Origin of the sequence: Flavobacterium beibuense F44-8 (genome assembly GCF_000769915.1) — a bacterium.
Classification (GTDB): Bacteria; Bacteroidota; Bacteroidia; order Flavobacteriales; family Flavobacteriaceae; genus Flavobacterium; species Flavobacterium beibuense.
In genome coordinates this window covers 1-115,343 of record NZ_JRLV01000003.1, presented here as the reverse complement: position 1 = coordinate 115,343, position 115,343 = coordinate 1, and the positions used below count along the sequence as shown (strand labels likewise).

Genomic DNA, 115,343 nt, shown 5'->3' with positions numbered 1-115,343 from the left:
CTCTATATAAAAAACATGGTTTGTAACCGCTGTATTATGGCGGTTAGAACTGAACTCGAAGCCATAAAAGCCCCTGTAAAATCAATAGAACTGGGAGAAGTAACTATAGATGGAGATTTATCTGCCTCTCAATTACAACAACTGGAAGAGTCACTTACGCGCTTAGGTTTTGAAATAATTAATGATAAGAGAAGTAGGCTTATTGAACAGATTAAAAATGAGATTATAGCTCTTGTACATCATTCGGGAGAAGTACTTAGTCAAAATCTTTCGTTTTGGTTGGCCGAAAAAATGCATTATGACTATACTTATCTTAGTAACCTGTTCTCTGATATTGAAGGCACAACTATCGAAAAATATTATATAGCACAACGCATAGAGAAAGTAAAAGAGCTTTTGGTTTATGATGAAATGTCTCTTAGTGAAATTGCCGATAAAATGGGTTACAGCAGTGCTGCTTACTTATCGAGTCAGTTTAAAAAAATAACAGGCTTCACCCCTACTCATTACAAATCGATAAAAGAAACCAAACGAAAAAAAATAGACGAGCTTTAGTATTTAAACAGTTAGCTTGAAGTAGTTTTTTATACTCTTAATGTATTTATAAAACTAGAAGCACCATCTTCTTCTTATAATATATTTTCTTACTTTTGTTAGCTAATCAAATCTATTAAAATGGCTAATATAACTTTAGGAGGGAATCCAATAAAAACATCGGGCGAGCTGCCTCAAAATGGTAGTGCAGCACCAGAATTTACACTTATAAAAACAGATCTTTCACCAGCTTCACTAGCTGACTTTAAAGGTTCTAAGTTAGTACTTAACATCTTCCCAAGTATTGATACAGGAACATGTGCTACATCTGTAAGAAAATTTAACGAGCAGGCCGCTTCTCTTGAAAACACAAAAGTACTTTGCATTTCACGCGACCTACCATTTGCTCAAAAGCGTTTTTGTGGTGCTGAAGGTCTTGATAATGTAATTACACTTTCTGACTTTAAAGATGGTGCTTTTGGAAACAACTATGGTCTTACCATTGCTGATGGTCCTCTTGCAGGATTACACTCACGTGCTGTTGTAGTATTAGATGAAAACGGTAACGTAAAATACACTGAACAGGTTTCTGAAATTGCAGACGAGCCTAATTATGAAAATGCTCTTGCAGCACTTTAATAATTCTCTTTAATGAAGGACAAAAGGTTTATTAGTGGCAGGATTAAAAGCTTTACCTATGCTTTTAAAGGTGCTTGTAAACTTATAGCCACCGAACATAGTATAATGGTACAGGCATCTATTGGTGTACTGGTAACCATAGCAGGGTTTTATTTTGAAATATCTGCTGCCGAATGGCTTTTCCAAACTATGGCTATAGGGATGGTTTTAAGTATAGAGGGACTTAATACTGCTGTCGAAAAAATAGCCGACTTCATTCATCCGCAATATCACGAAAAGATAGGATTCATAAAAGACATTGCAGCCGGTGCCGTATTTTTTGCGGCACTTTGTGCTGTTATAGTAGGCATAATAATTTATTACCCTAAATTTTTCTGCTGATTTAAGGTTTTATTCTATTTTTACAAGTAGATCAAGTTTATAAATGGCAAAAAGCAACAAAAAAAATACCGATAAAAAAGAAGCTAAACCTGCTTCAGAAAAAAAGAAATTTCAACTGTCAAGATCCCAAAAGGTTTTGCTGGGAGCACTGTTTTTCCTTTTTTCAATAGCACTGTTACTTTCATTTGTTTCCTATTTTCTCTATGGTGATTTTGACCAAAGCGGACTTACGGTTTTAGGTGACAGGCAGGAAAAAGTATATAACTGGCTGGGTAAGTTTGGAGCTTATCTTGCAGACTTATTTTTATACCGTGGCTTTGGTGTAGCATCGTTTATTTTTATTCGCTTTTTCTTTTTACTCGGCTCTTATCTTGTATTAGACTTACCCGTAAGCAAACTTAAAAAAACACTCTTCTGGGATTTATACCTAGCAATAATACTATCTGTCTTATTCGGTTTCTTTAATAGCTATCTTCCTCAATTAGGCGGAGTTATAGGATATGAAATAAACCTTTACATGCAGGACTATCTTGCTAAAACCGGTATATTACTAGTTCTAATTTTTGGTTTAGTTGTATTTCTTATTCTTAGAATTAAAATCTCACCCGATGCTATTAAAACTTACTTTGAAAAAAGACAACAGGAAAGAGAAGCCGCCGAAGAAGAAAGAAAACTTAAGGAAATGGCTGCCGAACAGACAGAAAGTAATTTCGCAGCATCTCCGCTCCCAATTAATAATAGTACTGTTCCGGCAGAACCTGAATATGATGAGGAAGATGACCCTGAACTTGAAAACATTCAATTAAAAACTAATGAGACTAAGTCGGCTTTTGAAATCGACAAAGAATCACTAAAACCTACCATCAGTCATTCTTCAGAAATCAACCTTAATCCATCTGTAAAGGAAAAAGAACCTGAAGCAACTGATGATAATACTATTAAAACCGATGATGATACTTTTGTTATTGAAAAATCGGCAGAGGAAGATGTGGTAGAAGAAAATCTGGCATCAAAACTGGTGGCCGACTTTGGAGAGTTTGACCCTACCCTCGACCTTTCAAATTACCAAGTACCCTCTATCGAGCTATTAAAAGAATATTCCTCTGGCGGTATAACCATCAATCAGGAAGAGCTCGAAGAAAACAAAAACAGAATTGTAGATACACTTAAAAACTACAAAATAGATATAGCCCAGATTAAAGCTACTGTTGGTCCTACTGTTACTTTATATGAAATTGTACCTGAAGCGGGTATACGAATTTCTAAAATTAAAAATCTTGAAGATGATATTGCGCTATCATTATCAGCTTTAGGCATACGTATTATTGCCCCTATTCCCGGTAAGGGTACCATTGGTATTGAAGTACCTAACAAGAACCCTACTATGGTATCAATGAAAAGCGTTATCGCTTCTCCTAAATTCCAAAATGCCGAAATGGAATTACCTGTAGCTTTAGGTAAAACCATTTCAAATGAAACATTTGTGGTAGACCTTGCAAAAATGCCTCACCTTTTGATGGCGGGTGCTACAGGTCAGGGTAAATCAGTTGGTTTGAATGCATTACTTACCTCTCTCCTATACAAAAAACACCCTGCAGAGGTAAAATTTGTATTGGTTGACCCTAAAAAAGTGGAACTTACACTTTTTAATAAAATAGAAAGACATTACTTAGCAAAACTTCCTGATACGGAAGAAGCTATAATAACCGATAATACTAAAGTAATCAATACATTAAACTCTTTATGTATTGAAATGGATAACCGTTACAGCTTATTAAAAGATGCAATGGTTAGAAATATAAAGGAGTACAACGACAAGTTTAGACAACGTAAACTAAATCCGGAAAACGGACACCGCTTCCTGCCTTATATTGTACTGGTTGTTGATGAGTTTGCCGACCTAATTATGACTGCTGGTAAAGAGGTAGAAACACCTATTGCACGTTTGGCTCAGCTGGCACGTGCCATTGGTATTCACCTTATCATTGCAACACAAAGGCCATCGGTTAACGTTATTACCGGTATTATTAAAGCTAACTTCCCCGCAAGGATTGCCTTTAGGGTAACATCTAAAATTGACTCCCGTACTATTTTAGATAACCAGGGAGCCGATCAGCTTATTGGTAGAGGTGATATGCTTTACACTCAGGGTAACGATCTTACCCGTGTACAATGTGCATTTGTTGACACCCCTGAAGTAGAAAAAATAACCGAATTTATAGGTTCTCAAAAAGCTTACCCTGATGCTTATCTCCTACCTGAATATGTAGGTGAAGAAAGTGGCACCAATCTTGATAATGATATATCTGAAAGAGATGCAATGTTCAGGGAAGCAGCCGAAGTTATTGTTACAGCACAACAGGGTTCGGCGTCATTGCTTCAGCGTAAATTAAAACTGGGGTACAATCGTGCCGGAAGGCTTATAGATCAGCTGGAAGCAGCAGGTATTGTAGGTCCGTTTGAAGGCAGTAAAGCCCGTAATGTTTTAATACCTGACCTAACAGCTTTGGAGCAATTTTTTAAGAATGAAGAAAACAACTTTTAAAATGTACAAATTAATCAGGGTAATAATAGTATTTTTTATCACCTTTTCACTTAGCGCACAAAACTCTCAAAAAGCAAAACAATTGCTGGATGACGTATCGTCTAAAATTAAAGGATACGATAATATCGTTTTTGATTTTAAATACAGTTATACTAATCCAAACAGTAACCTAAATCAGGAAACAAAAGGAAATGTTTGTATGAAAGGTGATTTGTATATTTTGAATTTTATGGGAATTACCCGTATTTTTGACGGTAAAAAAATATATAATATTGTTCCTGAAGATGAAGAAATAACAATTTCGAGCTACGATAGTGAGAAAAAAGATGATCTTACTCCTTCAAAAATGCTTACATTTTTTACTTCAGGATACAAATACTCATGGGATATACTACAAAACGTAAAAGGACGTAAAATACAATACGTTAAACTAAAACCTACAGAGGGAAAAGACAATGTTAAAGAGATACTTATAGGTATTGATATCCAAACAAAACATATTTACAACCTTATTGAAGTAGACGACGATGGCGGTAAAACTACATTTACCATAAATTCTTTTAAAACTAATCAGCCATTGTCAAAAAATCATTTTACCTTTACCGAGAGTAAATATCCTAATTATTATATTAATAGATTAGACTAGTTTTTCCGGTGAAAATTTTAGACCGCTATATCCTCAAATCGTTTATAACGACATTTGCCACTGTATTTATAATCCTGTTCTTTATATTTATATTACAGGGTGTATGGCTGTTTATTGCCGAATTAGCCGGGAAAGATCTTGGTGTTTGGCTGGTAATAAAATTCCTTTTGTTTTATTCTCCAAAAATGATTCCGCTTGTACTCCCCTTATCCATATTGCTGGCGAGTATAATGACTTTTGGTAGTTTTGCTGAGAATTATGAGTTTGCAGCCATGAAATCGTCTGGTATTTCATTAGGGCGTGCCATGAGAGGACTTACCATTTTCATCATTTCTCTTAGTATTGTGGCTTTTATTTTTGCTAACAATGTTATTCCAAAGGCAGAATATAAGTTTGTTAATCTAAGAAAAAACATTATCCAAAGACAGCCTGCAATGGCTATTGCTGCCGGTCAGTTTAATGCTATTGGCGACGACTTTAACATTAAAGTCAATAAAAAGGATGGTGAAAAAGGCGAACAGTTAACAGGCGTCACTATTCATAAAAGAAAAAAAGGCGAAGAATATGCTACGATAATCAAGGCTGAAAGAGGCTTACTTACAAGTAGTGAATCTTCTAACCTACTTCAATTAGAACTTTTTGATGGTTATTATTATGAAGAGCTAAAAACTAAAAACGTAAGGGATGAGAAAAAAATGCCTTTTGCAAAAAGTACTTTTAGCAAACAAATAATGAATATTGACCTTTCCATGCTTAATAAAAACAACATGGATGAAGAGCAAATTTCACAAACAAACAGCATGCTTAATATAAGTGAACTAAATTACACTCTTGATTCGCTTCAAAACAGCTATACTAAAGAAACACAATCAATTCACGATAACATAGTAAAGCGTACTACAAATACACTTTCACGTGAAATAAGCACTTCTGAAAGAGATTTGAGCAATCTTGAAAAAGAAAGAGATACGCTTAAAAAAGATAAAAATAATTTATTGAGCCTGCTTACAACTTCAAAAAAACAAAGAATACTGGATATTGCTACAAATAATACAACAAGCAACATCACCATAATTAAAAACAGTAAAGCTGCTCAAAATGAAAGAATGAAAAACATAAACAACCACTGGCTGGCTTTCTTTGAAAAGTTTGTTATTGCCTATGCCTGTATATTGATGTTTTTTATTGGTGCTCCACTTGGTGCAATTATCCGTAAAGGAGGAATTGGTCTTCCTATTGTTTTTGCCGTTATCATATTTATAATTTTCCACTTTATAAATACATTTGGTAAAAAACTGGCTCAGGAAAACGGTATACCTCCGTTTTTAGGTTCGTGGATGTCATCTTTTGTATTGACTCCGCTAGCCATATTACTCACTTACAGGGCTACCAATGATATTGGTATGATAAATATGGATTCTATAATCCATCAAATAACTAAACCTTTTCAAAAATTATTTAAGTTAAAATCAAACGAAGAATAAAATGTCTGCCGAAAATATAAAACTAAATACTATAGAAGAAGCTATAGAAGATATTCGCAACGGTAAAGTAATTATTGTTGTAGATGATGAAGACAGAGAAAATGAAGGCGATTTCTTAGCTGCTGCCGACAAAGTTACTCCCGAAATGATAAACTTTATGGCAACACACGGTAGAGGCCTTATATGTACCCCTCTAACCGAAAAACGCTGTAAAGAACTTAATCTTCATGCCATGGTAACTAATAATACCGACAGTATGGAAACTGCTTTTACAGTATCTATCGACTTAAAAGGTAATGGTGTTACAACAGGTATATCTGCACACGACAGAGCCAAAACTGTTGAGGCATTAATAAAGCCTGAAACAAAACCGTATGATTTAGGTCGTCCCGGACACATTTTTCCTCTTATAGCCAAAGAAGGTGGCGTGTTAAGGAGAACAGGCCATACAGAGGCTGCTATTGACTTTGCAAGGCTTGCAGGGTTTAGTCCGGCCGGTGTTATTTGCGAAATAATGAAGGAAGACGGCTCTATGGCAAGATTACCTGAATTATATGAAGTAGCCCAAAAATTTGACCTTAAATTGGTTTCTATAGAAGATCTTGTTGCTTACAGAATGCAACATGACAGCCTTATCCAGAAAAAAGAGGATTTTGAGGTTGAAACCCGTTTTGGAACCTATAGATTAAGAGCCTATCTGCAAACCACAAATAAGCAAGTACATATTGCTTTAACTAAAGGTAGCTGGAATAAAGGAGAGCCTGTACTTACAAGAATAAACTCTACACAGGTAAATAACGACATTCTAGGCACTTTAACGAACGATGCCGACAGAAAGCTTGATAATATGTTTAAACGTATTAACAAGGAAGGAAAAGGCGCTATTTTGTTTATTAACCAGGAAATCCAACCATCTGAACTTTTAAATCGTATTAAAGAATTAAAAGAATTGCAGTCACAAGGTGTAAATAAAGCTCCTCAGGTTAAGATGGACGTGAAGGATTTTGGTATCGGTGCACAGATTTTACATGATATTGATATCTCAAAAATACGATTACTAACTAACTCTGCACAAACAAAACGTGTAGGTATGATAGGCTATGGCTTAGAAATAAGCGAGTATGTTGAATATTAAGAAAAATATATTTTTCTTAACTCAAAGGAAATGAAAGGCTTAAAAAATAACACGAAAATATTTTAATTTTTTTGCTTGAAATGTTTTTGAAAACCGGAAAAGCTTTCTATATTTGCACCGCAATCAGGGAATGAGAGCGACATACTGGAGAAATGGCAGAGCGGTCGAATGCGGCGGTCTTGAAAACCGTTGACTGTAACAGGTCCGGGGGTTCGAATCCCTCTTTCTCCGCAAAAGTTTCAAATGAAACTTAAATCAAAACCTCAAAGTTAAACTTTGAGGTTTTTTATTTTTAATCTAGTCCTTCCATAGCAGTGTCATTACATTAACAGGGCAAAAACACCAAGCTTCTTAACTTAGTGACTTCCATGGATACTATAAACCACCATAATGATTCCTGATCTTATGATAGTGCCTTTTTAAAAGGGAAGGTGTGTTATTGGACATATGTAAATTTTATAAATAAGTTGATTATTATCAATCAAAGCTTAAAAACAATTACTCAAACTGTTATATCTTCTGGAAGCATCGGCATGAAATTATGATAATAAGGATAATCATTCCAAATAAAATCAGTACTTATTGAACTGGCAAAAAAATCACTTAATTCATAATCATACCCATTGGCATCATAAATATAATCAACATCATTATTTTCATAATAAACCACTAAAGAAGGTATATTATAATTATCTCTTGGATAAATATTCGTATCTCCATAAAAATATTTCATTTGTTTATATACTTCATTGCTATTTAAATCAAGCTTACATGAGGCTATACATAAACCTTCATTATTAAAAACAAATCGTTCCTTTGATTCAATATTTCCATTAAAGTAATTAAGACATTCATAATATACCTCACCATTTGAATTAATTTGTTTATTATAGAATATTACAAACCTCCTTAATACAGAGACATACTGGTCGATTACATCTTCAAAAACTTCTCCACTATCTAAATAGTAATCAACTCTAGTCAATATGATTTCATCACTATTCCTATTTTTCGGAGCAAATTTCTCTATTTTCTTTAATAAGCCGTTATTATATGTTTCTTTATTGTAAAACTTTAGTCTTTCAGATTGTTCAAGTGACACCAATACCCCATCTGAATTTGTGTATTTAATTGTTGTCGTCATAAATTGTTAATTATTTAAATTTTAAGCATGGTTGAAAATCATAAAGCCCTCCTTTTTTAATAACAGCGAATTTCACTTTTTCCAAACGAAACTAAAAAAAACACATCAAAGTTAAAACCTTGAGTTTTTTTTAATCGATTCCTCTCATAGATGTCATTGTTCCCTAATATCAGTAATAGCAAATTTATTCTTGATTATTACATTTAAAATTATTAATTTATTCTTTCCAAAAAAAACGAATCACCCCATGATAAAACTCCCCAAGCTTAGAACTACATTTAATAAAGGTGTTACTCTCCCCAGTTTACTTTTTATAATTTTTATAACGCTACTATCTGCGATTTACCCTCAACTAACTGAAAATGCTTTAAACGTTATAAAGGGGTTCATATTTGTTAATCTTAACTGGGTGTATGTTTGGGCAGTTACCATATTTGTACTCTTTCTTGTTTACTTAATGTTCAGTAAATATGGTAATATTAAATTGGGAAAAAATGACAGTAAACCTGAGTATAGTTTTTTCTCATGGATTTCAATGCTTTTTGCTGCAGGTATGGGGATAGGATTAATGTATTTTAGTGTAGCCGAGCCTATGCAACATTACTCTAACGAAATATTTTCCGGAAGCCATTATATTAACAGGGCAAAAAACGCTCAGTTATACACTTTTTTCCATTGGGGTATACATGCATGGGCAATATATGGAATAGTTGGCTTATCGCTCTCCTATTTTGCTTACAGGTATAGGTTGCCTTTATCTCTAAGAAGTTGTTTTTATCCTTTACTAAAAAACAGGATAAACGGAAAACTGGGTAATGCCATTGATATTTTTGCTCTATGCAGTACTTTTTTCGGTATCACTACAACATTAGGGTTTGGTGTGGTACAAATTAACTCAGGACTGCAAACATTAAATATAGTTTCAGATAATAGTTTTACTAATCAAATTCTAATTGTAAGTATACTGGTCACTATTTCTATTATCTCTGCCGTTGCCGGAGTTAATAAAGGAGTAAAACTATTAAGTAATATCAATATAATTAGTGTAATTATTCTTTTACTGTTTGTTTTGCTATTAGGACCAACCGTATACCTGTTAGGAAGCTTTACTGAAGGTATAGGTAACTATATCAATAACTTTTTTAATCTAACCTTTAGTACTCATGTTTATGAAGAGGAAACACTGCCTTGGTTTTACAATTGGACAATTTTATATTGGGCATGGTGGATATCATGGTCGCCTTATGTTGGCTTATTTATTGCTAAAATTTCAAAAGGACGAACAATAAGGGAGTTTATTTCTGCTGTACTTATCCTTCCTACTCTATTTAACTTTATCTGGATGTCGGTTTTTGGCAACAGTGCCATATGGTTTGATTTACATAATGCCAAAGGAGCCCTTAGCAGACTTGCCGATAATCCTGATGCATTAATGTTTCGCTTTCTAGAATACCTGCCCTTCCCTGCTATTGTGAGTTTTTTGGTAATTGCTATTATAATCATATTCTTTGTGACCTCTGCCGACTCGGGAATATTTGTAATGAACAGCATCGCTACAAAAAACGCGAAAATTTCTCCAAAATGGCAAACTGTATTATGGGGATGCCTGCTTGCAGTATTATCGCTTTTCCTACTAAATGCTGGAGGATTAAAGGCTTTACAAAGCATGACATTAATAACTGCATTACCTTTTTCAGTTATCATAATATTGTTCATGATAAGCCTTACAAAAGCACTAACAATAGACCGTAATTATTATGACAGGGAATTTTCGGTATCAACTGTTTCCTGGTCTGGGGAGTTTTGGAAAGAGCGCCTAAAACAAATTATCTCATTTAATGATAAAAATACTGTCGATGATTTTATAGAAACAAAAGTAAAACGTGCGTTCATTGAACTTCAGGAGGAGTTTAACAGCAATGAGATAGAAACCAAAATAAATGAGTATTCAAATCCAAAGAGAGTTGAAATTGAAATTCACTATGATATAGTAAACAACTTTATTTATGGTGTAGAAAACAAATCAAGAAGTGTTTCTGAATATCTTATTAATGAAGATAACTTACCTGATATAGATGAAAACAAAACCTTTTATCCTTATGCATACTTTGGAGATGCCCGTGAAGGATATGATGTTAGACTGTTTACAAAAAATGAATTAATCTCTGATGTACTAAAACATTACGAAAGGTTTATTGAAATTATAACCGAACAGAAAAACGAAATGTTTATTAGTAGCAATAACAACAGAAAAATGAAATAAATGAGCCTTTCTAAAAAGGTTGACAATTAATATAATAATCCCGACTATTAAAGGCAGTCGGGATTATGATTTTTATATACTTTTACTGAAAACGTAGTTATATTAATCTTGTAATCACTATTAATTTTTGCCAAATGACAAAAAGTACTTGCTTAATGATTACTAACTTTACCTAATGGAACAGCTTATTGAATATATTTTACAGTTTAGTAATTTAAATACACAGCAAATTGAACTTATTTCTAAAAATTCAGTTGAAACAGAATTACATAAGGACGAGTATTTTGCTGAAGCCGGTAAAAGGTTTGACTACTATGCTTTTATTTTAGAAGGTGTTTTCAGAATTTGTTACTATAACAGAAAAGGGGAAGAAATCACTAAATATTTTATTGAAGAAAACCACTTTATAGCAAACCCTTACAGGGCAGAACCTTTTACTGAATATATACAGGCTGCTACAGACAGTAAACTGATTATTTTTTCCCAACAGCAATGGAAGGAGCTTTCTAATACAATTTTAGACTGGGACACCATTACCAATAAAATATTCCATACCGCTTTAATGAAAAAGGTAGACAGGATGAGTTCTTTGGTCTCTGAAGATGCCACAACACGCTACCTTATGTTTTTAGAAAAATTCCCAACACTTGTAAATCGCATCCCTCTCTCCTATATCGCTTCTTATCTTGGAGTTACGCAATCATCATTAAGCAGAATCCGAAAAAATATCCATTAAGTTGCTTTTTGCCAAATGGCAAATGTTTTTAATTCCAGTTAATAGAACTTTGTATTGTTAATCAAAAAAAAAGTAAAAATGAGTTTTAAAGAAACAATTACAATTGGTGCCAATACAAATAATCCATTAACTGTAAAAAGATTAGGTTATGGCACAATGCAGTTACCGGGTGAACATGTTTGGGGTGAGCCTAAAAACAGGGATGAGGCCTTACAGATTTTAAAAACAACTTCTGAACAGGGGATTAATTTTTTAGACACAGCCGATTACTACGGACAGGATGTAACTAACCGACTTATTAAAGAAGCGTTATATCCATATAAGGACGACTTGGTAATATGCACAAAAGTTGGTGCAAACAGAGGTGAAGATAAAAGCTGGGGCATTTATGATAAACCTGAGGATTTAAGAGCTAGCATAGAAAATAATTTAAGAACCTTAAAAACAGAACAGATACAGCTTGTACATTTCCGTGTAATGCCTGGCTCAACTACACCTTTTGAAGAATCATTGAATGCCATGTTCGAGATGCAAAGGGAAGGAAAAATTATGCATGTAGGTTTGAGCAATGTAACTCCGGAAGAATTAACGAAGACTTTGGCTATGGGAAATGTAGCCAGTGTTGAAAATACATTTGGTTATGAGCAACGCAAAAGCTTCTCGGCATACGGAATGGAAATAAGAGGAATGCAGGAAGTAATGGATATCTGTATAGAAAATAATATCCCTATGGTTCCGTTTTTCTCATTACAAAGCTCTTTACACAACAAGGAAAATAAAATCGTTGAGATTGCAAAAAAATATAATGCATCACCGGCACAAATAAACCTAGCGTGGCTATTACATTATAATGATTTGATTTTACCTATTCCGGGGACTTCAAAACTAAATCACTTAAACGAAAACATTAAAGCTTTTGACATAAGGCTTACCGATGAGGATATGGCCTTTTTAGGATAATCCGTCATAACCAAAAGGTACAGTTTAGCTGTGCCTTTTGGTTTTTACTCTTTCCTATTTTTAAAGTAGTTTACTTAACTTAATAATGAACGAAATAAAAATAATGCAGAACTACATTTTCTCATTTACTAATTGAATTGACATATTATATTTAAACGGTATCCCCTTCTGGAAATAACGGGTATAAATTATGATAATAGGTATGCTGATCCCAGGGAAAATCAACCTGTGAAAACTTTGTATCTGCTAAAAACTGAGTTAAATTAATAGGTTTTACATAATCAAACCTGTTCTTTATATCAGATATATATTCTAGCTCTCCATTTTCATAATATTTAAATTCAAGCAACCTGTCTGATAACTCTCCCTCATAAACATTTTCATAGAAATACTTATTAGCTCGTTTTATGGCATTTGTATTTATATCGTAATCTATATCTACTAACCTTCTGTTATTTGAATCAAAAACAACTTTCCCTTTAAATTTTATAACTTTCTCTAATGAATACTCTGTCCAGTCCCACAAAGTATAATTACCATTAGTTTGCATGTTATTATATATAATACATCTTTTTCTCAAATCAATATCACAAAACTCATTAAGTATAGTATTAATATCTTCACTATCATTTAAAAAATAGTGCGTAATTCTATATCTACCTTTACGAGAATTTCCAAGATGAGTTCTTTTTTTTAAAAAACCATCAATATAAATCTCTTCATGATATTTATCAGATGTTAATCGTTCACCCTCTGTAATAGGATCTAACGTTTCACTTAAATATTTTGTGACTATAGCCATATCAATTTATACTCTTTATAAACTCTATTTTATACGTATTTAAAATTAATTCTTTTTTATAAGAATAAACTCAAATAAACAGTTTTAAGTATTTATCTATTATCAAATCATTTAGTGAGTTATATTTTTCATTAATTGATTTTTGAGTAAAAATTGACTTATGATATATATCATATTTTAAGTTCACTCTAACATCTTAATTTGCCTAAAACAAATTAAGATGGAATACTGGAAAAAATTTACACACAGCGAGCGCTTAAAACATATTAAAAAGGCATTACACAGCAATGTAAACTTCTCTGAAGATCCTTCGTTGGGATATCCAGCATCAAAGTTGGATGAAAAGGTTTTTAACGATGAGGCTCCGTTTTTAAAAGACAGCCCCGTACTGCAATCGTTTGTAGCAAACCCAAACCATATAGGCTGCCATACTTTTGGAACATCTGAAAAGGCTTTTAAAGGCACTCAGGACATTGAAAGGGAAGTTCTCAATATAGTAGCTGTTGATATTTTTAAGGCACAACCTGACTCGTTTGACGGCTATATAGCCCCGGGAGGTACCGAAGCTAACATACAGGCATTATGGGTGTACCGAAATTACTTTATAAACGAATTAAATGCTTCTCCTAATGAAATAGCCATAATAGCATCAGAAGATACCCACTACTCTATCCCAAAAGGTTCAAATCTATTAATGATAGATTATATCAAAATACCTGTTGATTTTGAAAACAGGTCGGTTAACAAACCGACTTTAGAAAGCAGTATTGAAAAAGCAATCATTAATGGTAAGAAATACTTCATTATAGTAGCTAACATGGGGACTACCATGTTCGGGTCTGTAGATGATGTAAATACTTATGTAGCTGTAATGGAACAAAACAATCTCCCTTTCAAGCTACATATTGATGCTGCTTACGGCGGATTTATATATCCGTTTAGTAATACAAAAAGTGATATGAACTTTAATAACCCAAATATAAGTTCCATTACTATTGATGCACATAAAATGTTACAGGCACCTTATGGTACGGGGATTTTTATCTGTCGTAAAGGACTTATTGAAAACGTACTGACTAAAGAGGCTGAGTATGTTGAAGGGATGGATTTAACCCTTTGCGGTAGCCGATCGGGAACTAACGCCGTTGCGGTTTGGGCAATACTTGCTACTTATGGTCCTCACACATGGTTTGAAAAAATAAGCATACTGCAAATGCGAACAACATGGCTATGTAATCAGTTAGATGAGTTAGGCATAAAATACTTCAGGAATCCATATATGAATATCGTAACCATTAAGGCAGAAGGAATCCCTGAAGAACTGGCTCATAAATTTGATTTGGTACCCCAAAAACATGATGAAACCAACCAATGGTATAAAATCATAGTAATGGGGCATGTTGAGGTAGAAGATCTTTTGCAGTTTATAAATGAACTTAAGGCGGTTAGAAACCTTATGGTTACTAACTAAAAACTATCAGGCATTTATACCTAAAATATCCAAACAGGTAGTATTACGGTATAATTATAACTATTAAGTATTTAAATTTGAGATGTACTTAATTAACCATACCCATGCTGGAATCAAACATTAAAACCCCGGGAGTATATATAAATGAAATCAATGCATTTCCTAATTCGGTTGTACCGGTATTCACTGCCGTACCAGCCTTTATTGGTTATACACCACAGGCAGAATATGAAGGAAAATCATACACTAATAAGGTTCAGAAAATAACATCGTTTGCTGAATTCAAAGCCATATATTGTATACCCGATGCGGCACCTCCGGCAGATCCTTCAAAACAGTATAATCCACAGTATTATCTTGTAAAACAAAATGCACAACCTACCAGTGGTGACTATATACTGATAAATGGTACTTACTATTCCATTGTCCCTGATCCCAATACTGTTTACTATTTATACAATAGTATAAGATTGTTTTATCAAAATTGTGGTGGTGATGCTTATATTGTTTCAGTTGGAGGATATGGTAAACCTTCAGGAATACCTGCTACTATTGGTAAAAACATAGTAAATCCTAATGTAAAGCTCAACGAGCTTTTAAATGGCCTGGCATTACTTCAAAATGAAAGTGAACCTACCATGTACATCTGTCCGGAAGCTACATTATTATCAGTTTCAGATAATGGCACCCTTATGCAAAAGATGTTGTTACAATGTACACAAAAAGAAAACCCTATTTCAATTTTTGATATTATAGGCGGTAATAATCCTGATCCTATACTTTACACTAACGACATTGAAACCTTTAGGAATAATACCGGTAATAACGGACTAAGTTATGGGGCTGCCTACTACCCTTTTATAGGAACAACCATAATGCAAAGTAGCGAGGTTGATTATACCAATCTTTTTGGCGGAGATGTAAAGCAACTGACAGCTATACTAACCGAGGCTGATGGTAATAACGATGCGCTGAATAAAGTAGTAGAGGCTATTCAAAACCCTGGAAACAATCCTTTAACCGTTTCACAATACAATAATGCTCTTATAAATGCCAGTAAAACGTATAATCAAATTATAAATCAAATACTTACTGATATTAATATACTCCCTGCTAGTGGTGGAATGGCCGGAGTAATAACAGTAACAGATAATACCGCCGGACCTTGGAATGCACCGGCAAATACTACTATTGTTGGAGCTAATTCACTTCCTATAAGACTTAACGATGCACAACAGGCTAATTTAAACGTAGATGCCGTTAGTGGTAAATCAGTAAATGCAATACGTTTTTTTAACGGACAGGGAATTTTAATTTGGGGAGCAAGAACCCTTGATGGTAATAGTAATGACTGGAGATATATCTCTGTAAGAAGAACAGTATCTTACATACAACAATCCGGTAAACTAGCCATGGAGGCTTACGTTTTTGAACCTAATACCGTAAATACCTGGTCAGCAGTAAAATCATCTATTAGTAATTTTCTAACCTCAGTTTGGAAAGAAGGAGGCTTACAGGGTGCAACTGCGGCCGACGCTTTTTCTGTACAATGTGGATTAGGAACTACAATGACTTCTGATGATATACTTAACGGAATAATGAATGTTACAATTAAAGTAGCTGTTACTCATCCGGCAGAATTTATTGTTATTACACTCTCACAGCAAATGGCTACAGGACAATAAATACAAAAATATTTAATACTTCTTTAAAATAGTTTCTCTGAGGGATTGAGTAATTTTATAGGATAATATTTAAATTTTTAATTATCACTATGAAAAATAAAGTTATCATTATTACTGGTGCCGCTATGGGATTAGGCTTTGCAGCCGCCGAAGAGTTAGCCTCAAAAGGCGCTAAATTAGTTTTGGTTGACTATAATGAAGATGCCCTGAAAGATGCTTTGGAAAAACTTAGTTCAAATAATAACGGACTTGATGCCATTTCAATAAAAGCAGACGTTTCAGATGAAGAACAGGTTAAAAACTATGTAAACAAAACTGTAGAAAAATACGGTCGTATAGATGGTTTTTATAATAATGCGGGTATAGAGGGACGACAGGCTCCCTTAACCGAATATGATATAGATATCTTTAAAAAAGTTATAGACATTAACCTAATGGGTGTTTATTACGGAATGCGATATGTAATACCTGTAATGCAAAAACAAAAATATGGACGTATTGTTAATGTAGCATCTGTAGGCGGTATACGCGGGGTATTAAACCAAACTCCATATGTAGCCAGTAAACATGCTGTTTCTGGTATGACAAAAAATGCTGCTATAGAATATGGTAAAGACGGAATTTTAACCAATGCCATTGCACCCGGTGCCATATTAACACCAATGGTTGCTGAGGCTTTTAAACAGGTAAATCCGGATGATCCAAAAGCTGCTGAAGCAGAATATGCACAGCGTAACCCTACCAGAGCACTAGGTGATCCTAAAGATGTAGGGAAGTTAGTATCATTTTTAATCAGTGATGAAAATGGTTATGTTAATGGACAAACCATTGCTATTGACGGTGGTGAATCTAACCTGTATGGTAATTCATAAACCAAAACAAGTCTAAAATATAAAAGCCTTCCTGCTCGGAAAGGCTTTTTTTATTCCTTAATACTTAATGCCCCTGACGGACATTTGGCTACCTGATCAATCAGTTCTTTTGACGAGGCATTCTCGGGTTTAATCCAAGGCCTCTCTTTAGGATTATATACCTTAGGTAGTGTTTTTACGCAAATACCCGAATGTATGCACAGTTGCTGCTTCCATAGTATAGTAACCTCTCCGTTAGAATATTCACGAACATCCATAATTTCATAGTTTTTTATTCATTACAAGTTACTTCTTTTTGGGTAATAAAACAACATTTCAAGTTAGCCATTCAGAATGGTTTAACCACGAATGCCCCCCATATCATTGATTATATAATCGGTTTATTTATTAAAAGAACTTTCGGTATTAACCTTATTACACTCACCATATACTTTTTGTCCCCAATTACCCTTATCACCTAAAGCACGACCTTTAATAAGCCAGGCAATACCAAAAACTAATAGTGATAAAGCCTCAAAGGTTAATGTTGAGTAAGGAAAAAGTTTGAACTTAGCCGATACAGGTACCATAATGATAAATACTAATATTGAATAGCCACAAAAACGATAGATATTATTTTCATTCATCACACTTTCAGGAACATCAGCTTCATGTTTATGGCCTATGGTAAATACATTGATAGACAGAAGCGAAAAAATAAGAAATAACATCCCGGCAAAACCATAGTGCAACGCCCCTAACCAAGCGTCAGTATATGGGATAAGAGTATATATCTTTTGTGAAATAATCTCGGGGTTTGTAGGTACCATAGCTACACCAATAGCCATTATCCCTGCAATATTTGTAAGTAAATTGTCATTTTTCCATATGGATGGATTACCATGACCTTTATAGCGTATTAAAAACAAGCCAACAGCACACAGTGTACCGGTAAAAATCTCCCTGAAATTAGTATAATAATAATGACTGATTGAGGGCTGTACACTGGTTTCAAAAAAATCTATAAACGAGAGAATAACCAAAACTACTGGTAAAAATATTCCTAAATAACCTATAGCCCTTCTTATCCTTCGGTAAGAATATATGTCAAAAACCGGAATTTCTGTTTTTGGCGTTTCCATAATTGATTAGATTTGGTTTCTGTAAAAATATCAATATATTGAAAAGTATACACAGGTAAAACTACCTATTTTGTATAAGGTTTTTTACTATATAACTATAAACCAAACACCTAATAACCTTGGAAGGTAAAACCGAATCACTTAAAAACAGAGGTAAAAGCTCTGAAGACGATAAACTTTTCGGTAACGAAAAAGAACAGTTAAAAATAACCGAAGGGCTTAAAGACATGTATTACCTGCTAAGCAGGGATTTCCCTGCAAAAGCATCTGTTGGGCTTGTAGGTAACCGATATCGCCTTAAAACAAAGCAAATAAAGGCATTACAGGGAATGGGAGCTTCAAGTCAGGATATTTCGCTTAGAAAAAGTAAAGAGCTTACTCCCCAAGAGTTAAAAGGTAAAACTATTTACCTTGATGGTTTTAATGTAATAATACTATTTGAAACCTTACTTTCCCAAGGATTTATTTTTAAAGGGCTTGATGGGTGTTACAGGGATATATCTTCTGTTCATGGTACTTATAAAAGAGTCAGCCAAACACAGAAAGTATTAGTTGCCATAGGAGAAATATTCGGTAAACTGGAACTGGAAAAAGTGATATGGGTATTTGATGCTCCCGTATCAAACAGCGGAAAAATGAAAAGCTTTTGTTATGAACTGGCACAACAACATAACTTTAAGTGGGAAGTACTTCTGGATAATTCTCCCGATAAGTTTTTGTGTGAAGGGGAGAAACTTATTTGCTCATCAGATGCGTGGATACTAAACGAATGTAAGCAATGGTTTAATTTAGGAAACCATATAATTAACAACCTGTTTCCAAACACAAAACCATCTTACATAATAGAACCATAAAAAAATCCCCTGCATTGCAAGGGATTTTATATTTAAAATAAGATTTCCTTATTCATCACCATGTAAAAATGCCTGTCTGTTTAATAGTGTTTCTTCACTTTCAACATGGTCATCATCAGGCACACAGCAGTCTACCGGACATACAGCAGCACATTGAGGTTCCTCATGGAAACCTTTACACTCTGTACATTTACCAGGTACAATGTAATATAAATCGTCTGAAATAGGTGTTTGAGCCTCATCAGCATCTACCTCTTCCCCGCTTGGTAATACAATTTTACCACTTAAACTTGTACCGTCTTTATATCTCCAGTCATCGGCACCTTCATATATTGCCGTATTAGGACACTCGGGTTCACATGCCCCACAGTTTATACATTCGTCTGTTATTATGATTGCCATAGCTTGTTTTATTTTTTAATAATGTAAATTTGCACAAAATTACGTCCAAAACTATTCATAAGCAAATCTAATGACTTTAGCCGAAAGAAAAACAGCCTTTGTTGAATTAGGTAAATTTTTAGGTCAGTTTTCTACCGAAAACACAACTCCGAAAGAAGGTGTACAGCACAATGACTTATTTTTTGATAACTTTTCTAACCTAATAGAGTTATCACAATCACACAATCGCTGGTTTACTAAGGATGAGGTTTATTTTGCATTACAGTCATGGGCTGATGCCTTAACACTTGATAATCTGGATAAATGGTTAAGCAACTACAATCTTGATACTGTAGAGCCAAAAACTATAGGACTTATTTTGGCCGGAAATATTCCGCTTGTTGGCTTTCACGATTTAATTTCGGTAGTAATCACAGGGCATAAAGCTTTAGTTAAAACATCATCAAACGATCAGCATTTGCTGCCGTTTTTAGCCAAATATTTAATTGCGGTTGAACCCCGTTTAGAAAACGCTGTTACTTTTACCGAACAAAAACTGGAAGGTTTTGATGCTGTTATTGCCACCGGTAGTAATAATACAGCGCGTTATTTTGAATATTATTTTAAAGACAAGCCCTCTATAATCCGTAAAAACCGTAACTCTGCCGCTATACTTACAGGAAATGAAAGTAAAGAAGAGTTGGTAGGACTTGGAGAAGATATTTTCAGGTATTTTGGTTTAGGATGCCGTAATGTATCAAAACTATTTGTACCAAATGATTATGATTTTACTCCGTTTTGGGAAGCCATTTACGAGTACAGAGATATTATCCATTATGAAAAATATGCTAATAATTACGATTACAACAAGGCGGTTTTCCTAATGAGTAACTTTAAAATTCTGGATAATGGCTTTTTAACGATAAAAGAAGACAGTAGCTACTCCTCTCCTATCTCAAGTGTTTTTTATGAGTTTTATGAAAACACAGATGCTATTAAACAGCGTATTGAAACAGATAAAGAACTGATTCAGTGCATTGTTAGTAACATTGACGGAATTGAGGGAAAAGTTGCTTTTGGAGACACACAAAAACCACAGCTTTGGGATTATGCTGATGGTGTGGATACAATTGCATTTTTATCAAAAATATAGCGGAATAATTCAAAATATTTCCGAATCTTTTTTGCTGTTATCTAATGGATATTTTGGAAATTTGTAGCACGCATTCTATCTATTTTTAATTTGTCCCATGAAAAAACACAATTTCAGTGCAGGTCCCTCAATCCTGCCACAAGAAGTATTTGAAAAATCTGCTCAGGCAGTCCTTGATTTTAATAATTTAGGGCTTTCTATCCTCGAAATCTCACACAGAAGTAAAGATTTTGTTGCCGTTATGGAAGAAGCCAGAGCCACAGCGCTTGAACTTTTAGGGTTGGAAGGCAAAGGCTATAAAGCACTTTTCCTAACCGGAGGTGCCAGTATGGAGTTTGTAAGGGTTCCGTACAACCTGTTAAAAGAAAACGGCAAAGCTGCTTATCTTGATACGGGAACATGGGCTTCGGGCGCTATAAAGGAAGCTAAACGTTTTGGCACTACAGAGGTTATAGCATCATCCAAAAACGAAAACTACAACTATATACCAAAAGGCTTTGCTGTACCAACTGATGCCGATTATCTACACTGTACAAGTAACAATACCATCTTCGGGACACAAATGCACAGTTTCCCCGAAACCAATGTGCCTTTGGTTTGCGATATGAGTTCTGATATTTTCTCGAGGGAGCTTGACTTCTCTAAATTCGGAATCATATATGCCGGAGCTCAAAAAAATATGGGTCCTGCAGGTACTACCCTTGTTATAGTGAAAGAAGATATACTTGGCAATACCGGAAGAAACATCCCGGGGATTTTAGATTACAGTCAGCATATAGCTAAAGAGAGTATGTACAATACCCCTGCGGTATTCCCAGTATATACTTCACTTTTAACCCTTCAATGGGTTAAAAAAAATGGTGGTGTTGCAGCTTTAGAAAAGAAAAACAATGAAAAGGCCGAACTGCTTTATAATGAAATAGACCGTAACCCATTGTTTACAGGTACTGCAAAAACCGAGGACCGCTCTAAAATGAACGTAACCTTCCTTTTAAAGGATGAAGCACATACAGAACAGTTTGATAAACTTTGGAAAGAAGCTAACATTAGCGGTATTAACGGACACAGGTCTGTTGGCGGATATAGGGCTTCCATTTACAATGCCATGCCATTAGAAAGCGTAAAGGTACTTGTAGATGTAATGCAGGAGTTTGAAAGAACTGTATAAATTTTAATCATCAAATCTTAAGATAACAAATGAAAATTTTAGCAAACGACGGAATTTCCAAAAGTGGTATTATAGCTCTTGAAGATGCCGGATTTGAAGTAATAACAACCAAAGTTGCACAGGAACAGGTAGCTAATTACATTAATAAAAATGAAATTAGTGTAATTTTAGTAAGGAGTGCAACACAGGTAAGAAAAGATATTATTGACAATTGTCCAAGCCTTAAAATAATAGGCCGTGGTGGTGTTGGTATGGATAATATTGATGTTGAATATGCCCGTGAAAAAGGTATACATGTAATCAATACCCCGGCTGCTTCGTCTGACTCGGTTGCAGAACTTGTTTTTGCTCACCTTTTCTCAGGCGTACGTTTCCTTCATGATTCTAACAGGCTTATGCCTCTTGAAGGTGACAGTAACTTTAACAGCCTTAAAAAAAGCTATGCAGCTGGTACCGAGCTTAAAGGTAAAACACTTGGTATTATCGGGTTTGGTAAAATAGGTAAGTCTGTAGCACGTATTGCTCTTGGATTAGGTATGAAAGTAATTGCTTCAGATAAATTTATTGGTAATGCTGAAATCAGGGTAGACTTCTATAACGGTCAGTTTATTAATGTTGAGATAAGTACTGAACCCATTGAAGATATCTTTAAACATGCCGACTTTATTACCCTTCACGTACCTGCACAAGATGGTTACCTGATTGGTAAAGCAGAGCTTGAATCTATGAAAGATGGTGTTGGTATCATTAACGCATCACGTGGTGGTATTATTGATGAGGTTGCTCTTGTTGATGCTCTGGACAGCGGTAAGGTTGCCTTTGCCGGACTCGACGTGTTTGAAGAAGAGCCTAAACCGGCTATACAGGTATTAATGAATCCTAAAATCTCATTAACCCCACACATTGGGGCTGCTACCCTTGAAGCTCAGGACCGTATTGGTACAGAACTTGCCGAACAGATTATAAGCATACTGAAAACAGCAAATAGCTAAGATTAAAAATCTTAATTAACAGAAAAGCACCCTATCGGGTGCTTTTTATTTTTTAACTTTATAGCTGTATGATCAAAAGTCATATCGCTATGAAAAATTACATTCTACTTTTCGGAATGCTTTTACTGCTTGTATTGAGCTGTAAAACACAAAATGATACTGAAGCTATGGAACCTATGTCTGTCACTACAGATACTACCGCCATCGCTAATGACACTGTACGTATTGCAAACGACGAACTGGAATATGAAATTACCATTATAGACCCGGGATTTAACTCATGGTTATATTCCAGAGCAAAACCAAGGGGATATTACTCACAACAATACCTGGAAAATAAAAACAGGCTTTGGGTAGTACAATGGAATATAAGAGCAATGCAGCCACAACGTTACGGAGACCTATACCTTATGCAAATAGATTATGAACCCCGAATAGACTACGGATATGAAGTAAACTATATGCTATACAATTATTTGGTATATTTTCAGTTAACAACAGGACAACGCCTTGGGGGTATTGTACCTAAAACTTAAATCCAGTATATTTGTCTTTTAACCCTTTTCATGGAAAAATTAAAAAAGCGCTGGGGTATTACCAGCAATTTCCAACTCATAGTAATATTCATTGTTTTTGCCATAACGGGCTCAACATCGGCATATTTATCTAAACCTGTAATAGAATGGATAGGCATCTCTAAAGATGCTATGTCTCCCTGGCTGTATATACCACTTCGGCTACTTATTATCTTCCCTGTATATCAGGTATTACTGGTGTTTTTCGGACTTGTATCCGGTCAGTTTAAATTCTTTTGGAACTTCGAGAAAAAAATGCTCCGTGGCATGGGGCTGGGATTTCTCTTTAAAAATAAAAAAAGCTCCTGATTAGGAGCTTTTTTTTATCAATTATATTAATTATTCTTTGAGCTTTGATTTATAGTTCTTTTTAAGCTTACTAAGCTTAGGTTCAATCACTGCCTTACAATACGGCTGATTAGGATTTAAGGCATAATAATCCTGGTGGTAATCTTCTGCCGGATAAAACTCTGTAGCCTCACTAACCTTAGTAACTATCTTCTTATCAAATATTTTTTGATCTTCCAGTAACTTAATAAAGTTCTCTGCTTTTATCTTCTGCTCAGGAGTAGTATAAAACACCTCACTCCTGTATTGCGTACCTATATCTGCCCCTTGCCTGTTTAGCGTAGTAGGGTCGTGAGTCGCAAAAAAGATCTCAAGTAAATCCTCATAAGCAATTTCATCAGGGTTATACGTAATTTTAATAGCCTCAGCATGTCCTGTTGTACCACTGCAAACCTCTTTGTAAGTTGGGTTCTTTGTAGTCCCCCCTATATAACCGGAAACTACTTTATCCACCCCTTTTAAATCGGTAAAAAATGCCTCAGTACACCAAAAGCAGCCTCCTGCAAATATGGCAGTCTCTAACTTACTGTTATCCATTTGTTTTAAATCTCCTTTCTTTAATTCTTCTTTATTGTTATCTGTTACTGCTGTCTCAGGCTTTCCCTGGCAGGAAAGTGTAAAAACAGCCAGTGTTAGCATCATAATTCGTTTCATTGTATGTAGTTTTCAAAGTTATACAATCATTTTATTACAATCTGTTTTTAAACAGACTTTACACTATTTACATACGAAATATTGTGCCAAAAAAGATTTATTTTTATTTAAATTGTTTGTTTCTTTGTGAAAACCCGAATTAATGATACAGGCAAAAAACATTCATAAATATTACGATTCACTTCATGTACTTAAAGGAGTGGATTTGCATATTAAAAAAGGAGAAGTCGTTTCTATTGTAGGAGCATCAGGTGCCGGAAAAACAACCCTGCTGCAAATATTGGGAACGCTTGACAAACCTAAATCAGAGAAGGGAACTTCACTACTTATAGACGGTGAAGATGTACTGAATATGAAAGACAAGGCCTTATCTAAGTTCCGAAATCTTAAATTGGGTTTTATTTTCCAGTTTCACCAGTTATTTCCAGAATTTACAGCTCTTGAAAACGTATGTATACCTGCGTTTATAGCAGGGAAACAAAAAGCAGAAACAGAAGCAGAAGCTAAAAAACTACTTGAGTATTTAGGCCTTTCACACCGAATAAACCACAAACCGGGAGAACTATCGGGTGGTGAACAGCAACGTGTTGCCGTAGCAAGGGCACTTATTAATAAACCTGCCGTTATTTTTGCCGATGAACCTTCGGGGAATCTTGACACCCATTCTGCCGAAAACCTACACAACCTGTTTTTTAAGTTAAGGGATGAAATGGGACAGACTTTTGTTATTGTTACCCATAATGAGGAACTGGCTAATATGGCCGACAGGAAACTGGTTATGAGTGACGGACAGATAATTTCGGGACACTAGAATAATGGAGATCTCTGTGATGAATGAAAAAATGAATGTGGAGGAGCTTAAATCGTTCCTTGATGAAAAAGTAATTTTATACAACAATCCTGATTTTATTGATACCGACCCAATACAGATTCCGCATCGATATACCCTGAAAGAAGATATAGAAATTGCCGGATTCCTTGCCTCTACCATTGCCTGGGGTAATCGTAAAATGATTATTAACAGTGCCAACAAAATGATGGATTTAATGGGTAACAGTCCGTATGAGTTTGTTATGAATCATAATGAAGACCATTTGGATAATCTGGAAGGCTTTGTACACCGTACATTCAATTCGGTAGACTTAGCCACTTTCATGCAGGCATTACAGAATATTTATAAAAATCATGGCGGACTTGAAATGCTTTTTGCTAAACATCAAAATGCAGATGGAATGCAGCAAAGTATAAGCGAGTTTAAAAAAGTTTTCTTTGAAATAACCCATCAATCACGTACTCAAAAACATGTATCAGATCCCTTAAACGGTTCGGCAGCAAAAAGAATCAACATGTTTTTACGATGGATGGTTCGTAACGATAATGCAGGGGTGGATTTGGGTATATGGAACAAAATATCACCTTCACTCCTATCCTGCCCATTAGATGTACATTCGGGTAACGTAGCGCGTAAACTGGGGTTACTTAACCGAAAGCAAAACGATGCTAAAGCTCTAAAAGAACTGGATACTCAATTACGCCAGTTAGACCCTAAGGATCCTGTAAAGTACGACTTCGCTTTATTTGGGCTTGGTGTGTTTGAAGGATTTTAGTTAAATTGCAGTGTATCAAACAAATCCTTACCTATATGAGATTACTTACTGCATTACTATGCCTGCTTTTCAGCTTTCACTCCTATTCACAGGAACCAAACGTATATTTTTATAATCACAAAGGAGAGCCTATTGATAAACAAACATTTATTGATAGCATAAAAGTTCCTAAGCATAAATATGCTTATAAACTCATTGAAAATGATACTGCCGTATTAGGTAGTTTATTTTTGAGAGAAGAGATAAATATAATTACACTGGAAGAACGAAAATCGCTAATAAAAGAACTTGAATTATTAAGCGGACAAAAAATTAAAGATAGCCAGACTGTAGTTATTGATTTTTTCTCATTACCTTCAAAAGACGATACTAGTTATAATGGTTTCTTCAATAAATATACTAAAAACCGTTCCTATTTAAGATTTTTTAAAAAGAATGACGGTTATGTACATTTTTTTGTTTCACAAAAAGGTTATATACTAGATGGATTTATAGAAGATAAAAATAATTATCTGCTTAAAAATCTATTTTCAAATTATGAAGCTTCTTACGGGAATTATATTATAATAAAGCCTAACGGACATTATTTGAGAAGACTTGATGAGCACAGGCAGGATGAAATAATCGACAAAATAAAAGGAGACTGGTAGTCTCCTTTCATTTTTATTTAGGTAAAGTTTTTTTTGCATTGTATCTCACTAAAAAGAATATGCCTACTACAAAAAGTAGCAGGAGCAGTATACAAAGTAGCTGCCATATTCCAAGACCAAAAGAAAAATCGTTTACTTCAAGTTCCATTATCAAATTCATTGTTCTAAAATTGATTTGTAAAGAGTATAATTTTCGTCATCAAAACAAACAAATATTACTTTACCAATTGTCTGATTATTGGTTTCTAAAAATTCCTTTACGGAAGCTATAGCTACATCAGCTGCTCTATCTTTTGGATAGTGATAAATACCTGTACTAATATTAGGAAAAGCTATAGTCTTTACATTATGTTCTACCGCCAGACCTAAACTATTGATATAACAATTTCTAAGTAGCTCTTCTTCTTTTTTAGCACCGCCATTCCAAACCGGCCCCACAGTATGAATGACATAATTAGCCGGTAAATTACCTGCTGTTGTAATAACTGCCTCCCCTGTTTTACACTTGCCCTGTTTATTTCTTATAGCTACACAGGCATCCAGTATTGCCGATCCTCCTGCTCTATGTATGGCACCATCAACTCCACCACCACCCAACAAAGAAGAATTAGCTGCATTAACAATAGCATCGGCAGTGATTTTTGTTATATCACCTTTAATAAGCTCTATTTTAGTCATGATTAGATTTTTCCGTAATACATTGCTTTTACTATACCGTCTGACAAGCCTATTTTAGGCACATAAATATTACGTGCTCCACTCCACTTCATGGCATTAAGATATATACGGGTGGCATATATAATAACGTCTGCCCTGTCTGGGTTAAGTCCTAATTCGGCAATGCGCTGCTCATAAGTAAGCGTATTAAGAAACTGATACTGCGAATTAATATAAAAATAGGATAATGGTAAATCCTGTTTTTTACCCGATAGCTTAAACAGCTTATTGATATTACCGCCAGACCCTATAAGGGTAACATTATCAAACGGCTCGGTTACAGTTTTAATCCATTTTTCTATTTCTACCCAAACCAAATCATTCACCATATTATTAAGTAAACGCACCGTACCGTTTTTAAATGATTTTGAAGCTATGATCTTACCATTATCAAAAAGAGAAAATTCGGTACTACCTCCGCCAACATCTACAAAAAGGTATGTCTGATCGGGTTTTATAAAAGTATGTAAATCGGTCGATGCTATAATAGCAGCTTCCTTTTTACCATCTATAATATCTATTTTAATTTCAGCTTCCTGATGAATCAGTTCGGCCACTTCATTACCGTTAAAAGCCTCCCGCATAGCCGATGTGGCACATGCCATATACCTTTCAACTTTATGCACCTTCATAAGTAACTTATAGGCTTTCATGGCATCTACCATGCGCTCTATATTATCGTCACTTATTTCGCCAACCGTAAAGGCATCCTGCCCTAAACGTATAGGAACACGTACTAACGAACTTTTATTGAATTGTGGAGCTTTTCCTTCCTGCTCAACAATATTGCACACCAAAAGCCTCATGGCATTTGATCCAATATCTATCGCTGCATATTTTTTTATGTTAATCATTCGCAATAAGAACTCCGGGCTCTAAGCCCTGAGCTTTATAATTTAAAAATTATCGTAAACCACTTCCAGTTTATCCCTGTAATAGTTATAGGTTTCAAGCTGTGCCCTAAACACTTTCTCTTCAGGACGTTTTCTGTACCTGTTTTCAAGATTTTCAGAATGCAGTCTTGCTTTTACATTACCTTTCCAGCCAATCTCAAAAGTATCTATAAGCTCCTTCTTTATATCCTCATCATAAACAGGACAGGTAACTTCTACCCTTTCATCAAGGTTACGGGTCATAAAATCAGCAGAAGAGATAAACACTTCCGGCTGCCCGTTATTCCCAAAAATATAAACCCTTGAATGTTCCAGGTAATTATCTACAATACTTATGGCCTCTATATTCTCGCTCATGCCTTCCACACCCGGGATAAGACAGCAAATACCCCTTATAACAAGCTGTATTTTTACTCCTTCCCTGCTGGCTTCATACAATTTGTCTATCATTTTATAGTCGGTAAGGCTATTCATTTTTAGTTTGATATAGGCCTCTTTTCCGGCTATCGCATTAAGTATCTCCCTGTCTATCAGTTTATAGAACTTAGACCTTGTATAATGCGGTGATACAAACAAATGCTTGTAGCGATGTATTCGGTAATTTACATCAAAAAAGTCAAATATTTTGTTTACATCCTTTAATATTTGCTGATGATAGGTAAACAAAGTTACATCGGTATAAATCTTAGCAGTCGACTCGTTAAAGTTACCTGTAGAGATAAATCCGTAACGTTTTATTTTTCCTTTTTCAACACGCTCAACCACACATATTTTACTGTGTACCTTAAGTCCTTTTACACCAAAAATAAGGTTGATACCTTCCCTTTGCATCTGTTCTGAATAGGAAATATTACTTGCCTCATCAAAACGTGCCTGCAGCTCAATTTGTACAGTAACTTTTTTACCGTTTTTAGCTGCATTAATAAGAGAACTGATAATCTGGGAGTTTTTGGAAAGCCTGTAAAGGGTAATTTTTATCGAAATTACTTTTGGGTCCAAAGCTGCTTCCCTTAAAAAACGAATGATATAAGAGAACGACTGGTATGGAGCATTTAACAGATAATCTTTTTCTTTAATTTTATTAAGAATACTACCGTCAAGACTTAACCCCGGAATAGGCAATGGCGGATTTTGCTTGTAAAGCAAATCATACCTTCCCAAATTAGGGAAACTCATATAATCTCTCCTGTTGTGGTAACGACCACCTGGAATAATACTATCGGTAGCATCAATACCCATTCGGGTAAGGAAAAAGTTAAGTGTATCTTTCTCTATTGACTGATCGTATACAAATCGTACCGGTTCACCAATCCTTCTTTCTTTTACACCTTTTGAAATTTTTTCCATCAAACTCTTACTCTGGTCACTGTCTATTTCCAGCTGAGCATCACGGGTAATTTTAATCATGTGTGCAGATACACTCTCATAATTAAAAATACTAAAGATATTGTGAAGGTTATAACGGATAACATCATCTAACAAAATAACATAGTGCTTATCGTTATTAGAAGGTAATACCACAAAACGGTTTACTGTTTTAGGCATTTCTACCACCGCATAACGCACTTCCCTTTTCTTATTACTATCATCATCAATTAAAGTTCCGTCCGGGCCTTTAATTTGCTTAGGCTTAATAACAAGCTTAACGGCTAGGTAACCTGCCGCATCTTTAAGTAACGGGAATTCGTCTAGATCATTAAGAATAATAGTCACCAACTCCGGACTAACCTTTTGGATAAAGAAATCTTTTATAAAATTTTCCTGTTCCTTGGAAATTTCGGTCTCGTTGATAATATAAATGTTCTCCTGCTGAAGTTCCTGTTCAATAACGCTTAATATCCTTAAACTTTCAGACTGTTGTTCAATAACAATCTCGGTAATATCCTTAAGCAACTGCTGTGAGGATATACCACCAAGAAGCTTCTCTCCGGTTTGCCCTGCTAAGCTTAATCGCCTAACTGCAGCATACCGAACCCTAAAGAATTCGTCTAAATTATTGGAAAATATACCTAAAAATCTAAGTCGGTCTAGTAACGGGACTTTTTCGTCAGCGGCTTCCTGTAATACTCTCGCATTAAAGGCCAGCCAGCTTTTTTCCCTGTCAATATACCGGTTTACCGGTGTGTGATGGTGAATCATATTTTTTTAACTCTCTTGGAAAAACTGTTTTTTGGGTTTTACCTTTTTGTATTGCACCCCAGTCGTCTTGTTCAAAAGATATTGAAACAAAGCCCGAAGTAGGTACCTTATCTAAGGTAACGCTCCCAAAGATATTAACAAAATTAGTAATCGCCTCGTTATGTCCAAAAAGAATTAGGTTATCATATTTGTTATCACAACTTTTTATGATATTCTCAAGCTTCTTTACCTCAAAAGTATAAAGATCGTCTTTAAACAGTATATTTTCTATGGGTATTGAAAGAGTCTCAGCAAAAATGTAGGCTGTATTTTTAGCGCGCTGTGCTGTACTGGACCAAACCATAAAAGTTTTTGGTAAGTATCCTGAAACCGCAGAAGCAACCAGATGCGCATCGTCTATCCCTCTTTTAGACAATGGTCTGTCCTTATCAATCAGTGGGGCATCCCAGCTTGATTTTGCGTGACGGATTAATATTAAGTTTTTCATGGGCCTGCATTTTTTAAAATATCTATATATTAAATATCAGAAAAAATACCTTAATAAAATCCAAAGAATATGTTAATTTTTTATTACGGAGCAAGCCTGTCTGTCAACCAACTGAAGTCTTCCTGTAGTTTATATCGAATCCTGTCATGAAGTCTGTTGGGTCTTCCCTGCCAAAATTCCACCTCTACAGGTTTTACAATAAAGCCGCCCCAATTTTTCGGACGCGGAATTTCTTTTCCTTTATATTCGTTTTCAAGGTCGTGCAGTTTATTTTCAAGATAATCACGAGAAGGAATAACTTCACTCTGTGGCGATACTATAGCCCCCAGCCTGCTTCCTTCCGGACGGCTTTCAAAATAACCATCAGAAATATTTTCGGAAACCTTCTCTGCTACACCTTTTATAATAACCTGACGTTCAAGTTCATGCCAAAAGAATGAAAGACATACATTTGGATTAGCTTCTATAGCCTTTCCTTTTTCAGAATTGTAATTGGTATAAAATATAAAACCTTCGTAAGTAAACTGTTTAAGCAATACCACCCTAGCTTTTGGAAAGCCGTCTTTACCAATAGTAGAAACCGTCATGGCATTTACCTCTGCAACTGCACCAAAGTCTTCAACTTCATGAAACCACTTTTTAAAAAGCGATATAGGATCTTCAGGTAAATTCTGTTCGGTTAATTCACCTTTTTCATACGAACGTCTGTAATTACTTAAATCTTCCATTTTTATATCTTTTTAAGCTGTGTAAAAAACAGTTTAAATTTATTTAATTTTTAAATAATAAAGTCTGACTTTTATGAAAATCAGAACTCAAAAAACTTGCCGTCATCTGCCAGTTCAACATTTTCAAAAACAGTTTGTGCCTCTTCCTTAAACAACTCAATAGAATCGTAACGCGTGGAGAAATGCCCTAACAGTAAGTGTTTAGCATTAGCTTTCTTAGCTATAGCTGCAGCCTGTTTTGCGGTACTGTGCATGGTTTTTTCACACAAGTATTCTTCTGTATCTAAAAAAGTACTTTCATGATACAAAACATCTACATTATTAATAACCGGTAATATATCTTCACTATACAAAGTATCTGAACAGAAAGCATAACTTTTTGGCGCGGGCGGATCAAAAGTCAATTCACTATTAGGTACTATCCTTCCGTCTTCAAGCGTTATATCACTTCCGTTTTTTATCTTCTGATAATAGCAGGTATCAATACCATAATCCTCTACTTTACCAATATGCAGTTTACGTTCGGCAGGTTTTTCCTCAAAAAGATAACCATTGGTATATACCCTGTGCTTTAAAGGAATTGTACGTACTATTACTTTATCATCTTCAAAGACTATCTGAGATTCATTTCCTTCCAACTCATGGAAGTAAAGATTATAAGTTGTCCATGATGCCGATAGCTTTAACTGTACCAACATCATTTCCTTAATCCCTTTAGGTCCGTGAATATGGAGGTCGTTTTTTCTCCCCAATAATGAGAAGGTAGAAATCAAACCTATAAGTCCGTAAACATGATCCCCGTGCAGGTGTGATATAAAAACATGATTGATTTTAGAGAAACGGATTTTATTTTTCCTGAGCTGTACCTGTGTACCTTCACCACAATCAATCAAAAACATTCTGTTTTTTATCTCTAAAACCTGTGAAGTAGGATTAGTTAATGTTCTTGGAGTAGCGGCATAACAGCCAAGTATGGTGAGATTCATCTGCTTAAATTTTGAAAACAAAAAAGCAGGGTCATTATAAATGCCTTTTTGCTTGCTGTTACATAGAGTAACAGTATTTATAAATTAAAATTAAAAGCCCAGATCTCTTTCTATCTCTTCCATTTCAATGATATCGTGTGCCTCTAAAACTGTAGGTACTACAATCATCTCATCAGGAACTTCATTAAAGTCAAAATCGCTTACTACCATAACAAACGATTTTTTAGATTTTCTGTGCTTGTTGGATAGTAATAAAAATGATAAAATATCATTTAATCCTAACCCGGTATCCTGTGTAACATCAAGTATGATGTTTAGGTTTTTAAAGGAATTGTATTCACTTTCAATTTTTTCTCTGAAAGCATTAATATCTCCCTGAGTGTCTTTTAAAGTAACGGTATGTCCTTTTTCGTCTACTTTCATAAGTTATTGTGCTGTTATAGCTAATTTACAAACAGATAAATGAAAAATACTGTTTTTAAAATAATTTTATGCCTATTGCTTAATTTTAGAGGCTAACAGATAAATAACTGCCATCCTTACGGCAACACCGTTTTCTACCTGATTTAATATAACAGACTGTTGTGAGTCGGCAACATCACTGGTAATCTCTACTCCTCTGTTTATAGGTCCCGGGTGCATTATCACAATTTCTTTGTTTAGTGAATCAAGTAACTCCTTATCAACACCGTATTGCTGACTATACTCCCTTGTAGACGGGAAATAGTTTACATCAAGACGTTCATTTTGTACCCTAAGCATATTAGCAACATCACACCACTCCAGTGCTTTACGCAAATTAGACTCTACTTTTACACCAAGTGATTCAACATATCTCGGGATTAATGTTTTTGGTCCGCAAACCATAACCTCGGCTCCCTGAAGCTGTAATGCAAAAATATTGGAAAGTGCTACCCTTGAGTGAAGAATATCACCTACAATAACCACTTTCTTACCACCTACATCACCAAGTCTTTCCCTTATCGTATAAGAATCCAGTAAACCTTGTGTTGGGTGTTCGTGAGCACCGTCACCGGCATTAACTATACTTGCGCTTACATTTTGTGAAAGGAAATGAGCTGCTCCGGGATGCGAGTGCCTCATTACCACCATATCCACCTTCATGGAGAGGATATTATTTACAGTATCAATAAGCGTTTCCCCTTTCTTTACAGACGATTGTGCAGCCGAAAAGCTTATCACATCTGCCGAAAGACGCTTTTGTGCCAACTCAAAAGAAAGCTTGGTACGCGTACTGTTTTCAAAAAATATATTAGCTATGGTAATATCCCTAAGCGAAGGGACTTTTTTAATAGGTCGGTTTATTACTTCTTTAAAATGGTCGGCCGTTTCAAAAATAAGGTCAATATCAGCTTTGTTGATATATTTTATTCCTAATAAATGATTAACGCTTAATTCTTTCATTACTTACTGTTGCTGTTACGCCTAAATTAAATAAACACTATCCTCTCCCTCGTTCTGTTGCCAGGTTACTTTTACCTTTTCGTTGTTAATGGCATCTACCTGACGGCCTCTATAATCAGGCTGTATAGGTAAATGTCTGCTAAAACGACGGTCAATAAGTACCAGTAATTCTATCTCAGAAGGTCTTCCGAACGACTGTATTGCTGTTAATGCAGATCTTATACTTCGGCCTGTATACAATACATCGTCAATAAAAACTACCTTTTTATTTTCTACTAAAAAGTCAATTTGGGTTTTGTTTGCCTCCAACGGCTTATCTGACCTACGGAAATCATCCCTGAAAAATGTAATATCCAAAAATCCAAGTGGTACATCTTTCACATTATAATCCTGTTCCAGCAACTGTTTTATACGTTCTGCCAGATAACGGCCTCTGGGCTGTAATCCAATAAGTATAGTATCAGAAAAATCAAGATGTTTTTCAATTAACTGGCAGGCCAAACGGTTAAGGATGATATTGACTTCTTTTGAAGTTAGCAATATTTTATGGCTCATAGTGCTGTGTTAAGTTTGGAGTGTAAAAGTAGTGAAAAAACAGAATTAGAAAAAATAACACCACATATTTAATTTCAGTATTTACCAGTGGCATTTCAACATTAATTCAATTTTAACGAAATACGATTTTAAGTGCTTTAACTTTATAGTAATAACCAAAAAACAAAAAGCTATGAAAAAGAGTATTTTAAAACCTGCCCTATTATTACTTATGCTGGTATCCCTAACCGGATGCGAACTGGCCGGCGATATATTTGAGGCAGGTGTGAGTGTGGGAGTTTTTATTGTAATAGCAGTACTGGTACTGATTGTTTGGCTTATTTTTAAAATGAAAAAATAGCCTACACTAACAAGTAATAAAAAAGCCCCTGTTACAGGGGCTTTTTTATATTAATCATCGTTCATGGATAGCAGAAACTCTTCGTTGTTCCTTGTTTTCTTGAAACGGTCGTTTATAAAGTCCATTGCCTCTACAGGATTCATATCGGCCAGATACTTCCTCATGATCCACATACGCTGTATGGTTTTCTCATCAAGAAGAAGATCATCCCTACGCGTACTTGACGAAGTAAGATCGATAGCCGGGAATATACGTCTGTTAGCAATTTTACGATCAAGCTGAAGCTCCATGTTACCTGTACCTTTAAACTCTTCAAAGATAACCTCGTCCATTTTAGAACCGGTATCAGTAAGTGCTGTAGCAATAATACTTAAAGAACCTCCGCCTTCAATATTACGGGCAGCACCAAAGAAACGTTTTGGTTTTTGAAGCGCATTAGCGTCAACACCTCCACTCAATACTTTACCTGATGCAGGCTGTACCGTATTGTAAGCCCTAGCCAAACGCGTAATAGAGTCAAGCAGTATCACAACATCGTGACCGCACTCTACCAAACGTTTTGCTTTTTCAAGTACTATGTTGGCAACTTTTACGTGGCGTTCTGCAGGCTCATCAAAGGTAGAAGCGATAACCTCTCCCCTTACACTGCGCTGCATATCGGTAACCTCTTCAGGTCTTTCATCAATAAGTAAAACTATAAGATAAACTTCAGGATGGTTAGCCGCGATAGAGTTGGCTATATCTTTTAGTAACATTGTTTTACCCGTTTTAGGCTGCGCAACGATCATACCACGCTGTCCTTTACCTATAGGTGAAAACAAATCGATAATTCTAGTAGAAATGGTACTTTGCTTATTAGCAAGGTTAAATCTTTCTTCAGGGAAAAGCGGAGTTAAGTGCTCAAAAGAAACCCTGTCTCTTACTACCTGCGGATCGTGCCCGTTTATTTTTAAAACCCTTACAAGCGGGAAATATTTCTCTCCTTCTTTTGGCGGGCGAACCACACCTTTAACTGTATCTCCTGTTTTTAAACCGAATAAACGGATTTGTGAATTGGATAAGTAAATATCATCAGGAGATGCTAAGTAATTATAATCAGAAGAACGAAGGAAACCGTAGCCATCCGGCATCATCTCAAGTACACCTTCACTTTCAATAATTCCGTCAAACTCATAATCAGGTTCTCTGAAATTTTGTTTCTTTTTATAACTTGGATGATTAGGATTGTTGGCATTAGCCCTTTCAATTTGAGCGAGCCTCTCTTCCTCTGATATTTGAGCTTTGGTAAGCTTATTGTCGGCAGGTTTTTGGTTTTTCTGCCTGTTATCCTGAGTAGGATTCCTTTTTTTATTATCGTCTTTAGCCTGAGGTGTATTACTGTTTGCAGGAGCATCATTTTTAACCTCTGCTGCCGGCTGTTCTTTTACAGGTCGCTGCTGATTTTTAGGCTCAGGTTTCTTTTTTACAAAATTCTTATCCTGTGGCTTTTGTTCCTGCTCTGCAGGTTTAACTTCAGGAGTTTTTATCTCTTTTGCATCAGGCTTATTTTCAGCCTTTACCTGTGATCCCGTTTCTGGTTTAGTTCGGGTCGCAGGTTTTTCTTTAGCTATCCTTGCCCTTTTAGGCTTTTCAGCTTTGTCTTGTGGTAGTGCTTCGTTAGCCGCACCCGACTCATCAAACAAAGTTTTGATTTGGGTTGGATTTGCAGCCTGGTGATCTAAAATCTGGTAAACAAGTTCGTCTTTTTTTAAGCCTCTGTATTTACTGATTTTAGCTTTTTTAGCAATTTCCTGAAGCTCAGTCAGCTTCATTTCTTTTAGTTCGGAAATATCAAACATGCATCAATGTTAATTAAATTATTGAGAGTGTATTCAATTTAATAAATAAAAAGTGAAGGGTGTAATTTTTATTTGAAATCTAATGCTTCGGAGAATGAAGCACTTATGGTTATGTCTTGCAATAATACGAATTTATTTTTACTGTGCAATAGTATTTTTTAAAAAAGAAACCATATTTTTGTGCAGCAAACAAGAGATAATGTTACAAAGAATACAAACCATATACCTATTAATAGCCCTTGTGTCTGCCGGCGTTTTGCCATTTGTTTTCCCTTTATGGACTACTGCTTCCGGTAACGGATTCATGTTTATGGAAAATTTAGGATACATTGTACTATTTGGGTTAAGCGCTACGTTATCTTTAGTAAGTATAGTATCATTTAAGAAAAGAAAAAGCCAGTTTGTAATGGGCAGGCTTAATATAATATTAAATTTAATTTTATTAGGATTATTCATTTTCAGGTCGCTAAACTTATCCGGAGAGACTGACAAAGATCTTGTCATTTCAGAGAAGGGTATTGGGATGCTTCTTCCTATTGTTTCTATCGTTTTTTTAAGCCTTGCCAATAAGGCTATCAAAAAGGACGAAGATCTCGTAAAATCAGTAGACCGATTGAGATAAACCTTTTAACTTAGTTTATTAGTGCGTTAAATCCCTGCTTTTTTAAAGCGGGGATTTTTTGTTTACCCCACTCCTACTTTTTTAAGCACTCATGCATTTTCAATAACAGTTATTATACCTTGTAAGTTGTCTTTAAAAATAACGACACCAAATATTGGAATTATTATTCGCATTAATACTTCTAGTAAAAAGAAAACCCCGCTATAAGCGGGGTTTCTATATATAATTGAATTATTTTCTTAATTATACATGTAATGCTCTGTTAGCAGTGGCAGCAAGAGCAGCTTCTTTAACAGCTTCAGCATACGTTGGGTGAGCGTGAGACATTCTTGAAATATCTTCTGCAGATGCTCTAAACTCCATTGCAGTTACAGCCTCAGCGATAAGATCGGCAACACGAGCACCAATCATGTGAACACCAAGAACTTCGTCAGTCTCTGCATCAGCAAGGATTTTCACAAACCCGTCAGTATCCATACTTGCACGGGAACGTCCTAATGCTTTGAACGGGAAACTTCCTGACTTATATTTTACGCCTTCTTCTTTTAGTTGCTCTTCTGTTTTACCAACAGCCGCAACCTCTGGCCATGTATATACAACACCAGGAATTAGATTATAATCGATATGAGGTTTTTGTCCGGCAAGAGTTTCAGCGACAAATACACCTTCTTCCTCTGCTTTGTGTGCTAACATAGCACCACGAACAACATCACCAATAGCATAAATGTTAGATACGTTAGTTTGTAAATGATCGTTTACTTCAATTTGTCCTCTGTCAGATACTTTTATACCTGCTTTTTCAAGATTAAGACCATCTGTAAACGGACGACGACCTACAGAAACTAATGAGTAATCACCATCAAGAGTGATTGTTTCTCCTTTAGCATTTTCTGCCTGAACCTGCACTCCTTCTCCGTTTCTTTCTACTGATTTTACTTTGTGAGAAGTATAGAATTTCATTCCCTGTTTTTTAAGTACTTTAGTAAGCTCTTTAGATAAGCCTGCATCCATACCCGGAATGATTCTGTCAAGATATTCAACTACAGATACCTGAGCACCTAAACGAAGGTACACCTGACCAAGCTCAAGACCGATAACACCACCACCAATAACGATAAGGTGCTTAGGAACTTCTTTAAGTTTAAGTGCTTCTGTAGAAGTGATTATTTTTTCCTTGTCAATTTTAATGAATGGTAATGAAGATGGTTTAGAACCTGTAGCCAAAATAGTGTTTTTAGCTTCGATAGTCTCTTCAGAACCGTCGTTTTTAGTTACTTTAATATGAGTAGCATCTTCAAATGAACCAACACCTTCAAAAACAGTAATCTTGTTTTTATCCATAAGGTATTTAATTCCGCTTACGTTTTGATCTACAACACCCTGCTTACGGGCAATCATTTGCTCAAAGTTTACTTTTATCTCTCCCGGAATATCAATACCATGCTCTTTAAAGTGAGAGATTGCATCATGATAGTGGTGAGATGAATCAAGAAGTGCTTTAGACGGAATACAACCTACATTAAGGCAAGTACCTCCAAGGGTTGGATATTTTTCTATGATTGCTGTGTTAAAACCTAGTTGTGCACAACGGATAGCGGCAACATATCCGCCGGGTCCAGAGCCTATAACGACTACGTCAAATGAACTCATAATATAACTTTTTGTGTGTTTTAATTTTGTAAGGCAAATTTAGCGAAGTTTTTTCTTTTGGGTAGTACAAAAGTCAAAAACATGACTTTAATTTTCTATCCTCAATGTTAATTTGTGATACCACCGGCTTTAAATCATAAAAATTGAAACAAAAAAGCTTAAAAAGGTGTTAAAAACACATTATAGCCACAAAACTCACTCTTCACCCCACCCCTTATAGTATGCAGATAAAGTAATTTTAAAACCATGATTTATGTCAGTTTTTTCCCCTGTAAGACACCCTACTTTTGGTGTATAATTTAAAAACACAAAACCATGAAAAAAATACTATTTGCAGCAATGGCAGCTTCACTATTTTGTGCCACAACTGCAACTGCTCAGGAAAACAATAATGATTCTGCCGACTTTGACCGATGGATGGTTCGCGTACGTGGTGTAGGCGTATTACCTAACGAAAGTGGAGATATAGGGGTTATTGGCGGAGATGCAGACATTAGCAGTACGTTTATCCCTGAACTGGACTTTACTTACTTTTTTACCAAAAACATAGCTGCCGAACTTATTTTAGGCACTTCAAAGCATGATGTGAAAACAACGGGATCTGACATCTCTGCCATTGGCGGTCCAACCAGTACTGATGTTGATTTGGGTAGTGTAAGACTGTTACCTCCTACACTTACCGTACAGTATCACTTTTATACTTTTGACGGAATGTTTAAACCTTATGTAGGAGCAGGTATCAACTATACTATTTTTTATGATGTAAAACCGGGTAATACTGTACATGATGTAGATTATGATAACAGCGTTGGTTTTGCGCTACAACTGGGCTTTGATATCAAAATAAGTGATAAATTTTACATTAATGCCGATGCCAAACAGCTATTCCTTAATACCGATGTAACAGTAGACGGTTCTAACCTGGCGACGGGGCTTAGCATACCAGCCGATGTAGATATTAACCCACTTTTATTAGGCGTGGGTATAGGCTACACATTTTAGTTCTTAGTTTTTATAGATGTAAAAAAGGCTGTCGCTTTAAACAAGTGACAGCCTTTTTGATTTTTTATGTTCTATTATTAAAATCCGTAGTAACTATTAAGAAACAAATACCTGTCCCTGTGTTGCTCTGGTGTGGCAGATGTTTCCGCTCCGATAGTAAGTACATTCATAGTTTCACTAGCTTTGCTAACAGGCCATTGTGGTAGGGTTTCTCCGTTTGGATTACCTGTTTTTATAAAATTAGCCAGGTACTTCACTCCGGTTTGAGATACTTTACGATCCTCTTCAGTCCAGTTATAAAGTTCATTGTTATTGAGGTTACCTAACAGGTATTCAATATCAGAAGCATGAGATGCTCCCGGCAGTGCTGCAGGCATTTGGTTTTCTTTCTTTTCTCCGTCTTCCTCAATTATTCCTCCGGCGAGACCTTCTTTTACACTGCCGAGTTCTGACTTTAACGGAGGGCGTTGCTGTGCAAACTTATATACATACGTTGGCTGTCCGGTTGTATTTTTATGAAGCTCTGCCCACTTCCATGTACTGAAAACTATAAAATTGTCACTCGCTAATGCGGTAGCCGATTGTATTACTTCCTCCTGCGTAGTCCCCGGATACAATTTTAAAACTTCCTCAGCCTTATCGCCAAACATTTGTTTTACCCTCGCAGCATAATTTTCAGCATTAGGATATTGCCCCTGCATGAAAGCCATGTAAGGTATTTCTGCAGATGTCCATCCCACCAGCAAAGGTACTTTTGCCTGATCTCCTGCTGCAAAAGTAGCCGATGGCAACTCAGGTAAAAAATAACCGTCTACAGTGGCTCTTGTATTAAAAGCGCCCCATTTTGAAGCCTCTTCCAATAATGAATCGGCTGGCATTTTTCTCAAATCTACCAGTGTTTGTGCATTAACACGTTTTGCAAAATCGAGTCCGTTTTGTTCTGCCTCATTTAATGGAACAGCATCAAGAGTAGGATTTATCATGGCGCCACTCTCTCCTATTGCTCCGCTTATTAAATCTCTTGATAAAGGTGACGCCATTTGTGCCGATACCGATATTGATCCGGCCGACTCGCCCGCTATAGTGATTTTACTTGGATCTCCGCCAAAAGCAGCAATGTTGTTTTTAACCCAAACCAAAGCTGCATTCTGATCCAGTAAACCATAGTTACCCGATGCGTTATTAGGCGATTCATTAGTCAGTTCAGGGTGTGAAAAGAACCCAAATATCCCTAACCTGTAGTTTAGCGTTACGGTAACGATACCTTCTCTAGCAAGGGTTTCTCCGTCATATCTCCCCTCCGATCCGTCTCCGGCAACAAAACCTCCGCCATAAAAATACACTAATACAGGTAGTTTTTTATCCTTAGCATCGGCAGGAGCCCAAACGTTAAGATAAAGGCAATCTTCACTCATGCCAGACGATCTGAATTTCATATCGCCAAAAACATCTTTTTGCATGGCATTATCCTTAAATGCATCGGCTTTTAAAACACCTTCCCATTTTTGTGGTGGCTGTGGTGCTTTCCATCGCAGTTCGCCAACAGGTGGCTGAGCAAAAGGTATCCCTTTAAAACTGTGTATTCCGCTTGGCAGGGCTACACCTTCAAGGATACCCTGCTCCACTTGTACCTGTAAATCGTTTAGTTTTTTTTCCTGAGTACAGGACGTAAAAATAACGCTGCCAAAAAGCAGCAAGAAGTATTTTTTCATAATAATAGATTCGGTTTAAGCGTAAAGATAACTATAAAGTTATGACATTTGTATTTTTCACTTCACTAATCATAAAGGTACTATGGGTACTACCTATGTGCTTTAAGGTTGTAAGCTTGGTTACCATAAACTCACGGTATTCCTCCATATCGGCAACAAAAATTTTAAGGATGTAATCATAGTCTCCACTTACGTGATAACACTCAATCACCTCGTCCAGCCTAACTACTTCCTGCTCAAAATGAGTAAGGTATTCTTTAGCGTGTTGGGTAAGTTTTAAATGGCAAAAAACTACAAATCCCCTATTTACCTTTTTTTGGTTCAGCACCGCTACATACCTATCAATAACTCCCTCACGCTCCAGTTTTTTTACGCGTTCGTAAACCGCTGTAACAGATAGATTTAATTTTAAAGAAAGTTCTTTAGTGGTTCGTGTACTGTCTTGTTGTAACAGCATCAATATTTTCCTATCGGTTGCATCAAAAGCCATGTGAAAAATTTTCGGTTAAAAACTATAATAAAAACTATTTTATAAATTTTAAATCTACTCAACAGCTATTTGGTAGAAACAAAAACCAAATATATAGATTATCATTGATTTTTATGGTGTTTTTTATTCTCTTTGAAAACATAAACGATTAAAAACAACACATTTATGAAATTCAATCCGGCCGATAATATACAGGATTTACAGTACTTTGGTGAATTTGGAGGAGTAAACCCTTCTATTTCAGATTCATCTACTTATACATTCCTTTCTGCAAAAACAATGTTTGATACATTTGAAGGAAATGCCGATGGATGTTACCTGTACTCCCGTCACTCATCACCAAGTAACCTATATTTAGGTCAGGCACTTGCTGCTATGGAAGGTACAGAAACTGCTAATGTTGCAGCATCTGGTATGGGAGCTATTACGCCTGTATTATTACAACTTTGCGGAGCCGGAGATCACATAGTATCTAGCCGTACTATATATGGCGGTACTTATGCTTTCATGAAAAACTTTTTACCTAAGCTTAATATCACTACTTCGTTTGTTGATATTACTAAGCTTGATGTGGTAGAGGCAGCTATTACCCCTAACACTAAAGTTCTTTACTGTGAGACAGTAAGTAACCCTTTACTTGAGGTTGCTGATATTGAAAGCCTTGCTAAAATTGCTAAAAAACATAATCTTAAACTGGTTGTAGATAATACATTCTCTCCACTATCTGTATCGCCTGCTAAAATGGGTGCCGATGTGGTGATACACAGTCTTACTAAGTTCATTAACGGAAGTAGTGACACTGTGGGTGGTGTAGTTTGCGGTACTCAGGAGTTTATTGATGCGCTTCGCAACGTTAACGATGGTGCAAGCATGCTTTTAGGCCCTACAATGGACAGCCTTAGGGCAGCCAGTATACTTAAAAATTTAAGGACTTTGCACATAAGAATGAAACAACACAGCCATAATGCTACGTATTTGGCTGAGCGTTTCGAACAAGACGGATTAAAAGTAGTATACCCTGGGCTTGAAAGCCACCCTAGCCACAAATTATACAAAGAAATGATTAACCCTGAATATGGTTTTGGAGGTATGATGACTGTTGATGTTGGTTCTCTTGACAAGGCTAACGAGCTTATGGAACTTATGCAACACAAAAACCTTGGCTACCTTGCAGTAAGTTTAGGTTTCTATAAAACTTTATTCAGTGCACCGGGTACTTCTACATCAAGTGAAATACCAATGGAGGAGCAGATTGAAATGGGATTAACAGATGGTCTTATTCGTTTCTCAATAGGACTTGATAACGATATTAATAGAACATATAATATGATGAAGAGCTGCATGCAGGAGCTTGGAATATTATAAGTGTGTATTCAAACATAAACAACTGAAAAAATCCGTTTCTCCTGAAACGGATTTTTTTATTAAATCACAAAAAAGCAACTCAATTAAATCAGTTTTTTTGTAACTAATCAGTAATAAACAGTACTAATTAGCATTATTATATTTCTGAATAAGATTGAGTTTAATTAAATTCGCCATAAAATATAAAAACATGAAAAAACTTTTACTGCTGTTCCTTTTAACGGGAATGGTTGCAACAGCACAACAAAACCTTACCATAGAGCAGGCTACCTATGGGCAATATCAGGCCTACGCACCTAAAAGCCTAACTGCTCCACAATGGAGAACCGATACAAAAACCATTACTTACCTTGACAATACCTACTCTAAACTTATGTCAAGAAGTGAAGAGTCTAACTGGGAGGAAACTACTTTCCTAACAAAACAGGACTTAACAACGGCTCTTAAAGCTAAATTCCCTTCTGATTATTTTAGCTTCCAGATATTCCCTTACAGATACGAATGGAAAGATAAAAACACTATATCTTTTGAAGCTACAGGAACAAACGGTACTTACCTTGTACTTTTTGATGTAGAGAAAAAAGAGGTTAAGCATGCCGTTTCTTTCTCTAAAGATGCTGCACAGCAAACTATGGCTCCAAACGGAACCAAAGCTGCATGGTTAAACGAAAATAATATTGTTATTACCGATGAGAACGGAAACAATACTAACGTTACAAACGATACTGATAAAGGTATTGTAAACGGTAGCGACTATGTACACCGTCAGGAATTTGGTATTAACAAAGGTATGTGGTGGTCTCCTGATAGCAACATGCTTTTATACTACCGTAAGGATGAAACTATGGTGGCAAACTATCCGCTTGTAAACTTTGGCGAGCGTATAGCAAAAGAAAATGATATAAGATATCCAATGGCAGGTATGAAAAGTGAAGAGGTAACTCTTGTGGTTTACAATGTTGCTTCTAAAACTAAAACCACGCTTAAAACCGAAGGTCCTAAAGAGCAGTTTTTAACCTGTGTAACATGGAGTCCTGACAACAAATATGTATTTGTTGGTGTACTTAACCGTGAGCAAAATCATTTAAAACTTAACCGTTATGAAGCTGCTACCGGTAATCTTGTAAATACACTTTTTGAAGAGCAGGCTTCTACTTATGTAGAACCACTTCACAACCTTACATTCCTTCCTAACAGTAATGATAAATTCCTTTACAGAACGGAGAAAGACGGTTACGAGCAACTTTATGTTTATAACACCGATGGTAAGCTAATTAAAAACCTTGGTTATAACGATGTTGTTGTAATGGAACTTTTAAACTTTGATGCTAAAGGAAAAACTGTATTTTATGTAGGTACTGCTAACAATGGTTTAGACAGACAATTATATCAGGTAAACCTTAAATCCGGTAAAACTACACAAATCACTAACGGTTCGGGTACACACTCTGTAATGGTGAGCAGTGACGGATCTCTAGCACTTGACAGCTTTAGCAATACTACTACTCCAAATGATGTAAGCATTATTGCTACAGCTTCTAAAAAAGCTACATCTCTGTTAAAATCAGACAACCCATACACAGGCGTAACCGAACTACCTAAAATGGAACTGGTTACTATAACCGCTGCCGATGGTAAAACTCCTCTTAACGGAAGACTTATTTACCCAGGTAACTTTGATGCTAACAAACAATACCCTGTAATGGTTTATGTATATGGTGGCCCTCATGCACAGTTAGTAACTAACGACTGGTTAGGTGGTGCTTCACTATTTGACTACTATATGGCACAACAGGGATATGTTGTATTTACACTGGATAACAGAGGTAGTGATGCACGTGGGCGTGATTTTGAACATGTAATTCACAGAAACCTTGGTCAGAATGAAATGGCCGATCAAATGAAAGGTGTTGAGTTCCTTAAATCAAAATCGTTTGTAAATCAGGATAAAATTGGGGTTTACGGATGGAGCTTTGGCGGATTCATGTCTACTTCCCTTATGCTTAATCACGGTGATACCTTTAAAGTAGGTGTTGCAGGAGGTCCTGTTTGCGACTGGCAGTATTATGAAGTAATGTATGGTGAGCGCTACATGGATATGCCACAGGAAAATCCTGAAGGTTATGAAAAAGCAAGCGTTGTAAACAAAGCTTCTAAATTAAACGGAAGATTACTTATGATACACGGTGCTCAGGATAATGTGGTTGTACAGCAACACAGCATGCAATTTATTAATGCCTGTATCACTGCAGGAAAACAGGTTGATTACTTCCTATACCCTACTCATGAACACAATGTTCGCGGTAAGGACAGGATTCACCTGAACCACAAAATAGCCGATTATTTTGACACACATTTAAAATAAGATATTATAAAGGAGCCATAGGGCTCCTTTCTTTTTATAATAAAACCAAAAAAAAATAGATTTTGTTTGTATACATTTAATTAAAATGTATATTTGTATTATGTATAGTAAAGAACTCACCAAAGGAACACTACAGCCCATTATCCTGAAACTACTTCATGATAAGGGTAAAATGTATGGTTATGAAATTACACAAACTGTAAAGGATATAACCAGAGGAAAGATAGATATATCTGAAGGAGCACTATACCCTATCCTGCATAAACTGGAAGCCGAAGGTATACTGGAAACAGAGAAAATGTATATTGGCAAAAGGGTACGCAAATACTATCAGGTAACCAGTAGTGGTATAAAAGCTGCACAGCAGGTTACTGACGAACTAAATAACTTTATCAGTACATTATCTATTATTTTTAAAGAAAAAGAAGTTGCCAAATGATACTAAGCGAACAACAAATAGAATATATCTCTGATAACCTGAAGTTTTACGGACTTACTTCAGAAGAGCTTCACAGTGACGTACTGGATCATATATGTTCTCTTATCGAAAATAGTGAACATAACGATTTTGATACCGCTTATAAAGAAGCGATAAAGAACTTTGGCGGTTATAATGAAATGAGAGCCATAGAGCGTGATACCTATTTACTTATCGCCTTTAGGAAAAACATGAGAAGAGAAAAAATTGTTTTGGCTTTAGGATTAGTCAGTGCAATATTTATTTGTATTGGTATACTATTTAAAGTTATGCATTGGCCTTGGGCAAGTATTTCATTAGTAGTAGGATTCTTCTTCCTTATTTTTGGCTTTTTACCGCTGTTTTTCTATCAAAAATACAAACTAAGCTTTGCCAGGAATATTTAGTAGTGACAATAGTAAAAACTACAGAGGCATATTGCCTCATTTTTTTAACTAAAATACATTTTATTAAAATGCATTTTTAAAAATTATTATAAACTAAAAACCATTAATCATGAAAAAATCAATTTATGTATTTGGCTTTATCGCCAGTTTTTTAATCAGTACAGCAATATTGTTTAAAATTATGCACTGGCCCGCAGCAGGTATTCTTTTATTCAGTGGTGTTGTAATTCTAAACTTGGGCTTTCTGCCTGCTTATTTTTATAACAAATATAAAACTCAGGCTTAATTTAAAAGTTAAACAATACCCAGTTATGGGTATTGGACAGCTTAATAAGATCAGATAACTTTGAAAAAACTTTTAAGTAAGATTTGAGTTAGCAGTAAAAATCCGCTTCACGGTAACGTTAGCGGATTTTTTATATTATACTGTTTTAAGAGCATCGATAAGTAAATCAATATCTTCTTTAGTATTGTAGTGACTTAATGAAATACGCAGCGACGGCTTTTTAACATCTTCGTCACTCAGCATTTCCTTTAAAACATGCGAAGGTTTTACACTACCACTTTGACAGGCACTTCCTCTTGACACCGCTATTCCTTTCATGTCCAGATGGAAGAGAATCATCCCCGTTTTTTCATCTGATAATGGTAACATCACATTTACCAGATTATAAAACAAATCGGCTCCTTCGCCATTAACAATGTAACCGGAAAATTCAGAATCAAGTTTTTCAAGTAAATACTGTTTTAATGTTGCTATTTGATCTCTTTCTTCGTGTAAGTGTTTATAAGATAATTCCAGAGCTTTAGCCATACCCACTATTTGATGGATAGCTTCGGTACCGGCTCTCATACCTTTTTCCTGTTCGCCACCATGTATCATAGCATGCAGCGGAGTATTCTTCCTTACAAAAGCAAAGCCAACTCCTTTTGGCCCATGAAATTTATGAGCACTCGCAGCAATAAAATCAATCGGAGTATTGTTTAGATCAAACTCTGTTTTACCTATGGATTGCACTGTATCTGAATGAAAAAAGGCTCCATACTCTTTACACATTTTCCCTACTTTATCAATATCAAGTACAACACCTGTCTCATTATTAACGTGCATAAGGCTAACCAGTGTAGGAATTTTATCAGCTAAAAGCGATTCAAGCTGATTTAAATCGACCTCACCGTTTTGAGCAACATTAACATACTCAACATTTATTTCAAATTCGGTTTTCAGTACCTTAACCGTATTCAACACAGCATGATGCTCTATTTTAGAGGTTATTATACGTTTAACTCCTAAATCCTTAACAGTACTGCGTATAACCCAGTTATCGGCCTCAGTCCCCCCCGATGTAAATATAATTTCTCTGGCTTCAGCCCCTATTAAGGATGCAATAGTTTTTCTTGCTGTTTCCAATAGTACTTTAGCTCCTCTGCCATAACTGTGTGTAGAAGAAGGGTTTCCAAAGTTTTGTGACATTACAGCCGTTATTTCATCAATTACTTCAGGTCTTATAGCTGTGGTAGATGCGTTATCCAGGTATGCTTTTTTCATACCTGCAAAATTACTTAAAAAGCATTTATAAGTACCATATATAATATACAGCTTAATAAAAACGTTTTATCAACTCGGTAAAAACCTTATTTTTGTTGAAAAATATAATTTATGAAAAAGCTATCTGCTCTGTTTGCTATTGTACTGCTGGTATTTGCCTGTGATGATGGTGATATGACATTTAAAGATTTTAACTTTGGTGATGTAACTACAGCACAGTTGTGTACTGCCAACGAATTTTTATACAAGATAAACGGAACAGAAGTACTTATACTTGATGTAAACATTGAGGAATACTTTTCAAATATTGACGGAACCATAGATACTATTACTGTAAACAGCGCCAATAAAGTTATTTACAGAAATTATAGCGGTACAGTAACCTCCTCTGCTATTTGTACATCATTGCCACCTGCAACACCTACTGTTGTTGAAGAATGGAATGCCTCACAGGGTGGTGAGCTTACTGTTACAACTACAAAACTTGTAAGTGATGACGGGGATGTATCTTACGAACACAGCATCTCTATTGTTAGACTTGAATTCGTTAAAGATGATGAGACTATAGTGATTGAAAACCAAAACTATGGTACATATACTACTTCACAAGGATTTGATTTTGATTTTGAAGATTTCTCAAACGGCACTATTAATCCCAGCAAATGTGATAGCGGAGATGAAAGTGCTCCTAAAATAATTTACGAAATAAACTCTCACGAAGTATTAAAAATAATTATTACTTCAGAAAACTTCAATACCTTATTTGTTAATGAAGTTACCGGTATTGATGCTCCAAGAATTCTTGAACTTGACGATGCTGATAACAGGGTAATTTTTGATGTTTACTCCGGTACTGCTTCAGGTACATTAATTTGTAGCAACACCCCTCCTATTACACCTGTTGTAGAACAGCGATGGCTTACTACCGGTGAAATTTGGGTGACAACTGAAGAAGTCGTTGTGGGAGAATTTCAACATACTGTAATATTTCACGATGTTACCTTCTTTAATTCTACCAACAATGAAGAAACTTTTAAACCAACAGAAGACGAAGACGGAAATTATGTTTTCGGACAATTTGGTACAGAATAAAAAAAGCAGCCTAATGGCTGCTTTTTTTATTCTTATCTGTCAGGGTTTTGTTTTATATAAACCTCGGTAGCTCCCAGTCCGTATTTCCTGTAATTGGCATCCTGAAAGCTAATGTTATCATATCTACCCAACAAAAAATCTAATTCTGCTTTAAGTATACCTTCTCCCACTCCGTGAATAAGTACAACTTTAGGCATTCTGTTTTTTATGGCAAAATCAATTTGGCGTTTAGCCGTTTCGGTTTGTAAGGTTAGTATATCATAGTTAGACATACCCTTTTTGTTAGGCACGAGTTTCTCTATATGTAAATCAACCTCCAGTACAAAATCATCTTTTTTAGAACGTTTTTCCTTTACAAAACTCCTTTTTTTAGGCTCTTCCTTATCTTTCAATACAGAAGACAAGCTTTGCGATGAAAATAATGACTTCATATCTCCTGTATCGGCGATTTTAACCAATTCCTGCGCTTCAAAATCAAGCTCAAAGCCTTCGGGAGTTTCAATAACAACTCTGTCTTTTCTAAACCCTTTTACTTTTCCCGAAAAAGAATCATCTAAAACCGTTACCTCATCACCTATATTAAATGTCTTCATCTCTATTTTCTCTTTCATCTCTTTCTTCCTTGCCTGGCACTTTTGCCATAAGTCGCATTAAACCAAAAGCAAAAACTGCAAAAGCAAGAATCATTAATATTTTGTTAGGCTGATCTTTAGACTGCTCATAAAAAGCCCAAAAAGCGGCCACAAACATTAATATTATAAAAATTGTTCTCATAGTGTTTATTAAGACTCCAAATTTACTATAAGTTTTTAAATAAAAAATCCCGCACATGGCGGGATTAATATATTTCTAGTATTGAAGTACTTTGAATTACATTCTACCCCCCATAGAGGCAGCAGCACCTATACCTATAACAATTAAAAGTATATAAAGAACAATTACAATAAGAGTAAAAATACCCATAAACCTAAAATATGATTTTAGGTTTTTCATAGACTCAGTAAGATCTTCTGTTCTGTTACTTAATAAAGCCTGTTTTGTTCTTGAAGAAAATTTATACAGGTATAATGTAGGTATGAAAGCCAAAGCCACTACTAAAAGATAAAAAATTCCAAAAACAGAACCTGATAAACCTCCCATAGCACCTCCCATGGCAGATCCCATAGCGCTACCTAAAGCAAGCATTGAAAATCCTCCAAGAGCTCCTAAACCTAAAAATACGAAACCTACAATTGCTAAGAAGCCTGACCATTTAGCAGCAACTCTTAGATACTCTTTAGACTCGTTAGTAATTTGTAATTCAAAAGAATCAAATGCGGAATTATTTTCCATAAAACAAAATTGTTAGTTAATAATTAATTGGTTATTTAATGTGTTTGTTATTTTTCAAATTCTTTAAGCGTCGATGTAATGATATTTACACAGTCTAACAATTGCTCCTCATTCATAACTAATGGTGGTGCAAATCGAATTATGTTACCATGGGTTGGTTTTGCTAATAATCCATGTTCTTTTAGTTTAACACAAATATCCCATGCTGTAGAACTGTCTTCTGTATCATTGATAACTATAGCATTAAGTAATCCCTTACCTCTTACTAAAGTAACTATATTGCTTTCGCTAATATATTCATTTATTTTATCACGGAAAAGAACACCTAATTTTTCTGCATTTTCAGCAAGTTTTTCGTCTTGAATTACTTCAAGGGCTGCTATTGCGACAGCTGCTGCAACCGGATTACCTCCAAAAGTAGAACCGTGCTGTCCCGGCTTAATAACATCCATAACACTGTTATTAGCTAATACTGCCGATACAGGATAAGCCCCTCCTGAAAGTGCTTTTCCTAAAATAAGAATATCCGGAGTTACATTTTCATGGTTAACTGCAAGTAATTTACCTGTTCTTGCTATACCGGTTTGAACCTCATCTGCAATAAACAGTACATTATGTTTTTCACAAAGTGCTTTTGCTTTAGCTAAATACCCTTCTGAAGGTACATAAACTCCTGCTTCTCCCTGTATAGGCTCTACCAGGAATCCTGCAATATCACTATTATTTTTTAAAGTTTCTTCCAGCACCTCTAGGTTATCATATTCTATTTTGATGAAACCTTCAGTATACGGACCGAAGTTTTTCCTTGCGTCCTCATCATTAGAGAACGAAATTATTGTTGTTGTTCTACCGTGGAAGTTGTTTTTACAAACTACTATTTTAGCCTGCTGCTCAGCAATTCCTTTTTTCTCATAAGCCCATTTACGGCAAAGTTTAATTGCTGTTTCCACAGCCTCAGCACCGGTATTCATTGGCAGTACTTTATCAAAACCAAAATATTTGGTTATAAACTCTTCGTATCTGCCCAGCTTGTCATTATAAAAAGCTCTTGATGTTAATGTTAGGGTTTGAGCCTGCTCCATCATTGCACCTACAATTTTAGGATGGCAATGTCCCTGATTTACTGCCGAATAAGCCGATAGAAAATCGTAATATTTTTTACCTTCAACATCCCACACATAAACACCTTCTCCTTTGCTTAAAACTACCGGAAGCGGGTGATAATTATGCGCTCCGTATTTGTCTTCTAAAGCAATGGCATCTGCCGAACTCAATTTTTCTAAAACTGACATTGTAATCTAAATTTTTAATTTTCACTTTACAATTCCTGCTTAGTTAGGAGAGAAATCATCCTTTGCTGCAAATTAATAAAATTAAAACGATTTATTATTTATTTTGAGTAAAATGTAATTAAAAATCCCTCACGCAGTATTGCAGTGAGGGATTTGTAAAATTTAGCATTTTTAAACTAGAAAGCTACTTCGTCGGCACTTGGGCCATAACTACCCGGTATAGGTATATTAAGTAATCTTAAATACACACCTAGCTGTGCCCTGTGATGTACAACCTGCGAGTAAGCCATCCTTATTACACTATATTTAGTATACGAATTAAGAATTTGCTCTCCGTTTCTCAGTGTCCATGGTTCGTTAAAATCTTTCACATCGATTTTTTCAAGTCCGTCTTTTGCATTTTTAAGCGACTCTTCAAAATAATCCAGTAATTCACCTGTGTTTTTAACATCCTTAGGTTCATAAGGGTTATCTGCAAAGTCAAGTTCATGAGTATCTACAGCCATAGCTACACATCCCGGCAATTCTGCCACGTGTGAAGCAAGCCTACCCAGTGTCATGCTTTTAGGGTGTGGCTGCCAGTCGAACTTCTCTGGTGGTACCCTGCTAAGCATTTTACGGGTTGTTCTTGACTCTTCATTCAATTCCTGTTTTAGTAATGCGATTAATTCCATAACTGTTGTGGTTTATTTGTTTGACATTACAAAGTAAACCCTGTGTTATGACAACAGTATGTCAGTAGGATTTTAAAGATTCATTTTTTCTGAAATTCGTTCCAAAAGTTTCTTCATATCAGTTTTAAGCGATAATGGCTCAATCAGTTCTGCCTGATCACCAAACATAGCAAGCCACCTTACAAAACCCTGCTGTGGTGATTGGGTTAAAAAAGTCATTTCTATATTGTCATCGCTAACTTTTTCTGAAACAAAGCCATAATAATGCTTATGTTCCTGTATGTACAAAGCCATAGCTTTATCTACCCTAATAATTACTTTTTGTAAAGTGAGACTTGCTTTTGCTCTTTCACGCATTTCATTAAATTCCTTTAGTGAAGTACGCTCCTGTTGCAGTTCATCTGTAAGTTCAATACTTACTACCCTGTCTAACCTAAACTGCCTGTAACTATCTCTTAAATGACAGTACCCTATAGTGTACCAGTTTTCATATTCATGGAACACCCCTATAGGCTCTATTTTTCTTTCGAGACTTTCTTCGTTTCCAAAGGCCTTATACTCTAGTTTTATAACTTTCTTATCTGATATGGCTTTAAGCAATGTATCCAGTATATTACCCGACGGAGAAGCATTGGTTTTTCTCTGGGTTACCATTATCTGGTTTTCTAAATTTTCCACAAGGTCTTTCTCGGTTCCTCTTAAAACTGCCTTTACCTTATACATAGCCGAAGAAAAATGATTTTGCAGGGAATCATCAGTAAACTTTTCCATAAGCTTTTCGGCAGTTAAAAAGGCTATAGCCTCTTCCCTGCTAAACATTACTGGTGGAAGCCTGTATCCTTCTACCAGGGAGTAGCCTACTCCGGCCTCACCATATAAAGGCACTCCGGCTTCTTCAAGTGTGCGGATATCACGATATACAGTACGAAGACTTATATCAAACCTGTCGGCAAGATCTTGTGCTTTAACTACCCTTTTAGACTGTAGTTGTATTAATATTGCAGTAATACGGTCAAAACGATTCATTTGATTAAGATGATTGATTAGCCAAATATACTACAAATAAAAAAGCCCCAAAAAGGGGCTTTACTAAGTAACCTTTGTAATTTAATTATTGCTGCACAAGCGTTGCATTCGAAGTTATTTTTGTATTAAGCAATCGAGATATAGGACAATTGCTTTCTGCTTTCGTTACCAGTTGTTGAAACTCGTCTGTACTAATCTTAGCTACTTTAGCCACAACCGACAGGTGAGACTCAACTATACTTCCATTTTGAAAATCAATATCACATTTGGTTTCAATAGAATCTACCTCATACCCTGCCTCATTAATATAGGCTGTAAGCTGCATGGTAAAACAGCCTGAATGGGCTGCTGCCACGAGTTCTTCGGGGTTTGTTCCGTTACCGTCTTCAAAACGGGTTTTAAATGAATATTGTGTGTTATTTAAAACAGTACTTTGTGTTGTTAATTTTCCGGCACCTTCTTTCAATGATCCTTCCCAATGGGCAGTTGCATGTCTTTTCATAAATCTTTTTATTTGGTTTCTTTATTCCTTATAAAGTTACTAAACAGATAAATACCAAATAATCAACAATTTAAATTTAACATAACATTAAAATTGAGAACTTATTTTTCAGATTTCTCTAACATTGTAAGTAACTTAATGGTAGTGTTCCAGTTACGCGTTGTAGCCCTCAACTTAAGTTTTGATTCGATAAGATTATTACTCAGTTTAGAATCGGATGCTTTCGTTGCGAGCTTAAAGTATAATATATCATCATTAAACTCAATACTGTCATCACCTATAGATGCATCATAAAGCTTTTGGGTATTTTCTTTTTGTGGGATTTCCGACAGAAAAGTAACATATAGTTTTTTACTCCCCTCTTCCAGCTCGTCTCTTGTAGCATAAGGATTATTTGCAGCAACTTTGTTCATATCTGCCATATCAAGTACAAACACGGTAATATCATAACCGTATTCTTTTTTGATAAGTGACTCAATAGCAGCTGATAATTTTGCCTTAGATGTTTCTTTAGCCTTAAAAACCACATTGCCACTTTGTATATAGGTTTGTACATTACCATAGCCTGCCAGATCCATTTGCTTTCGCAAACTTTCCATTTTTATTATGTTTTTACCGCTTACGTTTATCCCTCTGAAAAGTGCCAGATATAGTGCCATTATTTTTGTTTGATTAGTTTAATTACAAATTTATTTAAATTTTATAGCCAATAGTTTATTTTTGCCGCATGGGAAGAAAAAGATCAGACAAGATCGTATTTGACAATGTCAAGGTTCTTGATGCAGGCGCAAAAGGAGTATCGGTAGCTAAAGCTCCCGATGGTAAGGTTATATTTATACCAAATGTGGTACCCGGAGACGTAGTAGACGTGCAAACCTTTAAGAAAAGGAAAGCCTATTACGAAGGTAGGGCTATTAATATTCATGAATTCTCTGAACACAGAACAGAGCCTGTGTGTAGTCATTTTGGTTCCTGCGGGGGCTGTAAATGGCAAAACATGAAATACAGTCAGCAGTTGTTCTATAAAAATCAGGAGGTATTCAATAACCTTAAGCGTATTGGTAAAATAGAACTACCTGAATTTGAACCAATACTTGGTTCTGAAAAACAATTCTTTTACCGTAACAAAATGGAATTCTCTTTCTCTAATTCACGTTGGATGACAGAAGAGGAAATACAAAGTGGTAAAGAAATTGACAACGCCAATGCACTTGGATTCCACATCCCTAAAATGTGGGACAAAATTCTTGATATTACCCACTGTAGCTTACAGGAAGATCCAAGTAACGCCATAAGAAACGAAATAAGGGACTTTGCTAATAAAAATGGACTAACTTTCTTTAATCCCCGTAACCATGAAGGGCTACTACGTACGCTTATGATACGTACTGCCTCTACAGGTGAGATTATGGTACTTATCCAGTTTTTTGAGGACGATAAGGAGAACAGAGAGCTTATTCTTGATTTCCTTGCCGATCGTTTCCCTCAAATCACTTCGTTACAATATGTGATTAACAGTAAAGCTAATGATACACTTTACGATCAGGATATTATACTTTACAAAGGTCGTGACTATATCCTTGAAGAGATGGAAGGTTTGAAATTTAGTATTAATGCTAAGTCGTTTTATCAAACCAATTCTGACCAGGCTTATGAGCTTTATAAAATAACACGTGAATTTGCAGGACTTACCGGAAACGAATTGGTATACGATTTGTATACAGGTACAGGAACCATTGCACAGTTCGTTTCTAAAAAAGCTAAAAAAGTTATTGGTGTTGAGGCAGTGCCTGAAGCAATTGCCGATGCTAAGGAAAATGCTAAACGTAATGAAATAACCAACTGTGACTTTTTTGTGGGTGACATGAAGGTGGTATTTAATGAAGAGTTTATAAACACACACGGTACTCCTGATGTAATTATAACCGACCCACCACGCGATGGTATGCACAAAGATGTTGTAGAGCAAATATTAAAAATTGCTCCTAAGAAAGTGGTTTATGTAAGCTGTAATTCGGCTACACAGGCAAGAGACCTTGCATTAATGGACGAAAAATACAAAGTAACACGCGTTCGCCCTGTTGATATGTTCCCGCAAACACATCACGTGGAAAATGTTGTACTTTTGGAAAAACGATAATAATTTCTGTAATTTATCACTATGAAAAAAATAATAACAGTCTTTCTACTGGCACTCCTTACAGCTGTTAGCTTTTGGAGTTGTGAAAAAGATGATATATGTGCCGAAGGCACAGTAACAACACCTAGCCTTATTATTGAATTTTATAACCGTGATAACCATACAGATCCTAAAAATGTTACCTTTTTCAGTTACTTTTCGGCAGATTTAGATACCATAGGTACTATTAATGGTACAAACCATATTGAAGTGCCTTTACGTACTGATACTACCGCTACAACATGGAATTTTAGATTAGGTTCGTCCCAGCTTGGTGAAATAACTTATAATACCGATGTTATTACTTTTAACTACGAGACTAAAGAGTTATTTGTTTCCCGTGCCTGTGGTTTTAAAAGCAATTTTACACTAAACCTACAAAACGGAACAGCGCCTGATCCTCTTGTAATTGAAGACTCTGAAGATGAAGAAGGTCTTTGGATACAGGAATACACTATTGAAGAGTCAAACATTGAAAACGAAGATGAAGTACACGTCAAAATTTATTTTTAGTATCGTTTTAATGTTGGCCATCATGCCGGCATTTTCGCAGGAACAAAAAACAGATACCGTGCAAAAGCCCAAAACGGATAAGTATGGTATTCGTGTTGGTGCCGATTTATACAGGTTTGCCCGTTCTTTTTATGATCACGATTTTCAGGGATTTGAAATTGTTGCCGATTACAGGCTTACAAAAAAGATATATGCTGCCGGAGAAATAGGTAATACCAAAATTACGGTAAATGACGACCAGTTGAACTTCACTACCAACGGTAGTTATATAAAACTTGGTTTTGATTACAATGCCTACGAGAACTGGCTGGACATGCAAAACATGATATATATTGGTTTCCGTTATGGTTTCAGCAGTTACAGTCAAACACTTAACAGTTATAAGATATATGATGATTCAGGATATTTTGAGCAAACTGTGGTTTACCCTAATCAGGAATACAGTGGCCTGAGTGCCCACTGGCTGGAGTTTGTAGGGGGAATTAAAGCCGAGTTATTTAATAACCTGTATTTAGGTTTTAGTGTGAGATTAAAAGCTCTTATCACAGATAAAAAGCCGGATAATTTTGACAACCTTTATATTCCCGGATTTAACCGTACTTATGACGGAAGCTTTGGTGCAGGGTTTAACTACACCCTTTCATATACCATTCCGCTATACAAAAGAGCCAAATAATATTTATTATATAGCAATAGGAAAAGCGTGAGTTTCTACTTGCGCTTTTTTTGTTTAGGTTCTTAATATTTTTATAAAAAAATTAATACTAAAATGAGCAATTAGCGTTAAATTGCATAATCAATTTAATGAAGGGAAAACCACTTTGACATGAATGAAATAAAGATATTATGGGTTGATGATGAAATCGACCTGTTAAAACCACATATACTGTTTTTAGAAAAGAAAAACTATAAAGTTACTACAGCAAATAACGGGCAGGATGCCTTAGACCTTTTTGACCAAGAAAGTTTTGATATTGTTTTCCTTGATGAAAATATGCCGGGACTTAGCGGACTGGAAACACTTGCCGAGATTAAGGAGAAAAAATCATCTGTACCGGTAATTATGATTACCAAGAGTGAAGAGGAATACATTATGGAAGAGGCTATCGGTTCTAAAATTGCCGATTACCTTATAAAACCCGTAAATCCAAACCAGATTTTACTTAGCCTTAAAAAGAACCTGGACAATTCAAGACTGGTATCTGAAAAAACTACACTTGACTATCAAAAAGAATTCAGGAAAATTGCCATGGACATGTCAATGGTAAACAGTTATGAAGACTGGATTGACCTGTATAAAAAACTGGTTTTCTGGGAAATTGAGCTTGAGAATATTGAAGACCACAGTATGATTGAAATACTGGAATCACAAAAGCTTGAAGCCAACTCTCAGTTTGGTAAATTTATAGAGAAAAACTACGAAGACTGGTTTGATCCTAAAGAGGATGATAAGCCTGTACTGTCTCATACCCTTTTTAAAGAACTGGTTGTTCCTGAAATCAAAAAGAAACAGCCTATACTGTTTGTGGTTATAGATAACCTTAGGTACGACCAGTGGAAAGCTTTTGAAAGTGTAGTAAACAACCACTACAAACTGGAAAAAGAAAATACTTACTTCTCTATCCTTCCTACTGCTACCCAGTATGCGCGTAACGCTATCTTCTCGGGTCTTATGCCGTTAGAGATGGAAAAGAAATATCCGCAGTACTGGAAAAATGATGTAGATGAGGGCGGAAAGAACCTTTTTGAGGCTGAGTTCCTTACCGAGCAAATTAAGCGTTTAGGTCTTAACACAAAACAGGAGTACTATAAAATTACCAACTTTAAAGACGGTAAAAAACTAGTAGATAACTTTAAAGGGCTTAAAAACAATGATCTTACCACGATAGTATACAACTTTGTAGATATGCTTTCGCATGCCAAAACCGAAATGGACGTGGTAAAAGAACTTGCAAGTAACGACAAGGCTTACAGGTCGCTAACCCTTAGCTGGTTTAAAAACTCGCCACTTTTGGAAATGATACAACAGGCTCAACAAATGGGCTTTAAGCTTATACTTACTACAGATCACGGTACCATAAACGTTAAAAACCCTTCAAAAGTTATTGGTGACAGGAATACAAGCCTTAACCTTCGTTACAAAACCGGGCGTAGCCTTACTTATGAGGATAAAGACGTATACCATGTAAAAGATCCAAAAAGTATACACCTACCGGCTGTAAATATGAGCAGTTCGTTTATTTTTGCTAAAAACGATCTTTTCCTTGCTTATGTAAATAACTTTAACCATTATGTAAGCTATTACAGAAATACCTATCAGCATGGTGGTATTTCACTGGAAGAAATGATTATACCGTTTTTAGTGTTCAACCCAAAATAGGTGAAGTACTTATGGAAATTACATTTTCCTTAGATGAGATAGACAGCGTTGCACAGCAAATACTGTCTGCCAATATAAAAAATATAGTTTTGTTCCATGCCGGTATGGGCGTGGGCAAAACTACCCTTATAAAAGCTTTGGCTAAACAGCTTGGAGTTCAGGATATGACCTCCAGCCCTACCTTTTCACTGGTAAATGAATATGAAACCGAAAATGGTGATATCCTTTACCATTTTGACCTGTATCGTTTAAATACCGAAGAAGAGGCTTATGATATGGGTATAGACGAATACTTCTATTCGGGTAATCTGTGCCTTATAGAATGGCCCGAAAAAACACCTAATCTTATCCCTTTAGATCATACGGCAATTACCATTAAACAACTGCCCGACGGTAAAAGGCATGTAGTTGTAAAATAGTTATTTAACTTAACATTATTTTTGTAAATTGTATCAAAATATTTCAGCCCAACCATCATGTCGTTAACACCCTTTACAAAACAGCAATTGCTTCCGCAGGAGGAGAAACTTGAAGTAGGAAAGCAGCGAAGTGACCTGTTTATAGGAATCCCAAAAGAAACATCTTATCAGGAACGAAGAATATGCCTTACACCTGATGCTGTTGCATCACTTGTAGCACACGGGCACCGTGTTATGATCGAAGCGGGAGCCGGAGTTAGTTCCAGCTACAGCGATAAGGAGTTTAGCGATGCCGGAGCCGAAATAACCAGCGATACAAAAAAAGTGTTCAGCTGCCCTGTAATACTAAAGGTTGAACCGCCTACACTACAGGAAATAGAAATGATGGCTCATCAGGGGTTACTTATTTCTGCCATACAGATAAAAACACAAAAGAAAGAATATTTTGAAGCTTTAGCATCAAAAAAAATAACCGGACTTGCATTTGAATTCATAAAGGACGAGGATGGTTCCTACCCTGCCGTAAAATCATTAAGTGAGATTGCAGGTACCGCTTCGGTACTTATCGCTTCAGAACTGATGATTAACCAAAAGATAGGGAAAGGCCTGCTTTTGGGGAACATAACTGGAGTACCGCCCACAGAGGTTGTTATTGTAGGTGCCGGTACTGTAGCCGAATATGCTGCCAGAACTGCACTGGGTCTTGGAGCCAACGTAAAAGTGTTTGATAATTCGATCACCAAACTTCGTAGGCTGCAAAACAATCTTAACCAAAGGATATTCACCTCTACCATACAGGAAAAGGTGCTGCTAAAAGCCTTAATGCGTTGTGATGTGGCTATTGGTGCTATGAGAGGTAAAAACCGTACACCTATTGTAGTTACCGAAAACATGGTGGAACGTATGAAAAAAGGAGCAGTGATTATTGATGTTTGTATTGACACCGGTGGTTGCTTTGAAACATCTGAAATAACAACTCACGAAAAGCCTACCTTTATAAAAAACAACGTAATTCACTATTGTGTACCTAATATACCGTCACGTTACTCTAAAACAGCTTCTATGTCTATTAGTAATATAATTACTCCGTTTTTACTGCAAATTGCTGAAGACGGTGGTATAGAAAGCTCTATAAGATGTAATTACGGACTTAAAAACGGGATTTACTTTTATCACGGACTGTTAACCAATCGCCCTGTTGCCGAATGGTTTAATATACCTTTTAGGGACATTAACCTTTTAATTTTTTAAAGAGTTTAACTACTCTGTCAAACAAACAATACAATTTTGCATACTCCCATTACCTTAATTATCACCGGACTAATAATTGGAACAGTAGGAACACTTATAGGAGCCGGAGGTGGTTTTATACTTGTACCCTTTTTACTTCTTTTCTATACTGAATTCCCTCCCGAGGTCGTTACGGCAATCTCAATAGCTGTAGTGGCTGTGAACTCTATTTCAGGCTCTATGGCCTATGCTAAATCCGGTAGAATTGATTATAAGGCAGGATTGGTTTTTGCAGTATTCACTATTCCGGGATCAATACTTGGGGTTTATACCGTTAAATACATTCCGCAGAATATATTTAAAATCATATTCGGTATTATGCTTATTGGACTTTCGGTATACCTTTTCTTTAAAAACAAGGCTATTATTTCCAATTCGGTTATCAGCTCAGAAAAAAAAGGATACAAACATACCGTACTAACCGATAAAAGCGGAACAACATACGAATACAGCTATAAGCAATCAATAGGTTCACTTATAAGTGTTGTGGTAGGTTACATCTCCCCTCTTTTAGGTATTGGCGGCGGAATAATACATGTACCTGCCATGGTAAACTGGCTAAAATTCCCTGTGCATATTGCTACAGCAACTTCACACTTCATATTGGCTATTATGGCTACCGTTAGTGTGATTACACATGCTGTAAATGGCACATACAACAATACCGATATTGTTTTAACTATAGTGTACTTATCACTGGGGGTTATACCAGGAGCTCAGCTTGGCGCTTATTTTTCCCATAAAATTAAAAGCCATACCATTATCAGGGCACTTGCTGTATGCCTTATTATAGTAGGAATAAGAATCCTTTTTTATGGTAAGCATTAGGGAGTATACATCTGCAGACAAACCCTGTCTAATAGAATTACTCAGACTAAACACCCCTCATTACTTTTCACCTGAGGAAGAACAGGATTTAATTGACTATTTGAATAATAGTATTTATAAATACTATGTACTTACTAAAAATGAAAACATTGTTGGCGCAGGAGGCATAAACCTTTCTGACGACCTTACTACAGGAATACTTTCATGGGATTTTTTCCATCCTGATTATCATGGACAGGGATTAGGTACTACCTTAACCCTTTTCAGAATCCAAAAAATAAAACAAATCAGTACGGTAACAACCGTGAGGGTTCGTACATCACAACTCACTTATAAGTTTTACGGAAAGTTTGGATTTAAAATTCGGGAAATCAGTAAAGACTACTGGGCAAAAGGTTTGGATTTATACCGAATGGAAAACAGTATCAACGATATTAAATAACTGTCGGCTTCCTGTTTTTATACAAATGCATTACATGAAACACCAGTACAATAAAAGCACCTACTAACAATCCTGTAAATAGGGAAAAGATAAAATTCCCTGCAATAATTAAAAACATACCTATAAGGCTATTTTCTGTTATCTCCCATCCCTGTGGTAAATAATCCCTGTGTAGAGAGGTGGTAAGTATTACAAATCTTTCAAACAATCTGCCCATATTCATTATGATGCCAAGAAACAACAGGAAATAAACACTTCTTCCTAATCTTTTGTTTAAAAGCAACAAAGGAATAAGGAGATGACCATTACTCATTAATAAGTAACTCCACCAATAAGGACCTGTAGCCCTGTTTATTAAAGCATACTCTTCGTTAGGGAATATCAATAACAGCAAATACGATAACAGTCCCATTACCGAATAACAAACAATTATCCATCGTAGAAAATTTATCGATTTTGTATAAATATCATCCCTTTTAAATATTGATTTATACAATACAAGAGCAATCACAATATAAAATAGCTCTTTTATAAAAATATTGTTTACTATATTTAGTATTACCTGTAAGGTGTTCATATTATTGAAATGAATTAGTAATATAATCTAAAATCAAGTGTTTTACAAAGAGCATAACGTTTTTCATGCAGTTCTTCCACTATATCTACTACGTCATCACTATCTTCAAAAAGGCTGAAAAATAATTTATCGAGATTAACACTACTAATACCGCTAAAGGGAAGTCCGTAACCCGATATGGCTTTAGCTCCTGTAATATCAAGAAAATACTGAGCCTCCTCTTCATCAAGATCCAATACTTTTGAGTTGGCGAAATGTATTACCTTCCCTTTCATCCTTCCTTCAAAAAGCTCGGCAATCTCCTCTATGCTGTAATAATATCCGTTAATACAAATATTGTTGGCCTGTCCCTGCATTACCAGGTAAATAATCTCATAGTTTTTAAAGTTATGATCGTCATACAGTAAAGCCTGCAGGCTCTCCTCCATTCCTTCTATAGTATCACAGTTTTTATAAATACTGGAAATCCCTTCAAAAGCCAACTGTTCCAAATTCCTAACCACTTCGGTACTTTCTGCCCTGTCTACATCGGTTACAGCCTCAAGGCAAAAAATGAAGTTTTCATAATCCATATAATCTATTCTAAATAATGCATGGCAAATGTAATATTTGTGTTTTAAAATCACATTTTTGATGCTCTTATATTGTGTTAGTAATCATAAAATAGACACCAATTGTTTACCAATAAACAGAAAACCATTACTTTCGCGCAAAAATTATATTACCCGGTGGCAAGCAATCCTACAGACAGAATTACCTATTTCCCTGAAAGCCTGATAAATTCTATTGATTTACCGGAACGCTTCACCTTTCCTTTTTACTACGAGCCACACGAGTTAACAAAAATAGCGGCAGAAGAACTGCAATACTATTTAGAAACTCAAACCGAACTGGATCACAACTTTGGTTTGGATGAGAATCAAGACGGAATTGTTATTGGGAAAATGTTTGGAGTATTAGTAGTAAAAGACACAAATGGAAAACTGGGCTACCTGTCGGCTTTTTCAGGTAAACTTGCCGGATCTAATGAGCATCCTAAATTTGTTCCTCCTGTTTTTGATATGCTTATGGAAAATAGTTTTTTCCTGAAGGAGCAGTATATTCTTAACAGCATTAACGACAGGGTTAAAGAAATTGAAGCCGATAGTCATTACATCTCCCTCAAACAAAAACTACAGAAATATAATTTAGCTTCTGATAAAGAGATAAATGACTTTAAACAAATTTTAAAAGCCAACAAACAGGATCGTAAAAAACAGCGCCAGGAACAAAAAAATATCCTGAGTGGTGAAGATTATGCCGAGTTTGAGGCTTTCATGATAAAACACAGTCTACACGATAAGCATCAGCTTAACGTATTAATAAATAAATGGCAGGAAAGCATTGATGAAGTTAAACAACAGCTTGCCGAATACGAAAACACTATTGAAAGCTTAAAGAAAGAGCGAAAGGAAAAATCGTCTGCATTGCAACAACAGCTTTTTGAACAATATGTATTTTTAAATAAAGACAGAGAAAACAAAAGCCTTCATGCCATATTTAAGGATACGGTATTTGGAAAACCTCCCGCTGCAGCCGGAGAATGTGCCACCCCTAAGCTATTGCAATATGCTTTTAAACACGGTTTCCAACCGATAGCTATGGCTGAATTTTGGTGGGGAACGCCTCCAAAGTCGGAAATAAGGCAGCACAAACAATACTACCCTGCCTGTACCGGTAAATGTAAACCTATATTGGAACATATGCTAAAAGGCACTCCTGTAGATGATAACCCGTTATTAATCAATCAGGGAGAGGACAAAAAACTGGAAATTATTTTTGAGGACGATTACCTTATCGTGGTAAACAAACCTGCCGAGTTGCTTTCGGTTCCCGGTATTGTAATTCAGGACTCGGTTTATACAAGGCTTCAGGCAATGTGGGGAAATATCGAGCCTTTAATTATTCACAGGTTGGATATGGCAACTTCAGGCTTACTGGTAGTAGCAAAGACCAAAGAAACTCATAAAGACATACAAAAACAGTTTTTAAGACGTACTGTAAACAAACGCTATACAGCATTACTGGCGGGAACATTTGCCGAAAATGAGGGCGAAATAAGCCTGCCGTTACGTGGTGACCTTGATAACAGACCCCGACAATTAGTTTGCTTTGAACACGGTAAAAAAGCGGTAACCAAATGGAAAACTGTAGCGAAAAATGAAACTACTACCAAAGTTCATTTTTGGCCACTTACTGGTCGTACGCATCAGTTACGCATGCATTCGGCACACGAACAGGGACTAAATGCTCCTATTGTAGGTGATGACCTGTATGGTACATCTGCCGAAAGGCTACATCTGCATGCTGCCTATTTAGAATTTATACATCCGGCAACTCAGGAAAAAATGAGTTTTGAAGCTCCCGAAGAGTTTTAATTATTTTATATCATTTTGTTTTTTCAGTTTATTCATTTTACTAACTTAAATAATTCATACCGAATTAGAAAGAGTTTTGATGAAGTAAATTGATAATATAATAAGGTGTCAGTTTTTCCCTAAAGATTTTTAAAGATTGGAGGCTCAGAATTTGTAATCGACCACCTAATCCATATTTTGAAATTTTCGGGAATATAAAATGTAAGATTTCATAGCGTTTCTCATATTTAGACAGGACTGACTGTAATTTATAGCAGTCCAAATGCTGATGTGTTTCCATATTTTATTGCGGGAATTTTAATATGATTTTTTTTTCCTTCTATAGTAATATAACTTTCTAAGTACCAGAATGAAATTCCCATTTGAGTTTTATCAAAAGTTAAAATTGGAGAGTTTAGTTCTGTGTTTTCGGTTTCCCACTCAAAATCTACTTCAACTCCAATTTTTATAAATTTGTCATCTATTTTTACAAAGAAATCTTTTTTGTCACGAGGTTTATAATTTAGGCTCATTTTCCCTTTTGTTTTCCCATTCTTAATTACAACTTGACTCAAACATAATTCTTCAAAATCAATTAGATTTACCTTATCTAACGAAAATTTTTTCCCTATACTATTAATTGGTTTATTATGTAGACTTGAAAATAATTCAGCATCTTCTTTAAGAACACCTAAAACAATCTTATTTACTGATGTTAATTTTAAATTTGAATGTGTAGTTTTTATTTTAAAAAAACCAATAGGAATATTTACAGCTTCATGATTACTTATAATCACTAAAGAAACATTTTCTAAACTACAAACATATTCTTTTATGTCTTCAGAAAAATCTATTTTTGAGATAATTATTAGGCTCTCAAATTTTAAATCTTTTAAAACATTTTTAAAGTATTCAATATTTGTAGCGCAATCTTGAGGGATTAATTTAACTATTATTACCTCTTCTTTAAAGTTGTTTTTAATTGTAAATTCTGCATTATTTGAATTATTAGATCTAGCTAAAGGATTAATTGAAATTATATATTCCTGATTTATAGAAACTTTTAGCAATTCATATACATATTCAAAGAAGTTCGTCGCCATTATCGATTCATGCGAACGAAGTTCAAATAAAAAATTAGGTGGATTATAATGTATTAATTCACCAGATTCATTCTTTCGAAGAAATTCTATTTGCAAACCATTCCATACAAATTGATGTTTATAGTATATATCTAGTTGTACCTTATTCGAAAAATAAATTGGTGCTTCAAGAATGTTAGCTTTCCAAAAAATATTTAACCCTAATTGAGAAAATAAAAATTCGGCGGCTTTCTTTGAAGTCTCTAAAAAATCAACATTGCCGTATTTTGAATGCTCAACAACTATTTTGTTCCTAATAAAGCGAAATGTTTCATCATCTCTTCCTTCAAACTGTGAACTTATAGATAATTTGTTATTTCGTTCTTCGTTGCTTAGCGATTCGTGTTTTGTTGCATCTGCTATGTCAACGATAACATTGTATTCCTGAGAATTTTTATTAGTTCTAACAGATTTTCTTCCAGCGATTTCTGGAAAATGACTTAATCGAACTGCTAAATCTTCTGCCATTGTAATGAAATCAGAAATATCTGAATCAACTGAAATTTGATTTGTCAATTCAGAGTTTAACCTCTCCCATGGACGAATGATACTAGTTGCAAATCTTAAATTTAAGTTCATATCTTTCATGATTAGTTTGTGGGGCTTCTTAGTCTTTGCTAATTTATAGCATATATCTGGCTTTTCACAGATGTATATGTGTAATGTATCACTATGTTATACAATACTAAACAAAAAAATAAAATCTTGATTATGGTTTTAAGTAAACGGAGTTAAATTAGAAAAGGTATAAAAACAAAAAAGCTTCAGTGAAAACTGAAGCTTTTTAAAGGTTGTGGGCGATGAGGGATTCGAACCCCCGACCCCCTCGGTGTAAACGAGGTGCTCTGAACCAACTGAGCTAATCGCCCGCTATATCTGCAATTGCAACCGTAATCAGTTCCTTATTGCGAGTGCAAATATACGCTTAGTATTTGTATTTGCAAGTGTTTTTGAAAAATATTTTAAAGTTTTTTTATGTCTTTCAAAAGCACCTTCTTTTCAAAATTCACTACCTCAATCTCAATAGGCTCATTATTAGCATTTCTACCTTCAATGATATAAATTTTACCTCCTTTATAAGGAGTCTTACTTCTTGAAAAATCTACATCACCAAACTCGGTAGTTTTCTCTACATCCTCCATAGTAACCCAGTTTTGGTCTAATTTTTCCTGGGCCTCGTCAGACACATTAAAGCTTTTACTCCTAATATCTTTTAGAACCCTGCAATTTGGGAGATAACAAAAGTCGGCATCTTTTTTCTTTAAAAAGAATACTAAAAATATACACCCTAAAAGGGCTCCGAATAAAAAGTATGCTAAACGGTATTTAAATTTCATTTTTTAATTTTTTGTAAAAGTAATTAAAAACGGTGGCTTAAATCTCCTCCAGCTTTCTTCTTTTTCTTTCGGCACCAATAAGGTTAAGCTCACGTGTGGTTTGCCCAGCTACCGATGTATTTTCCTCTGCTCTTCTTATAAGGTACGGCATAACATCCCTTACAGGACCAAACGGAAGGTATTTAGTAACATTATAATCATTAGCAGCAAGATTAAAGCTAATGTTATCACTCATACCATATAACTGTCCAAAAAATACTTTACCATCATTTTTAGCAATGCCCTTCTCTTCCATAAGTTGCATAAGCTTGTAAGAACTGTCCTCGTTATGAGTTCCGGCAAAAATTGCCATAGTATCTATATGGTCTACCATGTACTGTATAGCAGCATCATAGTTTTCATCTGTAGCTTTTTTAGACGGACAAATAGGTGACTGGTAACCTTTCTCCTCTGCCCTTTTGTTTTCTTTTTCCATGTAGGCTCCCCTCACTACTTTCATCCCAATATGAAATCCTTCTTCCTTAGCCTGTGCATGCAATTTTTGAAGATACTCCAGTCTGTCCCAACGATACATTTGTAACGTGTTATAAACTATAGCTTTCTCCTTGTTGTATTTACGCATCATCTCGGCAACAAGATCATCGGCTGCATCCTGCATCCAGCTTTCTTCAGCATCAATAAGCAGTGCCACATCCATTTCATGAGCCGTTTTACAAACTTTTTCAAAACGCTCTATAACCCTGTTCCATTCTGCAGTTTCAGTTTCGTTAAGTGATTTGCCCTCTCCCAGTTTTTGGTAAAGTTCAAAACGCCCGAAACCTGTTGGCTTGAATACCGCAAAAGGTATCGCTGCCCTTTCTTTTGCAAAAACAATAGTTTTTAAGGTTTTATTGAGTGCGTTATCAAATTCCGACTCATCTTCTTTTGCTTCTACCGAGTAGTCAAGTACCGATGTTACACCTTTAGTAAACATCTTGTCTACCACAGGAAGGCAATCTTCCTCATTTGTACCTCCGCAAAAATGATCAAATACCGTAGCCCTGATAAGGCCTTCTACAGGTAAATGTACTTTTAATGCAAAATTTGTTACTGCTGTTCCTATCTTTACAAGAGGCTCAGAAGCTATCATCTTAAAAAGGAAATAAGCCCTGTCAAGTTCTGTATCACTTTTAAGGGAAAATGCAACTGCTGTGTTGTTGAAGATTTTTTCCATTGCGTTAAAAAATTTGTGCAAATATAAATACACTACAATCAATATTTAATAATATAAAATAGTTTATTTTGCGATATATTTAAATTTGTTCGTTATGCAGGCTATTCAAACCCCACATTATCCTATACTTTTTAATAACGATTGTTACTCTTTTTTACAGGAAACCATAACTTCCGATAAATATTCGAAGGTATTTGTGGTTGCCGACAGTAACACTTCTCAGCTTTGCCTGCCTAACTTCTTGGCACAACTGGCTACCGAAGTGGAAATAGAGATACTGGAAATTGATGCCGGCGAAATAAACAAAACTATTGAAACCTGTACCCAGTTATGGTATGCTCTTACCGAAATGGGCGGCGATAGGAAAAGCATAATGATAAATGTAGGTGGCGGAATGATTACCGATTTAGGCGGATTTGTTTCGTCTACCTTTAAACGAGGTATCGACTTTATTAATGTGCCTACTTCCCTATTGTCTATGGTTGATGCTTCTGTTGGCGGTAAAACCGGTGTAGACCTTGGCTCTCTCAAAAATCAGGTGGGTGTTATTAGTAATCCTATAGCGGTACTTATGGATATTAATTACCTTGGTACACTACCGCAAAACGAAATGCGCGCCGGACTGGCAGAGATGCTAAAACACGGACTTATTTGTGATAAAACTTACTGGGAAAAATTTCTTGACCTTAACGAACTAACTACAGACGACCTTCAGCAGCTTATATATGAGTCGGTAATTATAAAAAATAATGTCGTAACTCAAGACCCTACCGAAAAAGGATTACGTAAAATATTAAACTTCGGTCACACAATTGGACACGCCATAGAATCGTACCATCTCGACACCGAAGAAAAAACAACATTACTTCATGGCGAAGCCATAGCTATAGGTATAGTAATGGAAAGTTATATATCATTTAAAAAAGATTTATTAACTTTAAATGAATATACTCAAATAAAAGAAGTAATAACTTCAATATTCGGGAAAACAGAATTTGACCAAACCGACATTGAAAACATCATGAAACTCCTGTCTCATGATAAAAAAAGTGAATTTGGAGAGGTACTTTTTGTAGTGCTAAACGGTATTGGTAAAGCATCGTTTAATGAGCCTGTAAACAACGAGCTTATAACCGAAGCTTTTCACGACTATTTAGCATAACATTTTTTTAAGAAATTGTTTTTAAATACGAATGATTATTTTTTACATTTGCGCCGATGAAAAAATACCTACACATAGTTTTTAAAGCAGTAACCATAAGGGATAACAACGTGTTGTCTACTATGCGTATTTTATGGCTTTTAACGAAAAAAAGTGCAGGTATGCCAATATATTTTAACAAAAATATTCACAAAAGTTTAGAAATAATGTACGCTAATTTAAGAGTTTGAAAACAGATTATCACTTTAAGTTTTTCTTAATTTTATAATCAGTCAAACTCACTAATAGTATGAACACAAAATATTTCGATTTAATAAATCAGACTTTTTATTTCCCTCAGGAAGAATTTACCCTAAATAAAGACAACCTTTTATTCCACAACATCGATTTGATGAAGCTTGTGGAACAATATGGTTCTCCATTAAAATTTACCTACTTACCTCAAATTTCTAATAATATCCAGAAAGCAAAAGGATGGTTTAGAAATGCAATGGAAAAACATAAGTATGAAGGTAAATACTACTATTGTTATTGTACAAAAAGCTCTCACTTTGAATATGTGATGAATGAGGCTTTTAAAAACAATATCCATGTAGAGACATCATCTGCTTTTGATATTAACATAGTTGAGAAACTATTAGAGAGCGGAAAAATAAACAAGAATACCTTTGTGATATGTAACGGTTTTAAAAGAGACCAGTACATAGATAACATAGCAAGGCTTATTAATAACGGGCATAACAAAACTATTCCTATTATAGATAACTATGAGGAACTTGACCTGTTACAGGAAAAAATTAACGGTAAGTTTAAAATAGGTATACGTATTGCTGCTGAGGAAGAGCCTAAATTTGAATTCTATACCTCTCGTTTAGGTATAGGTTACAGGAATATTGTACCTTTTTACAGAAAACAAATTCAGGAGAACAAGAATTTGGAGCTTAAAATGCTTCACTTCTTTATCAACACAGGTATAAGGGATACGTCTTACTACTGGAATGAGCTTTTAAAATGTTTAAAAGTATACATAAGCCTTAAAAAAGAGTGCCCTAGCCTTGACAGCCTTAATATTGGTGGTGGTTTCCCTATCAAAAACTCACTGGCGTTTGAATACGACTACCAGTACATGATAGACGAGATACTAAATCAAATTAAAATTGCCTGCGAAGAAGCTGAAGTAGATGTACCAAACATTTTTACAGAATTCGGTTCGTTTACTGTAGGTGAAAGCGCCGGAGCAATTTATCAGGTACTTTACCAAAAGCAACAAAACGACAGGGAAAAATGGAATATGATTGACTCATCTTTCATCACTACCCTTCCGGATACATGGGCAATAAACAAGCGTTTCATTATGCTTGCTGTGAACCGTTGGAACGACCAGTATGAAAGAGTACTTTTAGGAGGAATGACATGTGACAGTGATGATTATTACAATTCTGAACAAAACATGAACGCTATTTACCTACCTAAGTATAATAAAGAAAAACCTTTGTATATTGGTTTCTTTAATACTGGTGCTTATCAGGAAACAATTGGCGGGTACGGCGGATTACACCACTGCCTTATCCCACAGCCAAAACACATACTGATAGACAGGGATGAAAACGGAATTTTAGCGACCGAAGTATTTTCTGAGCAACAGGACGCAGAAGATGTTCTAAAAATATTAGGTTACGATAAAAAATAATTTATTTTTGAGTTTTTTAAAAAACATACATAAACAGATTTAAAATGAACAAAGGACCAATTAGCCAGTTTATTGAAAAGTACTATCTGCACTTCAATTCGGCTGCATTAGTAGACGCTGCCAAAGCTTATGAAGAGCAACTTAACGGTGGTGCTAAAATGATGGTGACACTTGCAGGTGCTATGAGTACAGCGGAACTTGGAAAAATTTTCGCCGAAATGATTCGTCAGGATAAAGTACAAATCATTTCTTGTACAGGGGCTAACCTTGAAGAAGATATTATGAATCTTGTAGCTCACTCTCACTACGAGAGAGTACCTAATTATAGAGATCTAACTCCACAACAGGAATGGGATTTACTGGAGCGCGGACTTAACCGTGTTACAGATACCTGTATCCCTGAACATGAAGCTTTCAGAAGGCTACAAAAACACATATACCAAATATGGAAAGATGCAGATGATAAGGGTGAAAGATATTTCCCTCATGAGTTTATGTATAAAATGCTTCTTTCCGGTGTTCTTGAAGAGTACTATGAAATAGACCTTAAAGACAGTTGGATGTATGCTGCTGCAGAAAAGAATTTACCAATAGTAGTACCTGGATGGGAAGACAGTACAATGGGTAACATTTTTGCTTCATACGTGATTAAAGGGGAGCTTAAAGCTACAACTATGAAATCAGGTATTGAGTACATGACTTTCCTTGCTGACTGGTATTCTAAAAACAGTGATAACGGTGTAGGTTTCTTTCAAATTGGTGGTGGTATTGCGGGTGACTTCCCTATTTGTGTTGTACCGATGCTTTACCAGGATATGGAAATGCACGATGTTCCTTTCTGGAGCTACTTCTGTCAGATATCAGACTCTACAACAAGTTACGGTTCGTACTCTGGAGCTGTTCCAAATGAAAAGATTACCTGGGGTAAACTGGACATAAACACACCTAAGTTTATTATAGAATCAGATGCAACAATTGTTGCCCCTCTAATTTTTGCTTACCTGTTAGATTTATAATATCATTTTATGAAAAGAGTTATTGTTGATTACGCCAAATTAACTAATGAAATTTTAACCCTTTTGGTGGATAAATTTCCTGACGGATATGACGATTCTGATATCATCCGTTTTAAAAATGCAAAAAACGAAACTATCGAAGCGGTAGAAGTACGTACAGAAGATACTATTTATCTTGTAAAAGTTAGTACTAAGCTTGCTGATAGGATTGAAAACTACGAAGATGACGATATGGATTCTGACGGTGGTGATGATCTTGATGCATTAAAAGATCTTGAAATCGCTAATAATAATGACGATGACGACGATGATGATGACAGCGATAATGATACTAATGATGACGAGGAGGAAGAAGAATAGTAATCCGGTAATCATATAAAATATTAAAGAACTCTTAACAGAGTTCTTTTTTTTTGCCCAATATCCTATTTTAGTGGAAATTCAACGACCATGAAAAAAACAGTATTAGTATTTATATCCGTTATGTCTTTATTTGTCTCCTGTAAAGAAGAAACAAAAGAAGAAGTTATTATACCTGAAGAAAAAGCAGAAAAAAATGTAGCCGAAACACCTACATACGAAAAAATGTGCTTTTTACAAGTAACCGAAAGTAAACCTGAATATACTCCTAATAAAGTGATTAGGGATAGTATCGTATTTGAAATTGAAAGAAAAGGCGATAGTGTTAGCGGAATTTTTAACTGGCTACCTGCCGAAAAAGATAAGAAACTAAGCACCTTTAAAGGTGTTCTTACCGGAAAAACCGGCAACGCCATTGCTAATTATTCGGCTGAAGGTATGAATTACAAAGAAGAACTGGTATTTACCCTTGGTGAAGATCAGGTTTCTATAATATATGGCGAGATGGTTCAGGGAGACGACGGGATTTGGAAATACAAAAGTAAGGAGGCCTCCTCTACCCAAAAATTATCTAAAGTTGACTGTAAGTAAAAAAGCCCTTTTCGGGCTTTTTTTTATTCTAAATATCTTTCTTTAAATACTTTCATATGATGATACTGATGGGCGGTTATTAAAAAACCTAATGCTCTAACCGATACCTCGTGACCGGAAGCTTCACCCCTTCTCAATAATTGTTCCTGAGAAAAAGACTTAAACATCACTAATGAAGACTGCCTTACTAAAGCCAACTCGGTAAGTATATCCTGCAAGCTTCTGTTTTCAGCATCAGTATTACTCACGTAGTCATTTTCATCAAACCCCGGTAACGGAGTCTTGTCATTTCTGGAAATTCGTAATGCCCTGTAAGCAAAAATACGCTCGGTATCAATAACATGCTGAATAATTTCCTTAATGGTCCATTTACCCTCTGCATACCTGTACCCATGTCTATCCATAGGGATATCCTGTATAAAATGAACAAATTCATGAACACTTACTTCAAGCCATTCGGTTAAAGTATAAGTATCGTCTACATTAGGCAAATAGGTTTCACAATACGGAGCATACTCAGTATTTGATAATTCTGTTATTTTCATATTTAAAATTTAGGCAGAGTTTCTGCTGGCATTAATATTTCCAAAAAGGGAACGGGTTACAATTTTTTCATAAACATCCAGCATATCATCTTTCTCTTCTCCGTTTTTCATTAACCTGATTTTATGCAGGGCATATTGCTGAATGGTTAACAAAGGTAACACAATATGTTCTCTCATTTTAATGGAAGCCTTACCGTCAGGATAATTTTCCATTAATTCATTAAATCCTGAAATTTTAAGCAACAGCCTGTTGGTTTCCAAAAACTCATCGTGAATAATATCCCAAAACGAACCAAACTCTTTATCCTCTCTCATATAAGCCGTTAACGGGAAAAACGATTTGGATAACGACATCATACTGTTTTCAATAAGTGTCCTGAAAAACAACGAGTTTTCATACAGGTCTTCTACCTCATTCCATTTACCGTGTTTTTCCATTTTACTAAGTGCATAACCTACACCATAAAATCCGGGTACGTTTTGCTTTAACTGGCTCCAAGATCCCACAAACGGTATAGCCCTCAAATCATTAAAGTCCAATTCGGCAGTTTTATTTCTTTTTGAAGGCCTACTACCTATATTGGTTTTCGCGTAATAGTTAAGCGTGCTCATTTTTTCCAGATACGGCAAAAACTTAGGGTGTGCCTTAAATTCTGAATATTTTTCAAAACTCAGCTTGGCCAGCTCATCAAACACTTGGCGCTGCTGTGCTGTAAGTTGCTTCTTATCTTTATTAAACACACCATTTGTAACACCGGCACTCAACAGGTTTTCTAAATTAAACCTACACGAATCAAGCGTACCGAAATTAGAACTTATGGTTTGCCCCTGTATAGTTATCTGTATCTCATTGTTTTCAATAGATTCACCCAATGAGGCATAAAACTTATGGGTTTTTCCGCCACCTCTTGCCGGTGGTCCGCCACGACCGTCAAAAAATATCACTTTGATTCCATATTCACGGGCTACAGCGGTAAGATTTTCTTTTGCAGTATAAATACTCCAGTTTGCCATTAGGTAACCACCGTCTTTAGTTCCGTCAGAAAAACCAAGCATAATGGTTTGCCTGTTACCTCTGGCTTTAAGATGAGTGGCATACCTTTCGTTTTCATACAATTTTCGCATTGCCTCTCCTGCTTCTTTCAAATCGTCTACCGTTTCAAAAAGCGGAACAATATCTACCGATGGCTCATCCCACCCTAAAAGCCCGAACAGAGTAAGCAGTTCCAGTACATTATGAGCATTTTCGTTATTACTTATAATATAGCGGTTTGCCCCCTGTTCTCCGTTTCTTTCCTGTATGGTTCGCATTGCCAGTATAGACTCCAGCGTTAACCTTGTATTATCGTCTTTAAAATCTTCAGTATTAATATTTCCTTTTAAGCTTAACAAAGCATTAAGCTTAGCTTTTTCATCCAAGTCCCTATACTCATTAGCAAGATTTGTATTATTCTGACTGTCCAGATTTGACAATACCGCCTGTACTACTTTATCATGAATACGGCTGTTTTGCCTGATATCTAAAGTAGCAAAATGGAATCCGAAAAGATTCACCTTATTGATAAGCTTTTCAATCTCGTCAAGATACAGGGACTGATGGTGTTCAACTACCCTGTTCTTAATTTCGTGTAAAAGTGTTTTTAGCTCTTCTAAATCAATATACAGTTCGCCCTGTGAGTAGAAAACCGAACGATACAATTTTTGCTCAATTTCTATAACTAAAGGCTCAACCCCCGGAAATGTTAGCTTACGCCTCATTCTCCTTATATCATTATAATAACATTTAAGTATAGAGGTACGAAGTCTTCCTGCAACATCAAGGGTAATATCGGTCGTTACAAACGGGTTACCGTCCCTGTCACCTCCCGGCCAGAAACCGAAAGACATAACCGGATGTGCCGGATGTTCACCATTATATATAGTATCCTGAATATAGAAAGCCATTTCGCCTGCCGTTTTGTAAAATACATTTTCAAGATACCATATAAGGCTAACAGCCTCATCAAACGGAGTTGGCTTTTCTTTTTTAATAAAAGGTGTTTTACCTAACTGCGCTAACAGGGTTTTAATTTCAGGCAAATCATTCCTTTTAATAGCCTCGGTTAAATCAGTTATAATACCAAGTACATTTCCCGGATAAAACTGTGTAGGGTGTGCCGTAAGCACGGTTCTGATTTGGAATTCATCTAAAAACTTCCTCAGTTCATCAATTATGCCCTGATTGTCGGCCTTATTCCGTATATCTCTTAAAGATCCCGTCCCTTCCATATTATGTAAGGATACGAAAGCGGCATCTTCAATAGCGTCAAACAGTACTACCTGTCGCTCTACATATTGTATAAAGCGAAACATCAGGTCTATTTTTTCCTGTTCAGTACTATCCTGCTGGTATTTTTCAATAAAACTGTCGAATATTTGTTGCGGACTCTTGTTTTGGGTAAACCCCTCTTCACATACATCTGTAAAAAGCGGCAGTAACACCCCCGTATTGTCTATGTCGTCAAAAGGAAGTGTCATGAAAATACTGTTAAACAACTGGTATTTAAGCTCCACATTTTCCTTAAAACGTTCAATTTTTGTGGCTGGGTACATGCTTATTATTTTTACACTGAATTTAATAAAAAAACCCTTATGCTATTCACATAAGGGTTATAAACTTTTTATAAAAAATCTTACAGATCTTTGAAGATTGTATGCATTAACCTTTTCTTGTCGTTAATGCTTTCTTCAAGTGATATCATAGTTTCAGTTCTGTAAACTCCTTCAATATCATCAATCATGAAGATTACTTCTTTAGCGTGCTTAGTATCTCTTGCTCTTATTTTACAAAAGATGTTAAACTTACCTGTAGTAACGTGTGCAACAGTTACAAAAGGTATTTCATTGATTCTCTCAAGAACAAATTTAGTTTGAGAAGTGTTATGAAGGAATACACCAACATAAGCAATGAATGAATATCCAAGTTTTTCGTAATCTAAAGTAAGAGAAGAACCCTGGATGATTCCTGCATCTTCCATTTTTTTAACCCTTACGTGAACGGTACCGGCAGATATAAGCAATTTTTTAGCAATATCTGTAAAAGGAACCCTTGTATTGTCAATCAGCATATCTAATATCTGGTGATCAACTTCATCTAAACGAAACTTGCTCATAAGCGTAACTTTTTTTATTATTTAGGTATATATATTTATTAAAAATGCATTACAAAAAAATTAATTTATTTTCAATAAAAAAAGAATATTGTTATTTTTTTTCTATTCCATTAACAAATTCTCTGTTTTTACCTATCATAAAGTCTGCTTTTTGTTCACTTTTTAGCAAATTACTACCATCGCTGTTATAGAAAAGTTCACCTTCGCAATCATACTCTATATGACCGTAAAAATCATCAAGTTCCCCTATTTCCTTAACAAAAGCTTCGAAAATTACAGATTTATCAATAAGTACTTCTTTGTAATGAGATGCAAAATTCGTGATTATTTCTTTATTTTCATAATTTATTTTGACATTTTTATACATCATATCAAAAAATATTACTCTATTTTGAGGAATTCTAAAATATTCTTCGCTTTTGTTAATAGCTATAACGTTTTCGTAAATAGCATAAAATCCTGATAATATTGCGAAAAATATAAATTTTCGTGTTTTTTCTCTTAAATAGTCATTTGGATAATGACCTGCTTCAAAGAGAATTGTAGGAACCCCCTGTGACATAAACATATCACCTATACAGTTAATGTTAAATCCGTCGTCAAAACGCCCTACCTGCCCCGGTATAAATTGCTGCAGGGTATTATTCATAGCCGCTATTACATTAATAGCCGTTTGTCTTGGTTCGTTTATCTCTCTTTCTTCGTTATAAGAAGGCGCCAGAAACGAAACCGTAGCCGGTTTTACATCTCCATTCTCCCCTAAACCAAAAATAGTACGCTGATCATGCATATTATAAGCAAAATCAGGCTTAAATTCCTCAAAAGCCTGCCTAAGCACCTTGCTTTCCGGTTGCGTAAGGCCAACTGAATCTCTGTTAAGATCAACCTCATTAGCATTAGGGCGTGTATACAAGGCAGCACCGTCAGGATTAACTATAGGTAGTATATAATAGGTAAAATGCTCCCTAAAAGTAAACGCAACCTCATTATCGCTTTTAAGGAAATTTAAAAAGTCGAACACCGCCTTTGTAGTCGTTGACTCATTTCCGTGCATTTGCGACCATAAAAACACCTTGATTTTACCACTACCTGCTTTTATACTATATATAGGTTTCCCCATTACAGATGTCCCTACAGTACCAATTTCAAAATCGGTTTTTAAGTCAATAAGTATTGGCTCTATATCCTCGTTTGTTATATACCTGCCGTGTAGTTTGTTGTTTAAGTAAGTATTGTAAATTCCTTCAAAATCCATCATTAACTATTTAAGATTACAAAAGTAAACATCTTAGTTTTTACAATTGTAAACAAAAAAAGTAATCTTATAGATTACATTTGTAAACACCTTTAACTTATAGTGTTAATTATGTTTAACATTACTCCTATCAAGTATTGTAAATTATTATAAATCAGATATTTTGATATAATTATATAAACTAGAGGTTGACATGTTTATACTGTATTTATATACTATTTGTGTATCTCAAAAGTATTGTTTACATTTGTAAAACATTACAAAACCAACACTTGTTTACAATGATAAACACAGATGATTTCATAAAAAGACTGGAAAACATACTTGATTATTACAATATATCGGCTTCTGTATTTGCCGATAAAATTGGGGTACAACGTTCCAGTTTATCTCATCTCCTTTCCGGCAGAAATAAACCCAGTCTTGATTTTGTATTAAGGGTTACCGATAATTTTCCTGATGTAGATTTGTATTGGTTACTCAATGGAAAAGGTACATTTCCTAAAAGTGAAACTCCGGCACCGGAAGTAAACATACCGTCCCCTTCTCCGGTTTACATTGAACAACAAACAGAAAATAATAATGTTGGTGATTTGTTTTCTGAAAAAACGGAGACAGATATACCTCAGTCAGAAAATGAAGAATTTGAAGAAAAAAATAATTTTGAGGAGAATACGGAAGTTGTGAATCAAGCTCCTGAAAAGACTGAAACTCCTGCTAACCCTGCTCCTCCTATAGATACAATTGTAAATTATAACAGTGATGTGGAACAGGTAGTTATTTTTTACAAAGACGGTACTTTTAAAAACTACAAACCCAGAAAATAAAGAAACCCCATAATTTAAAAAAAATTACGGGGTTCATTAACCAATAAAACAAACACAAATTTATTTTCTCCCATAAAGCAGTCTCTTCCCGGCTACTTAAATTTATTTAATATTATTTTTATTGGTGTATTATAAAATTACTTCTATTAAATGTTAAACAGGTATAATTTTAAGTTAAACTATTCTTAATCATTTTTATAGCTGTTTTCGGGTACATACCCTGTTACTCCTTTATAATGCAACTCCAGTATTTTAAAGTCTTCTTCCTTATTCCCTGTCGGGTAAAACGGTTCAGCTATTTTTACTTCTTTCTTCCCATAATCAAAAGCAATTGCCAGTATGGGTACTTCTGCCGCTAATGCTATATAATAAAACCCTGTTTTCCAAGTATCTACTTTTTTCCTGGTCCCTTCGGGAGCTATTGCAAGCCTGAATACTTCACGGTTTTTAAATATATTTGCTATCGCCTCAACCTTATTTTCATTCTTTTTCCTGTCGAGAGGTGCACCACCCATCCATCTGAACCATGCCCCGAAAGGAAACACAAATAGTTCTTTTTTAGCAACATAGTGCATTTCCAGCCCTATACTCCCTCTGGCAAATACTCCAATAACAAAGTCCATCCAGCTGGTATGTGGTACTACTATCATTACGCACTTTTTAACCTCGGGTGAAATCAAACCGTTTAAGCGCCATCCCATTAGCCTGAAAAATATAAATTGGTATATTTTTTTCATAATTATTTAAAAATGCTGGGGTAAAAATACTATATATTTACAGTTACGAAACACATTACCATGTTTAAGAGATTTCTCAGTTACTTTATTCCCATAAATATTTACAAACGAAATTCCGGTATAAGCACCACTCTTGAAGTGACCTGGAATAACGGACAGCTTGTACTCGACTCTAAAAGAACTAATTACTCCTACGGCAGCCTGCAACGTATTTTAAGGAAAGGATTACAATATATAGGTTTTGAAAGAATAAGAGCTTTTGAGAATATTTTAGTGCTTGGTGTAGCGGGTGGCAGTGTAATAAAAACACTGGTAAATGAGATACAGTTTAAAGGAAAAATAACGGGTGTTGAACTGGATCCTGAAGTGATTGAAATAGCAAATACCTACTTTGGCCTTGCCGATACTCCGGGGGCAACTATTGTAAACGATGATGCTTTTGAGTTTGTACTGAAAACAAAAGAAAAGTATGATTTAATAATAATAGATATCTTTCAGGATACGGTTATGCCAAACTTTTTGTTTGAAGAGTTTTTTATAAACCGAATTAACTTTTTACTTAATGTAAATGGATTTATACTGTTTAATACCATGACATTATCAAAAAAAGATAAAGAGCGAAATGAAGCGTACCGCTCCTGTTTTAATAAAAATTACTCGGTAAGGATGTACCCAAAAGTAGAAGACCACAACGAACTCTTTACCATAAAAAAACTGGGATAGTAATATGGATTTTCCACAATATAAATCAGAAATAAACAACAACGGATTTGCAGTAATTGATGCAGTTTACTCACAGGATGAGATAGACCAAATTGCAGAAATTATTGACCGTACCGATAGTGACAGTGCTACCTTCCGAAAATCAAAAGACCTTTTTGCCATAAGGCAGTTTTTAAAGGAAGTACCAAATGTAACCGAAGTGCTATTTAACCAAAAACTAAAAAATGTAATCAACAGTGTTTTTGGTGAAGACTACTTCCCTATTAAATCCATTTACTTTGATAAACCCGGTAACTCAAACTGGTTTGTGGCCTATCATCAGGATTTAACCATATCAGTAAATCAAAAGGCTGAAATTGAAAATTACGGTCCATGGACTGTAAAGCAAAATCAGTTTGCCGTACAGCCTCCTGTGGAAGTTCTGGAAAATATTTTTACCATCCGTATTCATCTTGATGATACCGATGAAAATAACGGAGCATTAAAAGTAGTCCCAAAATCGCATCTCAAAAAGATTTATCGTCCTGAAACTATTGACTGGAACAAAGAAACTGAGGTTAGCTGTAACGTACCAAAAGGGGGTATAATGATAATGAAACCGCTACTGTTGCATAGTTCGGCAAGAACTGTAAACAACATTAACAGAAGGGTTATCCATATAGAATTCAGTAGTTTACAATTGCCAACTCAACTTCAATGGGCTGAAAAACTGACTGTTAACTAATCCAGCATTTTCCTGGCTTTCTCTAAATCTTCGGGAGTATCAATACCTATACCTACATGGGTAGTTTCTACCATGCGTATTTTTTTACCATATTCAAGGTAACGTAACTGCTCCAGTTTTTCGGTAGCCTCAAGGCTTTGCATTGGGAGTTTATAAAAATCCATAAGGGCATGTTTCCTAAAAGCATAAATACCAATGTGTTTGTAGTATTTGGCTCCCGCCTCCTTATCCCTTGGGTATGGTATAACAGAACGTGAAAAATATAATGCAAACTGTTTTTGATCTACTATAACCTTCACATTGTTAGGGTTTTCTATATCTTCCCAATTGTTTATTTCAATCATTAATGAGGCAAGATCAATTTCGCGTGCAGCATCACTTTTAAACACTTCAAGCACATCGGCAAGTGGTTCTTTGTTGATAAAAGGCTCATCTCCCTGTACATTAACCACAATATCAACATCAAGATTCTCAACAGCTTCGGCAATGCGATCGCTCCCACTCTCGTGCTCTTTAATGCTCATAATGGCCTTACCGCCATTATCGGTAATTTCCTTAAAAATTATATCAGAATCCGTCACTACAAAAACATCATCAAACAGTTCTGTTTTTACAGCTGCCTCATAAGTGCGGGAAATAACTGTTTTACCTCCAAGATCCTGCATTAATTTTGCCGGAAATCTAGTTGAGGCATATCGTGCCGGTATTACTGCTATAATTTTCATATTCAAAATATTATATAGTATTAATCTTCAAAATAATCGTCCTTAAACCCTATAAGGTAGAGTTTATCTTTTGCTCTGGTTACAGCTGTATACAACCATCTTATATAATCCCTGTCTATGCCTTCAGGCAGGTAAGGCTGTTCTATAAATACCGTATTCCATTGCCCTCCCTGCGATTTGTGACAGGTAATGGCATACGAGAACTTTACCTGTAGCGCATTAAAATGAGGGTTAGTTTTTATTTTCATGAATTTACGATAATTACTTTCCCCTTCATAATCTTTTTGCACTTCCTGATACAGCCTGTTAGACTCCTCATAAGTAAGCGATGGCGATTCGCTGGTAATGGTATCCAACAGCAGTACCGTTTCAAATGGCGGCTGACTGGCATAATCAACCATACGCACTTTTACTCTGGCAAATTTAAAACCATACAGCTCTTCAATCCTGAAAATTTCCAGAATTTCAATAATATCACCATTGGCTATAAACCCTGCTTCTGATTTTTCATTGAGCCAAAAATAATTATTCTTTACCACCATGAGGAAATCTCCTGTGGAAAGTTCGCTTTCTCTCGAAAGTATTTTAGCCCTTATTTGCTGGTTGTAAAGGTTAGCTCTTTTATTGGAACGCACAATAAACGCGGTGTCTTCAATACTGTAATTACTATAAGCACTCTCTATCGCATCCTGAATATCATACCCGTCTACAAGGCGTACAATATCCTTAAATCCGCGTACTTTGAACTGAAAAGTATCAAAAAAGGCCGATTTAAGTATTTCTCTTAATTCTGTAGCATTATACAGAATACCGGAGTCGGTTTCCTGGCGCATTACCTCGTCCAGCTCTATCTGTCCTACCTCTTTCTGGTAGTTCAAAGAGAGTGTATCAATATTTAATGCCGGACTAATATCTAAATTTACCGGTGGAAGCTGTGCGGTGTCTCCTATTAGAATCATTTTACAATTTTGACCCGAGTATACATACGAGATAAGATCGTCCAGCAGAGAGCCGTTTTCATACATTTTTGATTCAGCTGCCACGTCAGATATCATCGAAGCCTCATCTACAATAAAAATGGCATTCTTAAATTTATTTTGCTGCATGGTAAACCCCATCGCACCACCACTCGCCTTTTTAGGGAAATAAATACGCTTATGTATGGTATAGGCCGGTTTTTGGGAGTAATTGGCAATTACTTTTGCCGCCCTGCCGGTAGGTGCCAGCAGTACATATTTTTTATTGGCTTCCTGTAAATGGTTTACCAGTGTACTTATAATGGTTGTTTTACCTGTACCGGCATACCCTTTTAATACAAAAAGCTCATCATTATCGTTGTTAGTTATAAATTCTGCTATTTTTTGTAAAAAAACATCCTGCTTTACAGTTGGGTTAAACGGAAACTGGCGACGGAGTATTTTATAAAAATTGGCTGAAGTCATTAATGGAATAAATTCTTTTTTGAAAAATGAACCTCAAAGATAAGGTGATTTTTACGAGTAACCGGTGCTAAACCAAAAAAGAATGTAAATTTGTAACTCATCAAAAATTACTCAATGAACGAGACCATCACAACAAAAAACTATAAAAAACTTTCCATGCAAATTGCGCAAAGCGAAATGTCTTTTTGTTGTTTTGACACCTTAAACCAGGAAATAACTGATTACCATAGCATTGCTTTCTCTGTATTAAAACCACTGGAAGATCAGCTCTGGAAAACATTTGTTAATCATCCTGAGTTAATGAATGACTATGATGAGATTGTGGTGCTTCATGACAACAGCCTTAACACCTTTGTTCCCAATGCACTTTTTGACGAAGAATTTTTAGGTAGCTATTTACAATACAATACAAAGGTTTTTGATACCGATTTTTTTGCATTTGACACCATAGAGAATTACGACATGAATAACGTTTATGTTCCGTTCATGGATGTAAACAACTTCCTTATAGACCGTTATGGCTCTTTTGAGTATAAAAACACAAACAGTATACTGGTATCAAAACTACTGGACGCCTCAAAAAACATTGACGACAAGCAGGTTTTTGTGCATTTACAGTCAACCCACTTTGAAATTGTTGTTGTAAAAAACCAAAAACTACTGCTTTTCAACTCGTTTGAATACAATACACCCGAAGACTTTTTATACTACTTATTGTTTACATTAGAGCAACTGCAACTTAACCCTGAGTTTATAAAAGTTTGTTTACTTGGTAGGGTAAGTGAAGATAATCCCTGTTACAGCATTGCTTACAGGTATATAAGGAACCTCACGCTTTTTGACCCTTATATGCTGGCTGACCGATGGAACAAAAGCACAGAAGAAAGTCTAAAGCATTTTATACTGTTTAACTCATGAGAATAATTTCAGGCAAATACAAAGGACGCAGAATAACAGCTCCTAAAAACCTTCCGGTAAGACCAACTACCGATATGTCTAAAGAATCACTATTCAACATCCTTAACAATCGTTTTGATTTTGAAGGACTTAGAATACTTGATCTTTTTTCGGGCACCGGAAATATAAGTTATGAATTTTGTTCGCGTGGCGCCGACAGTGCAATTTCTGTTGACGGTGATTTTGGCTGTGTTAAGTTTATAAAACAAACCGCTACCGAATTTGATTTTCCTATTACCGCAATAAAAAGCGATGTAATTAAGTTTTTAAAGACTAATAAGTCTTCGTATGACATGATTTTTGCCGATCCTCCATATGATATGGATCAGAAACTGTTTGAGGAAATCGTATCTCTGGTTTTTGAAAATGATTTACTTGAGGAAGACGGAATGATGATAATTGAGCATTCAAAACATACTAAAATGGACCATTTGATGAACTTTTCTTTCCAAAAGAAATATGGTGCATCACAATTTACATTTTTTGAATTTGATAATGAAGAATTTGAAGATACAGGAATATCAGAAGACGATGAAATTGAATAATCCAATTTTAATATTCACTATAATTTTTGGCCTCCCCTAGAGGCCGTTTTTGCTAATGAAAAAGATTTTATTATCCGCTCTTTTACTTACTGTTACTCATTCATTTTCACAAACTTATTTTAAGTTTAATGCCCCAACAACCCTTTTAGGAATACCACAAATTGGTATTGAAACCAGTTTGGCTAAAAAAGTAACCTATCAGTTTGATGTTTTAGGTTCTCACTGGAACTCATTAAACGGTGCTCCCTTTAAAACCATAATGGGAATATCTGAATTTCGTTACCATTTTGATGAAAACTATAAAGGCTTTTATGTTGGGGGACATTTTGGCGCCAGTAAATTTGAACTCCAGAAATGGAATTACATCAATTCAAACAAATACCAAAAAGGGTATGCCCTGTTTTTTGGTTTCACTATTGGCTATCAAATTAAAATTAATGACAAATGGATGGTAGATATGTTTATGGGAGGTGGTAACCAGCAGGCAGGCTACAAAGGCTATTACCTTGGTACCGATACCCGTTATGAACATGTTAGAAACTACAACAAAAGTGGCGAATGGCTACCTTACCGTGGTGGTATTATGTTTAGTTACCAACTTTAAAAAAAGAAAAGCAGGCCTGTAAGCCGGATTCTGTATCCCTTACGGGACCCTTATCATTTATCTGGCCCCTGTATTACTACAGGGGTCTATCTGCCTACCCCCCGGCATTGGGTGGGCAGCCCTTAATTGCCGGTATACATGGCATTTCACCGCATAGAGTTTACCTGATTTCACTACAGCATTACCTGTACATCCTTTCTGTTGCACTTGTCCTCTCCTGCCTAAGCAGAATGACGGGCGTTACCCGCTATGCTGCCCTACGGTGTCCGGACTTTCCTCCACGCCTAAGCGCAGCGATAAGGCGGCCTGCGGCGCAAAGATACATTTAAACTTTTTAACCCCTTCAATAAAAAGTCTTTACCTCTACTAAAATATTTAAGAATTTTTATAAATACAGCGTTTTTGTTTAACACTTCGTTGGCAGCGAAGCAGTTGGTAAATCTTTAATTTTATTATTGTAAAACAAACATTAACTATAAAAGAGAAATTATGGACAGGCAAATGTATCATTACGCGACAGTTTCAAAAGCGTTAGAAGAATTATATCAAAAAGGATTTACAACCGACTTTAATCTTGATGAAGACCGTATAAAGCAACATTGTGAAGATTTTTCCATCGAACACATATACCGTTATGAAGGGGAAACCGACCCTGCCGATGAGGCAACCGTATATGGCATTATGTCTAAAGACGGAGAAAAAGGTGTGTTTGTGGCTGCACAGGGAGCTTATACCGAAAAAAGTGCTGCTAAAATGCTTCATAACCTAAGTATAAAAGGCAGAGATGAAGGCTGTGCTGAAAATGAGACTCAGGCTTAAAAATAAACTGGAAAAAATAGGTAACGATCCAAAAGTTACCGCAAAAGCCGTTGGTTTACGCTATTCGCTTAATAGTGAAAAAGGCTATTACAGAAAACGTAAAACCAATGGCTTTTTTTATATCGATGACAGCGGAAATATACTTTCTGATAAAGATGTACTGCAAAGGATTAAAAAACTAGTTATTCCCCCTGCCTGGGAAAACGTATGGATTTCTCCTTATGAAAACGGACATTTACAGGTTACCGGTTATGATAAAAAAGGGAGAAAACAGTACCGATACCACCCCGAATGGACCAAAATAAGAAACCAGTCCAAATTTTACCGTTTACGCAGGTTTGCCCTTGCCCTTCCTGATATACGCCAACAGGTAGAAACCGACCTGAATAAAAAAGGAATGCCTTATGAAAAGGTCGTTGCTTTAGTGGTAAAACTATTGGAACTTACTAACATAAGAATAGGGAATGAAGCCTATAAAAAACTTTACGGATCTTTTGGGCTCACTACTCTGAGAGATAAACATGTTAAGTTTGAAAGCTCCACGGTATGGTTTGATTTTACAGGTAAAAAAGGGGTAAAACACAAAATAAAACTACAAAGCCGCAGGTTGGCTAATCTTGTAAAAAAATGCAGGGACATACCGGGGTATGAACTGTTTCAGTACTATGATGATGACGGAAAGCATCACAGTATAGGTTCGGCAGATGTGAATGCTTACCTAAAAGAAATTACAGGGGAAGATTTTACCGCAAAAGATTTCAGGGCATGGGCAGGAAGCCTCAATGCTTTATGCTCCTTTCATGAAATAGGCGAACATACAAGTATAACCGACTGTAAGAAGAAAATAATATCGGTTTTAGACAGCGTTTCTTCAAAACTGGGAAACACACGTTCGGTTTGTAAAAAGTATTATGTACACCCTACTGTTATCGCTTCATACGAAAACGGAAGTATATGGAACTATAAGCCCGTAAGCGATAACGAAACATCGTTTAACACAGAAGAAAAAGCCTTACTGGAACTCCTTTCTAATGAAAACATTGCCGAAGTGGTAGCTTAAATGTTAGTAACTTTTAATTAATTACAGCTTAAACAAACTTGCCATTGCCCCTGCAATTAGTATATTTGTTGCACAGATTTTTCTATGGAACAGTTTATAGTATCAGCCCGAAAATACCGCCCGCAAACCTTTAAAGATGTTGTGGGGCAGCAGGCTATTACCAATACACTGCTAAATGCAATAGATAACAATCACTTAGCTCAGGCCTTACTGTTTACAGGACCAAGGGGTGTAGGTAAAACCACCTGTGCTCGTATACTTGCCCGTAAAATTAATCAGGAAGGGTATGATGATCCTAACGAAGATTTCGCATTCAATGTTTTTGAGCTCGATGCGGCATCAAACAACTCGGTAGACGATATACGTAATCTTATAGATCAGGTTAGGATACCACCACAAACAGGTAAGTATAAAGTATATATTATTGACGAGGTTCACATGTTATCTCAGGCGGCATTTAATGCCTTCCTTAAAACACTGGAAGAACCGCCAAGACATGCTATTTTTATACTTGCAACTACAGAGAAGCATAAAATTATTCCAACGATACTTTCCCGTTGTCAGATATTCGATTTTAAACGAATTACTGTAAAAGATGCTAAAGAACATCTTGCAGAAGTTGCCAAAAGCCAGGGAATTACATTTGAGGATGATGCGTTGCATATCATTGCTCAAAAGGCTGATGGTGCCATGCGTGATGCATTGTCTATTTTTGACCGTGTGGTAAGTTACTGCGGTACAAACCTTACACGTCAGGCCGTTACCGAAAACCTTAATGTACTTGACTATGAGTACTACATAAAGGTGACCGACCTTATTCTGGAAAATAAAATACCGGAGCTTTTATTAGCATACAACGATATACTGACGAAAGGTTTTGACGGACATCACTTTGTTGCGGGATTAGCATCTCACTTCCGTGATTTATTAGTATGTCAAAACCCTGCTACGCTTGTTTTACTGGAAGCCGGAGAGGTTGCCCAGCAAATGTATGGTGAGCAGGCTAAAAAGGCTTCACAGCACTTCCTTTTACAGGCTATTGACATAGCTAACGATTGTGACCTTAAATACAAAACAAGCCAAAACCAAAGGCTATTGGTCGAATTATGCCTGATGCAGCTTGCCTCTATCACTTTTGATGGAGAAAAAAAAAAGCTGACAAATTTATAATTCCCCCTCATTATTTTAAAGATTTAGCCAAGGGCAATTCCCCTGTACAGAATACTGTACCTGAAACTCAACAAACAAACACTCAGTACACAGCCTCACAACCCTTACAGGAACAGCCCAAAACAACAGGAGGAGGCATATCTCCCCTTCCGGCAAAAGAGCTGGAAGTTGAAGCCCCTGTAGTGGTTAAAGCTCCGCCTAAACCGGAACCTGATAACAGCGAAAAAGTATCGGCATTATCCCTAAACAGCATAAGGCAAAAACGTGCTTTGGCAGAAAGCCAGAAAGCTATGCAAAGACATCATGATGAGCTCCCTACCGAAGCTTTTAATGAAACCGACATGCGCCTTTTGTGGAATAAATTTGCCCAGCGACTTAGCGATACCGGCCAAAAGATTATGGCCACTTATATGCAGATTAATGATCCTGAATTACAGGAGGATGGGTTTACCATTAAACTGGAATTACCAAACGAAGGCTCTAAAGTTGACTTTGACAATAGTAAAATAGAACTTTTAGGCTATTTAAGAGGAAAACTCCATAATCATGACATAGTCATAGAAACGCATGTAAACGAGACCGTAGAAAAGAAATATGCGTTTACACCGGAAGAGCGATATGAAAGACTTAAAAATATAAATCCTGCTCTGGATTTATTACGCAAAACATTTGATCTTGATATTTAATTAAACTCGCAGCTTAACTGGCTTTGCAATAACTCTTCGGCAATATTAAGATTGTAATAGTTTCTATACTCCGGATTAATAATCACTTCAAATTTTTTACGGAATGCTAGATATTCATCATTTGTAAAATCTTCCAGGATTATTTTTACCAAATACGGGCTCCCCTTACTAAGTTTTTCCCTGTCTATACAAATTACCGAAGCATTAAAACAATCTTCATACTGATGGTAAAAGCCCGCTCCTATAGGTTCAAAACGGGAGGTGTCAATATCTCTTACCTTTAAAAGAGTGGTAAGCTCCTGTGAATTATTGATTTGTTCTGTCTTCACCTTCTTTTTCTTTTCCTTAGTGCAAAGGTCATACTACAGTTTTAAAAAAAAGAAAAGCCCATATTAATTAATTTTTAATTATTTGGCTTTGTTTTTATTCTTCCATAGCTGCGTTATGGCGTCATAATCAATTTCAAAAGCCGGTTCCTGTTTTGCCAACCTGTGAGAGTCAAAAGCCTGTAATAAATAGCCTTCAATATAATAATCTTCGGCAACTGTAGCGGGGCTATATTCGCGCTTCAGGTCTATATCAAACATCTTGGCAATACGACTGGACCAAAAAGCCTTCCAACCGCTTTTATGTTCTTTAATAAGATTGAAGGTAGACTCACCTGTTTGCCTGTGTATTAATTTTACAAGTATTTGTCCGTCTTTCCTTGAAAGTTTTTTTAACTGGTCTTCAAACTCATTTTCAAGGTAATTCTCAACAATTTTGGCATATTTTTTTCGCTCTTTATCGGTTTTTAGCTTCTCCATATTGGTATTAAGCATAGTAAGCCTGTCGGCAGCTATTTTAGCATAGGGATACACCTTTAAAACCCTTCTTTTAAGTATCAGTAAACTTTTTTTCTGTTCGGCACTAATTGTATCATCCACATTAGATATAACCATCTCCTCTAAATCGTATTCAAAGGTTATACTATCATTCTCCACCTGGTTCACAACACCTTTTTTAATGGTATCCTGAACAACCTCCTGACTAAAGCCTGAAAGAAGTGAAAAAAGTACTAATATGACTGAAAATTGTGCTCTCATTATTAAAAATTTATCCCAAATTTAGACATTTATATGTTACTCTGTAATGTAATTAGTAATTTAGCCAAAATTTATTTGTATGTCAGAAAAATCTATACTAAACGCTAAATCGTTAGACTTTTTAGAACAATATTTAAACAACCCGTCCCCTACCGGATATGAAGCCGGTGGCCAGAAAATATGGATGGAATACCTAAAGCCTTATGTTGATACTTTTATTACAGACACATATGGTTCTGCAGTAGGTATTATCAATCCTGATGCCAAATACAAAGTTGTAATTGAAGGCCACAGTGACGAAATATCATGGTATGTAAACTATATAACGGATAACGGACTGATTTATGTTATAAGAAACGGAGGATCTGACCACATGATTGCTCCTTCAAAACGTGTTAATATACACACTAAAAAAGGTATTGTAAAAGGTGTTTTCGGTTGGCCGGCAATACACACCCGCCTTCGCGACAAGGAAGAGCAGCCTAAAATAGAAAACATATTTATTGATCTTGGATGTTCTACTAAAGAAGAAGTTGAAAAACTTGGAGTACATGTAGGCTGTGTGGTTACTTACCCTGATGATTTTATGGTTCTTAACGAAAATAAATTTGTTTGCAGGGCTATTGATAACCGTATAGGTGGTTTTATGATTGCCGAAGTGGCAAGATTACTACACGAAAACAAGAAAAAACTTCCGTTTGGATTATACATAACAAACTCTGTACAGGAAGAAGTTGGTTTAAGAGGTGCCGAGATGATTACCAAAACCATCCGTCCTAATGTAGCTATTGTAACCGATGTTTGCCACGACAGTACAACCCCAATGATTGATAAGCGTATTGAGGGTGAAACTCAAATAGGTAAAGGTCCGGTTATTACTTATGCTCCTGCTGTACAAAATAACCTTAGGGAGCTTATAATTGATGCTGCTGAAAATAACAGTATACCATTCCAAAGACTGGCTTCATCAAGAGTTACGGGTACAGATACTGATGCTTTTGCTTACAGTAACGGTGGTGTAGCTTCTGCACTGATTTCACTTCCTTTGCGTTATATGCATACTACAGTAGAAATGGTTCACCGTGATGATGTAGAAAATGTAATTAAACTGATCTACGAATCGCTGCTTAAAATTGAAAACGAAGAGACTTTCTCTTACTTCAAATAATAAAAAAAAGCACCTCAATGAGGTGCTTTTTAATTTAGGACATAAAGTATTAATTATGCGTTTTTAAGAAACTCCAGTGCTTCTTTGGCTTTAGATGCCTCAGCATATTTTTCAGCTGTATGACCTCTTTCGTCTTTAGCGCCTACGTAAGCTCCGTTATCGATTAATAACTTCATAATTTCAACGTTGTTATAACGCGCAGCCAGCATTAAAGGTGTTTTACCGTTAGATGTCTCATTAACATCTACACCGTATTCAATGAATTTTTTTACAGTCTCCACATCCCCTTTACAAATAGCATTGCAAAGTGGTGTTACAGAGTAATACTCCTTTACTAACTCAAATCCGGCTGATGCAGGTTGAACAGTTGTTGATGCCATTGCAGCACTACTAAATGCAAATATGGCTAAGCCTAAATAAATGATCGTTTTTTTCATGATGATTGATTTTTAAAATTGATGATTTGATTTGCTTTAATAGACGACCACAAACAATTAAACGTTACAGTGTTACTTTTGTTTTAACATTTTTTTAACAATAATCATCTTACTATGCAGGCATACAAAAATAAAAGCGTCCCGCACAGGCAGGACGCTTTCAACGATTATTTATCGTAAAATTATTTATTTAAAAATGCTACAACATTTTTTTCTATTCGACTGTTAATGTCAGAAATATCTGCTTTAGCAAATTTCTCTCCCAAGATATTTTCATAAAGCTCAATATATCTTTCAGAAACGCTCTCGATATACTCTTCTGTCATTTCTGGTATTTGCTGACCATCTTTACCCTGAAAACCGTTAGCTATAAGCCACTGTCTTACAAACTCTTTAGAAAGCTGTTTTTGAGCCTCGTCTTTATTTTGACGCTCCTGATAACCATCGGCATAAAAATAACGGGAAGAATCCGGTGTGTGTATCTCATCAATCAATACAATTTTCCCTTCTTTAGTTTTACCAAACTCATATTTGGTATCCACTAAAATAAGTCCTCTTGAAGCAGCAATTTCAGTACCTCTCTGGAAAAGATCTCTTGTATATTTTTCAAGCACAAGGTAATCTTCCTCGCTTACAATACCGTTTGCTAAAATAGCTTCGCGGGAAATATCCATATCGTGCTCACCATTATCTGCCTTTGTTGTAGGAGTAATAATTGGTGTAGGGAATTTATCGTTCTCTTTAAGTCCTTCCGGAAGTTCAACTCCGCAAAGCACTCTCTTACCTGCAGCATATTCGCGGGCAGCATGACCTGAAAGGTAACCACGAATAACCATTTCAACCTTAAAAGGATCACATAAATGACCTACAGCCACGTTTGGATCTGGTGTATCAATTAACCAGTTAGGAACGATATCTTCTGTAAGACGCATAAATTTAGTTGCAATCTGGTTAAGTATCTGTCCTTTGTACGGTATACCTTTTGGCATAACCACATCAAAAGCCGAAAGCCTGTCGGTCGCAACCATAACAAGCAGTTCGTCGTTAATATTATATACTTCCCTTACCTTACCGCGGTAAACCGATTTTTGTCCCGGAAAATTGAAATCAGTGGTCGTGATGGTGTTCATTACCTTATAGTGTTATTTCATGTTTAACAAGCTGCAAAAATAAGAAACTTATTATTGCAAATTTTGCTTTTTATCATACTTTTTAGTCCTTATTCCATAAGCTATATTAATAGCCAGCATTAATAATGCAAATAGACTATAACCAAATTGAAGACCGCTACCCATCATTCCGACAGAAGGAATAAGAAAGGCTAAATTAAAAAGTGCAAATGTTTTATTCAATTTCAAATCAAAAAACCACATTATACCATAACTGAGAAAAGAAATAAGTAAAACTAATACAGATAAAACAGGTATTATGCTGGTAAAATTTAAATCCCATGCATTACCAACAGTTTTATTTATGCCAAAATTTCCCCATCTGTCATCAAAAACAGCATAAGTAATGGTAAATAGTATTAATAGCAAAGTAAAAAGAAATGAATTTCTTGGCTTTTCAAAATCAATCATTTAATGTTTAAAAATTAAAAATGTAAAAAATAAGGCATTTAAATATTATGAATTTTGCTCGTTAATATCTGTTTTTAATCTTTTCCCAACAGCTAAATTAACAATGAGCATTACAAAAGCAATAAAAGATAAAATAAGTTCAGGATAACGCGACATTATAATCATAGTGGTTGAACCTAATAATAAAGCTGCTATCAGGCTAACAAGATTAATAAGGCTTATTACTTTATTTACTTTAAATTTTAATCTCCACATAACGCCGTAACCCAACAGACATAAAACCATAACAAATGCTCCTATATATGGAGCATAATTTGTAATATCCCAACCCCATCCTACAGTTTTGTTAACTCCATAAGTCCCTACTGAACCTAAACCCTTGCTATATACTAAAAAAAACAGTAATGATGCTATAGGTAATGTAATTAAAATCGCTACTATACTTAATACAAATGTTTTTGGCTTGGTAAAATTCATTGTAAATAAATATAATGCCCTCTGGTTGGTTACCAAAGGGCATTATTGGTTATTAGTTTTTAACTTTAATCGTGGTTCTCTATGCTTTTATAAGCATCAATAATTTTCTTAACCAGTTTGTGGCGAACAATATCCTTATCATCCAGATATAAAATCCCCACACCATCTACATTTTTAAGAATTAAAAGCGCCTCTTTAAGTCCGGATGTGGTTCTGCGTGGTAAATCTACCTGTCCCGGGTCGCCTGTAATCATAAACTTAGCGTTACGCCCCATGCGGGTAAGGAACATCTTCATTTGCGAATGGGTAGTATTTTGTGCCTCATCAAGTATCACGAAAGCATTATCAAGCGTACGCCCCCTCATAAAAGCAAGTGGCGCTATCTGGATAATTCCCTTAAGGATATAATCTTCAAGCTTTTCATGCGGAATCATATCACGAAGGGCATCATACAACGGCTGCATATAAGGATCCAGTTTTTCCTTCATATCCCCCGGTAGGAAACCAAGGTTTTCACCTGCCTCAACGGCCGGGCGTGTTAGTATGATACGCTTAACCTGTTTCTCTTTCAGTGCTTTTACGGCAAGAGCAACACCTGTATAGGTTTTACCTGTACCGGCAGGCCCTACGGCAAACACCATATCATTCTTATACATCGAATCTACCAGCTTTTGCTGGTTTGGGGTAATAGCCTTAATAAGCTTCCCTCCTACACCATGTACCAGTATTTTATCGCTGGGATCCATAATTTCGGTTTGGGAGTCGCTTTGTATTACCCTTTCTATAACATTATCATCTATGTTATTGTAGCGTGTAAAATGTAGCATTAGCCTTTTAAACCGCTTTTCAAACTCATCAAGTATTTCCTTTTCTCCAAAGGCTTTAAGTGTAGTACCCCTTGCTACGATTTTTAATTTGGGGTAGTATTTTTTAATAGTTTCCAGGTGGGAGTCCTGTGCGCCCCAAAAATCTTTTGGAGCGATGTCTACAAGTTCAATTATTCTTTCGTTCAAAAGCAGTTATTTTTAATTAAGAATGATAGCTATATAATTATTAGCTTTGCAATCAAATTTAGTGAATTTTTGAAATCGCTTATTTAAAACTTTTGCACAATTTTATGTCAATAATTACCCTTACTACCGACTTTGGCATCAAAGACCATTTTGTGGGCGCTTTGAAAGGGAAAATTATATCTGATTATGCAGAGGCCCGCATTGTAGACATTTCCCACCACATAGACCTGTTTAATGTATCGGAAGCCAGTTATGTAATTGGTGCTGCTTACAACAGTTTTCCAAAAGGTACGGTTCACCTTATTGGTGTAGATGCCGAACTTACCAAAGAAAACAAGCACATAGCCATGCAATGGAACGACCATTACTTTATTTGTGCCGATAATGGGATTTTAAGCATCCTTACCCGAAAAGTAGTACCACAGCGAATTGTTGAAATAAACATTCACGACCGTCTCCCTAGTGGCAGTACAGCTATGGATGTGTTTGTAACTGTGGCCTGCCACCTGGCAAAAGGCGGATCCCTAAGTGTTATTGGCAGGGAAATACAGTCGCTAAAGGAAACTAATGAACTTAAAGCTGTTGTTGCCAGCGATAAAAACTCCATTAAAGGATATGTAGTATATATAGACCATTTTGGTAACTGTGTTACTAACATTTCTCAAAAACTGGTTAAGGAAGTTGCCAAAGGCAGAAACTTCGAAATAACCTTTAGTACCAAAACCATTAAAGCTGTTAAATCAGGATACTCTGATTTTGCTGTAAACGAGAAGTTTTCTCTAAAAGATTATGAGGGTGAAAAGCTGGCTATTTTTAACGAAGCTGGTTACCTTGAAATAGCCATATACAGGAGTAACCCGCTAACTGTAGGTACCGCCCGCACACTACTTGGACTTAAGTTTAGGGACGTGATAAATGTGGTATTTAAATAGTTTTAGGCAAATCAATAATAATTACACGAATACAATAACAATAAAATTTAAAAAACAGTATGTTTGTACGGATTGTAAAAATGAGCTTTCAGGAAGATAAAGTGGATATATTTCTAAATAACTTCCATGAATTCAAACAACACATACGAAATTATCCCGGAAACCGTTTTTTAGAACTATACAGGGATAAAAAAGATCCTTCGGTATTTTTTACCTACAGCTATTGGGAAACCGAAGAAGATTTAGAGAACTACCGTAACTCTGATTTGTTTGAAGAGGTATGGTCGTTTACCAAAAAACTGTTTAAAGACAGGCCTGAGGCCTGGAGTGTAGACAAAGTAGTTAGTTTACCATAAAAACATTAATAACTGTTAACCATAAACTAAAAACCAGGCATTACTAATGAAAGCATTGCTGCTACGAGAAATCAAATCCTTTTTCGGGTCGCCCATAGGGTATTTGGTTATTGCTATTTTCCTTTTGCTTAACGGGTTGTTCCTTTGGGTATTTGAAGGCGACTTTAATATACTTAACAGCGGGTTTGCCGATTTAAGCCCCTTCTTTACGCTTGCACCGTGGATACTTATTTTCCTTATCCCGGCAGTAACCATGCGTAGCTTTTCTGACGAAAAGAAACAGGGAACCATAGAACTGTTATTTACCAAACCTATTACTGTTTGGGAAATGGTTAACGGAAAATTCTTTGGGGCACTTTTGCTAATTATATTAGCAATACTACCTACCATAGTTTATGTTTTTGTACTGTCATCACTGGGAGATCCATCGGGCAGTATAGATACCGGCAGTATAATAGGATCATACTTCGGATTACTATTCCTTATCTCCGGATATTCGGCAATAGGTATATTTACCTCTGCCCTTTCAGATAACCAGATAGTAGCCTTTATAATGGCTGTTTTCCTTTGTTTTGTATTCTACTATGGTTTTGAAGGTATTTCTGCCGTAGCAGGAGGCTTTAGTGATTTTGTTTCGGCTTTAGGTATGGATTACCACTTTAAAAGCATTAGCCGTGGTGTTATAGATACAAGGGACATTATTTACTTTGTAAGCATCACTGTGCTTTTCTTATCGCTTACTGTTTATAAACTTAAAACACTTAAATGGTAATGAAAAAAGGAAAACAATATATAACGAAACAACTGCTTATAACAGTTTTACTTTTACTTGCCGTTAACTTTTTAGGTAACTTTATTTTTAAACGCTTTGACCTTACGCAGGACAAACGCTATACGCTGTCTGAAGCAACACTAACCCTTATAAAAAACGTAGACGAACCTGTTTATATAGATGTATTGCTTGAAGGTAATTTCCCCGGAGAGTTTAAACGTCTGCAAACAGAAACACGTCAGTTACTGGAAGAGTTTAAAGCTTATAACCCAAATATCGAATTCCACTTTGAAAATCCGCTTGCCGAAGAGGAAACAAGACAACAGGATATGCGCATGCTTTATAGCAGAGGCCTAACCCCTATTAGCGTTACTGTAGACGATAAAGGTAAACAGAGTCAGGAAGTGGTATTCCCGTGGGCTATTGTAAGCTATGGTGATAAAACAACCAAAGTTCAGCTTCTTAAAAACATGATGGGTGCCTCTACTGCCGAAAAAGTAGTGAGTTCAGTGCAGCACCTTGAGTATTCTTTTGCCGATGCTATCAATAAAGTTATCAAAGAGAAAGAAAAGAAAATCGCTGTTATAAAAGGAAACGGAGAGTTACATGAGTTACTGATGGCCGACTTCCTTAAACAGGTACGCGAAAACTATTTCATAGCTCCTTTTACGCTTGATTCGGTTGCAAACAGCCCGATGAATACGCTTAAATCACTTAAAGACTATGATCTTGCCGTTATAGCAAAACCAACACTGGAGTTTACCGAAGAAGAAAAAGAAGTACTGGACCAGTATATTGTTAACGGTGGTAAAACACTGTGGATGGTAGATGCCGTACAACAGGCCGAAATGGATAGCTTATATAATGAAAGCGGCAGTACACTAGCTTTCCCTCGTAAGCTTAACCTGGACGATATGTTCTTTAAATATGGTTTCAGGATCAATCCTAAACTGGTTAAGGACGAAAGGGCTACACCTATATCACTGGCTGTGGGACAAATGGGTAGTGAAACACAATACCAGCAATACCTGTGGCGCTTTGCTCCGTTTGTATATGCCGAGTCGGACAACCCTATTGTGAAAAACATGGACGGTATTAAGTTTGACTTTGCCAACAGTATTGATACTCTTAAAAACAACATACGTAAAACAGTATTACTACAATCGTCGCCCTACTCAAAAGCTATAGGCACACCAACACCTGTAAGCCTTGATATGGTAAACGAACAGACTAAACCGGAGGATTATGAAGGACAGGGATATTTAACGCTTTCTGTGCTATTGGAAGGTCAGTTCCATTCCATGTATGAAAACAGGGTGCTTCCTTTTAAAGATCCTTCTTATAAACCCGTTGGTGTTGATAATAAGATGATTGTTATTGCCGATGGTGATATTATAAAAAATCAACTGGACCAAAGTTATCAACCTCTTGAACTGGGGTATGACAAATGGACCAACCAGCTTTATGATAACAAGCTTTTCCTTATGAACTGTGTAAATTATCTGTTAGATGATACAGGACTTATTAACATAAGAAGCAAGGAAGTACAACTGCCAATGCTCGATAAGGAAAAAGTTTACGAGCAGTATACCACCGTACAGTTTATAACTGTCGGATTACCAATCATAATTTTACTTGTATTCGGTGTACTGTTTACGTTTTTAAGAAAAAGGAAATATTCCCGATAGTGTTAATAAAAAATATTTCACATTCGGTTTGATTACGATATATTTGTGAAACGTAATTTTTGCGAAAATCAAAGACCATAGAAATGAAATTTATTGTATCCAGTTCATATTTGCTAAAACAGCTTCAGGTACTAGGGAGTGTTATCAACAGCAGTAACACACTGCCAATATTAGATAACTTCCTTTTTGAATTAGATAATAACCAGCTTACGGTTTCTGCTTCAGATCTTGAAACTACCATGTCTGCCTCTCTTGAAATTGATTCAGAAAGTCAGGGTAGCGTTGCCGTACCGGCAAAACTGTTACTGGAAACCCTTAAAACTTTCCCTGAGCAGCCACTTACTTTCACTGTAGAAGATAACAACACTATAGAGATAAGCTCTAACTCAGGTAAATATGCGCTTGCTTATGCATCTGGTGAAGAGTTCCCTAAAGCAGTATCGCTTGAGGATCCTTCTTCAACACTTGTTCCTGCTGAGGTACTTGCTACTGCTGTTAGCAAAACTATTTTTGCTGCCGGTAACGACGACCTTCGCCCTGTAATGTCGGGGGTATTTTTCCAGTTCTCTCCTGAAGGACTTACGTTTGTAGCTACCGATGCTCACAAACTGGTTAAATATGCAAGAACCGATGTAAAAGCATCTCAGGTTGCTGATTTTATCATGCCAAGAAAACCGCTTAATATTCTTAAAGGTATATTAGCAACATCTGACGCAGAGGTAAAAATTGAATACAACGACTCTAACGCTACTTTCTCTTTTGATAATTATATACTAACCTGTAGATTAATAGACGGTAAATACCCTAACTACGAAGCGGTTATACCTAAAGAGAACCCTAATAAGCTTTTAATAAACAGAACTTCTTTCTTAAGCTCTGTACGTCGTGTGGCTATCTTCTCTAACAAGACAACACACCAAATACGACTTAAAATTGCGGGTACTGAGCTTAACATCTCTGCCGAGGATATTGATTACTCAAACAAAGCAGAAGAAAGACTTACCTGTGATTATCAGGGAGACGACATGCAGATAGGTTTCAACTCGCGTTTCCTTACAGAAATGCTTACCAACCTGCAAAGCGACGAAATTATGCTTGAAATGTCGTTACCTAACCGTGCAGGTATCCTTACTCCTATTGACGGACTTGATGAAGGCGAAACTGTTACCATGCTGGTAATGCCGGTTATGCTCAACAACTAAGGTTTAACCTTTTACAAACACAGTAAATCCCAATAGTTATTATTACAGGGATTGATATAACTGTGCCATAGCTACGCTATTATCCAACCCTTTTTATATTTAAAAACCGCAACACTTAACTGTGTTGCGGTTTTTTTATGTTAACATACAATAACGCTTTTTATTTTAAAATAGCCTTGATAATTCTCTCCTCTTGAATTAAAACATCTCTCATTAATAAATTATGAGGTAATGATTTAAGCTTAGAATTTCTAAAACCATTTAATATTTTTATGAGTGAAGATGCTGTAATAAGTGACAGGTTTAATTCATATTCTAGACCACAATCTTTTACAAAATCATCTGAAAAATCAGGAGCCACTAGTAATGATTTTATTACCTTATAATCCTTTTTAGTTGCTATACTATCATATGATTTTAATTGTCTTGAAACTGAACTAAACTTATTATAATTACTCTCTTTTATTGTTTTACACTCAACTAATATTAGTTCATTATTTCCTAGATTAATAAGTATATCTATTTTATCCTTAGCCGTATTTAATTGCTTTCTCAATTGCTCATCAACATTAAAGCCAAGTTCATTCAATATTTTCTTTGTCAAGTCTTCAAATTTCACTCCTAAATCAGCTTCCTTTATAGAAATACCACTTTCTTTTAGGGCTCTTAAATCCCTAAGACCTATATTTACATAATTCTCCAAAAATAAGTTTTCAGAATCTTTAAAAGCATCTAAAATATTCAGAACAACATCGCCTCGGGTTTTTATTTCTTCAGAATCACAGAATTTTACAAGATCCTTTTCAGGAATTAACTCTATAATGTCTCTTGGTTTGATATTATAATCTAACAGAAAACTGCTTCTAAGAACATGCTCATCCTGTAATTCAAATTTATTTCTAATAATTTTATTTATTGATGGTATTATTTCTGCCATATCTACTAACATTTTCTCATAACCATCATGGGACATACCTATTTTATCATCCTGCTCTAACTCATCAAAGAAGTTGATTAAATTATCAATTTTTTCTTCAATTATATTTCCTTTTATTGAGCTAATCCCAAGATTCTTTTCACAGAAATCATTAATAAATTTTTTCCTGTCTGTCAAAGTAGTACCTTCTTTATAAATATCCTCAATAAGCATTTGAGAAAAAGAGATACCATCATTTACTATTTCATTAATTTTTGCTTCAATAGGCAACTTTCTGTCAATATTGTGCTTCTTACAGACTAAATTTATCTGTGGCTCTCTTAATTGAAGTAAAACTCTTCTAAAAAACTTATCTCCTACTTCTTTACCTCTTATTTTTCTTAGTAGTCTTACTACTTCATCAGCAACATATATAGTATTGTTCTTTTTTGAATAAAATATAACTCCTATAGACTTCAATTCATTAATTACCGCATCAACATCCATTTTCTTTACTGGCAAAATCATGTAATTAATTAGTTTAATCTCTTCTTGTGCCAGTGATAATTGGTTGGATAGTGTGAGTAGTATGGAATGTTCATCCGAAGTAATTTTTCTATCAAGATTATTATCCTCGTCATTAAAATAAGCTGTCTGTAAACATTCTTTGTATATCTTATAATCTCTTTTTCTTTCAGGAGATATTTCAGATTTATCATTCTCAATTTCAGCTTTGAATGATTTTAGTTTAGTGTTTAAGGCTGATAATTGTTTATCATATAACCTTGAGAACCAATCTTGCTTTATGATACAACATCCCTCTTTTGATATTATATCAATCAAAATATCTAATTGAGAAGAGGTTTTCAAGAATTCATCCTCAATATATTCCATAAATTCCTCTTCTAGCAAATTAAATACTTTAACAATATTGATATTATCAACATTCTTCAAGTCTTTATTTGAGTCAGAAAGTATACTCTCTATTTTCTTTAAGTTTTTAGGATTATTATTGATTAAAATATCAACAATTTTCAAGAAAGAATTCTTTTCAAAAGAATTAATATTATCCAGTATTTTTTCGAGTTTCATATCGTAAGGCGTTTAATTCAATACGAATATATGAAAAATTAAAATAATTTTAACAAATTAAAAACCGCAACACTTAACTGTGTTGCGGTTTTTTTATGTTGCTAATAGTATTAGCAATTATGAATTAATAAAGCGAACGATATCTTCATTAAACTTTTGCATGTGAGTATAAAAAAGTCCGTGTGGAGCATCATCATAAATCAAGTACTCACTGTGCGGAATATATTTAACCGTTTCTTCGGCAGAAATATCAATAGGTACTGTTTCATCATCCTTACCGTGTATTACCAGTATTGGTATTTTAATAGCCGGTAAATCCTTCCTAAAATCAGTTGTAGACCATGCCTGCATTGATTTAATGGCTGCATATCCTGCCGAATTCATAGCCATATTAAGCGTATGCTGTAAATGTTCATCACTCACAGGATGACTAAATATATTTACCCCAAAAAATGTTTTACCGAAATTAGACAGGAAATGAGCCCTGTCCTGCTCCAGTTGCACTTTAATATTCTCAAACAAATCCTGTGGCATACCGGTAGGATTATCATTGGTTTCCAGTAAAAAGGGGGTCACAGCACTTACCAGTATAGCTTTACTCACCCTGCCATCTTCATTATATTTAGAAAGATAACGGGCTACTTCCCCTCCTCCCATCGAGAATCCTACAAGGGTAACATCGGTAAGTTCCAGTGTTTCGATGAGGGCTTTAAGATCGGATGCAAAAGTATCATAATCATATCCTTCCCAAGGGCGGGAAGACATCCCAAAACCACGTCTGTCATAAGCTATAACTCTTATATTGTGTTTTGGGAGTTCGTTTAGCTGGTATTCCCACATGGCATGGCTTAACGGCCAACCGTGAATTAGTATTACCGGTTTGCCCCTGCCTGTATCCTGATAAAAAATATTGACTTCTTCTGAACTGCCTGAAAGGCTTACAGAGTTTGTTGTAATAAATGGCATAGCTGTTTTTTTGTTTTGAATTAATAATACCTAAAGTTACTAACCTCAAAAAACAACATTAACCTGATTAAGAAATATTTAGCTGTTAATAAACGTTAAACCTGAAACTGTTATATAACGCCCATTTTTTCCATAAGGAAAGTCGCACTTTTATTTTTACAAATACCATCTCTCAACTTATAATCAAAGTAAAGATCGTTATCTACAATTTGGGCCTCAAAACAACTGTTACGCAAATCTGTAGGATATTGTGCCGTAGTGTTACATACCTCAATATCGTGAGTCGCTATAGCACCTATCGCTTTGCGTGCTACCATTTTCTTTACTACCTCAATAGTTCCTGTTTGTTTGTCATCAGAGTTTGTACCACGCAAAATCTCGTCCAGTAATACAAATGCTCTTTCTTCTTCTAAACTGTCCATAATTTGCTTTAAACGCTTTATTTCGGCATAGAAATACGATTCACTGTCGGAAAGAGAATCAGATAATCTCATAGAAACCAAAACAGGTAACGGATGTATATTAGCCTGTGGAGCACAAACCGGAGCTCCTATTCCTGCCAATACCATGTTTACACCTAAACTGCGTAAAAAAGTACTCTTGCCTGACATGTTAGACCCTGTAAGTATCATGAATTGAGGATTGAAATCAACATCATTCCCTACCCTTGTCGTAGCATTTAGTAACGGATGGGCAATATCTTTAAAACTTACTTTATACTCGTTATTAAGGCTTGGAAAAGTAAATTCGGGATTATTGTAATAAAGGTTAGCCAAACTGTTTAAAGCCTCTACCTCGGCTATTATATCAAGCCAGTGTGATATGGCCTCAGCATGCTCTTTTTTCCATTTTAAAAGCGTATTAAGTGTGTGCACATGGAATAAAAAAGCTCCGTTAAACAGTATCATGGCAAAAAGGTTGTTTACCGTATCCATCCTTGACAAAAGATCTGACAATCTTCTTATCTGTTCACCTGCTTTATGGTTTTTCAAAACAAGATTTTGCTGTAATCCTTTTAACTTATCACTTTTAAACGGTTCCTTTTCAATTTGCTCTATTATCAGTCCGTAATTATATATTATTTCATGGATTTCAGTTGTATCGGCAATTTCAGATTTTATCAGTTTAAACTGCGTAGAAAGAAAACCAAGATTAAACACAAATAAATACCCTGTAATATCTAAAAAGCTTCTGTTCTTCGTTACAAAGTAAGCAATAAGTGTAATAACTAAAAGCGCAGGAAAAGCATAAGCAGCAATTATTACAGACTTAGACATGCCTTTTAAGTTACTTTTACTCCATCCTATAAGCTTTTTATATATGGTTGCATTATCCTTGTTCATTTTACCCATAGCCATTATTTCCTGCCTCCATTCGGGTTTAGCGCTCAATTCCTTAATAGCCTCCTGATTTTTAAGTATATCATCCTGTGGCAAAACATGAAGTAGTAATGAGGCTAGTTTTTCTTTCCCTTTAAAGGTTTGGGTACGGTTCATATTATGGAATAATGACCTGTTTCCAAAAATATCCAAATCGTACGAATAGGTATGGTGAAAATCAATAAACTCCTCCCCGTTTTCAAACGGAATCCCTTCTTTTTTCAAAAAGGTCATCTCATCTATGTTAATATCCTTTAACGCTCTTGCCCTGGTTCTTGCCTTAGAGATGGTTCCGTGTTTCTTCATAAGAAAAGCAAAAGCTACTATACCAATTACTATACCTGGTAAATAAACAAAATCACCTTCTGTTTTTAGTAACTGCCAGCCGAAAAATAAAATTCCCGATACCGCTACAAGCCTTAAAAAGCTAATAGTATTGTATTGTTTTTTGAGTTGTTCCAGCTGATGGGTAAAATAGGTAAGTCTTGAAGAATAAAAATTCATAGGTAAGAGGTTTGTTAAAGCGCAAATATAAGTATTGACTTATAAAAAATCCCGCCTTTCAGCGGGATAGTATATTTAATTTTCATGGAATACCAACAATGGTACTTTAGTATGATAGGCCATTTTTTTGGTTAGACTCCTATGGAAAAGTCCTTCAAAAAATCCTCGTTTGTGTTTACGCATGACCAGCATATCCACGTGTTGACTCTCTATAAAATCAAGAATAGTCTGTTCTATATGGTCTCCGGCTATATTAAAAAAATCAATATTCTTATCCCTGTAATACATTCTCCATTCGGCAATCCTTTCATCAATATCAGACGGATCATCAGGATTTTTAATATACAGGCACTGTACAGTTGCCTTAAACTTATCGGCTATTTCAAGAGCACTTTTTAAGGCATCGTTATCTTTTTCCCTATATTGGGTAGTAAAGGCTATATTTTTTATCCTGTGATGAAATTCGGCTTCCTCAGGTATTGCCAGGACCGGAACATCTGAATTAGAAATTACAGAAGCTGTTGTAGAACCTATAAATGTTTCCCTTAGCCCCGAAGCACCTTTAGTTCCCATCACTATAAAATCGACATCCTCATCTTTGGTAACTTTGTTTATGTTATATACCAAATCACCATACAATAGCATATTTTTAATCCTTACATGCCCCAATCCTTTTTTCTCAGCAATTTTATGAAGCTCAGGTAGTTCTTCCCTAAAACTCTCAAACTGGTTCATTTCTACAATATCAAAAATCTCCTTAGTCATTTCCGGCATTGGCGGAGTATCTACTATAGGAAGGTCATATACATGTAAAAGAATGAGCTCAGCGTCAAAGCTATCAGCAAAGCGCAGGGCATATACAAAGGCGGCTTTTGCTGCCTGAGAGAAATCCGTAGGAAAAAGGATACGTTTCATAAATAAGTACGATGTTGATGTAGTGTAAAGTTACAAAAATTATCGTCTTAAAATTATGACATTTATCACTGTTGTTTGTAAGGTTTTTGTTAAAAAAAAGACCGACATAAAGTCGGCCTCTTCTATAATTGTGTTTGCTTATGTTTCTTAATTCACGTTGTTAAAAGTATCTGTATACTCTCCTGTAATCGTAACATTGCTTCCTTTTGTAACACTACCGTATACTGTAATTGATGAACCCGAACCTACAAACTCCAGTGTAGAGTTACTGTTTAGTACAAGGTTACCATATACAACCACACTTCCTTCAACTCGTAATATTGCATTACTGTTTACATTAAGTGATAACCAAGGATTGTTTGCCTGTCCCTGAGCCAATGAACCTTTCATGTAAAAAGTACCATTACTGTTTACGTTTAGTCCCTGAGAAACCGATAGTGAACCACAGAAAGTAAGGTTAGAATTTGAATTTACATTCACTCCCTGTAATGAAGCCGATCCCTGGTACTCTTTAGTTTGGTTAGAGTTTACGTTTAACCATGATGATCCGTTATAAGTTGGGAAATCTGTACAGTCAATAGTTTGTACATTAGTCATAATACGGGCTATTTTAAGGCCTCCGTTACCCATGGCGGCAAAAATGTATTTGTCTTTACTTACCACATAGTTACAAGATCCGTCAAGGTTAATAGAACCCATTATATTAAGTCCCTGGTTACCGTTTCCGTTCTCATAAATGTAAAGTCCGGCACCACCATTAGCGATATATACCTTGTCATCGTTTACCGATACCGCGTTTGTTGTAATATCTGATGAATCTACACCATCAACAAATGTTGGTACGTTTATAGTTTGTGTTTTATTACCGGAATTGTAGTTATATACACCAAGTCCGTTGTAACCTTCGGCAACTAAAAGTGTATTGTTACCTAAAAAGTCTATTGTTCTTTTTGCAGAAGCAACATCCTGTGAAGTAGCAAAAGTAGTTTGCTGATTCATGTTGTTTGCATTATACACTTTTACTCCCTGAGTTCCACTTAAAACTACAACTTTGTTGCTGTTAAATGCTACAGCTCTTAAATCGTTTACCGGGATAGTAGCTTCAACCTGATTGTTAGACTTGTTTATTTTTACAAGCTCACCGTTATCACCAGATACGGCAAAATACTTGTTCCCTGATGAAGTTACAGATGTACCTACGTTACCCGCAATAGTAGTTTGAGTATAGTTAGTACTTAGAAGTCCGTTAGAAAGTGTCATAGCTGCTGTAAATGCAGGCGAATCAAGCTCAGGAAAAGCATCAGTACTTGCTGCACCTGCAACATATAAAACTCCGTTATCGTATGTAAGCGAACTAATATCGGTATCAGGTAAAACAGCCTGCATTACTAATTGAGGAACCGCAGGGTTTGAAATATTAATTACATCAATAGCTCCCGAATAAGCCTCACCTTCTGTATTATATGATACATAAGCATAGTTACCGTTAATTGCAACATGAGTAGCTTTCAGGGTTAAATCACCGTATACAGGTGGCTGTACTTCGGCAACCAGTTCAAGAGGGAAGTTCCCGGCAACATCTTCGCCGTCTCTGCCAGCTATAGGAAGGTCTACATTTAGTACTCCTGAGTTGTCAAATTTAATTCTTTGATTTAGGGATTGAGAATCGGTGTTTAAAATAATTTTTTCCTGTACATCCGGTGTGTTTACCGAATTGTCGTCATTGTTACAGGAAATCATTAATACTAGTGCTCCTACAAGAGCGCCTAAGCGGATAAAACTCTTATTCATAGTCGGTTTTGTGGGGTGAAAAATTATTTAGCTGACTGTAATATTTATTTTTTGAATTTATTTATTCAAATTATAGTACAAATGTAACTAAAAGATTTTCAATAAATCACTAACAGATAGACGAATGGTAGTAATTATACGACGAATGAACAAATGTTTGCGTTGTGTGTTTAATAACTATCTTTGCAAAAACTTTTGTTTATGATTTTACAGGACACCATTGTAGCACTTGCAACACCTTCGGGAGCCGGAGCCATAGCCATTATACGCTTATCAGGTAAAGATGCCATCACCATAGCATCTAAGGTTTTTCGTTCGGTTTCCGGTAAGGATATCACTAAACAAAAAACGCATACCATACACCTTGGTCATATTGCCGATGGCGATAAAATTTATGACCAGGTTTTGCTATCTCTTTTTAAAGGACCTAACTCCTACACCGGAGAAAATACTATAGAGATTTCCTGCCATGGTTCTACTTTTATACAACAGCAAATTATTCAGTTAATGTTGCGTAGCGGTTGCCGTATGGCTAATGCCGGTGAGTTTACACTAAGGGCATTTTTGAATGGAAAACTCGACTTATCACAGGCTGAAGCAGTAGCCGACCTGATTGCCAGTGATAATGAGGCATCGCACCAAATTGCCATGCAGCAGATGAGGGGTGGTTTCTCTAACGAAATTGCCAAATTACGCGATGAACTACTAAATTTTGCTTCTCTCATAGAGCTTGAGCTAGACTTCTCTGAAGAGGATGTTGAGTTTGCCGACCGTACCCAATTCCATGATCTATTGAACCGAATTGAATTTGTACTTAAAAGACTTATCGATTCATTTGCTGTAGGTAATGTTATTAAAAATGGTATTCCGGTGGCTATTGTAGGAGAACCTAACGTAGGTAAATCTACCCTGCTTAATGCCTTATTAAATGAAGAAAGAGCCATTGTATCTGACATTGCCGGTACAACAAGAGATACCATTGAAGACGAACTGGTTATAAACGGTATAGGTTTCAGGTTTATTGATACTGCCGGAATCAGGGAGACTAAAGATGTAGTTGAAAGTATTGGTATCAAAAAGACTTTTGAAAAAATAGAACAGGCTCAGGTTGTTATTTACCTAATAGACAGTTCGGCTTTGGCAAACGATAAAGAATATCTTAACCGACTTAAAATTGAGATTGAAAAAATAAAAAACCAGTTTCCTTTAAAACCTCTTATTGTTTTAGGAAACAAAGCCGATAAAATTACTGATGGTCAGAAAACCGAAATCACTTTAGCTATTGAAGAACTTATGCTTATTTCAGCTAAAGAAAATACGGGTGTTGAGGAACTAAAAGATAAGCTGCTTTCTTTCGTTAATACGGGAGCATTACGTAATAACGAAACCATAGTAACCAATACAAGGCATTATGATTCGTTATTAAAAGCCTTAGAAGAGATCCAAAAAGTACAGTTTGGACTGCAATCTAACCTCCCTGCCGATCTTATGGCTATTGACATTAGGCAGGCACTATACTACTTTGGAGAAATTACAGGTCAGGTTACTAATGATGAACTGTTAGGTAATATTTTTGCTAATTTCTGCATCGGTAAATAGCAGGCGCAAAACATCGCAAGACAACACAAACAAAACCAGTTAAATTGTTATAAAACAGCAATTTAACTGGTTTTTCATTTTTAGCCACTTTATCTTTATTTTGTGATGTTTGGCTCAAATTTGTACCCCATTTGTACCTCGCCCTAAAAGTTGTCCTCCGGGACCTTTTTTTGGCGAAATAATGGCACACAGAGACACACTTAGGCACAGGGAGGCACAAAATATTGGGAGAATGAGCACCAACATCAGGATTAAAAAAATCTGTGAGTTCTGTCTGCAGGAATTCACGGCTAAAAAAACAACAACAAAATACTGTTCCCACAAGTGCAACAGTAGGGCCTACAAAGCCGCACAGCGACAGGAAAAAATAGACAAAACCAATGCGCAGACCAGCCGCTTGTTAAGTGGCGATTTGGAGAAAATTACCCAACGAGAATTCCTTAGCATTACCCAGGCGGGAAGGATCTTCGGAATCAGCAGAAGGACAATTTACCGGTTAATTGACCGAGGACATCTCAACATTGCCAAGTTCGGGACCCGAACCGTGCTTAGAAAATGCGATATGGAAGCTTTTTTTGCCGTACCCATTATTCCTCAAAAACTGGAACCAGTTCAGGCTTTTCCGGGTATTGAACACTGTTATACTATTGGGCAGGCGCAAACTGAATTTAACGTATCCCCTGCGGCACTGTACCATTTATTGCACCGCCACGGAATCGTGAAGTACTGTATAGGTAAGTTTACCTATGTTCCAAAAGCTGAACTCGATGTTATATTTAATGCAGTAGAGCTATGAAAAAGACACGTGTAACATTACGAAGCAAAACCCTTAGCGGAGGCAGGAAGTCGCTGTATCTTGACTTTTATCCGCCCATAACCGATCCGGAGAGCGGAATCCGGACACGCAGGGAATTTCTGAAACTGTACATCTATGAAAAACCGAAAGGATTTGCCCAAAAACTCAATAATTCCGAAAACCTGAGAATGGCTGAAATGATCTGTACCCGACGCCGGAACGAGGTAAACAAGGAATTTATCAATACGCCTTTTGAGATGGAGCAGCTGCGCCGGAAAGAAATTGCCCAGCGTCCCTTCCTGCCCTACTTTAAAAAGCAGGCGGCGAAGCGCTCCGGGCAAAGCAATGAGATTTGGGAGAGTGCCATCTGCCATTTTGAAAACTTTGCCGATGGTAAGAAATTAACTTTTGGGGATATCACCATAGTGTTGGTTGATGATTACCGTGACTATCTGCTAACGGCCAAAAGCAGAAGAGATACCGGAAAGATACTGGCCAGGAATACGGCGCTGTCGTATTTCAACAAACTCAGGACCACCCTGAAGAAAGCCTATAAGGAAGGATTATTGCACACTGATGTGAATGCAGGCATTGAAGGGATTAAGGAACAGGAATCACAACGGAATTTCCTGACACTGGAAGAAGCTACAGCACTATTCCACACCCCCTGTAAAAAAGAAGTGGTAAAACGTGTCAGCTTGTTTTCGATACTGACAGGTATGCGTTATTCGGATATCCGAAAACTTAAATGGAAAGAAGTACAGCATACGCTAAATGATGGCTATTATATTAGGTTTGCACAGCAAAAGACCCAACGACAGGAAAACCTTCCCATCTCTGAAATGGCCTATGAAATATTAGGGAAACCGATTGGTACGGAAGAATTGGTATTTCCGACCCTTAAAAAGTGGGACTTTGACCGGCTGGTACCCATTTGGGTAACCGATGCGGGCATCAGCAAGCACATTACCTTTCATTGTTTCCGACATACGTATGCCACCCTACAAATTGCCCATGGTACAGACCTGCTGACAGTATCTAAGATGCTGGGGCATAAAAGCATTAAAACAACTCAAATATACACCAAAGTCATCGACCAAAAAAAAAGAGCAGCAGCCAACAATATACACATCAAATAATATCTTTTACTGTCATTTTTTTGACTGCAACTTCTTGTTTGTTTTTGCTCTTGTCAAGTATGCTTTGCTACTTTTAATCCATTGATTTCTGAGGGGGCTAAATATCTCTGAATAAGCGAGCATGTCTAAAGCTATTTTTGTTAGTTTAGCACTTTATATTCCAAAAAATTAATTAAACCAACATAGGTGGTTTTTTAGTAATTGTTTTATTAATCATGTTCTATATGATTTTATAAGTAGCTAGATTTATAAAGTTTCACATAATTGAAAATGTGTATAATATTTGATTTTTGTATTTTTGTATAATGAAAAATATCGAAACTTTAGATGACTTCTATAAGCAACGCTTGCAAAAGATACCTGAAACACTACAAAAAGAATTAGGTCATTTTAATGTATTTGCTTTTGAGGATTTGATGGGATGCAGCATCAAACCTATTCCTTATAGCAGAAGAGGCTATTTTAAAATAAGCTTAATTGAAGGGAAAAACAAAGTACATTATTTAGATAAAACCATAGAGATTAAAAAACAAGCATTATTGTTTGCCAATCCGCTCGTACCGTATAATTGGGAACAAATTGGTGAAAAACAGCTTGGTTTTTCATGTGTTTTTACAGAAAACTTTTTTCATCATTTCGGTAATCCTATTCAATATGCACCATTTCAAGCAACAGGTGATCCTATCATTGAATTAACAAACCAACAATACGTCTGGGCTAAACAGGTATTTTCAGATATGTTAATAGAGTGGACATCTGATTATAAGCATAAATATGACAAAATGCGTATGTTAGTTTTTGATCTGTTGTACCAAGCAGAAAAAATACAACCTCCCAAAAAGACTTCGCAACAGCTTACCAATGGAGCACAAAAAATAGCCACACAATTTTTAGAACTCTTAGAACGTCAGTTTCCCATAGAAGATGTAGGTGTATTACCATTACGTTCTGCATCAGATTTTGCTGAAAAACTATCAGTTCATGTAAACCACTTGAATAAAGCACTAAAGATTGTTTTTCAAAAACCTACCTCGGTTATAATTCAAGAACGTATTTTGGTAGAAGCTAAGATATTATTACAACATACCGATAAAGACATTTCGGAAATTGCTTTTGCGTTAGGCTTTAAAGAAGTTACTCATTTTCACAACTTTTTCAAGAAGCAAACTAGTATGACGCCTAGTCAATTCAGGATTGATTGATTTTTGTACAATTACGATTGTTTTTTGTTACTGTAGGCTTCATACCTGCTCTAACTTTGTCTTCATAAAATTTAAAACTATGGCAAAGACAATTTTTATTACTGGAACTTCTTCTGGTATAGGTAAAACAACTGCAATGTATTTTCAGCAAAAAGGATGGAATGTGATTGCAACCATGCGAAATCCTGAAAAAGAAACGGAACTTACACAACTACTTAATGTAACTTTATTACCGCTAGACGTTACTAATGAAACACAAATGAAAGCTACAGTAGCCAAAGCAATTTCTTTACGTAAAATTGATGTAGTACTAAACAATGCAGGTTATGGTACTGTTGGAGCTTTGGAAGGAACTACAGACCAAGAAATTGAACAAGTAATCAACACAAATCTTTTAGGTGTAATAAAACTTACAAAAGAGTTTATTCCACATTTTAGAGAAAATAAAGGAGGTGTATTTATTACTATTTCTTCAATAGGTGGCTTGGTAGCTTATCCGTTCTTTTCGTTATATCATACAACTAAATGGGCTATTGAAGGGTTTACTGAAAGTTTGGCTTTTGAACTAAACCAGTTAGGCATTCAGGTTAAAACAGTACAACCGGGTCCTACAAAAACTGATTTCACAGGACGTTCTTTAGTAATGCCGGAACATCCCGCTTATAATGACATTTTTGATAGTTTCAAAAAAGTATTTTTCAGTGATGAAGTACTGGATAATCTAGCCCCTGCGGAAACAGTTTCAGAAGTTATTTATGAAGCAGCTACAGATGGTAAAAACCAATTGCGATACTTGGTTGGTCCTGTTGCTAACGGCGATTTTAACAAGCGTTTAGAATTAGGTGCCGAAGTATTCCATGAAGAATTAGATAAAGCGTTTTTCGGTAAATAAAAATAACTTTTACAATTTCAAAAAAGCTATCTATGAAGTATTTCTTTGATGGCCTTTATCCATATTCATTGCTGAATTGGTTGGCTTCGTTAGGAAGATAAATATTATCAGGTACGATAAGAACCACAAATCACTCTTATTTGTGGTTCTTTTTGTTATCATTAGCATTGGCAATTAATGAATATGTTGCTGGGCCTATCAGGGATTTTAGACAACTATTTACTTTTTTGTACTAAAGTTTAGGATATTAAGAATGAGTGTATTTACCTGAAGCATTAACTAAAAAAACTTTAAAATTTAGTCTTTTGGATCATATGTATAACTCGGTACATTCAAGTGTACTGTTTACTACTTTTATTAAGTCTTCCTATGATCTACGAAACTTTAAATTGTTTCTAATCTTAGATTTATTATACCAACCTTGGAACTACTCTCGGGTTGCCCAGCGTTTCGTACTGTGCAGACCAACTGCACCTTTCCACCAACTATTTTGGCCATCTTGTTGAGAAAGAAACCGGAAATACAGCGACTGATTATATACAATCCCGACTTATTGAACATGCCAAAATTTCTATTTTAGAAGCAAACCATCCCATAAGCGAAGTAGCTTTCCAACTGAGCTTTAAATATCAGGAGCATTTTACACGTCTTTTTAAAAAGAAAACGGGCATGACACCTTTTGAATTTAGAAATTTAAACTAACCCAATCATAGTTTTTTCAACGGTTATAACCTGAAATACTATAATTTTATTGCTGAAATTTATCTGATATAATGAAGAGATTAAATTTATATCATTTTATTATAATCTTAACACACCATAAAATTATCTTAAAATTCAAATAACATTAAGCCGAAAGTCGCGCCAATATTGACAAATCTTCTATAAAGGTGTTCGAAAATTGTCCGGGCAAGTCCGCTTACCAGAATATAAGTAACTGCGTTGATTTGAGATAAACTAACTAATATAGAAGGAGACCATCTAAATTAATTTAGCTCTTCACAACGATTTGTACCTCACTAAAATTCTAGTTTTAAAATGCTATCAAAAATTAGCAATTTTGCCCATTTTCATTTAAAAAATATTTTACATTTGCAGTCTAACCAGCAACCCTTCGCCGGTATGTCTTTGAAAGTCAAACAAATGGTTTGTTTGTGATGTTTGTTGATATTTGGATAAAACCTGTATCCCTATTGTACCTCACTACCATGAAATTCAGCAATGGTAAGGCTCACTAATTTCTGCATCGGCAAATGATGTATTTTCTGAATAAAATTAGTTAATTAACATTACATTATACCAAAAAGCAGATAAACAAAAAAACCCTGCCTCGCAGGGATTTTAAATAAATTAATAAGTTCTATTTATTCATGGACAATTTTTATAATTAATATTTACGCTAATTCTTTTTCACGATCACAAACTCCGAGCGTCTGTTTTGAGCGTGTTGCTCTTCACTGCAGTTTTCTTTACAATCAACAAGTGGTTCGC

Annotated in this window: 120 protein-coding genes, 2 tRNA genes and 1 other RNA gene; 68 read left to right on the top strand and 55 right to left on the bottom strand. The window is 35.7% G+C overall.

Translation table 11 applies throughout. From position 1 onward, the window contains the following. Nucleotides 1–36: 36 nt before the first annotated feature. The 8 genes from Q763_RS02650 (at nt 37) to Q763_RS02615 (ending at nt 7,595) form a co-directional block, all read left to right on the top strand. Nucleotides 37–555, top strand: coding sequence for a helix-turn-helix domain-containing protein (locus tag Q763_RS02650; protein ID WP_232297493.1), 519 nt, complete (start codon nt 37–39; stop codon nt 553–555). A 120-nt stretch (nt 556–675) separates the two neighbouring features. Beyond that, a complete protein-coding gene (gene tpx, locus Q763_RS02645; RefSeq protein WP_035130931.1) occupies nt 676–1,173 on the top strand; it encodes a thiol peroxidase in 498 nt (165 codons plus the stop codon). Between the two features lie 12 nt (nt 1,174–1,185). Continuing rightward, nucleotides 1,186–1,554 (top strand): diacylglycerol kinase, encoded by a 369-nt coding sequence (locus tag Q763_RS02640; RefSeq protein WP_035130929.1) that lies wholly within the window; start codon nt 1,186–1,188, stop codon nt 1,552–1,554. 43 nt (nt 1,555–1,597) lie between these two features. Further along, a complete protein-coding gene (locus Q763_RS02635; protein ID WP_035130927.1) occupies nt 1,598–4,099 on the top strand; it encodes a DNA translocase FtsK in 2,502 nt (833 codons plus the stop codon). Nucleotide 4,100: 1 nt separating this feature from the next. Continuing rightward, nucleotides 4,101–4,745 carry a LolA family protein gene (locus tag Q763_RS02630; RefSeq protein WP_232297492.1) on the top strand — a complete coding sequence of 215 codons (645 nt, stop codon included), beginning with the start codon at nt 4,101–4,103 and terminating at the stop codon, nt 4,743–4,745. A gap of 8 nt (nt 4,746–4,753) precedes the next feature. After that, complete coding sequence (locus tag Q763_RS02625; protein WP_035130923.1) at nt 4,754–6,229, top strand: LptF/LptG family permease; 1,476 nt, start codon at nt 4,754–4,756, stop codon at nt 6,227–6,229. A 1-nt stretch (nt 6,230) separates the two neighbouring features. Further along, entirely contained in the window at nt 6,231–7,364 is a 1,134-nt protein-coding gene (gene ribB, locus Q763_RS02620) for a 3,4-dihydroxy-2-butanone-4-phosphate synthase (protein WP_035130921.1), read from the top strand. A gap of 146 nt (nt 7,365–7,510) precedes the next feature. Beyond that, nucleotides 7,511–7,595, top strand: a tRNA-Ser gene (locus Q763_RS02615). Between the two features lie 271 nt (nt 7,596–7,866). Here Q763_RS02615 and Q763_RS02610 read toward each other — a convergent pair. Further along, nucleotides 7,867–8,508, bottom strand: coding sequence for a hypothetical protein (locus Q763_RS02610; protein ID WP_035130919.1), 642 nt, complete (start codon nt 8,506–8,508; stop codon nt 7,867–7,869). Between the two features lie 247 nt (nt 8,509–8,755). Between Q763_RS02610 and Q763_RS02605 the strand changes: the two genes are divergently transcribed. The 3 genes from Q763_RS02605 to Q763_RS02595 all read left to right on the top strand — a co-directional run bounded on the left by Q763_RS02605 (nt 8,756) and on the right by Q763_RS02595 (nt 12,467). After that, nucleotides 8,756–10,771: a BCCT family transporter gene (locus tag Q763_RS02605; protein ID WP_035130917.1), complete on the top strand. Its 2,016-nt coding sequence runs from the start codon at nt 8,756–8,758 to the stop codon at nt 10,769–10,771. 175 nt (nt 10,772–10,946) lie between these two features. Beyond that, nucleotides 10,947–11,507, top strand: coding sequence for a Crp/Fnr family transcriptional regulator (locus Q763_RS02600; RefSeq protein WP_035130915.1), 561 nt, complete (start codon nt 10,947–10,949; stop codon nt 11,505–11,507). A 78-nt stretch (nt 11,508–11,585) separates the two neighbouring features. After that, a complete protein-coding gene (locus Q763_RS02595; RefSeq protein ID WP_035130912.1) occupies nt 11,586–12,467 on the top strand; it encodes an aldo/keto reductase in 882 nt (293 codons plus the stop codon). A 151-nt stretch (nt 12,468–12,618) separates the two neighbouring features. Here Q763_RS02595 and Q763_RS02590 read toward each other — a convergent pair whose 3' ends face one another. Continuing rightward, entirely contained in the window at nt 12,619–13,269 is a 651-nt protein-coding gene (locus Q763_RS02590; RefSeq protein WP_035130910.1) for a hypothetical protein, read from the bottom strand. Between the two features lie 220 nt (nt 13,270–13,489). Here Q763_RS02590 and Q763_RS02585 point away from each other — a divergent pair, with 220 nt between their 5' ends. The 3 genes from Q763_RS02585 to Q763_RS02575 all read left to right on the top strand — a co-directional run bounded on the left by Q763_RS02585 (nt 13,490) and on the right by Q763_RS02575 (nt 17,297). Then, nucleotides 13,490–14,740: a pyridoxal-dependent decarboxylase gene (locus Q763_RS02585; RefSeq protein WP_035130908.1), complete on the top strand. Its 1,251-nt coding sequence runs from the start codon at nt 13,490–13,492 to the stop codon at nt 14,738–14,740. Between the two features lie 104 nt (nt 14,741–14,844). After that, complete coding sequence (locus Q763_RS02580) at nt 14,845–16,425, top strand: phage tail sheath family protein (protein WP_198133434.1); 1,581 nt, start codon at nt 14,845–14,847, stop codon at nt 16,423–16,425. A gap of 89 nt (nt 16,426–16,514) precedes the next feature. Next, entirely contained in the window at nt 16,515–17,297 is a 783-nt protein-coding gene (locus tag Q763_RS02575) for a glucose 1-dehydrogenase (protein WP_035130906.1), read from the top strand. 50 nt (nt 17,298–17,347) lie between these two features. On the opposite strand, the gene Q763_RS02570 is transcribed toward Q763_RS02575, so the two are convergent. Then, on the bottom strand, nt 17,348–17,554 hold the full coding sequence (locus Q763_RS02570) for a (4Fe-4S)-binding protein (protein WP_035130904.1): 207 nt from the start codon (nt 17,552–17,554) through the stop codon (nt 17,348–17,350). Between the two features lie 123 nt (nt 17,555–17,677). After that, a complete protein-coding gene (locus Q763_RS02565) occupies nt 17,678–18,418 on the bottom strand; it encodes a hypothetical protein (protein ID WP_035130902.1) in 741 nt (246 codons plus the stop codon). Between the two features lie 119 nt (nt 18,419–18,537). On the opposite strand from Q763_RS02565, the gene Q763_RS02560 reads away from it, so the two are divergent. Beyond that, complete coding sequence (locus Q763_RS02560) at nt 18,538–19,272, top strand: DUF434 domain-containing protein (protein WP_035130900.1); 735 nt, start codon at nt 18,538–18,540, stop codon at nt 19,270–19,272. Nucleotides 19,273–19,320: 48 nt separating this feature from the next. Here Q763_RS02560 and Q763_RS02555 read toward each other — a convergent pair whose 3' ends face one another. After that, a complete protein-coding gene (locus tag Q763_RS02555; RefSeq protein WP_035130898.1) occupies nt 19,321–19,674 on the bottom strand; it encodes a 4Fe-4S dicluster domain-containing protein in 354 nt (117 codons plus the stop codon). Nucleotides 19,675–19,744: 70 nt separating this feature from the next. On the opposite strand from Q763_RS02555, the gene Q763_RS02550 reads away from it, so the two are divergent. The 5 genes from Q763_RS02550 to Q763_RS02530 all read left to right on the top strand — a co-directional run bounded on the left by Q763_RS02550 (nt 19,745) and on the right by Q763_RS02530 (nt 23,850). Beyond that, nucleotides 19,745–20,806: an acyl-CoA reductase gene (locus Q763_RS02550; RefSeq protein ID WP_035130896.1), complete on the top strand. Its 1,062-nt coding sequence runs from the start codon at nt 19,745–19,747 to the stop codon at nt 20,804–20,806. 97 nt (nt 20,807–20,903) lie between these two features. After that, a complete protein-coding gene (gene serC, locus Q763_RS02545; RefSeq protein ID WP_035130894.1) occupies nt 20,904–21,974 on the top strand; it encodes a 3-phosphoserine/phosphohydroxythreonine transaminase in 1,071 nt (356 codons plus the stop codon). 29 nt (nt 21,975–22,003) lie between these two features. Next, complete coding sequence (locus Q763_RS02540) at nt 22,004–22,966, top strand: D-2-hydroxyacid dehydrogenase (protein WP_035130892.1); 963 nt, start codon at nt 22,004–22,006, stop codon at nt 22,964–22,966. Between the two features lie 89 nt (nt 22,967–23,055). Beyond that, nucleotides 23,056–23,502: a DUF6146 family protein gene (locus Q763_RS02535; protein WP_035130890.1), complete on the top strand. Its 447-nt coding sequence runs from the start codon at nt 23,056–23,058 to the stop codon at nt 23,500–23,502. Nucleotides 23,503–23,532: 30 nt separating this feature from the next. Beyond that, on the top strand, nt 23,533–23,850 hold the full coding sequence (locus Q763_RS02530) for a DUF6787 family protein (protein ID WP_035130888.1): 318 nt from the start codon (nt 23,533–23,535) through the stop codon (nt 23,848–23,850). 30 nt (nt 23,851–23,880) lie between these two features. Here Q763_RS02530 and msrA read toward each other — a convergent pair whose 3' ends face one another. Further along, nucleotides 23,881–24,543, bottom strand: coding sequence for a peptide-methionine (S)-S-oxide reductase MsrA (msrA, locus tag Q763_RS02525; protein WP_197429466.1), 663 nt, complete (start codon nt 24,541–24,543; stop codon nt 23,881–23,883). A gap of 142 nt (nt 24,544–24,685) precedes the next feature. Between msrA and Q763_RS02520 the strand changes: the two genes are divergently transcribed. From Q763_RS02520 to Q763_RS02510, 3 genes are read left to right on the top strand one after another with little or no spacing between them, the layout of a single operon-like run. After that, complete coding sequence (locus tag Q763_RS02520) at nt 24,686–25,354, top strand: ABC transporter ATP-binding protein (RefSeq protein ID WP_035130886.1); 669 nt, start codon at nt 24,686–24,688, stop codon at nt 25,352–25,354. A gap of 31 nt (nt 25,355–25,385) precedes the next feature. After that, on the top strand, nt 25,386–26,150 hold the full coding sequence (locus Q763_RS02515; protein ID WP_035131275.1) for a TIGR02757 family protein: 765 nt from the start codon (nt 25,386–25,388) through the stop codon (nt 26,148–26,150). A gap of 35 nt (nt 26,151–26,185) precedes the next feature. Next, nucleotides 26,186–26,800 carry a hypothetical protein gene (locus Q763_RS02510; RefSeq protein ID WP_035130884.1) on the top strand — a complete coding sequence of 205 codons (615 nt, stop codon included), beginning with the start codon at nt 26,186–26,188 and terminating at the stop codon, nt 26,798–26,800. 156 nt (nt 26,801–26,956) lie between these two features. On the opposite strand, the gene Q763_RS02505 is transcribed toward Q763_RS02510, so the two are convergent. The 9 genes from Q763_RS02505 to pyrR form a co-directional block, all read right to left on the bottom strand. Next, the gene (locus Q763_RS02505) at nt 26,957–27,478 is read right to left on the bottom strand and encodes an O-acetyl-ADP-ribose deacetylase (protein ID WP_035130881.1); all 522 of its coding nucleotides are present in this window, start codon (nt 27,476–27,478) and stop codon (nt 26,957–26,959) included. Nucleotides 27,479–27,480: 2 nt separating this feature from the next. Continuing rightward, the gene (locus Q763_RS02500; protein ID WP_035130879.1) at nt 27,481–28,371 is read right to left on the bottom strand and encodes a Ppx/GppA phosphatase family protein; all 891 of its coding nucleotides are present in this window, start codon (nt 28,369–28,371) and stop codon (nt 27,481–27,483) included. 42 nt (nt 28,372–28,413) lie between these two features. After that, a complete protein-coding gene (ppk1, locus tag Q763_RS02495; RefSeq protein ID WP_035130877.1) occupies nt 28,414–30,549 on the bottom strand; it encodes a polyphosphate kinase 1 in 2,136 nt (711 codons plus the stop codon). Next, complete coding sequence (locus tag Q763_RS02490) at nt 30,512–31,036, bottom strand: SixA phosphatase family protein (RefSeq protein ID WP_035130875.1); 525 nt, start codon at nt 31,034–31,036, stop codon at nt 30,512–30,514. The genes ppk1 and Q763_RS02490 overlap by 38 nt, the downstream gene beginning before the upstream one ends. 83 nt (nt 31,037–31,119) lie before the next feature. After that, nucleotides 31,120–31,764, bottom strand: a complete 645-nt coding sequence (pdxH, locus tag Q763_RS02485; protein WP_035130873.1) for a pyridoxamine 5'-phosphate oxidase — start codon at nt 31,762–31,764, stop codon at nt 31,120–31,122. Nucleotides 31,765–31,844: 80 nt separating this feature from the next. Next, nucleotides 31,845–32,750 carry a ribonuclease Z gene (locus tag Q763_RS02480; protein ID WP_035130871.1) on the bottom strand — a complete coding sequence of 302 codons (906 nt, stop codon included), beginning with the start codon at nt 32,748–32,750 and terminating at the stop codon, nt 31,845–31,847. 90 nt (nt 32,751–32,840) lie between these two features. Beyond that, nucleotides 32,841–33,173 carry a hypothetical protein gene (locus Q763_RS02475; protein ID WP_035130869.1) on the bottom strand — a complete coding sequence of 111 codons (333 nt, stop codon included), beginning with the start codon at nt 33,171–33,173 and terminating at the stop codon, nt 32,841–32,843. Nucleotides 33,174–33,245: 72 nt separating this feature from the next. Then, a complete protein-coding gene (locus tag Q763_RS02470; protein WP_035130867.1) occupies nt 33,246–34,175 on the bottom strand; it encodes an aspartate carbamoyltransferase catalytic subunit in 930 nt (309 codons plus the stop codon). Nucleotides 34,176–34,196: 21 nt separating this feature from the next. Then, nucleotides 34,197–34,730: a bifunctional pyr operon transcriptional regulator/uracil phosphoribosyltransferase PyrR gene (pyrR, locus tag Q763_RS02465; RefSeq protein WP_035130865.1), complete on the bottom strand. Its 534-nt coding sequence runs from the start codon at nt 34,728–34,730 to the stop codon at nt 34,197–34,199. 172 nt (nt 34,731–34,902) lie between these two features. Here pyrR and Q763_RS17895 point away from each other — a divergent pair, with 172 nt between their 5' ends. Continuing rightward, nucleotides 34,903–35,070, top strand: coding sequence for a hypothetical protein (locus tag Q763_RS17895; RefSeq protein ID WP_198133433.1), 168 nt, complete (start codon nt 34,903–34,905; stop codon nt 35,068–35,070). Nucleotides 35,071–35,120: 50 nt separating this feature from the next. On the opposite strand, the gene rho is transcribed toward Q763_RS17895, so the two are convergent. Next, complete coding sequence (gene rho / locus Q763_RS02460; RefSeq protein ID WP_035130864.1) at nt 35,121–36,908, bottom strand: transcription termination factor Rho; 1,788 nt, start codon at nt 36,906–36,908, stop codon at nt 35,121–35,123. Between the two features lie 199 nt (nt 36,909–37,107). Between rho and Q763_RS02455 the strand changes: the two genes are divergently transcribed. Next, nucleotides 37,108–37,530, top strand: a complete 423-nt coding sequence (locus tag Q763_RS02455; protein ID WP_035131274.1) for a DUF4293 domain-containing protein — start codon at nt 37,108–37,110, stop codon at nt 37,528–37,530. A gap of 243 nt (nt 37,531–37,773) precedes the next feature. Here the strand turns inward: Q763_RS02455 and lpdA are convergent, their stop codons facing one another. After that, nucleotides 37,774–39,180, bottom strand: a complete 1,407-nt coding sequence (gene lpdA / locus Q763_RS02450; RefSeq protein WP_035130862.1) for a dihydrolipoyl dehydrogenase — start codon at nt 39,178–39,180, stop codon at nt 37,774–37,776. A gap of 315 nt (nt 39,181–39,495) precedes the next feature. Between lpdA and Q763_RS02445 the strand changes: the two genes are divergently transcribed. Further along, complete coding sequence (locus Q763_RS02445; RefSeq protein WP_035130861.1) at nt 39,496–40,182, top strand: OmpW/AlkL family protein; 687 nt, start codon at nt 39,496–39,498, stop codon at nt 40,180–40,182. A 77-nt stretch (nt 40,183–40,259) separates the two neighbouring features. On the opposite strand, the gene Q763_RS02440 is transcribed toward Q763_RS02445, so the two are convergent. Both Q763_RS02440 and Q763_RS02435 read right to left on the bottom strand, forming a co-directional pair. Continuing rightward, nucleotides 40,260–41,894, bottom strand: coding sequence for a carboxylesterase/lipase family protein (locus Q763_RS02440; RefSeq protein ID WP_035130859.1), 1,635 nt, complete (start codon nt 41,892–41,894; stop codon nt 40,260–40,262). Between the two features lie 31 nt (nt 41,895–41,925). Further along, nucleotides 41,926–42,384 carry an Lrp/AsnC family transcriptional regulator gene (locus Q763_RS02435; RefSeq protein ID WP_035130857.1) on the bottom strand — a complete coding sequence of 153 codons (459 nt, stop codon included), beginning with the start codon at nt 42,382–42,384 and terminating at the stop codon, nt 41,926–41,928. A gap of 165 nt (nt 42,385–42,549) precedes the next feature. Between Q763_RS02435 and Q763_RS02430 the strand changes: the two genes are divergently transcribed. The 5 genes from Q763_RS02430 (at nt 42,550) to Q763_RS17890 (ending at nt 47,264) form a co-directional block, all read left to right on the top strand. Then, entirely contained in the window at nt 42,550–43,749 is a 1,200-nt protein-coding gene (locus Q763_RS02430; protein WP_035130855.1) for an aminotransferase class I/II-fold pyridoxal phosphate-dependent enzyme, read from the top strand. A gap of 190 nt (nt 43,750–43,939) precedes the next feature. Beyond that, on the top strand, nt 43,940–46,114 hold the full coding sequence (locus tag Q763_RS02425; RefSeq protein ID WP_035130853.1) for a S9 family peptidase: 2,175 nt from the start codon (nt 43,940–43,942) through the stop codon (nt 46,112–46,114). A gap of 100 nt (nt 46,115–46,214) precedes the next feature. Further along, a complete protein-coding gene (locus Q763_RS02420; RefSeq protein ID WP_035130851.1) occupies nt 46,215–46,553 on the top strand; it encodes a PadR family transcriptional regulator in 339 nt (112 codons plus the stop codon). Beyond that, the gene (locus tag Q763_RS18020) at nt 46,550–46,978 is read left to right on the top strand and encodes a hypothetical protein (RefSeq protein WP_232297491.1); all 429 of its coding nucleotides are present in this window, start codon (nt 46,550–46,552) and stop codon (nt 46,976–46,978) included. Before Q763_RS02420 ends, Q763_RS18020 begins: the two co-directional genes overlap by 4 nt. A gap of 109 nt (nt 46,979–47,087) precedes the next feature. Then, nucleotides 47,088–47,264 carry a hypothetical protein gene (locus Q763_RS17890; protein WP_198133432.1) on the top strand — a complete coding sequence of 59 codons (177 nt, stop codon included), beginning with the start codon at nt 47,088–47,090 and terminating at the stop codon, nt 47,262–47,264. Nucleotides 47,265–47,399: 135 nt separating this feature from the next. On the opposite strand, the gene Q763_RS02410 is transcribed toward Q763_RS17890, so the two are convergent. Then, a complete protein-coding gene (locus Q763_RS02410) occupies nt 47,400–48,527 on the bottom strand; it encodes a cysteine desulfurase family protein (RefSeq protein WP_035130842.1) in 1,128 nt (375 codons plus the stop codon). Nucleotides 48,528–48,638: 111 nt separating this feature from the next. On the opposite strand from Q763_RS02410, the gene Q763_RS17325 reads away from it, so the two are divergent. Continuing rightward, a complete protein-coding gene (locus Q763_RS17325; RefSeq protein ID WP_052123197.1) occupies nt 48,639–49,619 on the top strand; it encodes a hypothetical protein in 981 nt (326 codons plus the stop codon). 32 nt (nt 49,620–49,651) lie between these two features. Here Q763_RS17325 and Q763_RS02400 read toward each other — a convergent pair whose 3' ends face one another. From Q763_RS02400 to Q763_RS02365, 8 genes are all read right to left on the bottom strand, one after another. Then, nucleotides 49,652–50,230: a Smr/MutS family protein gene (locus Q763_RS02400; protein WP_232297490.1), complete on the bottom strand. Its 579-nt coding sequence runs from the start codon at nt 50,228–50,230 to the stop codon at nt 49,652–49,654. Continuing rightward, nucleotides 50,199–50,393, bottom strand: coding sequence for a hypothetical protein (locus Q763_RS02395; RefSeq protein ID WP_035130840.1), 195 nt, complete (start codon nt 50,391–50,393; stop codon nt 50,199–50,201). Before Q763_RS02395 ends, Q763_RS02400 begins: the two co-directional genes overlap by 32 nt. 96 nt (nt 50,394–50,489) lie before the next feature. Then, nucleotides 50,490–50,951 (bottom strand): DUF5362 family protein, encoded by a 462-nt coding sequence (locus Q763_RS02390; RefSeq protein ID WP_035130838.1) that lies wholly within the window; start codon nt 50,949–50,951, stop codon nt 50,490–50,492. Nucleotides 50,952–50,998: 47 nt separating this feature from the next. Next, nucleotides 50,999–52,243, bottom strand: a complete 1,245-nt coding sequence (gene rocD / locus Q763_RS02385; protein ID WP_035130836.1) for an ornithine--oxo-acid transaminase — start codon at nt 52,241–52,243, stop codon at nt 50,999–51,001. 176 nt (nt 52,244–52,419) lie between these two features. Then, entirely contained in the window at nt 52,420–52,917 is a 498-nt protein-coding gene (locus Q763_RS02380; protein WP_035130835.1) for a DinB family protein, read from the bottom strand. Between the two features lie 72 nt (nt 52,918–52,989). Beyond that, nucleotides 52,990–53,943 (bottom strand): helix-turn-helix transcriptional regulator, encoded by a 954-nt coding sequence (locus Q763_RS02375; RefSeq protein ID WP_035130833.1) that lies wholly within the window; start codon nt 53,941–53,943, stop codon nt 52,990–52,992. Nucleotides 53,944–54,028: 85 nt separating this feature from the next. Continuing rightward, nucleotides 54,029–54,445: an OsmC family protein gene (locus Q763_RS02370; RefSeq protein ID WP_035130830.1), complete on the bottom strand. Its 417-nt coding sequence runs from the start codon at nt 54,443–54,445 to the stop codon at nt 54,029–54,031. A 101-nt stretch (nt 54,446–54,546) separates the two neighbouring features. Next, the gene (locus Q763_RS02365) at nt 54,547–55,104 is read right to left on the bottom strand and encodes a DUF1697 domain-containing protein (RefSeq protein ID WP_035130828.1); all 558 of its coding nucleotides are present in this window, start codon (nt 55,102–55,104) and stop codon (nt 54,547–54,549) included. Between the two features lie 68 nt (nt 55,105–55,172). Here Q763_RS02365 and rlmD point away from each other — a divergent pair, with 68 nt between their 5' ends. The 8 genes from rlmD to Q763_RS02325 all read left to right on the top strand — a co-directional run bounded on the left by rlmD (nt 55,173) and on the right by Q763_RS02325 (nt 62,496). After that, nucleotides 55,173–56,585, top strand: a complete 1,413-nt coding sequence (rlmD, locus tag Q763_RS02360) for a 23S rRNA (uracil(1939)-C(5))-methyltransferase RlmD (protein ID WP_035130826.1) — start codon at nt 55,173–55,175, stop codon at nt 56,583–56,585. A 21-nt stretch (nt 56,586–56,606) separates the two neighbouring features. After that, entirely contained in the window at nt 56,607–57,137 is a 531-nt protein-coding gene (locus Q763_RS02355) for a DUF6452 family protein (protein WP_035130824.1), read from the top strand. A gap of 22 nt (nt 57,138–57,159) precedes the next feature. Continuing rightward, entirely contained in the window at nt 57,160–57,813 is a 654-nt protein-coding gene (locus tag Q763_RS02350; protein WP_232297489.1) for a DUF6048 family protein, read from the top strand. Nucleotides 57,814–57,963: 150 nt separating this feature from the next. After that, a complete protein-coding gene (gene porX / locus Q763_RS02345) occupies nt 57,964–59,517 on the top strand; it encodes a T9SS response regulator signal transducer PorX (protein WP_035130820.1) in 1,554 nt (517 codons plus the stop codon). A gap of 11 nt (nt 59,518–59,528) precedes the next feature. Further along, nucleotides 59,529–59,936, top strand: a complete 408-nt coding sequence (gene tsaE / locus Q763_RS02340) for a tRNA (adenosine(37)-N6)-threonylcarbamoyltransferase complex ATPase subunit type 1 TsaE (RefSeq protein WP_035130818.1) — start codon at nt 59,529–59,531, stop codon at nt 59,934–59,936. A gap of 57 nt (nt 59,937–59,993) precedes the next feature. Then, nucleotides 59,994–61,187 carry an alanine dehydrogenase gene (locus tag Q763_RS02335; RefSeq protein WP_035130816.1) on the top strand — a complete coding sequence of 398 codons (1,194 nt, stop codon included), beginning with the start codon at nt 59,994–59,996 and terminating at the stop codon, nt 61,185–61,187. A gap of 36 nt (nt 61,188–61,223) precedes the next feature. Beyond that, nucleotides 61,224–62,054 carry a sulfite exporter TauE/SafE family protein gene (locus Q763_RS02330; protein ID WP_035130814.1) on the top strand — a complete coding sequence of 277 codons (831 nt, stop codon included), beginning with the start codon at nt 61,224–61,226 and terminating at the stop codon, nt 62,052–62,054. Then, nucleotides 62,041–62,496 (top strand): GNAT family N-acetyltransferase, encoded by a 456-nt coding sequence (locus tag Q763_RS02325; RefSeq protein ID WP_035130812.1) that lies wholly within the window; start codon nt 62,041–62,043, stop codon nt 62,494–62,496. Before Q763_RS02330 ends, Q763_RS02325 begins: the two co-directional genes overlap by 14 nt. Here Q763_RS02325 and Q763_RS02320 read toward each other — a convergent pair. Together Q763_RS02320 and Q763_RS02315 are read right to left on the bottom strand one after the other, a co-directional pair. Beyond that, nucleotides 62,489–63,073 carry a polysulfide reductase NrfD gene (locus Q763_RS02320; RefSeq protein WP_035130810.1) on the bottom strand — a complete coding sequence of 195 codons (585 nt, stop codon included), beginning with the start codon at nt 63,071–63,073 and terminating at the stop codon, nt 62,489–62,491. The genes Q763_RS02325 and Q763_RS02320 overlap by 8 nt on opposite strands. Nucleotides 63,074–63,087: 14 nt before the next feature. After that, a complete protein-coding gene (locus tag Q763_RS02315) occupies nt 63,088–63,645 on the bottom strand; it encodes a DUF6642 family protein (protein WP_035130808.1) in 558 nt (185 codons plus the stop codon). 102 nt (nt 63,646–63,747) lie between these two features. On the opposite strand from Q763_RS02315, the gene Q763_RS02310 reads away from it, so the two are divergent. Next, on the top strand, nt 63,748–65,490 hold the full coding sequence (locus Q763_RS02310; RefSeq protein ID WP_316931450.1) for an RluA family pseudouridine synthase: 1,743 nt from the start codon (nt 63,748–63,750) through the stop codon (nt 65,488–65,490). A gap of 248 nt (nt 65,491–65,738) precedes the next feature. On the opposite strand, the gene Q763_RS02305 is transcribed toward Q763_RS02310, so the two are convergent. From Q763_RS02305 to Q763_RS02290, 4 genes are all read right to left on the bottom strand, one after another. Continuing rightward, complete coding sequence (locus Q763_RS02305; protein ID WP_035130806.1) at nt 65,739–67,199, bottom strand: hypothetical protein; 1,461 nt, start codon at nt 67,197–67,199, stop codon at nt 65,739–65,741. Nucleotides 67,200–67,405: 206 nt separating this feature from the next. Next, nucleotides 67,406–67,480 (bottom strand) — tRNA-Val (locus Q763_RS02300). Nucleotides 67,481–67,573: 93 nt separating this feature from the next. Further along, nucleotides 67,574–67,948 carry a DUF4258 domain-containing protein gene (locus Q763_RS02295; protein ID WP_035130804.1) on the bottom strand — a complete coding sequence of 125 codons (375 nt, stop codon included), beginning with the start codon at nt 67,946–67,948 and terminating at the stop codon, nt 67,574–67,576. A 37-nt stretch (nt 67,949–67,985) separates the two neighbouring features. Next, the gene (locus Q763_RS02290; RefSeq protein WP_035130801.1) at nt 67,986–69,161 is read right to left on the bottom strand and encodes a proline dehydrogenase family protein; all 1,176 of its coding nucleotides are present in this window, start codon (nt 69,159–69,161) and stop codon (nt 67,986–67,988) included. Between the two features lie 94 nt (nt 69,162–69,255). On the opposite strand from Q763_RS02290, the gene aroB reads away from it, so the two are divergent. From aroB to Q763_RS02265, 5 genes are all read left to right on the top strand, one after another. Continuing rightward, entirely contained in the window at nt 69,256–70,323 is a 1,068-nt protein-coding gene (gene aroB / locus Q763_RS02285) for a 3-dehydroquinate synthase (RefSeq protein ID WP_035130798.1), read from the top strand. A gap of 289 nt (nt 70,324–70,612) precedes the next feature. After that, nucleotides 70,613–72,013 carry an arginine decarboxylase gene (locus Q763_RS02280; protein WP_035130796.1) on the top strand — a complete coding sequence of 467 codons (1,401 nt, stop codon included), beginning with the start codon at nt 70,613–70,615 and terminating at the stop codon, nt 72,011–72,013. 44 nt (nt 72,014–72,057) lie between these two features. Beyond that, nucleotides 72,058–73,029 (top strand): deoxyhypusine synthase family protein, encoded by a 972-nt coding sequence (locus Q763_RS02275; RefSeq protein ID WP_035130794.1) that lies wholly within the window; start codon nt 72,058–72,060, stop codon nt 73,027–73,029. A gap of 9 nt (nt 73,030–73,038) precedes the next feature. Continuing rightward, complete coding sequence (locus tag Q763_RS02270) at nt 73,039–73,389, top strand: hypothetical protein (protein WP_035130793.1); 351 nt, start codon at nt 73,039–73,041, stop codon at nt 73,387–73,389. A gap of 90 nt (nt 73,390–73,479) precedes the next feature. Then, nucleotides 73,480–73,980: a hypothetical protein gene (locus Q763_RS02265; protein WP_035130792.1), complete on the top strand. Its 501-nt coding sequence runs from the start codon at nt 73,480–73,482 to the stop codon at nt 73,978–73,980. 23 nt (nt 73,981–74,003) lie between these two features. Here the strand turns inward: Q763_RS02265 and Q763_RS02260 are convergent, their stop codons facing one another. The 4 genes from Q763_RS02260 to Q763_RS02245 all read right to left on the bottom strand — a co-directional run bounded on the left by Q763_RS02260 (nt 74,004) and on the right by Q763_RS02245 (nt 78,935). Next, a complete protein-coding gene (locus Q763_RS02260) occupies nt 74,004–74,525 on the bottom strand; it encodes a DinB family protein (RefSeq protein WP_035130791.1) in 522 nt (173 codons plus the stop codon). A gap of 9 nt (nt 74,526–74,534) precedes the next feature. Further along, complete coding sequence (locus Q763_RS02255; RefSeq protein ID WP_035130790.1) at nt 74,535–77,117, bottom strand: phosphoenolpyruvate carboxylase; 2,583 nt, start codon at nt 77,115–77,117, stop codon at nt 74,535–74,537. 80 nt (nt 77,118–77,197) lie between these two features. Next, entirely contained in the window at nt 77,198–77,677 is a 480-nt protein-coding gene (locus tag Q763_RS02250) for an Lrp/AsnC family transcriptional regulator (protein WP_035130789.1), read from the bottom strand. A 91-nt stretch (nt 77,678–77,768) separates the two neighbouring features. After that, nucleotides 77,769–78,935 carry a M14 family metallopeptidase gene (locus Q763_RS02245; protein WP_316931449.1) on the bottom strand — a complete coding sequence of 389 codons (1,167 nt, stop codon included), beginning with the start codon at nt 78,933–78,935 and terminating at the stop codon, nt 77,769–77,771. Nucleotides 78,936–79,213: 278 nt separating this feature from the next. Between Q763_RS02245 and Q763_RS17670 the strand changes: the two genes are divergently transcribed. Beyond that, nucleotides 79,214–79,759, top strand: a complete 546-nt coding sequence (locus Q763_RS17670; protein WP_035130786.1) for a helix-turn-helix domain-containing protein — start codon at nt 79,214–79,216, stop codon at nt 79,757–79,759. Between the two features lie 185 nt (nt 79,760–79,944). On the opposite strand, the gene Q763_RS02235 is transcribed toward Q763_RS17670, so the two are convergent. Continuing rightward, nucleotides 79,945–80,496: a 1-acyl-sn-glycerol-3-phosphate acyltransferase gene (locus Q763_RS02235; protein ID WP_035130784.1), complete on the bottom strand. Its 552-nt coding sequence runs from the start codon at nt 80,494–80,496 to the stop codon at nt 79,945–79,947. Nucleotides 80,497–80,556: 60 nt separating this feature from the next. Here Q763_RS02235 and Q763_RS02230 point away from each other — a divergent pair, with 60 nt between their 5' ends. Then, nucleotides 80,557–81,219 carry a spermidine synthase gene (locus Q763_RS02230; protein ID WP_035130782.1) on the top strand — a complete coding sequence of 221 codons (663 nt, stop codon included), beginning with the start codon at nt 80,557–80,559 and terminating at the stop codon, nt 81,217–81,219. A gap of 4 nt (nt 81,220–81,223) precedes the next feature. Then, on the top strand, nt 81,224–81,943 hold the full coding sequence (locus Q763_RS02225; protein WP_035130780.1) for a phytanoyl-CoA dioxygenase family protein: 720 nt from the start codon (nt 81,224–81,226) through the stop codon (nt 81,941–81,943). Here the strand turns inward: Q763_RS02225 and kdsB are convergent. Then, nucleotides 81,940–82,668, bottom strand: a complete 729-nt coding sequence (gene kdsB / locus Q763_RS02220) for a 3-deoxy-manno-octulosonate cytidylyltransferase (RefSeq protein WP_035130778.1) — start codon at nt 82,666–82,668, stop codon at nt 81,940–81,942. The genes Q763_RS02225 and kdsB overlap by 4 nt on opposite strands. 20 nt (nt 82,669–82,688) lie before the next feature. Next, on the bottom strand, nt 82,689–84,110 hold the full coding sequence (locus Q763_RS02215) for an ATP-dependent DNA helicase (protein WP_035130776.1): 1,422 nt from the start codon (nt 84,108–84,110) through the stop codon (nt 82,689–82,691). A gap of 114 nt (nt 84,111–84,224) precedes the next feature. Here Q763_RS02215 and Q763_RS02210 point away from each other — a divergent pair, with 114 nt between their 5' ends. Genes Q763_RS02210 through Q763_RS02200 form a run of 3 tightly spaced genes read left to right on the top strand, consistent with a single transcriptional unit; the run spans nt 84,225 to nt 86,216 of the window. Next, on the top strand, nt 84,225–85,028 hold the full coding sequence (locus Q763_RS02210; protein WP_035130774.1) for a DUF3822 family protein: 804 nt from the start codon (nt 84,225–84,227) through the stop codon (nt 85,026–85,028). Further along, the gene (rsmD, locus tag Q763_RS02205; protein WP_035130772.1) at nt 85,025–85,612 is read left to right on the top strand and encodes a 16S rRNA (guanine(966)-N(2))-methyltransferase RsmD; all 588 of its coding nucleotides are present in this window, start codon (nt 85,025–85,027) and stop codon (nt 85,610–85,612) included. The genes Q763_RS02210 and rsmD overlap by 4 nt, the downstream gene beginning before the upstream one ends. Before the next feature lie 55 nt (nt 85,613–85,667). Beyond that, a complete protein-coding gene (locus Q763_RS02200) occupies nt 85,668–86,216 on the top strand; it encodes a DUF3575 domain-containing protein (RefSeq protein ID WP_035130771.1) in 549 nt (182 codons plus the stop codon). Nucleotides 86,217–86,219: 3 nt separating this feature from the next. On the opposite strand, the gene rnpB is transcribed toward Q763_RS02200, so the two are convergent. Continuing rightward, an RNA gene (gene rnpB, locus Q763_RS17340) (RNase P RNA component class A) lies at nt 86,220–86,529 on the bottom strand. A gap of 176 nt (nt 86,530–86,705) precedes the next feature. On the opposite strand from rnpB, the gene Q763_RS02195 reads away from it, so the two are divergent. The 3 genes from Q763_RS02195 to dnaX all read left to right on the top strand — a co-directional run bounded on the left by Q763_RS02195 (nt 86,706) and on the right by dnaX (nt 89,265). Further along, nucleotides 86,706–87,035: a hypothetical protein gene (locus Q763_RS02195; RefSeq protein WP_035130770.1), complete on the top strand. Its 330-nt coding sequence runs from the start codon at nt 86,706–86,708 to the stop codon at nt 87,033–87,035. Continuing rightward, nucleotides 87,001–88,095: a DNA topoisomerase IB gene (locus Q763_RS02190; RefSeq protein WP_052123196.1), complete on the top strand. Its 1,095-nt coding sequence runs from the start codon at nt 87,001–87,003 to the stop codon at nt 88,093–88,095. The genes Q763_RS02195 and Q763_RS02190 overlap by 35 nt, the downstream gene beginning before the upstream one ends. An 84-nt stretch (nt 88,096–88,179) precedes the next feature. Further along, nucleotides 88,180–89,265, top strand: a complete 1,086-nt coding sequence (gene dnaX / locus Q763_RS02185) for a DNA polymerase III subunit gamma/tau (protein ID WP_035130766.1) — start codon at nt 88,180–88,182, stop codon at nt 89,263–89,265. An 82-nt stretch (nt 89,266–89,347) separates the two neighbouring features. Here dnaX and Q763_RS17885 read toward each other — a convergent pair whose 3' ends face one another. Then, nucleotides 89,348–89,518 (bottom strand): hypothetical protein, encoded by a 171-nt coding sequence (locus tag Q763_RS17885; protein WP_198133431.1) that lies wholly within the window; start codon nt 89,516–89,518, stop codon nt 89,348–89,350. Nucleotides 89,519–89,534: 16 nt separating this feature from the next. On the opposite strand from Q763_RS17885, the gene Q763_RS02180 reads away from it, so the two are divergent. Further along, nucleotides 89,535–89,951: a hypothetical protein gene (locus Q763_RS02180; RefSeq protein WP_035130764.1), complete on the top strand. Its 417-nt coding sequence runs from the start codon at nt 89,535–89,537 to the stop codon at nt 89,949–89,951. On the opposite strand, the gene Q763_RS02175 is transcribed toward Q763_RS02180, so the two are convergent. Continuing rightward, a complete protein-coding gene (locus tag Q763_RS02175) occupies nt 89,948–90,280 on the bottom strand; it encodes a hypothetical protein (protein WP_035130762.1) in 333 nt (110 codons plus the stop codon). The genes Q763_RS02180 and Q763_RS02175 overlap by 4 nt on opposite strands. A 78-nt stretch (nt 90,281–90,358) precedes the next feature. Further along, complete coding sequence (locus Q763_RS02170) at nt 90,359–91,036, bottom strand: DUF4294 domain-containing protein (protein WP_035130760.1); 678 nt, start codon at nt 91,034–91,036, stop codon at nt 90,359–90,361. Between the two features lie 79 nt (nt 91,037–91,115). On the opposite strand from Q763_RS02170, the gene Q763_RS02165 reads away from it, so the two are divergent. Beyond that, a complete protein-coding gene (locus Q763_RS02165; protein WP_035130759.1) occupies nt 91,116–92,204 on the top strand; it encodes a M42 family metallopeptidase in 1,089 nt (362 codons plus the stop codon). Nucleotides 92,205–92,257: 53 nt separating this feature from the next. Here Q763_RS02165 and Q763_RS02160 read toward each other — a convergent pair whose 3' ends face one another. The 5 genes from Q763_RS02160 to Q763_RS02140 form a co-directional block, all read right to left on the bottom strand. Continuing rightward, entirely contained in the window at nt 92,258–92,641 is a 384-nt protein-coding gene (locus Q763_RS02160; protein WP_035130757.1) for an ankyrin repeat domain-containing protein, read from the bottom strand. 182 nt (nt 92,642–92,823) lie between these two features. Next, nucleotides 92,824–93,771 (bottom strand): phosphoribosylaminoimidazolesuccinocarboxamide synthase, encoded by a 948-nt coding sequence (locus Q763_RS02155; RefSeq protein WP_035130755.1) that lies wholly within the window; start codon nt 93,769–93,771, stop codon nt 92,824–92,826. A gap of 51 nt (nt 93,772–93,822) precedes the next feature. Then, nucleotides 93,823–94,221, bottom strand: coding sequence for a hypothetical protein (locus Q763_RS02150; protein ID WP_035130752.1), 399 nt, complete (start codon nt 94,219–94,221; stop codon nt 93,823–93,825). A gap of 45 nt (nt 94,222–94,266) precedes the next feature. Further along, nucleotides 94,267–94,698, bottom strand: coding sequence for a hypothetical protein (locus Q763_RS02145; protein ID WP_035130750.1), 432 nt, complete (start codon nt 94,696–94,698; stop codon nt 94,267–94,269). A 65-nt stretch (nt 94,699–94,763) separates the two neighbouring features. After that, the gene (locus Q763_RS02140; protein ID WP_035130748.1) at nt 94,764–95,711 is read right to left on the bottom strand and encodes a PhoH family protein; all 948 of its coding nucleotides are present in this window, start codon (nt 95,709–95,711) and stop codon (nt 94,764–94,766) included. 104 nt (nt 95,712–95,815) lie between these two features. Between Q763_RS02140 and Q763_RS02135 the strand changes: the two genes are divergently transcribed. The 5 genes from Q763_RS02135 (at nt 95,816) to dnaN (ending at nt 100,661) form a co-directional block, all read left to right on the top strand. Then, complete coding sequence (locus Q763_RS02135) at nt 95,816–96,643, top strand: SAM hydrolase/SAM-dependent halogenase family protein (RefSeq protein WP_035130746.1); 828 nt, start codon at nt 95,816–95,818, stop codon at nt 96,641–96,643. A gap of 59 nt (nt 96,644–96,702) precedes the next feature. Further along, nucleotides 96,703–96,999: a putative quinol monooxygenase gene (locus tag Q763_RS02130; protein ID WP_035130744.1), complete on the top strand. Its 297-nt coding sequence runs from the start codon at nt 96,703–96,705 to the stop codon at nt 96,997–96,999. A gap of 46 nt (nt 97,000–97,045) precedes the next feature. Next, entirely contained in the window at nt 97,046–97,771 is a 726-nt protein-coding gene (gldF, locus tag Q763_RS02125; protein ID WP_035130743.1) for a gliding motility-associated ABC transporter permease subunit GldF, read from the top strand. Continuing rightward, nucleotides 97,771–99,459, top strand: a complete 1,689-nt coding sequence (gene gldG / locus Q763_RS02120) for a gliding motility-associated ABC transporter substrate-binding protein GldG (RefSeq protein WP_035130741.1) — start codon at nt 97,771–97,773, stop codon at nt 99,457–99,459. Before gldF ends, gldG begins: the two co-directional genes overlap by 1 nt. A gap of 83 nt (nt 99,460–99,542) precedes the next feature. Beyond that, nucleotides 99,543–100,661 (top strand): DNA polymerase III subunit beta, encoded by a 1,119-nt coding sequence (dnaN, locus tag Q763_RS02115; RefSeq protein WP_035130739.1) that lies wholly within the window; start codon nt 99,543–99,545, stop codon nt 100,659–100,661. A gap of 160 nt (nt 100,662–100,821) precedes the next feature. Here dnaN and Q763_RS02110 read toward each other — a convergent pair whose 3' ends face one another. The 5 genes from Q763_RS02110 to Q763_RS02090 form a co-directional block, all read right to left on the bottom strand. Next, nucleotides 100,822–102,669 carry a hypothetical protein gene (locus tag Q763_RS02110; RefSeq protein WP_035130738.1) on the bottom strand — a complete coding sequence of 616 codons (1,848 nt, stop codon included), beginning with the start codon at nt 102,667–102,669 and terminating at the stop codon, nt 100,822–100,824. Nucleotides 102,670–102,786: 117 nt separating this feature from the next. Next, nucleotides 102,787–103,635 (bottom strand): alpha/beta fold hydrolase, encoded by an 849-nt coding sequence (locus Q763_RS02105; RefSeq protein WP_035130736.1) that lies wholly within the window; start codon nt 103,633–103,635, stop codon nt 102,787–102,789. A 110-nt stretch (nt 103,636–103,745) separates the two neighbouring features. Then, nucleotides 103,746–105,518: a MutS-related protein gene (locus tag Q763_RS02100; RefSeq protein WP_035130735.1), complete on the bottom strand. Its 1,773-nt coding sequence runs from the start codon at nt 105,516–105,518 to the stop codon at nt 103,746–103,748. A gap of 75 nt (nt 105,519–105,593) precedes the next feature. Further along, nucleotides 105,594–106,433 carry a universal stress protein gene (locus tag Q763_RS02095; protein WP_035130734.1) on the bottom strand — a complete coding sequence of 280 codons (840 nt, stop codon included), beginning with the start codon at nt 106,431–106,433 and terminating at the stop codon, nt 105,594–105,596. A gap of 147 nt (nt 106,434–106,580) precedes the next feature. Continuing rightward, a complete protein-coding gene (locus tag Q763_RS02090) occupies nt 106,581–108,224 on the bottom strand; it encodes an LVIVD repeat-containing protein (protein WP_035130733.1) in 1,644 nt (547 codons plus the stop codon). Between the two features lie 201 nt (nt 108,225–108,425). On the opposite strand from Q763_RS02090, the gene mnmE reads away from it, so the two are divergent. From mnmE to Q763_RS02060, 6 genes are all read left to right on the top strand, one after another. Then, the gene (gene mnmE / locus Q763_RS02085; protein ID WP_035130732.1) at nt 108,426–109,823 is read left to right on the top strand and encodes a tRNA uridine-5-carboxymethylaminomethyl(34) synthesis GTPase MnmE; all 1,398 of its coding nucleotides are present in this window, start codon (nt 108,426–108,428) and stop codon (nt 109,821–109,823) included. 232 nt (nt 109,824–110,055) lie between these two features. Next, nucleotides 110,056–110,619, top strand: coding sequence for a helix-turn-helix domain-containing protein (locus Q763_RS02080; RefSeq protein WP_035131264.1), 564 nt, complete (start codon nt 110,056–110,058; stop codon nt 110,617–110,619). Next, a complete protein-coding gene (locus tag Q763_RS02075) occupies nt 110,616–111,758 on the top strand; it encodes a tyrosine-type recombinase/integrase (RefSeq protein WP_035130730.1) in 1,143 nt (380 codons plus the stop codon). Before Q763_RS02080 ends, Q763_RS02075 begins: the two co-directional genes overlap by 4 nt. A gap of 305 nt (nt 111,759–112,063) precedes the next feature. Continuing rightward, nucleotides 112,064–112,960, top strand: coding sequence for a helix-turn-helix domain-containing protein (locus Q763_RS02070; RefSeq protein ID WP_035130728.1), 897 nt, complete (start codon nt 112,064–112,066; stop codon nt 112,958–112,960). 79 nt (nt 112,961–113,039) lie between these two features. After that, a complete protein-coding gene (locus tag Q763_RS02065) occupies nt 113,040–113,852 on the top strand; it encodes an SDR family oxidoreductase (RefSeq protein WP_035130726.1) in 813 nt (270 codons plus the stop codon). A gap of 438 nt (nt 113,853–114,290) precedes the next feature. Further along, entirely contained in the window at nt 114,291–114,554 is a 264-nt protein-coding gene (locus tag Q763_RS02060; protein WP_035130724.1) for a helix-turn-helix domain-containing protein, read from the top strand. Nucleotides 114,555–115,343: the final 789 nt, after the last annotated feature.

Bases quoted from the DNA above. Each gene is read 5' to 3' on its own strand.
- Q763_RS02650 (WP_232297493.1), top strand. From the start codon at position 37: ATGGCGGTTAGAACTGAACTCGAAGCCATAAAAGCCCCTGTAAAATCA.
- tpx (WP_035130931.1), top strand. From the start codon at position 676: ATGGCTAATATAACTTTAGGAGGGAATCCAATAAAAACATCGGGCGAG.
- Q763_RS02640 (WP_035130929.1), top strand. From the start codon at position 1,186: ATGAAGGACAAAAGGTTTATTAGTGGCAGGATTAAAAGCTTTACCTAT.
- Q763_RS02635 (WP_035130927.1), top strand. From the start codon at position 1,598: ATGGCAAAAAGCAACAAAAAAAATACCGATAAAAAAGAAGCTAAACCT.
- Q763_RS02630 (WP_232297492.1), top strand. From the start codon at position 4,101: ATGTACAAATTAATCAGGGTAATAATAGTATTTTTTATCACCTTTTCA.
- ribB (WP_035130921.1), top strand. From the start codon at position 6,231: ATGTCTGCCGAAAATATAAAACTAAATACTATAGAAGAAGCTATAGAA.
- Q763_RS02610 (WP_035130919.1), bottom strand. From the start codon at position 8,508: ATGACGACAACAATTAAATACACAAATTCAGATGGGGTATTGGTGTCA.
- Q763_RS02605 (WP_035130917.1), top strand. From the start codon at position 8,756: ATGATAAAACTCCCCAAGCTTAGAACTACATTTAATAAAGGTGTTACT.
- Q763_RS02600 (WP_035130915.1), top strand. From the start codon at position 10,947: ATGGAACAGCTTATTGAATATATTTTACAGTTTAGTAATTTAAATACA.
- Q763_RS02595 (WP_035130912.1), top strand. From the start codon at position 11,586: ATGAGTTTTAAAGAAACAATTACAATTGGTGCCAATACAAATAATCCA.
- Q763_RS02590 (WP_035130910.1), bottom strand. From the start codon at position 13,269: ATGGCTATAGTCACAAAATATTTAAGTGAAACGTTAGATCCTATTACA.
- Q763_RS02585 (WP_035130908.1), top strand. From the start codon at position 13,490: ATGGAATACTGGAAAAAATTTACACACAGCGAGCGCTTAAAACATATT.
- Q763_RS02580 (WP_198133434.1), top strand. From the start codon at position 14,845: ATGCTGGAATCAAACATTAAAACCCCGGGAGTATATATAAATGAAATC.
- Q763_RS02575 (WP_035130906.1), top strand. From the start codon at position 16,515: ATGAAAAATAAAGTTATCATTATTACTGGTGCCGCTATGGGATTAGGC.
- Q763_RS02570 (WP_035130904.1), bottom strand. From the start codon at position 17,554: ATGGATGTTCGTGAATATTCTAACGGAGAGGTTACTATACTATGGAAG.
- Q763_RS02565 (WP_035130902.1), bottom strand. From the start codon at position 18,418: ATGGAAACGCCAAAAACAGAAATTCCGGTTTTTGACATATATTCTTAC.
- Q763_RS02555 (WP_035130898.1), bottom strand. From the start codon at position 19,674: ATGGCAATCATAATAACAGACGAATGTATAAACTGTGGGGCATGTGAA.
- Q763_RS02550 (WP_035130896.1), top strand. From the start codon at position 19,745: ATGACTTTAGCCGAAAGAAAAACAGCCTTTGTTGAATTAGGTAAATTT.
- serC (WP_035130894.1), top strand. From the start codon at position 20,904: ATGAAAAAACACAATTTCAGTGCAGGTCCCTCAATCCTGCCACAAGAA.
- Q763_RS02540 (WP_035130892.1), top strand. From the start codon at position 22,004: ATGAAAATTTTAGCAAACGACGGAATTTCCAAAAGTGGTATTATAGCT.
- Q763_RS02535 (WP_035130890.1), top strand. From the start codon at position 23,056: ATGAAAAATTACATTCTACTTTTCGGAATGCTTTTACTGCTTGTATTG.
- Q763_RS02530 (WP_035130888.1), top strand. From the start codon at position 23,533: ATGGAAAAATTAAAAAAGCGCTGGGGTATTACCAGCAATTTCCAACTC.
- msrA (WP_197429466.1), bottom strand. From the start codon at position 24,543: ATGAAACGAATTATGATGCTAACACTGGCTGTTTTTACACTTTCCTGC.
- Q763_RS02520 (WP_035130886.1), top strand. From the start codon at position 24,686: ATGATACAGGCAAAAAACATTCATAAATATTACGATTCACTTCATGTA.
- Q763_RS02515 (WP_035131275.1), top strand. From the start codon at position 25,386: ATGAATGTGGAGGAGCTTAAATCGTTCCTTGATGAAAAAGTAATTTTA.
- Q763_RS02510 (WP_035130884.1), top strand. From the start codon at position 26,186: ATGAGATTACTTACTGCATTACTATGCCTGCTTTTCAGCTTTCACTCC.
- Q763_RS02505 (WP_035130881.1), bottom strand. From the start codon at position 27,478: ATGACTAAAATAGAGCTTATTAAAGGTGATATAACAAAAATCACTGCC.
- Q763_RS02500 (WP_035130879.1), bottom strand. From the start codon at position 28,371: ATGATTAACATAAAAAAATATGCAGCGATAGATATTGGATCAAATGCC.
- ppk1 (WP_035130877.1), bottom strand. From the start codon at position 30,549: ATGATTCACCATCACACACCGGTAAACCGGTATATTGACAGGGAAAAA.
- Q763_RS02490 (WP_035130875.1), bottom strand. From the start codon at position 31,036: ATGAAAAACTTAATATTAATCCGTCACGCAAAATCAAGCTGGGATGCC.
- pdxH (WP_035130873.1), bottom strand. From the start codon at position 31,764: ATGGAAGATTTAAGTAATTACAGACGTTCGTATGAAAAAGGTGAATTA.
- Q763_RS02480 (WP_035130871.1), bottom strand. From the start codon at position 32,750: ATGAATCTCACCATACTTGGCTGTTATGCCGCTACTCCAAGAACATTA.
- Q763_RS02475 (WP_035130869.1), bottom strand. From the start codon at position 33,173: ATGAAAGTAGACGAAAAAGGACATACCGTTACTTTAAAAGACACTCAG.
- Q763_RS02470 (WP_035130867.1), bottom strand. From the start codon at position 34,175: ATGAAAGAATTAAGCGTTAATCATTTATTAGGAATAAAATATATCAAC.
- pyrR (WP_035130865.1), bottom strand. From the start codon at position 34,730: ATGAGCCATAAAATATTGCTAACTTCAAAAGAAGTCAATATCATCCTT.
- Q763_RS17895 (WP_198133433.1), top strand. From the start codon at position 34,903: ATGAAAAAGAGTATTTTAAAACCTGCCCTATTATTACTTATGCTGGTA.
- rho (WP_035130864.1), bottom strand. From the start codon at position 36,908: ATGTTTGATATTTCCGAACTAAAAGAAATGAAGCTGACTGAGCTTCAG.
- Q763_RS02455 (WP_035131274.1), top strand. From the start codon at position 37,108: ATGTTACAAAGAATACAAACCATATACCTATTAATAGCCCTTGTGTCT.
- lpdA (WP_035130862.1), bottom strand. From the start codon at position 39,180: ATGAGTTCATTTGACGTAGTCGTTATAGGCTCTGGACCCGGCGGATAT.
- Q763_RS02445 (WP_035130861.1), top strand. From the start codon at position 39,496: ATGAAAAAAATACTATTTGCAGCAATGGCAGCTTCACTATTTTGTGCC.
- Q763_RS02440 (WP_035130859.1), bottom strand. From the start codon at position 41,894: ATGAAAAAATACTTCTTGCTGCTTTTTGGCAGCGTTATTTTTACGTCC.
- Q763_RS02435 (WP_035130857.1), bottom strand. From the start codon at position 42,384: ATGGCTTTTGATGCAACCGATAGGAAAATATTGATGCTGTTACAACAA.
- Q763_RS02430 (WP_035130855.1), top strand. From the start codon at position 42,550: ATGAAATTCAATCCGGCCGATAATATACAGGATTTACAGTACTTTGGT.
- Q763_RS02425 (WP_035130853.1), top strand. From the start codon at position 43,940: ATGAAAAAACTTTTACTGCTGTTCCTTTTAACGGGAATGGTTGCAACA.
- Q763_RS02420 (WP_035130851.1), top strand. From the start codon at position 46,215: ATGTATAGTAAAGAACTCACCAAAGGAACACTACAGCCCATTATCCTG.
- Q763_RS18020 (WP_232297491.1), top strand. From the start codon at position 46,550: ATGATACTAAGCGAACAACAAATAGAATATATCTCTGATAACCTGAAG.
- Q763_RS17890 (WP_198133432.1), top strand. From the start codon at position 47,088: ATGAAAAAATCAATTTATGTATTTGGCTTTATCGCCAGTTTTTTAATC.
- Q763_RS02410 (WP_035130842.1), bottom strand. From the start codon at position 48,527: ATGAAAAAAGCATACCTGGATAACGCATCTACCACAGCTATAAGACCT.
- Q763_RS17325 (WP_052123197.1), top strand. From the start codon at position 48,639: ATGAAAAAGCTATCTGCTCTGTTTGCTATTGTACTGCTGGTATTTGCC.
- Q763_RS02400 (WP_232297490.1), bottom strand. From the start codon at position 50,230: ATGAAAGAGAAAATAGAGATGAAGACATTTAATATAGGTGATGAGGTA.
- Q763_RS02395 (WP_035130840.1), bottom strand. From the start codon at position 50,393: ATGAGAACAATTTTTATAATATTAATGTTTGTGGCCGCTTTTTGGGCT.
- Q763_RS02390 (WP_035130838.1), bottom strand. From the start codon at position 50,951: ATGGAAAATAATTCCGCATTTGATTCTTTTGAATTACAAATTACTAAC.
- rocD (WP_035130836.1), bottom strand. From the start codon at position 52,243: ATGTCAGTTTTAGAAAAATTGAGTTCGGCAGATGCCATTGCTTTAGAA.
- Q763_RS02380 (WP_035130835.1), bottom strand. From the start codon at position 52,917: ATGGAATTAATCGCATTACTAAAACAGGAATTGAATGAAGAGTCAAGA.
- Q763_RS02375 (WP_035130833.1), bottom strand. From the start codon at position 53,943: ATGAATCGTTTTGACCGTATTACTGCAATATTAATACAACTACAGTCT.
- Q763_RS02370 (WP_035130830.1), bottom strand. From the start codon at position 54,445: ATGAAAAGACATGCAACTGCCCATTGGGAAGGATCATTGAAAGAAGGT.
- Q763_RS02365 (WP_035130828.1), bottom strand. From the start codon at position 55,104: ATGGCACTATATCTGGCACTTTTCAGAGGGATAAACGTAAGCGGTAAA.
- rlmD (WP_035130826.1), top strand. From the start codon at position 55,173: ATGGGAAGAAAAAGATCAGACAAGATCGTATTTGACAATGTCAAGGTT.
- Q763_RS02355 (WP_035130824.1), top strand. From the start codon at position 56,607: ATGAAAAAAATAATAACAGTCTTTCTACTGGCACTCCTTACAGCTGTT.
- Q763_RS02350 (WP_232297489.1), top strand. From the start codon at position 57,160: ATGCCGGCATTTTCGCAGGAACAAAAAACAGATACCGTGCAAAAGCCC.
- porX (WP_035130820.1), top strand. From the start codon at position 57,964: ATGAATGAAATAAAGATATTATGGGTTGATGATGAAATCGACCTGTTA.
- tsaE (WP_035130818.1), top strand. From the start codon at position 59,529: ATGGAAATTACATTTTCCTTAGATGAGATAGACAGCGTTGCACAGCAA.
- Q763_RS02335 (WP_035130816.1), top strand. From the start codon at position 59,994: ATGTCGTTAACACCCTTTACAAAACAGCAATTGCTTCCGCAGGAGGAG.
- Q763_RS02325 (WP_035130812.1), top strand. From the start codon at position 62,041: ATGGTAAGCATTAGGGAGTATACATCTGCAGACAAACCCTGTCTAATA.
- Q763_RS02320 (WP_035130810.1), bottom strand. From the start codon at position 63,073: ATGAACACCTTACAGGTAATACTAAATATAGTAAACAATATTTTTATA.
- Q763_RS02315 (WP_035130808.1), bottom strand. From the start codon at position 63,645: ATGGATTATGAAAACTTCATTTTTTGCCTTGAGGCTGTAACCGATGTA.
- Q763_RS02305 (WP_035130806.1), bottom strand. From the start codon at position 67,199: ATGAAAGATATGAACTTAAATTTAAGATTTGCAACTAGTATCATTCGT.
- Q763_RS02295 (WP_035130804.1), bottom strand. From the start codon at position 67,948: ATGAAATTTAAATACCGTTTAGCATACTTTTTATTCGGAGCCCTTTTA.
- Q763_RS02290 (WP_035130801.1), bottom strand. From the start codon at position 69,161: ATGGAAAAAATCTTCAACAACACAGCAGTTGCATTTTCCCTTAAAAGT.
- aroB (WP_035130798.1), top strand. From the start codon at position 69,256: ATGCAGGCTATTCAAACCCCACATTATCCTATACTTTTTAATAACGAT.
- Q763_RS02280 (WP_035130796.1), top strand. From the start codon at position 70,613: ATGAACACAAAATATTTCGATTTAATAAATCAGACTTTTTATTTCCCT.
- Q763_RS02275 (WP_035130794.1), top strand. From the start codon at position 72,058: ATGAACAAAGGACCAATTAGCCAGTTTATTGAAAAGTACTATCTGCAC.
- Q763_RS02270 (WP_035130793.1), top strand. From the start codon at position 73,039: ATGAAAAGAGTTATTGTTGATTACGCCAAATTAACTAATGAAATTTTA.
- Q763_RS02265 (WP_035130792.1), top strand. From the start codon at position 73,480: ATGAAAAAAACAGTATTAGTATTTATATCCGTTATGTCTTTATTTGTC.
- Q763_RS02260 (WP_035130791.1), bottom strand. From the start codon at position 74,525: ATGAAAATAACAGAATTATCAAATACTGAGTATGCTCCGTATTGTGAA.
- Q763_RS02255 (WP_035130790.1), bottom strand. From the start codon at position 77,117: ATGTACCCAGCCACAAAAATTGAACGTTTTAAGGAAAATGTGGAGCTT.
- Q763_RS02250 (WP_035130789.1), bottom strand. From the start codon at position 77,677: ATGAGCAAGTTTCGTTTAGATGAAGTTGATCACCAGATATTAGATATG.
- Q763_RS02245 (WP_316931449.1), bottom strand. From the start codon at position 78,935: ATGATGGATTTTGAAGGAATTTACAATACTTACTTAAACAACAAACTA.
- Q763_RS17670 (WP_035130786.1), top strand. From the start codon at position 79,214: ATGATAAACACAGATGATTTCATAAAAAGACTGGAAAACATACTTGAT.
- Q763_RS02235 (WP_035130784.1), bottom strand. From the start codon at position 80,496: ATGAAAAAAATATACCAATTTATATTTTTCAGGCTAATGGGATGGCGC.
- Q763_RS02230 (WP_035130782.1), top strand. From the start codon at position 80,557: ATGTTTAAGAGATTTCTCAGTTACTTTATTCCCATAAATATTTACAAA.
- Q763_RS02225 (WP_035130780.1), top strand. From the start codon at position 81,224: ATGGATTTTCCACAATATAAATCAGAAATAAACAACAACGGATTTGCA.
- kdsB (WP_035130778.1), bottom strand. From the start codon at position 82,668: ATGAAAATTATAGCAGTAATACCGGCACGATATGCCTCAACTAGATTT.
- Q763_RS02215 (WP_035130776.1), bottom strand. From the start codon at position 84,110: ATGACTTCAGCCAATTTTTATAAAATACTCCGTCGCCAGTTTCCGTTT.
- Q763_RS02210 (WP_035130774.1), top strand. From the start codon at position 84,225: ATGAACGAGACCATCACAACAAAAAACTATAAAAAACTTTCCATGCAA.
- rsmD (WP_035130772.1), top strand. From the start codon at position 85,025: ATGAGAATAATTTCAGGCAAATACAAAGGACGCAGAATAACAGCTCCT.
- Q763_RS02200 (WP_035130771.1), top strand. From the start codon at position 85,668: ATGAAAAAGATTTTATTATCCGCTCTTTTACTTACTGTTACTCATTCA.
- Q763_RS02195 (WP_035130770.1), top strand. From the start codon at position 86,706: ATGGACAGGCAAATGTATCATTACGCGACAGTTTCAAAAGCGTTAGAA.
- Q763_RS02190 (WP_052123196.1), top strand. From the start codon at position 87,001: ATGAAGGCTGTGCTGAAAATGAGACTCAGGCTTAAAAATAAACTGGAA.
- dnaX (WP_035130766.1), top strand. From the start codon at position 88,180: ATGGAACAGTTTATAGTATCAGCCCGAAAATACCGCCCGCAAACCTTT.
- Q763_RS17885 (WP_198133431.1), bottom strand. From the start codon at position 89,518: ATGCTGTTTAGGGATAATGCCGATACTTTTTCGCTGTTATCAGGTTCC.
- Q763_RS02170 (WP_035130760.1), bottom strand. From the start codon at position 91,036: ATGAGAGCACAATTTTCAGTCATATTAGTACTTTTTTCACTTCTTTCA.
- Q763_RS02165 (WP_035130759.1), top strand. From the start codon at position 91,116: ATGTCAGAAAAATCTATACTAAACGCTAAATCGTTAGACTTTTTAGAA.
- Q763_RS02160 (WP_035130757.1), bottom strand. From the start codon at position 92,641: ATGAAAAAAACGATCATTTATTTAGGCTTAGCCATATTTGCATTTAGT.
- Q763_RS02155 (WP_035130755.1), bottom strand. From the start codon at position 93,771: ATGAACACCATCACGACCACTGATTTCAATTTTCCGGGACAAAAATCG.
- Q763_RS02150 (WP_035130752.1), bottom strand. From the start codon at position 94,221: ATGATTGATTTTGAAAAGCCAAGAAATTCATTTCTTTTTACTTTGCTA.
- Q763_RS02145 (WP_035130750.1), bottom strand. From the start codon at position 94,698: ATGAATTTTACCAAGCCAAAAACATTTGTATTAAGTATAGTAGCGATT.
- Q763_RS02135 (WP_035130746.1), top strand. From the start codon at position 95,816: ATGTCAATAATTACCCTTACTACCGACTTTGGCATCAAAGACCATTTT.
- Q763_RS02130 (WP_035130744.1), top strand. From the start codon at position 96,703: ATGTTTGTACGGATTGTAAAAATGAGCTTTCAGGAAGATAAAGTGGAT.
- gldF (WP_035130743.1), top strand. From the start codon at position 97,046: ATGAAAGCATTGCTGCTACGAGAAATCAAATCCTTTTTCGGGTCGCCC.
- gldG (WP_035130741.1), top strand. From the start codon at position 97,771: ATGAAAAAAGGAAAACAATATATAACGAAACAACTGCTTATAACAGTT.
- dnaN (WP_035130739.1), top strand. From the start codon at position 99,543: ATGAAATTTATTGTATCCAGTTCATATTTGCTAAAACAGCTTCAGGTA.
- Q763_RS02110 (WP_035130738.1), bottom strand. From the start codon at position 102,669: ATGAAACTCGAAAAAATACTGGATAATATTAATTCTTTTGAAAAGAAT.
- Q763_RS02105 (WP_035130736.1), bottom strand. From the start codon at position 103,635: ATGCCATTTATTACAACAAACTCTGTAAGCCTTTCAGGCAGTTCAGAA.
- Q763_RS02100 (WP_035130735.1), bottom strand. From the start codon at position 105,518: ATGAATTTTTATTCTTCAAGACTTACCTATTTTACCCATCAGCTGGAA.
- Q763_RS02095 (WP_035130734.1), bottom strand. From the start codon at position 106,433: ATGAAACGTATCCTTTTTCCTACGGATTTCTCTCAGGCAGCAAAAGCC.
- Q763_RS02090 (WP_035130733.1), bottom strand. From the start codon at position 108,224: ATGAATAAGAGTTTTATCCGCTTAGGCGCTCTTGTAGGAGCACTAGTA.
- mnmE (WP_035130732.1), top strand. From the start codon at position 108,426: ATGATTTTACAGGACACCATTGTAGCACTTGCAACACCTTCGGGAGCC.
- Q763_RS02080 (WP_035131264.1), top strand. From the start codon at position 110,056: ATGAGCACCAACATCAGGATTAAAAAAATCTGTGAGTTCTGTCTGCAG.
- Q763_RS02075 (WP_035130730.1), top strand. From the start codon at position 110,616: ATGAAAAAGACACGTGTAACATTACGAAGCAAAACCCTTAGCGGAGGC.
- Q763_RS02070 (WP_035130728.1), top strand. From the start codon at position 112,064: ATGAAAAATATCGAAACTTTAGATGACTTCTATAAGCAACGCTTGCAA.
- Q763_RS02065 (WP_035130726.1), top strand. From the start codon at position 113,040: ATGGCAAAGACAATTTTTATTACTGGAACTTCTTCTGGTATAGGTAAA.